Consider the following 81,579-nt stretch of genomic DNA (forward strand, 5'->3'; position numbering starts at 1 on the left):
TGCCGCGCCGTCTGCCTCTGAGGTGCCGTCCGGCCTTGCCGTGTCCCCCGTGCCTGCGGCACCGCCCGGTCGTGCCGCGCCGTCTGCCTCTGAGGTGCCGTCCGGCCTTGCCGTGTCCCCCGTGCCTGCGGCACCGCCCGGTCGTGCCGCGCCGTCTGCCTCTGAGGCACCGTCCGACCCCGCCGCATCCCACGCCCCTGCCGCGTCCTCCGAGCCTGCCGCTTCGTCCGCCCCCGCCGCATCCCCCGCCCCTGTCTCCGCCGACCCGAGGAACTCCCGGTGACCACGCAGCTGTCCCTGCCCACGGCGGGCGGACCCGCCCCGAAGCCGCCCGGACGATCACCGCGCGCCCTGTGGCACCTCGGTGTCAACGCCGTCGTGGTGGCCTGGCTCGCGCTGTTCGCCGTGGTCGGGAGTGCCCACCACTTCCTGCCGCACGCCGGCTGGCTGCTGGTCCACACCCTGCTCCTCGGCGCGGTCACCAACGCCGTCGTCATCTGGTCCGGCCACTTCGCCGCCTCCGTGCTCCGGCTGCCGGAGGCGAACCGGGGTGCCCCGGCGGCCCTGCGGCTGCTCTGCCTGAACGCCGGAGCCATCGGCGTGATCAGCGGCATGTTCTTCGACCGGTGGCCCGTCGTCCTCGTCGGCGGCAGCCTGGTCGCCGCCGCCGTCACCGCCCACGCCGTATGGCTGGTCCGGCTGATGCGCCGGGCGCTGCCCGGCCGGTTCACCATGACGGTGCGCTACTACACGGCCGCCGCCGCCCTGCTGCCGGTGGGCGCCGCGCTGGGCGTCGTCATGGCCCGCGGCAGTCTCGGCGGCGACCTCCCCGACCGGCTGCTGATCGCGCACGAGCTGATCAACCTGCTCGGCTGGGTCGGCCTCACCGTGGCCGGAACGCTGATCACCCTGTGGCCCACGATGCTGCGCACGCGGGTCGCGGACGGCGCCGAACGGGCCGGGCGCACCGCCCTGCCCGTCCTGCTCGCCGGGCTCGGCGCGGCCGTCGCCGCCGCGCTGCTCGGCCCCCCGCCGCTGGCCGCTCCCGGTGTGGCCGCCTACGCCGCCGGGCTCGTGATCGCGGGCATCCCGTGGGTGCGCGAGGCCCGGGCGAAGGCGCCCCGCTCCTTCGCCGCCTGGTCGGTCGCCGCGGGCAGCCTCTGGCTGGCCGGCTCCCTGCTGGTCCTGGCCGGCATCCTGCTCTCCACCACCTCCTGGATCACGGTGGCCGAGCGCACGTCCCTGCTGACCGCGCCGCTCGCGGCGGGCTGGATCGCCCAAGTGCTGCTCGGCGCCCTCAGCTTCCTCGTCCCCGTGGTCCTGGGCGGCGGCCCCACGGCCGTACGCGCCGCCACCGCCGGACTCGAACGGGCCTGGCCCGCCCGGCTGACCATCACCAACACCGCGCTGCTGCTCTGCGTCCTGCCGGTGCCGTCCATGGTCCGGGTGATCTGCTCCGTGCTGCTGCTGGTCATGCTGCTGCACTTCCTCGTTCTGCTGATCCTCACGGTCGTACGGGGCCTGCGCAGCCGCCGGGACGGGGCGGCGGCCGCACCGGCACCCGCCGAGGCGCCCGCGGCCCCCCACCGTGTGCTCGGCGGCGTGGCCGTCGGGCTCGCGGTCGTGCTGCTGGCCGTCGCGGGGGGCGGCGCGGCGGACGTACAGTCGCTGCCGATCCTGGAGCGGTCCGCCGCGACGAGCGCGGACGGCGGAGGCGAGGTGACGGCGACCGGCCGCACCACGACCGTCGACGTGACGATCCGTGACATGCGCTTCTCCCCGGCCTCCGTCGAGGTGCCCGCGGGCGACCGCCTGGTGGTCCGGCTCCACAACACCGGCACCGACACCCACGACCTGGTCCTGGAGACCGGTGCCCGCACCGACCGGCTCGCCCCCGGGAAGCGGGCGACCCTGGACGCGGGAGTCGTCGGCCGGAACCTGGACGGCTGGTGCTCGGTGGTCGGGCACCGCCAGATGGGCATGGTCTTCGCGGTGAAGGTCACCGGAGACGGCGCGACCGCCCAGGAGGACGAGGCCGGGAAGGACGGCGGGGCCGCGCACGACCACGGCACCGCGCACGACGAGGGCGGAACGGCGTCAGAGGACGACAGCGGATCCGACGCGGACGCCGCCGACGCGGACGCCGCCGACGCGGCCGACGCCTTCGACCCGATGGCCGAACCGTCCGAGGGCTTCACCGCCCGCGACGCCGCACTGCCGCCCACGACCGACGCCTCCGGCCCCCGGCTGCACAAGCGCACCCTCACCGTGCAGGAAGCGGAGGCCGAAGTGGCCCCCGGCGTACGCCAGACGCTGTGGACCTTCGGCGGGACGGCACCCGGACCCGTCCTGCGCGGACGTGTCGGTGACACCTTCGAGATCACCCTCGTCAACGACGGGACCCTCGGCCACTCCATCGACTTCCACGCCGGAGCCCTGGCCCCGGACCGGCCGATGCGCACCATCCAGCCCGGCGAGTCGCTGACGTACCGGTTCAAGGCCACCCGCAGCGGGGTGTGGATGTACCACTGCTCGACCATGCCGATGTCCCTGCACATCGCCAACGGCATGTTCGGCGCCGTGGTCATCGACCCGCCGAACCTGCCGCGGGTGGACCACGAGTACCTGCTGGTCCAGTCGGAGTTCTACCTCGGCAAGCAGAACGGGACGGCCGACGCCGGCAAGGTGAACGCCCAGGAGCACGACATGGTCGCCTTCAACGGGTACGCCAACCAGTACGACCACGACCCGCTGACCGCGAAGGTCGACGAGCGGGTACGGATCTGGGTGCTGACGGCGGGCCCGAACGTGCCCAGTGCCTTCCATGTCGTGGGCGGGCAGTTCGACACGGTGTTCCGTGAGGGCGCGTACGACTTGAAGCCGGGCGGTCCGGAGCAAGGCGGCGCACAGGTCCTCGATCTCGCCCCCGCGTCCGGCGGATTCGTCGAGCTGACCCTGCCCGAGGCCGGGAACTACCCGTTCGTCACCCACATCATGAGCGACGCGGAACGCGGTGCGCACGGCGTACTGCGCGTGCGCTGAACGGGGCCGAACGGCCCTGCCCGTGCCCCGACGGACCCATGGGCCCGTCGGGGCACCGGACCTAGGCTGGCGGAGAAGCGCACCGCGCGATCCCGCCGTTGTGAGTGAGGCCCCTGTGAACCGCCGCCGTGATCTGCCGCTCGTCTACTCCTGCTCGGGTTGTTCGAGCGCGGCCCAGATGACCAACTGGATCGCGATCCAGCTCGACCGGCGCGGCATCGCCGAGATGTCGTGCATCGCCGGTGTCGGCGGGGACGTACCGAGCCTGGTCCGCAAGGCGCGCAGCGACCGGCCGGTCGTCGCCATCGACGGATGCGTGCTGCAGTGCGCCCGCAACTGCCTCGCCCGGCACGGTGTGACGCCCGCCGTGCACCATCTCCTCAGCGACGACGGTGTGCGCAAGCGGCTGGGGGAGGACTTCGACCCGGAGCAGGCGGAGCAGGTCCTCGACGGACTGATCGCCCGGATCACCGAGGAGACGAAGGCGACGCCGAAAGGGGCCTAGGGAGCGGTATCCGTGCGTCGCAGGGTCGCCACGCACAGGTGGGGCGTGACGAAGGGCTCCAGGCTCGCCGCGGCGAGCGGGGCCCGAAGCGTTTCCACCGTGCCCCGCATCAGACCCAGGTGGATCGCGCAGACGATGTCCGGGCGACGCTGGGCCACCTCGCGGAACGGGCAGTGGTGCAGGCGCAGCACCCGGTCGGTGCCGCCCTCGGGGCCCGTCTCCGCCCCCAGGACCACTCCCGGGCCGGCCCCGGTGGCCGCTTCCGGGCCCGCCTCCGGACGGGCGTCGTCCGCCCCCGCTGCCGGCTTCGTGCTCTGCGCCGTCTCGGGCTCCGTCACGAAGCCCATGTCCTCCAGGGTCGCCACCAGCCGGCGTTCCCCCTCCTCCGCGCCGATGCGCTCGGTGGGGGCCGGGGCGTCGGTCAGATAGGCGCCCCACGAGTGACCGGCCCGCGTCGCGGCGGCCACCGGATCCTCCACCGAGGAGGAGACGACCCCGAGAAGGATGTCGGAGAGCAGCCGGAAGCTGCGGGAGCCGTCCGGCCCGTCGGAGGCGGCCGCCGAGTAGACCACCTTCGGCCGTCCCGGCTCGTCCCGCGGCGCGGTGCCGCGCACCGCCTGGCCGTCGGTGACGAGCGCGTCCAGGTGGAAGCGGGCGGTGTTGAGATGAATGCCGGCGTGGTCGGCGATGTCCGCCACGCTCACCGGGCCGTCCGCCTCGCGCAACATCTGCAGGACGGCGGCTCGCCGTCCCCGCTGTGCCGGAGCGCCGGTCCCGGGATCGGTGAGCTGTCGTCTTGGTGCCATGCGTGGATGATACAACCGTAGGGGTTAGAAACAGGAGAATCTGTTTCTAACCCCTACGGGCTGTCGGCCGCTCTCGGGTCACTCCGGCGGTGCGACCTCGGTGCGGTACAGCCGGCGCCCCAGCAGGGCGAGGAGCAGGCAGTGCGGCACGGACACCGCGAGCAGGAGCGCGAGGTCCGCCGGGGCGTGGTGGCGGACCGCCTCCGCGCACGCCAGCACGATCGCGACGACGGAGACGAACAGCGACACGGCCCGGTGGAAGCGGTGCACCTCCGAGTGCGGCCAGGCGTCCCGGCGCACCGGTTCCGGAGCCTCCCTGACCGCCCGGTGGTACCCGGCGAAGATACGGGACTCCCAGGCGCCCGTGCTCTGCCGGCCGTAGACGTCCAGGCCGATGCCGACCAACAGGAGCACCGTCATGTACCCGGCGACGAGCACGGCCTCGCCGCTCATGTCGTCACCCCCTCACCGGCCAGGTCCTCGTCCTCGTCCCTGTTCTCGTCCCGGCGCCGCCCCTCGGTCCCGGTCTCGACCCCGGTCCCGGTCTCGACCCCGGCGTCGTGCGCCGGGTTGTCGGACTTCACCATGCCCGGGCCCACCTCGGTGAACAGCAGGCTCAGTTCGGCGTCGCCCGGCTGCCGGGTCCGGCCGACGCGGTGGCGTACGCCCAGCCAGGTCATCCACAGCACCGGCAGCACACCGCCGACGATGAACACCACGTCCCCGGGCAGCCGCAGCCATTCCAGGAACACGTTGGTGTCACCCTGGAGGTAACCGAGGCTGCGGGCGTCCGCGTAGCCGCTCTCCACCACCTTGTACAACTGGAGGGCGCCGCTCGGCAGCAGGGTGGCGAACGACATCCACGCCAGACCGAGGTTGAGCGACCAGAACGCCATCCGGGGCCAGCGGTCCGACCACTTGTTCTCGGGGATGAGGTAGCGCAGCGCGAACACCGCGAACCCGACCGCGAGCATGCCGTAGACGCCCATCATCGCGGCGTGCGCGTGGTTGGCCGTCAGGCCCGTGCCCATCTCGTAGTAGGAGACGATGGGCAGGTTGACCAGGAAACCGAACACACCGGCCCCCAGGAAGTTCCAGAAACCGACCGCGGCCAGGAACATGACCGCCCACCGGTGCGGGAACGGTGTGTCCGACGGGCTGTGGCGGCGGGCGCCGATCTGCAGGAAGCTCCATGCCTCGACGGTGAGGAAGAGCAGGGGCACCACTTCCAGTGCGGAGAACGTCGCGCCGAGCGCCAGGTGCTCGGCGGGCTCACCCGAGAAGTACAGGTGGTGCATGGTGCCGATCACGCCGCCCGCGCCGTACAGCACGATGTCGAGGAAGATGACGGCCAGCGCCACCCGCTCCCGGACGACGCCCAGCAGGACGAAGAGATAGGCGACCGTCGCGGTGGTGAACAGCTCCATGAAGTCCTCGACCCACAGGTGCACCACGATGAAGCGCCAGAAGTCGGCGGCGGTGAACTGCGTGTCGGGGGTGGCCAGCAGGCCGACGGCGTAGAACGCGGGCAGGGCGAGCGCGGCCAGGAAGAACAGCCACGGCATGTTCGCGACGCTCTCGCCCCGGAGCCGGCGGCGCAGCCCGCGGAAGAGGATCACGACCCAGATCACCATGCCGATGGTCAGCAGGGTCTGCCACACCCGGCCCAGGTCCAGGTACTCCCAGCCCTGGTTGCCCAGCAGGGCCCACAGGTCGCCGAGCCAGCCGCGCTGACCGGCCAGTTCGCCCAGCAGGCTGCCGACGACCACGACGACCAGCGCGCCGAGCAGGATCCGGGTCAGCAGAGCCTGCCTGCGGGGCTCCCAGCCGCGGGAGATCAGCGGGGCGATGAAGATGCCGATGGCCAGGAACGAGGTGACCACCCAGAAGATCGACAGCTGGGTGTGCCAGGTGCGGACCAGGTTGTAGGGCAGCCAGCGGTCGAGCGGGATGCCGAAGAAGCTCTGCAGGTCGGCCCGGTAGTGCTGGGCGGCGGAACCGAGCAGCACCTGGGCCAGGAACAGGCCGGCCATGGTGAAGAAGAACCATGCCGTGGCGCGCTGCGCGGGGGTGAGTTGGACGCGGTCGGGTGAGTGGAAGCGCAGCTCCCGGTGGTCGCGGTGGTGCCAGCCGAGGAAGTTCCAGCGCCCGAACGCGGCGAACAGCGCGCCGGTCCCCACGAGGAGGAAGATCAGCGACAGCACGCTCCAGGTCACGGTGTGCCCGGTCGGCTCGTTGGCGACCAGCGGCTCGGAGGGCCAGTTGTTGGTGTACGAGTAGTCGTGGCCGGGGCGTTCGGCCGCGGCCGTCCACGCGGTCCAGGCGAAGTAGGCCGTGACGTCGTGGACCTCACCCGGGTCGGTGATCGCGTCCGGCTTGAGGCCCTGCTTGCCGTCGGGGCTGCCGAGCAGGCCGGCGTAGTGCTTCGTCAGCTCGGCGAAGGCGTCGGCCTGCGCGTCGCTCCACACCAGGGCCCCGGTGGCCTCGTCGTAGCGGTTGACGCGGTAGTCGTCGACCGTGCGGTCGTGGGCGTCCGCCGAGTCGGCGCCGCCGTAGGACTCGCGCACCATCGTGGCGCTGCGGTTGAGGTAGTCGGCCGTGAAGTCGGGGCCCAGATAGGCGCCGTGGCCGTAGATCGATCCGTACTGCATGAGGCCGGTGCGCAGGAACACCCGCTGTCCCTCGCGGACGTCCTCTCCGGTGAAGACGACCTCGCCGGAGGAGGTGACCGTGCGCTCGGGGATGGGGGGCTGGGCCTGGTAGGTCCGGATCGCCAGGAAACCGAGGACGAAGAACCCGCCGAGCGTGACGAGGATCGCCGCCTGGACCCAGCCGCGGGCGATCATCCGCGGCCGCTTGTTCCCGGGCGGCCCGCTCACGGCCGGCCCGCCGCCCCGCACGGCCCTGCCCTCCGGAACTCCGCTCTCCGGATCCCCGCCCCCGCCCCGCGATGGGGGCGCTGACGCTCCGCCTGTCGGTGCTGCTCCCATGTGGCATGCCCTTCTCGACGTGGGGCGCCCCAGGGGAGGACGCCCTGTCCTGCCGGAAGAGTAGTACCAATGGAATTCGTATTAACAGGCGGGTTCGTTTAAATCAGTCACCCCTCCGCGGCCCCGTGACACGGCAACGGCCCCCCGCCCGCGAGGGCGAGGGGCCGTGACGAGGAAGGGCCGGGAGGATCAGCCGCGCTGGATGCCCGACGTGTCCTGCAGAACGCCACGACGGCCGTCCTGCGTCTGCGCGACGAGCGCCTGGCCGCGCTGCTCGACCGCCAGGTACCAGGTACCCGGGGCCAGTTCGGCGATGGGAGTGGGCGAGCCGTCCTCCGGGAACAGCGGCCGGGGCACCGGCACGGCGAACCAGAACGGCGAGAAGTCCCCGGCGGGCGCCGGAGCGGCGGGCCCGGCCGGCTGCGGCTGGCCCGGGAAGGGCTGCTGACCGGGCTGGCCCTGCTGCGGCTGACCACCGAAGGAGGCCTGCTGCGCACCCGCACCCGGGTAGCCGTAACCACCGGGCGGCTGACCGCCGTAGGGCTGCGGGGCGCTGGGACCGGCGGCCGGGAGGAGGGAGCCCTTGAGGGCGGGGACCAGCGGGGTGGCGACGGCCGCCGCCGCCATGACCAGGGTGGCGATGAGGGCCAGGATCAGGCCGGTGCCGGGGTCGGCTCCCTCGCCCCCGCCGCCGAAGTTGTCGGCGCCGCCGGCCACGTCGAAGATGTTGCCCAGCGCGCTCCACGCGGCGAACACCGTGAAGGCGACGCCGAACTGGCCGAGGTCGAGACCCGCGACCTTCGGCGCCTGCGGCAGGCCACGGGTGACGACGACGAGCGCCGCGCCGATGAACCCCGCCAGTACGACACCGAGCAGCACCGGCCCGCTCGACCACAGGCTGGGAAGGTCGAGGCTGTCCCGCACGCCGTCGATGGAGTAGAGGTCGAGGAACGACGCGATGAACAGCAATACCGCTGCTCCGATCACCACGCCGTCGCCTCGAGTGAGGGAGCGGATATTCACTTCAGGTCCTTCGTAGGTCGTCTCGTCGTCGGAAGAGGCGTCGCTGTCACCATGTCGCCCGAAGGGTCCGGTGCGAAGCGCGGGGGTGGCCCCTCATCGTGCCGACGACACTATCGTCCGCACGATCCGGCTGTCCGCCCGGATCACTGCGCTGATCCCTACCCGCGCAGGAAACTCACGACTCCGTCGGAAATCCCTTGCGCCGCTTTCTGCCGCCAGGCACCGCTGGTCAGCAGTGCCGCGTCCTTGCTATCGCGCATATTGCCGCACTCGATGAACACCTTGGGAACCGTTGACAGATTGAGACCGCCCAGGTCCTTACGCGTGACGAGTCCGGTGCCGTCGCCGGTGTAGTTGGAGGGCGCGCTGCCGGTGACGCGGACGAAGTTGCCCGCGATGCGCTCGCCGAGGTCGCGTGAGGGCCCGACGATGGCGCGGGTGTCGGCGGCACCGGCGTTCACGGCGCCCGGGAGGATCACATGGAAGCCGCGGTTCCCGGTGCCGGAGCCGTCCGCGTGGAGCGAGACGACCGCGTCCGCCTTCGCCTTGTTGCCGATCCGGGCCCGCTCGTCCACGCACGGCCCGAACGGCCGGTCGGCGTCCTGCGTCAGCTTCACCGTGGCGCCCTGCGCTTGGAGGAGCGTGCGCATCCGGTGGGCGACATCGAGGGTGAACCTGGCCTCGGCGTAACCGTCGTTGGTGGTGGTGCCGGTGGTGTCGCACGCCTTGCTGTTCGTCCCGATGTCCACCTGGCGGTTGATCTCGTCGGCGTGCCGGAAGTTGCCCGGGTTGTGCCCCGGGTCGATGACGACGACCTTGCCCTTGAGCGGGCCGGACGCGGCGGGGGCGGAGGCCGAGGGGGAGTTCGTGGTGGCGGAGGCGCCGGGCTTCGTGTCCCCGGAACCGGAACCGGAACCGGCGGGCGGTGACGCGCTCCCGTCGGAGGGCGCCGGTGTGCGCGACGCGGCGGACGCGGACGCCGAGGTGTTTCCCGAGCCTTCGTCGTCCTTCGAGCCGCCCACGGCCGCGTACACCGCCCATCCCAGCAGTCCTCCGGAGACGAGCGCGGCGAGCGCCACGGTCAGCGGGCCGCGCCGCGACCGCCGGGGCTGGGGAGGTTCGAAACCGGGACCTGTGTACGACACGCAGCCACCCTAACGGTGCGGGGCCTCCGCGCCCGTACGCCGCAGGACACGCAGCGAACCGGTGGCCGAGACCTCCGTGAACGCGCCGGACGCGAGGGCGCGGAGATAGACGCGGTAGGGGGCCTGCCCGGTGAACTCGTCGGCCGGGTCGGGGAAGACGTCGTGAATGACGAGGAGACCGCCCTCGGCGAGGTGCGGCGCCCAGCCCTCGTAGTCGGCGGTGGCGTGTGCGTCGGTGTGGCCGCCGTCGATGAAGACGAAGGCGAGTGGGGAGCCCCACAGGGCGGCGATCTGCGGGGAGCGGCCGACCAGGGCGACCACGTGGTCCTCCAGGCCCGCCCGGTGCAGGGTGCGGCGGAAGGTGGGGAGGGTGTCCATCAGGCCCAGTTCGGGGTCGACGGTCTCCGGGTCGTGGTAGTCCCAGCCGGGCTGCTGCTCCTCGCTGCCCCGGTGGTGGTCCACGGTGAGCGCGGTGACACCGGCCGCGCGTGCCGCGCCGGCGAGCAGGATCGTGGAGCGCCCGCAGTAGGTGCCGACCTCCAGCAGCGGCAGTCCCAGCCGGCCGGCCTCGGCCGCCGCCGCGTACAGGGCCAGGCCCTCGTCCACGGGCATGAATCCCTTGGCCGCCTCGAACGCCGCCAGGATTCCGGGCTCGGGTGCCATCGACTCGGGTGCCATCGACAGGGGGCTCGCCTCTCCCGAGGCCGTACGTGTGTCCACGGGAGCCATGCTGCCGTACCCGGCGCGCGGCCGGGCGACAGGGGTCGGGTCGGCGGGTGGGCAGGGCGCCGGTCCGATGCCGCCGGCACCGCCGCCCGCATGCCCTGACCGCCGGGCGCGGCCGGGTTTGTCGGCCAGGCCTCGCTCGCCCGGTGTGGCGGGTCCGGCCGCCGTGGAGCGTCCGGTCGGCCAGGCGCGGCCGGCCCCGTGCCACCCGCGTCCGCTCCCGCACCACCCGGTTCGCCGGGGTCGTGCACCCGGGCGGGACACCGCGCGTCCGGATGCGGTGTGGGGCGGCGCGGTGGCGGCAGCGGTGAGCGCGGTCGACCGGGGAGCGGCTCCCGCACTCGCGGACACCCACTGTCCGCCACTCCTGCCCCGATTGGATGACGAACGGCCCTCGGGCCGGTGAGCGACGTGACGGTGAGTTGCCTTTCGGGCCCGGTGCGAGTTGACGGTGAGTGGCTCCTCGGGCCGGTGAGCGACGTGACGGTGAGTTGCCTTTCGGGCCCGGTGCGAGTTGACGGTGAGCGGCCCCTCGGGCCGATGGACGACGAGACGGCGAATGGCGGCCCCGGCCGGTGAACGACGAACGGCCCCGCCCGTCGGTGTGCGACGGGCGGGGCCGGGCCGGACCGTGACGGTCCCGCCTGACGGATCCTCAGGCGGCCGACTCCGCGTGTTCGTTCTCCGGTGCCGGCCTGCGGTGACGGCCGCGCGGGGACGCCTCGGGCTCCTGCATGGAGACCGGCCCCCGGTGCCTGCCGTGTCCGGCAGTGGCCTGTCCGTCCTCAGTGGATTGCGCCTGGTGCGTGATGACGTCGTTCATCAGAAGGAATTCACCCCGTAAACATGATCTTTCCTGCAGCCGGGCGAGTCTAACCGGCCCACCACACCCCGAATCCAGGCGGCCACGCCGACCGCCACTAGTTCGTTACAAGCCGCCCCAGAGGCGCCTGTTGCAGGGGGACGGGCCGGGCTGCGGAGAGGGCTTCGCAGAAGCCGTACGCCACCGGAGCCGCAGCAGACGGGAGTTGAATAGGACACGCCTCCGACTCGTCGTGCCCCGCGGGCGGTTCACCGGGCACCTCCGGGAGGTCACCCGCCGCCGGACGGACCTCCAGCCCCTCCGGCCGTCGTTCCTGCTCCGGCATCCGCAGGACCGCCACCCCGCACGGCACCGACCGGGTGGCATACGGCAACCGCAGTGCCCCGTCCGCCGTCCACAGCCCGGCCCCGACCAACCACCCCGCCGGGGCGGGGACATGGCGCACCGTGCGCTCCGCGGGCCGCCACACCCCGACCCAGCTGCCGGCCGCGCCGTCGATGCGCAGCGCCACCGCGCACCCCTCCGGTGTCAGCATCTGTCCCGGCTGGATCGCGAACGGCGTCACCGTGCGGTCCGGCAGCCGCAGGCACTCCGGGAAGCGCACCGGCAGTGTGCTGCCCAGCACCCCCCAGCCGATCCGGTTCCGCCCCGGGGAGGGCGCGTCCGAGCGGATCAGCAGCAGACCGCTGTCCGGGTCGGCGAGCAGGACCCGGTCGTCGCTCTCGTCGGTGATCTGCAGCAGCGGCGACATCTCGCCGCCGCGCCCCAGGTCCACCACGACCGCCTTGGTGCGCCCGCCGCTCTCCCGGTCCAGGGCCAGCATCCGCCCGTCCCGGTCCAGCCACACCCCGCCCGAGCAGCGGCCGGGGACCTCCGCGACCCGCTCCGGCCCGCGTGCTCCGCCCACGACCAGCCACACCGCCGTCGCCTCCGGGCCCGCGGCGAGGGCGTACGCCCGCTCCCCGTCCGGCGCGGGCGGCAGCAGCCGCAGCCGGGTGTCCTCCGGGCACCCGACCCCGCCCAGCGGCAGTTCGCCGGTGCCGGGACCTGCCGGGTACAGCAGGGAGAAGGCGTGCCGGCCCTCCACCAGCCGGTGGATGAGGACCCGGCCGTCGGCGAGCGGCTGCACCTCCGTGCCGGGTTCCTCGGGCTGGTTGCCGGGCAGCGGCACCGCGTAGGGCTCGGGGCCGTCCAGGGTCCAGCGCTCCGGGAAGAAGGAGTCGCCGGCGAGAGCCAGGCGCGCGGCATAGCCCCCGTCCGCGCTGATGGCGCAGCCCGCCCGGCCGGCTCCGTCCTCGTGTCCCGTCGCAGGTTCGATGGCACAGACCGTCATCGTCGGTCACCTCCGGTGACGAACGGTAGTTTTCCGCCCGCGCGGACGGTGGACGGCCGGGGTCCGCTTCACACATAAGGGTGCTCCAGGAACGATTCGCCTGAGGAGGCCGAGGGCTTGTGCTCCATGCGGCAGACGCGGCGGCGGCCGGCCCCTTCGCGGGAGCGGAGCCGGTACGGGGCCAGGGGCAGGCCAGGTAGCCTTGGCGGCGTGCCCCGTCTGTCAGAAGTCATCGCCGCGCTGGAGAACCTGTGGCCCGCCGAGCGGGCCGAGTCCTGGGACGCGGTCGGCACCGTCGTGGGCGAGCCCGACCAGCGGGTCGCCCGGGTCCTGTTCGCCGTCGATCCGGTCCAGGAGATCGTCGACGAGGCGGTGGGACTGGGCGCGGACCTGCTCGTCACCCACCACCCGCTCTATCTGCGCGGCACGACCACGGTGGCGGCTTCCACCTTCAAGGGCCGCGTGGTGCACACCCTCATCAAGAACGACATCGCGCTGCACGTCGCCCACACCAACGCCGACACCGCCGACCCGGGTGTCTCCGACGCCCTCGCCGGCGCCCTGGACCTCCGGGTCGTACGGCCCCTCGTGCCGGACCCGACCGACCCGGACGGCCGTCGTGGTCTGGGCCGGGTGTGCGAACCGCTCCATCCGATGACCGTCCGCGACCTCGCCGCCCGCGCCGCCGAACGGCTTCCCGTCACCGCGCAGGGCATCCGCGTCGCCGGCGACCCCGACGCGCCGGTCCGTACGGTCGCCGTCAGCGGCGGATCCGGCGACAGCCTCTTCGACCACGTCCGGGCCGTCGGCGTGGACGCCTTCCTCACCGCGGACCTCCGCCACCACCCGGCCTCGGAGTTCATGGCGACGGCGGCCCGCGACGCCGGCCCTCTCGCGCTGCTCGACGCGGCGCACTGGGCCACCGAGTGGCCCTGGTGCGAGCTGGCCGCGGCGCAGCTCGACGAGATCTCCGACCGCCATGGATGGGACCTCCGGGTCCATGTCTCGAAGACGGTCACCGACCCCTGGACCGCCCACGCGGCGTCGTCCGCCCGCCCGTCGCCCACCGGCGCCCTTCCCGGGAGCGCCGTGCGCGCCCCTTCCGATTCCGACACATCTGGAGCCCCCAACTGAACGCCGAGCCCGCCGACCAGATCCGACTCCTCGACGTCCAGGACCTCGACGTCCGGCTCCAGCAGCTCGCCCACCGGCGCAGGTCGCTTCCCGAGCACGGTGAGATCGAGTCGCTGAACCGGGACCTCACCCAGCTGCGCGACCTGCTCGTCGCCGCGCAGACCGAGGAGAGCGACTGCGCCCGCGAGCAGACCAAGGCCGAGCAGGACGTCGACCAGGTGCGCCAGCGCGCCGTCCGCGACCAGAAGCGCCTCGACTCCGGGGCCGTCTCCTCGCCCAAGGACCTGGAGAACCTCCAGCGCGAGATCGCCTCCCTCGCCAAGCGGCAGGGCGACCTCGAGGACGTCGTCCTGGAGGTCATGGAGCGCCGCGAGTCCGCGCAGGAGCGGGTCACCGAGCTGACCGAGCGGGTCGGCTCCGTGCAGGGGAAGATCGACGACGCGACCGTGCGCAGGGACACCGCCGTCGAGGAGATCGACGCGGAGGTGGCCTCCGCGACGAAGGAGCGCGAGGTCATCGCGGGTTCCGTACCCGCCCCGCTGCTGAGCCTGTACGACAAACTGCGCGCGCAGCAGGGCGGTGTCGGCGCGGCGAAGCTGTACGCCCGTACCTGCCAGGGCTGCCGCCAGGAGCTCGCCATCACCGAGCTGAACGAGATCCGCTCCGCGGCCCCCGACACGGTGGTGCGCTGCGAGAACTGCCGCCGCATCCTGGTGCGTACGTCCGAGTCGGGGCTGTAGGGGCTGTAGGGGCGGGAGCGGTGGTCGGGCGGTAACGGCAGTAGAGGCAGGGCATTCAGCGATGCGGGAGTTCATCGTCGAGGCGGACGGCGGGTCGCGGGGCAACCCGGGGCCCGCGGGCTACGGGGCCGTGGTGAGCGACGCGGCGACGGGGGAGACCCTGGCGGAGGCGGCCGAGTACCTCGGTGTCGCCACCAACAACGTCGCCGAGTACCGGGGCCTGCTGGCCGGCCTGAGCGCCGCCCGCGCGCTGGACCCTCAGGCGCGGGTCCGGGTCCGGATGGACTCCAAGCTCGTCGTGGAGCAGATGACGGGGCGCTGGAAGATCAAGCATCCGGCGATGAAGCCGCTGGCGGCGGAGGCGGCGCGGGTCTTCCCGGCGGAGCGGGTCACGTACGAGTGGATCCCCCGCGAGCGGAACAAGCACGCCGACCGCCTGGCCAATGAGGCGATGGACGCGGGCGAGCGGGGCGGGACCTGGTCCCCCGCGGCCTCCCGTGCCGACCTGGACACGCCGCCCGCCCACCCCGTCGTCCCGGCGGCCGACGCGGCAGCGGAAGCCGACCGGGTCCGCGTGGCACCGGCCCCGGCGTCCGGGGCCCCCGCCGCGGACCGTTCGAAGACCGAGACGGACGCGCGGCCCGCGCGGGCGGCTGGTGCCGGGCCCGGGGGTGCCGGCACCCCACGGTCCGGGTCCCGTGCCGGGGCCGGGGCGGATCTGCGGGCCGCGCAGACCGTTGCCACCTCCGCCCCCACCCCCACCACCACCCCCTCCTCCGGGTGGGCACCTGCCGACATGGGGGCGCCGGCCACCTTCGTGCTGCTGCGGCACGGGGAGACGCCGCTGACTCCGCAGAAGCGTTTCTCGGGCAGCGGCGGCAGCGATCCCTCCCTCTCCGGCATCGGGCGGGAGCAGGCCGAGAAGGTCGCCGACGCACTCGCCCGGCGCGGCACCGTCCAGGCGGTCGTCACCTCCCCGCTCGCCCGTGCCCGCGAGACCGCGGACATCGTCGCCGCCCGCCTCGGGCTCGAGGTGGGCGTCGAGGACGGGTTGCGCGAGACGGACTTCGGGGCCTGGGAGGGCCTCACCTTCGGTGAGGTCCGTGAGCGCCACCCCGACGACCTGAACGCCTGGCTGTCCTCCCCGGACGCCGAACCCACCGGCGGCGGCGAGAGCTTCGCGGCCACCGCGGCCCGGGTCGCCGCGGCCCGGGACAAGCTGATCCCCGCGTACGCCGGCCGCACGGTCCTGCTCGTCACCCACGTGACACCGATCAAGATGTTCGTACGGCTGGCCCTGGGCGCCCCGCCCGAGGCACTGTTCCGGATGGAACTGTCGGCCGCCTCACTCTCCGCCGTGGCGTACTACGCCGACGGCAACGCCAGCGTCCGCCTGTTCAACGACACCTCACACCTGCGCTGAGGCCCGTCCGGGGGAGCGAGGCCGGTGCCGGCGATCACGCCGGCCCCATGCCCCGGCGTGATCCGACGAACGAGCCCCGGTCGGACCCGCGGACCCTCCAGCCCATGAACCCCCGGGTCTCCCGGGTCTCCCGGGTCTCCTAGTCTCCTTGGTCTCCTGGGCCCCTCGGACCCCCTCAGCTCCGCAGCTCCGACGCCTGTCGTGCCAGCCCTTCGATCCGGGCCCAGTCCCGCGCGGCCACCGCGTCCGCCGGAAGCATCCAGCTCCCGCCCACACAGGCCACATTGGGCAGCGCGAGATAGTCCGGCGCGGAGTCGGGGCCGACGCCTCCGGTCGGGCAGAAGCGGGCCTGCGGCAGCGGCCCGGCGAGCGACTCCAGATACGCCGTCCCGCCCGCGGCCCGTGCCGGGAAGAACTTCATCTCCCGCACCCCCCGCTCAAGGAGTGCCACCACTTCAGAAGCAGTGGACACTCCCGGCAGGAACGGCACCCCGGACGCCCGCATGGCCTCCAGCAGTACGTCCGTCCACCCAGGGCTGACCAGGAACCGCGCCCCGGCCGCCACCGCCTCGTCCACCTGCTCCGGCCTGATCAGAGTCCCGGCCCCGACCACGGCCTCCGGCACCGCACCGGCGATCGCCCGGATCGCGTCGAGCGCGGCGGGCGTCCGCAGGGTCACCTCGATCACGGGCAGCCCTCCGGCCACCAGCGCACGCGCCAGCGGTACGGCGTCGGCGGCGTCCTCGATGACGACGACGGGCACGACGGACGCGAGATCCAGCACGGAAGAAGAGCCGGAGGAGGCAGCGGACGAGGAGGGCAGGGGACAGCTCATGCCGTCATCCTGCCGCCCTCTCCGCAGCATGCGCAAAGCTCATTGCGCATGCTGCAATGCCTATCCTCAGTGCTACCTGCCCCCAGTGCTGCCTGTCCTCAGTGCACCTCGTCCACCAGCACGTCCAGCGCCCAGGCCGCCCCCGCTCTGGCCGGCGCCGACGCCTCCACCTCGTACCCGAGGTCCCGCAGCGCCTCCACCAGCGCGGCGGGGTCCCCCGGGACCGCCCCGGCCGTCAGCAGGCTCCGGACGATCCGCCCCTTGGTCGCCTTGTTGAAGTGGCTGACCACCTTGCGCGTCGGCGCGTGCAGCACGCGTACCGTCGCCGTCCGCCCGGCCACCTCGCCCTTCGGCCGCCAGGCCGCCGCGTACGCCGCCGACCGCAGGTCGAGGACCAGCCCGCTGCCCGCGGCCTCGGGCAGTACCTCCGCCATCGGGGCACGCCAGTGCCCGCTCAGCGCCCCCAGTCCGGGCAGCTTCACCCCCATCGAACAGCGGTAGGAGGGGATCCGGTCGGTGACCCGGACCGCGCCCCACAGGCCGGAGAAGACCAGCAGCGACGTCGCCGCCCGCCGCTTCGCCGCCGCGTCGAGGGACGCCAGGTCCAGGGCGTCGTACAGCACCCCGGTGTAGATCTCCCCGGCGGGCCGGGCCCCGGCGGTCCGCAGTCCGGCGTTCTTCGCGACCTCGCCCCGCAGCCCTTCACTCAGTCCGAGCACCTCGCGCGCCTTGTCCTCGTCGCCGGTGCACAGGTCCACCAGCTCGGCGAGCACCGCCTCCCGCGCGGCGGTCAGTCCCGGCAGCGACAGCGACTCGGGCTTCAGCGGGGCACCGCGGCCGGAAGCGGCCTTGCCTTCGGACGGCGGCAGCAGGACAAGCACACGTACTCCTTCGATCGAACCCGTTCGTCAGGGTACGACGTGCGTCAGGCCGGCCGGCTCGGTGCCGTGGAGCGGGGCCGGGCCGAAGCCCATGCCCGTGAAGCGGCCCGCCGGCTCCGGGGAGAGGACACCGTGGAGACGGGTCCGGAAGGTCAGCGCGCGGCGCAGGGCAGCGGGGTCCGCGGGATGGCAGCCGACCCACTGACGGTGCTCGGCGAGATGGATCAGTTCGTCGCGGCCGGAGACGTACCGGTACAGCGCGGGCCCGCTCAGGCCCATCTGCGAGGGGTTACAGCGGGGCCGCCCCGACGGTCAGGGCGCGTACGAGCCCGTCGGCGTCGTCCGCGTGGAAGCGCACCACAAAGACCTCGCGGCGGCCGCCGAGCGGGCCGACATGGGTGACCGGTTCGGTGAGCTCGACCGTGACGTTCGTCTGCGAACCGACGGCGAGATCGAGCACGCCGTCCGCCGCCTCGTGCGTCATCCGCAGCTCACGCCGGACGGAGCCGATCCGCTCCCGCGGTATCCACAGATCGACGTGCACGGCCCGCCGGACCCGCACCCCACCCGGACCCACGACATGGGGCCGGACGACGGACGCGGCGTGCAGCGCGACGACGAAGACGACCGTGTAGACGTCCAGGACCAGCACCACCGTGTGCACGGTCGGCCAGTCGCTCAGCAGGACGGACATCGCCACCGTCTCGACCACGCACACGAACGCGAGCCCGAACATCAGGGCCGCCTGCCCGCCCGCGTACCCGAACGCCGTACCGCCGGCACCGGCACCGTGGGTGCGCCGTGCCACCCACAGCCCCAGACTCGCCATCAGCCGCGCCTCGTGCCGCGCCAGCGCCCACCCCACCCGCACCGCCACCCCCACCGCACCGGTCCCTCCCGCGGTCCGCCGGCTCATGCCCGCCCCTCCGCGACGATCCGCAGCGCCCGGCGGAAGGCCTCCGCCTGGGCGGGGGCGAAGTCCGCGTAGAGGGCGGCCAGGAAGCTGTTGCTCTCGTCGAGGACGGAGTCCTCCGGCAGCAACTCGGCGGGCACGCACTCCGCGAGCGCGCGGGCGGCCTCGTCGACCCCGGGATCGTCGGGGCCCGCACCGTCGAGCTCGTCGAGCAGCCGGTACACGGCCATGGCCCGCTCCATCCCGCCCGGCGCCCCGACCACCCCGCTCATCAGGCCCATCAGCCGCTTCCGCTCCTCCGGCGGGGCCGAGGTCTCGATCAGCGCGAGGATCTCGCGGTCCCTCGCGGCCATGGGGGAGTCGGTGAGATGGGCGGTGTCCCGGAACAGGGCGGCCAGCTCCGGCGAGACCGGACCCTCGGCGGTCGTCCCGCCCTCCGACTCCAGCAGCGTCCGCAACCGCGCCCGCCGCTCCCGGATCGCCTCCTCCTGCCGCGCCAGGTCCTCGTCCAGCTCCGCCAGCACCTCGGCGAGGTCCTTGCCCGCGTCGTCCGCGAGCACGTCCCGCACCTCGGCGAGCCCGAGCCCCAGTTCGGTCAGCCGCCGGATCCGCGCCAGTACGACGGCGTGCCGCAGGGTGTAGTCCCGGTACCCGTTCCCGAGCCGCTCCGGCTCCGGCAGCAGCCCCAGATGGTGGTAGTGCCGCACCGCCCGCGTGGTGACCCCGACGGCGGCGGCGAGTTCTCCGATCCGCATGCCCCCAGTAGAAACGTTGACGTCGCGGCAGGGTCAAGCGAACGCTGTGGCGTCCGACAGGGGCCGTGATCCTGTGCCACGATCGAGGGAACGGTTCCCGATTCCACGGTCAGGTGATCACCCGATGGTCCAGTCTGGCGAGCGACCGAAGGAGGGGCGCGACGTGACGGCAATGGCCCATGAGCCGATCTCGCAGGCGGACGTCCTGCTGGAGGGGTTCCTCGCCCTGGACACCCCGGACGGCTTCCGGGCGGAGTTGATCGAGGGGGAGATCGTCGTGACGCCGCCGCCGGACGGGGACCACGAGGACTACATCAATCTGATCATGAAGCAGGTGATCAGACGATCCCGTACCGACATGGACTTCTCCGGGAACAAAGGACTGAAGCTGAAGAGTGGCGGCGCCTGCCCGAAGAACCACGTCATCCCGGACGGCACCTTCGCGCGCACGGAGCTGCGCCTCTACCGCGGCGCCGACCCGTGGATGCCGTGCGACGGCGGCGTGGCGATGGTCGTGGAGGTGACCTCCACCAAGCCGCAGGCGGACCGCGAAGCCAAGCGCCGGTGCTACGCGCGGGGCGGCATTCCCCTGTACCTCCTCGTGGACCGCGAGACGTCCTCGATCACCCTGTTCGGCGACCCGGAGGGCGACGAGTACCGGGAGCACCGCACCCGGCCCCTGGGCAAGCCCCTCACCCTCCCCGAACCCTTCGCCTTCGACCTGGACACCGCCGACTTCCTCTGATCCCCTGAGGGGCGGGGGTGCGACATCGTGGGGAACGTGCGGGAACAGGCCAGGTGGACCAGGGCGCGGCTGGGGTGGGGCGGGCCCGCGCTGGATCTGCTCACCGCGCGGTTCGACCGGCACGAGTACGCGCCGCACGCGCACGACGAGTACACGGTCGGGGTCACCGTCGACGGCCTCGAGACGATCGCCTACCGCGGCGGGCGCCTCGTGTCCGGGCCCGGCTCGATCGTCGTCCTGGAGCCCGGCGAGATGCACACCGGCGGCCCCGCCGCCTCCGAGGGCTACGCGTACCGCGCCCTCTACGCCGCCCCCGCCCTGCTCGGCGACGGCACCCTCGGCACCGCCCTCCCGTACTTCCCGGAACCCGTCCTGCACGACCCGGAGCTGGCCGCCGCCCTGCGCCGTGCGCACACCGACCTCAGCGCCCGCCCCGACCCGCTGGAGGCCGAGTCGCGCCTGCCCTGGCTGCTCGCCGCGCTGGCCCGCCGCTACTCCACGTCCCGTGCCGACGACGGCGCCGTCCCCGGCGCCCGGTCCGTCGCGCTCACCGTCCGCGACCGCCTCGCCGACCAGCTCCTCGCCCCGCCCTCTCTGGGAGACCTCGCCGACGGCCTCGGCCTCTCCCGCTACCAGCTGCTCCGCGCGTTCCGTACGACGATGGGCGTGCCGCCGTACGCGTGGCTCGCCCAGTACCGGGTGACCCGGGCCCGCGCCCTGCTCGACGCGGGGGTGCGGCCCGCGGAGGCGGCCGCCCTCGTCGGCTTCGCCGACCAGGCGCACCTCACCCGGTGGTTCCGCCGCGTCCTCGGGGTGACCCCGGCGGCGTACCGCAACAGCGTTCAAGACGCCGGGCGCTGAGCCGGCGGACACTCCCCGCATGACTGCACGCGGCTGGTTCCTGTTCTCCCTGATGGGAGTGGTCTGGGGCATCCCCTATCTGATGATCAAAGTGGCGGTGGACGAGGTGTCCCCGTCGGGCGTGGTCTTCGCCCGCTGCGCCGTCGGGGCGCTCCTCCTGCTCCCCTTCGCCCTGCGCCAGGCGGGCCTCGTCCGGAACCTGCGGGCGCACTGGAAGCCGATGCTGGCGTTCGCGGTCATCGAGATCGTCGGCCCCTGGTACACCCTGACCGACGCCGAACGCCACCTCTCCAGCTCCACGGCCGGCCTGCTGATCGCGGGCGTCCCGATCGTCGGCGTCCTGCTGTCCCGCGCCTTCGGCCGGGCGGAGTCCCTGGGCCCTCGCCGGATCGCGGGCCTGGCCCTCGGGCTCGGCGGCGTAGGAGTCCTCACCGTCCCCCACCTGACCGGCGGCGACGCCCTCTCCCTCGCGGAGGTCCTGGTCACGGTCGTCGGCTACGCGACGGCGCCGCTGATCGCCGACCGCCACCTCAAGGACGTCCCCACGCTGCACCTGATCACGCCCTGCCTGGCCCTGGCCGCCCTGGTCTACGCCCCCGCCGCGATCGCGAGCCGCCCGGCGGCCCTCCCCACCCCGGAGACCCTGGCCGCTCTGGCCGCCCTCGGCGTCATCTGCACGGCGGTGGCGTTCGTCGCCTTCCTGGAGCTGATCAAGGAGGCGGGCCCGATCCGCGCCTCGGTGATCACGTACGTCAATCCGGCGATCGCGGTGGCGGCCGGCGCGCTCTTCCTGGACGAGGCCCTGACCGCGACGGTGGTGGCCGCCTTCGTCCTGATCCTCACCGGATCGGTGCTGGCCAACGCGCGGGAGCGGAAGCCGGCCGGCCGGGCGGCGGGTACCATGGTCGACACGGCAGACGAGCCGGGCGGGCGGCCGCGTGGAGTTCCTCACGGGACTTCCCGAGGAACGTCCGGGCTCCACAGGGCAGGGTGGTGGCTAACGGCCACCCGGGGTGACCCGCGGGACAGTGCCACAGAAAACAGACCGCCGGGGACCTCGGTCCCCGGTAAGGGTGAAACGGTGGTGTAAGAGACCACCAGCGCCTGAGGTGACTCAGGCGGCTAGGTAAACCCCACCCGGAGCAAGGTCAAGAGGAGCGCCGTGAAAAGCGCTCTGCGCGGACGATCGAGGGCTGCCCGCCCGAGTCCGCGGGTAGACCGCACGAGGCCGGCGGCAACGCCGGCCCTAGATGGATGGCCGTCGCCCGGGGCTCCGCGAGGAACCCCGGGAACAGAACCCGGCGTACAGCCCGACTCGTCTGCCGCTCTGTATTTTCGCAGGTCAGATGCCATGTTGACTGATGCCTCGGGCTTCTCCTGCCGGCCGCCCCGGCCGCCGTCCCACCCGGCGGGACGGTCGGTGGACGCACCCGCAAGCGTGGGTCCGCATCCGGCCATGGAGACCCCTGGCCAGGCACACACGGTGTCGGTGCGCCTCTGCCGGACGGCCAGGTCCTCAGCCCGTACCCCTCGCCCGAGCGTCCGGCCGTCCGTCCGAGGCGTTCGGGAAGGGCTGGTTCGAGACCGGGGTCGATTCCTTCTCCGACGTCCCTGCGAGTGACGTGAGGCGACTCTCCCGGTCTGTCGCAGCCGATGCCGCAAGCGCCCGGGAGAGGTCCTCCCGTGAGACGATGCCGAGCTTTCGGTACGCCTGGGTGAGGTGCCACTCCACCGTCTTGACCGTCACGAAGAGCGTCTGGGCGATGTCCCGGTTGCTCAGGCCCTCGGCGGCGAGGGCCGTCACCCGTTCCTCGGAGGGCGTCAGCGCGGACGGGGACCGTTTGCGGCGACCCGGGCCGCGGGCCGGGGCCCCGAGTGACAGCAGCTCCTCCCGGGCCCGGCCGTGCAGGGGGTACGCTCCGCACTCTCCGGCGAGTTCGACGGCGAGCCGGAGTTGCCCGCGTGCCGTCGAGGTCTTGCCGGCCCTGCCCAGCAGCCTGCCGTGGACGTAGAGGGTGCGGGCCCGTTCGAGGAGGGCCGGTGAGCCGTCCAGCAGGTCGACGGCCTCTTCCAGCAGCCGCAGGGCGCGGTCCGGGGCCGCGGTCGAGGCCAGGGTCCGCAGCACCACGGCCAGGGGGCGGGCCGCTCCGAAGGCGTGCGCACGGGCCAGTTCCTCCTCGCCCAACTCCTGTGCTTCCCGCACCCGTCCACTGCGGTGGAGGGCCGTGACGATCGGGGTCCACATACCCACCGATCCCGCCGCCGGGCCGAGTTCCGCGTCGAGTGCTCGTCCCCTCAGCAGGTCGGCCACCCCGGCGTCGGTCTGCCCGAGTGCGAGCCGGAGCCGACCACGGGCGCGCAACAGGGGCAGGTGGACGGAGGTGTCGCTCTCGGCATGGAGCAGCTCCCGCACCGACAGCTCGGTGGTGGCCCGCTCCAGTTCTCCCAGCTCGATCAGCGACTCGACCAGGGCGGCCGCCGCGATCGGCTGCGCGATCGTGGGGCGGCCCGCCGATTCGCTGGCCTCCAGCGCGGTCGCGGCGAGGTCGGCGGCGACGGACACCTGACCGAGCTGCAGTTCGATATTCGCCCGCAGGCAGTCGTCGAGGTGGAAGAGATGGACTCCCCGGCGCCGGGACTCGTCCGTCACCGTCCGCAGGGCGCGGCGCGCCTCCGGGAGCCGGTCGCAGATCGTCAGGGACCAGGACGCGGTGAGGGCCGCGCCCCAGCCGACGCCGTTCTCGGCGGGCAGGCCCGCCCGGCGCAGTACATGGTCGGCCGAGTCCGCCATCCGTCGGGCGTCCGTGCGGTTCCACAGTTGTTCGAGGAGGCCGTGGCCGTTCCCGGGGAAGGCCGTCCCGGCCGTCCGCTCCCGGAGCTGGGCCAGGCGCCGCCGTTGGAGATCACGGGCGCCGGGGGACAGTCTGCCGATGCAGGACAGCGCGTTGTACAGGTCGGCGACGGTGTCCGACGCCGGGAGTTCGGTGATCGTGTCGGCCAGCACGGTGACCGCCTCCTCGAACCGGGAGCCGGCGGCGAGCGCCGAGGCCAGGTCCCGTGCGACGACGGCTCGCGCCTGAGGGGCGGAGGTGTGCTCCAGGGCTTCCGCGAGGTGTGCTGCGGCGGCCTCGTGGTCGACGGACAGCTCCGCCGCGCCGAGGCGGCTCAGAACCGTCGGCAGATTGCGGTCGGCCGGGGGTTCGCGCAGGGCGCGGCGCAGATAGGACACGGTGTCCGACTCGCCGCGCGCGCCCGCCGCGGCGGCGGCGTCCAGCAGGCTCCTGACGGTCCGCTGGTCGGCCTGGGCGGGTGCCTCCAGCAGATGGCCTGCGATCTGCTCCGGTGAGGCCCCGGCGGTGGCCAGCGCCCGTGCCGCGCGGGCGTGCAGTTGGCCGCGGGTGGCCGGCGGAGTGCTGTCCTGGACCGCCGTACGCACCAGTGGGTGGGCGAACCGCAGTACCGGTTCGTCGATCAGGATCTCCGCGTCGATGAGGGCGGCGAGCGCCTTGTCGAACTCGGCGTCGGCGCGGCCGGTGGTCCGCTCCACCACCCGTGGTTCGGTCGAGCGGCCCAACACCGCTACCGCCTGGGCCAGTTCGAGGGACGGCTCCGGGAGGCTGCGCAACTTGCGGACGATCCAGCGTACGAGGCTGCGGGGGGCGCGTTCGGTCAGCCGGTCCGGGCCGGTACCGGCCGGCCGCCCGGCTCCGGTGGCCGCCTCGTCGAGCACCGCCCGCACCAGCATCGGGTTGCCGGCGGTCGCCTCGAAAAGGGACTCGGCGGTCGCCAGGGGGTCGGGTCCGCCGACGGTCTCCGCGACGACCTGCTCCAGGACCCCGAGGCTCAGCGGCGCCGGCCGGAGCACGGTGGAGTCGAAGGAGGCGACCACCGCCCCCAGCAGATCGGCGGCGGGACCGGGGCCCCGGGGTTCCATGGCGACGGTCAGCATGATGGGGCTGTGCCCGACCCGGGCGGCGAGGTAACTGAGGAACCGTAAGGAGGGCAGATCGGCCAGTTGCGCGTCGTCGACCACGAGAACGAGGCGCCGGTCGCCGGCGAGATCCAGAAAGACCCGGTGTAATTCATGGAGCAGCGCGTGCCATTCCGCCGGGTGTGCCTCGTCCGGCAGTTCGCCGTGCAGCAGGTGTGCGATGCGCGATGCGTGCAGTCGGGCGGACAGGTTCCCGCCCGGAGGGTCCTCGACCGCGGATTCAATCAGTTGCGCAACCGCTCCCAGGGCGAATGAGGCCTCGAATTCGTTCCCTCTCGCATGGAGTACCAGGAACTTGTTGTCCACGGCCTTGCTGTGCAGGTGGCGAAGGAGGCTCGACTTGCCCGTACCCGGGGCGCCCTCGACCGCTATGACTCCGCCGAATCCGCCGCGCAGATCGTCGAGTTTTCTTTCGATCTCGGATATTTCAGCTTGCCGTTCGAGAAGTTCGGTGCGCGTTCTGTCAAATACATTGGTTACCACGGTCAGCGTTTCCCCGTATCGCCTGGCCGAGAACATTTCACTGCTATTTCACTTTGAGCGCATGAACAAATCCGAGAATACACGACCCCTGTCCGAGCGTCCAGGATGATTTTGGTGGGGTGAGTCGCTCGCCGGAACGACCTTTGTCCCGAAATGAGAATCCCGTCAGTCGAAACCCCCAGAGTTTTTGGCGGCGCCCCTGGAACCGGGACGAGTGCCGCATGAAGAAACTCTGGGGTTCTGCCCGGAGAGGCTGTTGGCCACAATCGGCTCGTCCCCTCACCCCAGGAGCCCTCGGTATGCCACGTGGACGACCGGTCACCGCGCTGTCCTCGCTGGAGCTCTGCGACCCGGACCTCTACGCCCAGGGGCACCCCGAGGAGCTCTGGCAGCGGATGCGGCGCGTAGCCCCCGTGCACGAGGGCGAGTACGACGGCCGCCGGTTCCACGCCGTGCTGTCGCACACGGAGATCTCCCGGGTCGTCAAGGACACCCGGCACTTCACCTCCCAGCAGGGCATGCGGCTGGACCAGAACCCGGCGGCGACGGCGGCGGCCTCGGGCAAGATGCTGATCATCACCGATCCGCCGCGGCACGGCGGGATCCGGCGGATCGTCAGCGGCGCCTTCACCCCACGCATGGTGGCCCGGCTGGAGCAGACCATGCGCGAGACGGTCACCGCCGTACTGGACGAGGCCCTGGAGGCCGGCGAGTGCGACTTCACCCGGGTCGCGGCCCGGCTGCCGCTCTCGGTGATCTGCGACATGCTCGGCGTGCCGCCCGATGACCGGGACTTCATGCTGGAGCGCACCATGGTGGCCTTCGGTGCGGGAGAAGAAGCGGCGGCCGACCCGCTCGCGTCGGCCGAGGCGCACGCGGACATCCTGTCGTACTACGAGGAGTTGCTGGCCCGCCGACGGCGCGAGCCCCAGGAGGACATCGTCACCGCGCTGGCGCACGGCACGGTCGACGGCGTTCCCCTCACCGACGAGGAGATCTTCCTCAACTGCGACGGGCTCGTCTCCGGGGGCAACGAGACCACCCGGCACGCGAGCGTCGGCGGACTGCTGGCGTTGACTCGCCATCCGGCACAGTGGACGTCGCTGCGCGCGGATCCGGATCTGCTGCCGACCGCCGTGCAGGAGATCCTGCGGTTCACCAGCCCCGCGATGCATGTGCTGCGCACCGCCACCGCCCCGGTCGAGATCGCCGGCCACGCGCTGGCCCCCGGTGACCAGGTCGCGCTGTGGCTGGCGGCCGGCAACCGCGACGACACCGTGTTCGAGGCCCCCGACCGGTTCGACGTCACCCGGCGGCCCAACCCCCACCTCGCCTTCGCGGCCGGGCCCCACTACTGCCTCGGCGCGGCACTCGCCACCCGGGAACTCACCGTCCTGTTCGAGGAACTGCTGCGGCGGGTCCGCGACGCCGAGTTGACCGGTCCGCCCCGGCGGACGCGGTCGATCCTGATCTGGGGCTACGACGCCCTGCCCGTGCGACTCGTCGCCGCCTGACCCACCGCGCGAGCCGAAGGAAGCGACCATGAGCGAGGAACGGACCGCGCACGACGTACCCGGCGCGACCCGGCGGGAGGTGAGCCTCCCGGACGGCCGACGTGTCTCGTGCACCAGCCCCGCGGAGGCACTGCTCATCTGGCGGGAGGCCACGGGCGACGGCCTGTATGGGATCGCCGCACGCGCGTTGCGCCCCCACGACACCGTCCTCGACATCGGCGCCAACATCGGGCTGGTGTCGATCGCGTTCGCCGACGCGCGGCGCACACTGCGGATCGTCGCCGCGGAACCCGTACCGGACGTCTTCGCCTGTCTGCGGGACAACCTCACCCGCCATGTCCCGGGAGCGATCCCGGTGCGCACCGCTGTGGGAGCCGCACCCGGCGTCCAGGACTTCACCTACTACCCGGCTGCCCCCGGCAACTCCGGCCTGTACGCCGACCGGGCGGCCGACGACGCCCTCACCAGGACCTTCCTGCGCCACGGCGGTCTGGACGAGGAGGCCGTCGACATGATGATCGAGGGACTGCACGAGGGCCGGAGCATCCAGGTCCCGGTCACCACCGTCTCCGACCTCATGCGCGAGCACGACCTACGATCCGTCGCACTGCTCAAGGTCGATGTCGAACGCGCGGAACTCGACGTCCTGCGCGGGGTCGACGCCGCCGACTGGCCGCGCATCGGCGCCGTCGTCGCGGAGGTCCACGACGAGGGCGACCGGCTCGCGCGGCTGAGTGAGCTGCTGCGGGACGTGGGCTTCTCACTGCGGGTACGGCAGGACCCCGCACTGCGCGGCACCGAGATGTACGAGGTCCACGCCTACCGGGCGGAGCACACGGGGCAGCCGGCCGTGATGTACGACGCCCCCGAGGAGGCCGGCCGATGAGCGTCGAGCAGGCGGCACTCGTCACGATGGGCGGCGCGGAGCGGTGGCGGGCGGACCGGACACTGGTGTGCGTGCCGCACGCCGGGGGCAGCGCCGTGGCCTTCCACTCCTGGCACCGCGTGTTCGGCCCGCGCGGTTTCGCCGTCCGGGCCGTCCACTGGGACCGGCCCGACGGGTCGGAACGCCGCGCCCGTATCGAGTCCCGCGCCGCCGCCCTCGCCGGCGCGGTAAGCGAACTGCCGCAGCCATGGATCCTGTTGGGCCACAGCCTCGGCGCGCTGATCGCCGCCGAGACGCTGCGTCTGCTGGAGGAGTCGGCCGGGCCGCTCCCGGAGCGTACGGTGCTGTGCGCCGCCGCGCCCCCCGGCTCCCGGCGGACCTTTCCACCCGATGTGCTCGCGGCGTCCGACGAGCAGATGACCTCCTACGTCCGACGGCTCGGCGGCACGGACGAAAGCCTCCTGGCCGACCCCGACTTCGGCCCGCAACTCCTGGCCGGGCTCCGCACCGACCTGGATCTGATCGAACGGTACACACCGGACTTCACCCGCCCGTTGAAGTCGCCGGTCTCGGTGTACGGGGCGGCGGCCGACCACGACGTCCCGGTCGAGTCCCTGGAGGGATGGCGGGAACTGGCCCCGGAGGCCCGGATACGCGTCTTCGACGGCGGCCACTTCTTCCCGCACGAGGACCCGGCCGGGGTCTGCCGGGCGGTCACGGCGGACTGCGCGGCGGACGACCGCGACCGGGCCCGGGACTAGACTCGCCCGATGCCGCCCCACGCCGTATCCGGAGCCGTCCATGTCCGATAGGCCAGCGAACCCTTATACGACCGCCGCATTGGCCCGTCTGGTCCTCGCCGACCGGGCCCGCGACACCGTCGACGAGGCGATCCGTCTGGTTCCCACCCTGGACGACGACCGGCACACCCCGCAGGAATTGCTGCTCCAGGCGCTCCGGGTGCGCTCGTACGTCGACAGGCTGGTGGAGGCCGCCGTCCTGCACGCACGGGAGAACGGCACCGACTGGACCGGCATCGCGATCGCGATGGGCCTTCGCACCGAGTCCGTCACCGAGCGATGGCTCCCGCAGGAACAGCGCTGGCAGGCCGGCCTGACCCACCCCCTGCGCCAGGACCCCGGCGAGGACCTCCCGGAACTGACCATCCCCCAGGCCGCCTACGCCCCGGAGGCCTACGCCCACGACCTCGACGACTGGGCCACCCGCCACCTCGACCCCGTCGAGAGCGAACGCTGGCACGCCCGCGGCCTCGACACGACCCGCCCCGTGTCCGGAGGACTGTCCCGCAGCGAGGGCGAGACCGGCACCGAGCCCGACGACACCTGAGCCCGCACGACGTCAGCGACAGCTCCGGCTGCGCCCGGGCATCGTGCGGATGTGTGGCTGGTGGCGCGTCAGGCCGTCCGGCGCGCGGCGGTGCCCTTACCACCGGCAGGGGCGTCCGTCCCGCCGGTCGTGGCGTCCGGCCGCCGGTGGCGGAGCCCCGGCCCGCACTGCCCCGTCGTCAGTTCGACGTGCCGCCGGGCTGGTGGATGCGGCGGGCGGGAGACTGCCGCGTGGCTCCTGTTCAGTGCCGGTGGCGCCCGCCGTCGCCCCCGTCGTGAGGCGGGCGTGTCGTCGGGCCGAGGCCCGGGGGCCGGCTGTGGCAGGCGGGACACCGTCAGCCGTGTGGTGGCCGTCCGGCCGCGGCGGCGCCCGCGGCCGCCCCCGTTGTCAGGTGGACCTTTCGCCGGGTCCGGGGCCGGCGGTGGTGGGCGGGGCGTCGTCGGCGACCCGGTGCCCGTTCAGCCGCAGCGGCAGGCGTTGCAGTTTGCGCATGCCTGATACCGGCTGCCAGTTCAGGGTCTCGGGGCTTGCGGCCAGTGACAGGGAGGGCCAGCGGGCGAGCAGTCGGGCCAGGGCGATCTCGGCCTGGTGGCGGGCCAGGCCGGCGCCGAGGCAGTAGTGCGGGCCGGCGCCGAACGACACATGGGCCTCTCCGCGGGTGCGATTCCGGCGGGTGATGTCCAGGCGCTCCGGGTGCGGGAACTCCCGGGGGTCGTGGTTGGCGCCGCTGAGCGCGGCCATCACCGCGTCCCCGGCCTGGAACGACGCCCAGCCGAGGTCGGCGTCCTCGGTGACGTACCGCAGCCGTGACACCAGGACGGGCCCGCACCAGCGCAGCAACTCGTGCACCGCCTGCGGGATCAGCTCCGGGTCGGCGTGGACCAGCGCCAGCTGGTCGGGGTGGGTCAGCAGCGCCCAGACGCTGTTGGCGAGGAAGTTGGCCGTGGTGTCGTGCCCCGCGATGACCAGGCTGAGCACCATCGTGACCAGTTCCCGGTCGGTGAGACGGTCGCCGTCCTGAGCCCGGATCAGTTCGCTGATCAGATCGTCCGCCGGCCGGGCTCGGCGGTGTTCGACCAGCGACCGGGTGTAGTCCACGAGCGGTCCGAGCGTCTCGCCCAGTCTCTCCTGCTCGAACGACAGCGCGTGGGTCCAGCGCAGCCAGGCGGGCCGGTCGGCCATCGGTACGCCGACGAGTTCGCAGATCACCGTGATGGGCAGCGGATAGGCGAACCGGCTGAGGAAGTCGACAACATCGTCCTCGGCGTGTTCCGCCATCTCGTCCAGGAGATCGTCCGTGAGACGCTCGATACGCGGACGCAGGGCGAGGATCCGCCGCGCGGTGAACGCGGGCGCCACCAGCCGCCGCAACCGGCTGTGGGCCGCCCCGTCGCTGTCGAGGAGGGTGTCCGCGAGATATGGGATCAGATCCTCGGCGAGACCGAGGTTCCGCATCGCGTTGACCTGCATGAGCGGCGCACCCGCCGACGCCGGGTCGTTCGCGAACCGGGGATCGGCGAGCACCGACCGTACGCCCTCGTGGCGTCCGACCACCCACATCAACGACCCGTCGAGCGAGCGCATGGGACAGGCGGCCGCCTGCTCCCTCATCTGCGTGTACACGGCATGCGGGTCGGTGAGGACGTTGGGCGGCGGTGCGTGTACGCCGGGCGACTGCTGCTGATCGCTGACAGGCTGACCACTCACGGATGCCCTCCGTATGCACCGAATGCGCTCGCTGCCCCCACCCTCCGCGCCAGGGCCCGTAGGCCACAACCCTGGACTACGCAGCGTGGGCACCGGCTCATCCTGGGGTTCTTCTGGGGTGCTCCCCTGGTGCGGTGGGCGACCGTCGTCGCGAAGGATTGCCGAAGATCTTCCGAATGCGCGACGGGGGGCGGTGTGAACGTGGACGGATCTTCGGCACGTGTACGTGTACGTGTACGCGGTGCATCGGTGCCTGTGCATGTGCGTCTGTGCGGTGAATCGGCATCATGACGGCTCCGGCGTACTCGGTCGACGGAGGACGCTCCCTGCACCGCTGGCTGCGGGACATGCGGCAGCACCACCCGGTGCACCGCGATCCCCTCACCGGGGTGTGGACGCTCTACCGGCACGCCGACATCACACGGGCCGCCGCCGACCCGGCCACCTTCTCGTCGGAGCTGTGGCGGTATCTGCCCGGGGAGATGGGCACCGGCGATCTCACCGCGGGCAATCTGACGGCGATGGATCCGCCCCGGCACCGCCTGGTGCGTGATGTGGTCAGCCGCTCGTTCACGGCACGCGCGGTCGCGGGACTGCGGCCCAGGATCGCCGCCATCACGGAGCGCCTGCTCGACACCGTCGCCGACCGAGGCGAGATGGACGTCGTCGCCGACCTCTCCGATCCGCTGCCCGTCCTGGTGATCGCCGAGCTGCTCGGTCTGCCGGAGGAGGAGGGGGAGCTGTTCCGCGACTGGGCACAGCGCCTGCTCTCCTTCGACAAGGGCGACCTCACAAACGAGGCGGTCCGCAGTCGTGTCACCGGCACCCAGAAGGAACTGCTGGACCACCTGAGGGTCCACTGCCGGCGGCGCCGGGCCGACCCCCGGGACGATCTGATCAGCCATCTCACCCGGGCCGAGGTCGACGGGGCGCGGCTCACCGAGGAGGAGGTGGTGAACTTCGCCAACCTCCTGCTGCTCGCCGGCCATGTGACGACCACGCTGCTGCTGGCGAACATCGTCCTGACCCTCGACGAGCACCCCGACGCGACGGCCGGGATATGCGCCGACCGGGCGCTGATCCCGGGAGCCATCGAGGAGACCCTGCGCTACCGGCCGGTGATCGTCAGCACTATGCGGGTCACCACCCGCCCGGTCACGGTCGGCACCGAGCGGCTCTCGGCGGGCCAGTTCGTGTCGCTGTCGTTCATCTCCGGCAACCGCGACGAAGAGCATTTCACCGATGCCGACCGGTTCGACATCCACCGTGACGCCCGCAGACATCTGGGGTTCGGCCACGGCATCCACTACTGCCTGGGCGCCCCGCTGGCCCGCCTCGAACTGGGCATCGCGCTGGAGGCGATGCTCGACCGCTTCAGCCGGTTCGAGGTGACGGGCACGCCCGTGGACTACTACGACACGCCCGGGGTCGCCGGTCCGCGTTCCCTGCGCGTCGCCTTCCGCCATCACTGATCCGACACCACGGGACACCACGGGACACCACGGGGCGCCGCACCTGACGCGATCGTCGGTCACCACGTCACGTCCTGCCGACCAGGTCCACGCGGAGAAAGCCATGACACTGACCGAGGAACAACTCGCGAGCTACCACAACGACGGATTCGTGCTGTTGGAGAACACGTTCTCCGGCGATGAGATCGACAACCTGTGCGTCGCGCTGGCCGAGGACCAGCGCGACCCCGGCCCACGGCTGATCACCGAGAACGACGGCGTGACCCCCCGGTCGATCTACGCCTCGCACACCCGCCACCCGGTCTTCGAGCGGCTGGTGCGCACCGAGCGACTGCTCGGCCCGGCCCGGCAGATCGCCGGCGACGACCTCTACGTCCACCAGATGAAGGTCAACTCCAAGCAGGCCTTCGGCGGCGAGGAGTGGGCGTGGCACCAGGACTACATCGTCTGGCGCGACGTCGACAACATGCGGGCCGCCTCACAGGTCAACGTCGCGCTCTTCCTCGATGACGTCACCGAGTTCAACGGCCCGGTGATCTTCCTGCGCGGCTCGCACCGGCTGGGCACACTGGAACGCGGCGCGTCCGCGCGAGGCCACGGCACCGGCCACATCGACCCGGACGAGTACTCCCTGCGCCCCGCCGAGCTCGCCGATCTGGTCAAACAGCACGAGATGGTCGGCCCGAAGGGAGCGCGGGGCGGCGTCCTGCTGTTCAGCCCGCAGATCGTCCACGGCTCCGGGACCAATGTCTCCCCGTTCGCCCGGCGTCTGCTGATCCTCACCTACAACCCGGTGTCGGCCGCGCCGTCCCCGGTCGGCGCACCGCGCCCCGGCCACCTCGTCGGCCGCGACCACACCCCGCTTCGGATCCACCGCGGCCGGTTCGACGCTCCCTGAGCACATCGATCCCCGAGCACGACGGCCCCCGAGCACGTCCCTCCACGAGCACGACGCTCTTCGCGCATGATCCGCCGCCCCGACGATCCGATGGAAGTGAGCATGAGCTCTGCTGATGTAGCGGCCGCGACTCAACTGCCCGGCGCGCGGCACACAATCGTCCGGTTGTACGAGTCGATGGTCGAGGCGCACCCCGATGCGCCGGCGATCACCGACGGCAGCCGCTCGTGGTCGTACCGGGAGCTGAACACGGCCGCCAACCGCGTCGCGTGGTGGCTGATCGGGCAGGGCGTCGGGCCCGAGCGGACGGTGGGCGTCGCCCTCCCTCACGGTCTCGACCAGGTCGCCGCGCTGCTCGGCACCCTCAAGGCGGGCGCCGTCTATCTGCCGCTCGACCCGGTCCTGCCTGCGGAGCGCATCGGGTACCTGCTGGGCGACGCCGCGCCGAGCCTGGTCCTGACCGACGGCACGGGCATGGGCTTCCCCGGAGCCGTCGACATCGGCGCCCCGTCCGTCGCCGCCGCCTGGGCCGCGCACCCCGAGGACAACCCCGAGGACGCCGACCGGGCCCATGCGCTCACCGCGGACCATCTGGCGTACGTCATCTACACCTCCGGCTCCACCGGCACCCCGAAGGGCGTCGGCGTCAGCCACGGCAGCGCCGTCAACCTCGCCCGTACCGTCACCGGCCAGTACGCCCCCGGCGACACCCCGCGCGTTCTGCAACTGGCGTCGCCAGGCTTCGACGTGGCGATCTGGGAGTTGCTCACCGCCGTGGCCACCGGCGGCACCCTGGTCGTCCCCCGCGCCGGGCAACTCGTCGGCGACGACCTGCTCCGGGTGCTTCGCGAGGAGCGGATCACCTGCGTCACTCTCCCGGTGCCCGTGCTGGCCTCACTGCCGCCGGACGCCGAGAACCGGTTGCCCGGCCTGACCACCGTGCACATCGGCGGCGAGACCTGCCCGCCCGAGCTGGTCCGCCGCTGGTCGACGGGCCGACGGCTGATCAACGGCTACGGCGCCACCGAGACCACCGTCGCCGCCACCCTCACCGCACCGCTGACCGGCACCGACGCCCCGATCGGCACCCCCATCGAGCACACCCGCGTCCACGTCCTGGACGACACGCTCGCACCCGTCGGCCCGGGACAGCCGGGCGAACTGTATGTCGCGGGCGCCAACGTGGCACGCGGATATCTGCGCCGCCCCGGCCTGACCGCCTCCCGCTTCCTCGCCGACCCCTACGGGCCCCCCGGCGCGCGCATGTACCGCACCGGCGATGTCGGCGTGCGCCACCCGGACGGCCGGCTGGAGTTCCTGCGCCGCGCCGACGACCAGGTCAAGATCCGTGGCGCCCGGGTCGAGCCCGGCGAGCTCGAAGCGGTGCTGCGGCGGCGGGCCGACATCGTGGACGCGGCCGTCGCCGTACGCGCCGACACCCGCGGCGAACTGCGCCTCATCGCCTACGTGGTGCCGTCCCCCGCCACCTCGACGGACGCGGCGCAGCTGCGCGACGAACTGCGCGCCACACTGCCGCCGTCGCTCGTCCCGGCGAGCGTCGTGCCCCTCGACAGCCTGCCGCTGACCCCGAACGGCAAGGTCGACCGCGATGCCCTCCCCGACCCCCGGTACACCCCGGCCGGGCTGGAGCGGACCGCGCGCAGCCCGCTGGAGGACATGCTCAGGACGCTGTTCGCCGAGATCCTCGAACTGCCGCAGATCGGTTTCGACGACGACTTCTTCGACCTGGGCGGACACTCCCTGCTCGCCGGCCGGCTCATCGGCCGGATCCGGGGCGCCCTCGGCCTCCACGTCGACATGCGGGACTTCTTCGAGAGGCCGACCCCGGCGGGCCTCGCCGCGCACCTCCAGCGGCAGGAGGCCGGCCCGGCCCGCCCGGAACTGACCCCGCTGCCGCGGCCCGAGCGGATCCCGCTGTCCTTCGCACAGTCGCGCCTGTGGTTCCTGCACCGGCTCGAGGGCCCGTCGGCGACCTACAACATGCCGCTCGCGCTCCACCTGACCGGCACCGTCGACAGCACCGCACTCGCCGAGGCCCTGGCCGACGTCGTCCGCCGCCACGAACCGCTGCGTACCCTGTTCCCCGAGACCGACGGACAGCCGTACCAGCGGATCGTCGACCCTGACGAGGTACGCCCGGACCTGCCCGTCCGCCGGATCGACGCGGCGGACCTGGACGAGGAACTGCGCCGGTCCGCGCGGTACGGGTTCGACCTGGCGCGGCAGCTCCCCGTCCGGGCCGAACTGCTCGTCCTCGGCCCCGACGAGTCCGTGCTGATGCTCGTCATCCACCACATCGCCGGCGACGGCTGGTCCGGCGCGCCGCTGGCCCGCGACCTGGTCACCGCCTACTCCGCGCGACGCGACGACACGGCCCCGCAGTGGCTGCCGCTCCCGGTCCAGTACGCCGACTACACGCTCTGGCAGCGCGCGCTGCTCGGCGACGAGAACGACCCGGCCGGTCCCCTGAACGAGCAGTTGAGGTACTGGCGCGACCAACTCGCCGACCTGCCCGACGAGATCACCGTGCACGGCGACCGGCCCCGGCCCGCCGTGGCGACCTTCCGGGGCGGCGTCGTCCCGATCACCCTGGACGCCGAACTGCACGCCGCCGTCACCGAACTCGCCCGGAGCAACGGCGCCACCGTCTACATGGTTCTGCAGGCGGCCCTCGCGGCCCTGCTGACCCGGCTCGGCGCGGGCACCGACATCGCCATCGGCGCCGGTGTCGCCGGCCGGTCCGAGCCCGCCCTCGACGACCTCGTCGGACTCTTCGTCAACATGCTGGTGCTGCGCACCGACACGTCCGGCTCCCCGAGGTTCGCGGATCTGCTCGACCGGGTCCGCGACACCAGCCTCGCGGCGTACAGCCACCAGGACATCCCGTTCGAGCAGCTGGTCGAGAGCCTCAACCCGCACCGCAGCGCCGGGCGCCAGTCGCTGTTCCAGGTCGCGCTGGTCCTGCAGAACAACACCTCCGTCCCGTTCGACCTGCCCGGACTCCGGGTACGCGCCGAGACCGTACCGACCGGCACCGCCCGCTTCGACCTCTCGCTGAGCGTCACGGAGAGCACGACACCCGACGGGACCCCGGCCGGCATCAGCGGCACGGTGGAGTACGCCGCCGACCTCTACGACCGGCCGACGGTACAGGCCGTCGTCGCGCGCTGGACCCAGCTGATCCGCCAGGTCGTGGCGGACCCCGGCCGCCGGATCGACACCCTGGACGTCACCACCCCCGACGACCAGTCCCGGCTGGCCGGATGGCGCCGCTCCGAGCGGGACGTCGAGCCGCTGACCTTCAGCGAGCTGTTCGAACGGCAGACGGCGGCCACCCCCGACGCCGTCGCGGTGAGCGACGGCGCCGACATCTGGACCTACGGAGAGCTGAACCGGCACGCCAACCACATCGCCGGCCGGCTCATCGACCGGGGCATCGGCCCGGAGGACCTGGTCGGCATCGCGCTGCCGCGCTCCGCCCGCCTGGTCGCCGCGCTCCTCGGAGTGCTCAAGGCCGGTGCGGCGTACGTACCGGTGGACCTCGTCTTCCCCGCCGGCCGCAACCGGCATGTGATCACCGACTCGGCGCCCCGGCTGGTGCTGACCTCCCGCGCCGGGGTCGAGGACCTGCCCTCCGACCTGACCTGTGAACTGGTCAGGGTCGACGAGGACGGGTTCCTGAGCGGGCGGCCGGGCCGGGACGACAACCCCACCGACCACGATCGCGTCCGGCCGGTGGACGTCGACAACCCGGCGTACCTCATCTACACCTCCGGTTCGACGGGCCGCCCCAAGGGTGTCGTGGTGACCCACCGCGGCCTCGCCGCCTTCGCCGAAACCCTGCGGCAGCGCTGCGCGGCGGACCGGGACAGCCGCGTACTGCAGCTGTCGTCGCCCAGCGTGGACGCCTCCGTCCTGGAGATGGTGTGGGCGTTCAGCTCCGGCGCCCGGCTGGTGATCGCCAGTCAGCACCGTCTGGCCGGCGACGAACTCGCCCAGGCACTCGCCGAGCATCGCATCACCCACGCGCACATCCCGCCGTCCGCGCTGAGCACCCTGGCACCGGAGACGGCCGACCGCCTGCCCGAGTTCCGCATGCTCAGCGTCGGCGCGGAGGCCTGCCCGCCCGAACTCGTAGAACTGTGGCTGCCGGGGCGTGAGTTCGTGAACGCGTACGGCCCGACCGAGTGCACCATCGCCGCCTCGCACACCTTCCCGCTCACCGAGGCACGCGCACCGATCGGCAGGCCGGTGTTCGACGCCGAGCTGCACGTCCTGGACGAGACCCTTCGCCCCGCCGCCCCCGGCGTGCCGGGCGAGCTGTACATCGGCGGCGCGGGCCTGGCCAGGGGCTATCTCGGCCGCAGCGGCCTGACGGCGTCACGGTTCGTCGCGAACCCGTTCGGCGCCCCCGGTGCGCGGATGTACCGGACCGGCGACGTCGTCCGCTGGAACGCCGACGGCGAACTGGAGTACCTGGGACGCTCCGACGAGCAGGTGAAGGTCCGGGGCTTCCGCGTCGAACCCGGCGAGATCGAGCGCGTCCTCGCGAGCCAACCGTCGGTCGAGCGGGCGGTGGTGGTGCCGCGCCGGGATCGTTCGGGAGCCGTCTCCCTGGCCGCGTACACCGTGCTGGCCGCCGAGGCGACGACCGAGGGCTTCGACGACCAGCTCTCCGAGTGGAACGACCTCTACGACCAGGTCTACACCGGCTTCTCCGGTGACGCGGGCCATGACTTCGTGGGCTGGAACAGCTCGTTCACCGGCGGCCCCATCCCCGTCGAGGAGATGCGGGCCTGGCAGCGCGCCGCCGTGGACGCGGTGCTGCGGTTCCGCCCCGGCCGGGTCCTGGAGATCGGCTCGGGCTCCGGTCTGCTGATGACCCCGCTGGCGGACGAGGTCGACGAGTACTGGGGCACCGACCTCTCGCAGGTCTCCATCGACCGCCTGAGCGACTTCGCCCGCCAACGCGGCTGGGGCCACGTGCGGTTGTCCTGCCGGCCGGCACACGACCTCTCCGGACTGCCCCACCGCCGCTTCGACACCGTCGTCATCAACTCGGTGGTGCAGTACTTCCCGAGCGCCGACTATCTGCGCGATGTGCTGACACGGGTCATGGATCTGCTCGCCCCCGGCGGCCGGGTGATCGTCGGCGACGTCCGGCACTACGGCCTGCTCCGCGCGTTCCAGACGGCCGTGCACACCTTCCGCGGCACCCCGGGGGCGCGCGCGGCGGTCGAGCGCGCGATGGCGGTGGAGAAGGAACTGCTGCTGGCCCCGGAGTTCTTCACCTCCTTCGAACACCCGGCCCTCTCCGGTGTCGAGGTGTCGCTCAAGGCGGGTGGGGCGTCGACCGAACTGTCCGGCTACCGCTACGAGGTCGTCCTGCACACCGCCCCCGCGCGGCGGCTCGGGGAACTGCCCGTCCTCGTCTGGGGCCGGGACATCACCGACCTGGACCAGCTGACCGGCCCGGCGCGGGTGACGCACATCCCGAACCCCCGTCTGGCCGACGGCGTGGCCGCGATACGGGCGCTGGACGGCGCGGACGCGGTCCCGCCCCCGGCGGGGCCCGACCTGGAGCCCGAGACGGTGCGGCAATGGGCGGCGGCACACGGAATGCGGGCGGTGCCGACCTGGTCGTCGCAGCGCTGGAACACCTACGACGTCGTGCTGACGGACGCCGCCGAGGCGGAGCCGCTGGCCGATGTGTACCGCCCCGCCGAGGCCGTCGCGCAGGCCAACGTGCCCGCGGTGGCCCGTACGGTCGGCGAACTGGTCTCCGAACTCCGCTCGACCCTCAAGGGACTGCTGCCGGACCATATGGTTCCGGCGACGATCACCCCGATCGAGCGGATCCCGGTCACCCCGAACGGAAAGATCGACCGCCGAGCGCTCCCGGACCCCGAGGTCATGGTCTCGGACGGCCGACGGCCACGCACTCCGCAGGAGCAGATCCTGTGCGAGCTGTACGCCGACATCCTGGGGCTGGAACGGGTCGGCGTCGACGACAGCTTCTTCGACCTCGGCGGTCACTCCCTGCTCGCCACCCGGCTGACCAGCCGGGTCCGCGCGGTACTGGGCGTCGAGGTCCTCCTGCGCCAGATCTTCGCGGCGCCTTCGCCGGCGGAGTTGGCGGTGGTGCTGGGGGAGGGGCTGGGCCGGGTGCAGTTGGCGTTGGAGCGGGTGGCGCGTCCTGCGTTGTTGCCGTTGTCGTCGGCTCAGCGGCGGTTGTGGTTCCTGCATCGGCTGGAGGGGCCGTCGGCGACGTACAACTCGCCGTTGGCGGTGCGGTTGTCGGGTGCGTTGGACGTGGTGGCGTTGCGTGCGGCGCTGGGTGATGTGGTGGGTCGTCATGAGGCGTTGCGGACGGTGTTCGCGGAGTCGGACGGTGTGCCGTATCAGCGGGTCCTCGACGCCGGTGAGGTCGTACTGCCCGTGCGGGAGGTCTCCGAGGGCGAGTTGCCGGGGGTGTTGCGGGAGGCGGCCCGTCATGCGTTCGACCTCTCACGTGAGATCCCGCTGAAGGCGGAGCTGTTCACCACCGGCCAGGACGCCTGGGTGCTGTTGCTGGTCGTGCATCACATCGCCGCCGACGGCTGGTCGCTGGGCCCGCTGGCCCGTGACCTGACGACGGCGTACGAGGAGCGCGCGGCGGGGCGTGCTCCGTCGTGGGTGCCGTTGCAGGTGCAGTACGCGGACTACACGCTCTGGCAGCAGCGGCTGCTGGGTGACGAGACCGACCCGGACAGCATGTTTGGACGTCAACTCGCTTACTGGAAAATGCAGTTGGCGGGGTTGCCGGAGCAGGTGTCGTTGCCGGCCGACCGGGTGCGGCCGCAGACGGCGTCCTATGCGGGTGATGTGTGCATGTTCCGTGTCGAGCCCGACCTGCACGCCGATCTGGTGGGGCTGGCGCGGCGGAGCGGAGCGACGCTGTTCATGGTCCTCCAGGCGGCGCTCGCCGCGGTGCTGACGCGTTCGGGCGCGGGCACCGATATACCCATCGGCAGCCCCATCGCCGGTCGGACCGACGAGGCGCTCGATGATCTGGTGGGGTTCTTCGTCAACACCCTGGTCCTCAGGACGGACACGTCGGGGAACCCGGGCTTCGACGAGCTGCTGCGACAGGTGCGGGAGACCTCGCTGGCCGCGTACGCGCATCAGGACGTGCCCTTCGAGTTCCTGGTGGAGAAGCTCAATCCGCAGCGCAGCACCGCGCACAGTCCGCTGTTCCAGGTGCTGCTGGCCTTCCAGAACAACCCGGAGACCAGCTTCGACCTGCCCGGCCTGCGCGCCGAACCCGACGAGATCGTCACCGGTGTGTCCCGCGTCGACCTCACCCTCAACATCACCGAGACCTTCGGCGACGACGGCTCACCGCAGGGCATCCGGGGCGCCGTCGAGTACGCCACCGACCTGTACGACGCCGCGACCATCGAGGCGTTCACCTCGCGCCTCGTACGGATGCTGCGGGCGGCAGTCGAGGACCCGGGTCGCCGTATCAACGCCTTCGACCTGCTCTCCGACGAGGAGAACGCGACGGTCCTCGCCCTGTCCGGACGCGACGCCGAGGCCCCCGGGCAGCGGGTCTGGCCGGCGATCTTCGAAGCCACGGCCACCGCGACCCCGGACGCGCCGGCGGTCGTCGAAGGGGACCTCACCTGGTCGTACGCGCAGCTCAACGCACACGCCAACCGTGTCGCCCGGTATCTGATCGGACGGGGAGTGGGCGCCGAGGACGTCGTGGGTGTGCTGATGCCGCGCAGCGCGACGCAGATCGCCACCCTGCTCGGGATCGGCAAGGCAGGCGCCGCGTTCCTGCCGATCGACCCGGCCTATCCGGCGGAACGCGTCGGCTACCTCATGGCGGACGCGGGGCCCAAGGTCCTGCTCACCGACACCGCCCACGCGGACACGGTCGCCGGGATCGACGCGATCACGACGGCCGCCACCGGGATCGACACGATCACGATCGACGATCCGGCCGTCGCCTCCGCGCTGCGGGACCTGCCGACGACCGACCCGACCGACGCCGACCGGCGGACCGCCCTGCGGGTCGAGCACCCGGCCTACGTCATCTACACCTCCGGGTCCACGGGCCGGCCCAAGGGCACGGTCGTCACCCACAGCGGCCTGGCCGCGCTGGCAGTCAGCGGTGGTGAGCGGGCGGACATCGACCGGAACAGCCGTGTGCTCCAGCTCACCTCGCCGAGCTTCGACGTCTCCGTCTTCGAGTTCCTCACCGCGTTCCACGTGGGCGCCGTCCTGGTGATGCCCGAAACCGGTCGGCTGTCGGGTGAGGAGCTGGCGGAACTGTTGGCGGGTGCGGGGGTGTCGCACGCGTTCGTGCCGCCGTCGGTGCTGGCGACGTTGCCGGACGAGGCTGCGGACGGGCTGCCGGAGTTGCGGAGTCTGGTGGTGGGTGGTGAGGCGTGTTCGGCGGAGTTGGTGCGTCGCTGGTCGGTGGGTCGGCGGATGACGAATCTGTACGGTCCGACGGAGACGACGGTGGCGGCGTCGGTGAGCCGTCCGCTGTCGGGGGGCGCGCATCCGATCGGTGCTCCGCTGGCGGGGACGCGGGTCCATGTGCTGGATGCGGGTCTGGGGCTGGTCCCTCGGGGTGCGCGGGGTGAGCTGTACATCGCGGGTGCTGGTGTGGCCCGTGGTTATCTGGGCCGTTCCGGGCTGACGTCGTCCCGTTTCGTCGCCGATCCGTATGGTCCGCCGGGTTCGCGGATGTACCGGACCGGTGATGTGGTCCGGTGGAACGCCGACGGCGAACTCGAATACCTCGGCCGCTCCGACGACCAGGTCAAGATCCGGGGCATCCGCGTCGAGCCCGGCGAGATCGAGGCCACGCTGCTGCGACAGCCCGGCGTCTCACGGGCCGTCGTGGTCGCCCGGCCCGATCAGCACGGCTTCCAGACGCTGTACGCGTATGTCACGGGCGGCGAGGAACCGGCCGACGCCACCCGGCTGCGCGAGGAACTGCGCCGCGAACTGCCCGACCATCTGGTACCGGCCGCGGTCGTCGCGCTCGACGAGTTCCCGCTGACACCGAACGGCAAACTGGACCGCAACGCGCTTCCCACGCCGCACCTCGTCACCACGGGCGCGGACCACCGATCGCCGGGCACACCGCAGGAGGAGATCCTGCGGTCGGTGTTCGCCGACGTCCTCGGGACCACACGAATCGGCGCCGAGGACAACTTCTTCGACCTCGGCGGCCACTCCCTCCTCGCCGGTCGGCTGATCTCGCGGATACGCGGCGCGCTCGGCGTCGATGTGTCGATGCGGACCTTCTTCAACGCCCCGACCCCCCGGCGACTCGCCGACCGGCTGGTGGAGGGCGGCCCCGTCCCGGCCCGACTGCGGCCGTTGCCCCGCCCCGAGGTCCTGCCGCTGTCGTTCGCCCAGCAGCGCCTGTGGTTCCTGCACAAACTGGAAGGCCCCTCGGCGACCTACAACTCCCCGCTGGCCATACGGCTCTCCGGTGACCTGGACGTACCGGCGCTGCGGACGGCGCTGGCCGACGTCGTCGCCCGGCACGAGGCACTGCGCACCGTCTTCGCCGAGCGGGGTGCCACCCCCTGCCAGCGGATCCTGGACGTGGCCGAGGCCGTTCCCGAGCTGGAGATCCGGGAGAGCACCGAGGCCGAACTGCCGGAGGCGCTGCGCGAGGCGGCGCGGTACGAGTTCGACCTGGCCCGTGAGATCCCGCTGCGGGCATGGCTGTTCGCGACCGGGCCCGGCGAGTGGACGCTGATGCTGGTCCTGCACCACGTCGTCGCCGACGGCTGGTCGCTGCAGGTCCTCGTGTCCGACCTGACGGCCGCCTACACCGACCGCCGGGCCGGCATCGCGCCGTCGTGGCAGCCGCTCGCGGTGCAGTACGCCGACTACACGCTCTGGCAGCGCGAACACCTCGGCACCGACGACGACCCCGACAGCGTCTTCAGCCGCCAGGTCGCCTACTGGCTGGAAGAACTGGCGGAACTGCCCGACCAGATGACGTTGCCCACCGACCGGCCGCGCCCCGCCGTCGCCAGCTATCACGGCGAGACCGTCACCTTCGACCTCGACGCCCGACAGCACGCCGAACTCGTCCACCTGGCCCGGGAAACCGGCACCACCCTGTTCATGATCCTTCAGACGGGCCTGGCCGGCGTGCTGACCCGTCTCGGCGCCGGAACCGACATCGCGGTCGGCTCGCCCATTGCCGGGCGCACCGACGAGCGCCTGGAGGACATGGTCGGGCTCTTCGTCAACATGCTGGTGCTGCGCACCGACACCGCCGGCGATCCCACGCTGAACGACCTGCTCACCCGGGTGCGCGAGACCTCCCTGGCCGCCTACGCCCACCAGCACATGCCCTTCGAGTACCTGGTGGAACGGCTCAACCCGCACCGGTCCGCCGCCCATCACCCGCTCGTGCAGATCCTGTTCGGACTGCAGAACACCGCCGAGCAGAACATCGACCTGCCGGGCGTCACTGCCTCCGGCACCTCGATCGACACCGGCGTCTCCCGCGTCGACCTCTCCATCAACATCGTCGAGGCCGCTGCACCCGACGGCAGTCCGGCCGGTCTCACCGGGGTGGTGGAGTTCTCCACCGATCTGTACGACCGCGCCACGATCGAGGCGTTCACGGCGCGCTGGGCACGCCTGCTGAGGACCATGGTGACCACACCGCAGTCCCGGCTGAGCGAGGTGGATCTGCTCGGTGCCGATGAGCGGGTACGGCTGCTGGAGCAGTGGGGCACGGCGAGGGCCGATGTCGGCTCGGTGACCTTGGCGGAGTTGTTCGAGCGTCGTGTCGCGGCGACTCCGGACGCGATCGCGGTGGTCGAGGGGGAGGTCAGCTGGTCGTACGCGCGGCTCGACGCGTACGCCAATCGTGTCGCCTGGTATCTGATCGGGCGGGATGTGGGTGCCGAGGACGTCGTGGGTGTGCTGATGCCGCGCGGTGCGAGGCAGATCGCGACCGTGCTGGGGGTGGGGAAGGCGGGCGCGGCGTATCTGCCGATCGATCCGGCCTATCCACGGGCACGGGTGGAATACGTGCTGGAGGACGCCGAACCGGCGCTGGTGATCGACGGGTCGGAGTCGTTCGAGGGGCTGCCCGAGCACGACCCGGCGGACCGGGACCGCGTCCGCCCGGTCGAGGTCGACAACCCGGCGTACGTCATCTACACCTCCGGCTCCACCGGCCTGCCCAAGGGCGTCGTCGTCACCCACCGCGGACTCGCGAGCATGGCGGCGACCCAGCGGCGACTCGGGGCCGGCGAGGGCTCCCGGGTGCTGCAGTTCGCTGCGCTCGGCTTCGACGCCACGGTCTGGGAACTCGTGATGTCACTCGACTCGGGCGCCACCCTGGTGCTGCCCGAGACCGACCGCCTCGCCGGCGAGGACCTGGCCGCCGTCCTGCGCGAGCAGCGCGTCACCCACCTCACCCTGCCGCCCACCGTGCTGGCGACCCTGCCCGACGAGGCCGCCACCCAACTCCCGGACCTGCACACCCTGGTGGTGGCGGGCGAGGCATGCACACCCGAGCTGACCGCGCGATGGTCGCCCGGCCGCCGCATGGTCAACGCCTACGGTCCGACCGAGGCGACCGTCTGTGCGTCGATGAGCGGGGAACTGTCGCCCGGCTCCACGCCGATCGGCGGCCCGGTCGCCAACACCCGCCTGTACGTGCTGGACGAGTCCCTCGGGCTGGTGGCGCCGGGTGTGCCGGGTGAGTTGTACATCGCGGGCGAGGGGCTGGCGCGGGGCTACGGCCGGCGTCCGGGCCTGACGGCGTCGCGGTTCATCGCCGATCCGTACGGTCCGGCCGGGACCCGGATGTACCGCACAGGCGACCTGGTCCGCTGGAACGCCGACGGAGAGCTGGAGTACCTCGGCCGCTCCGACGAGCAGGTCAAGATCCGGGGCTTCCGCGTCGAGCCCGGTGAGGTGGCGTCCGCGCTGCTCCGGCATACCGCGGTCGCCCAGGCCGCCGTGATCGTCCGCCCCGGCCCCCAGGACGACCTCCAGCTCCTGGCATACGCCGTACCGGCCGCCGGCCGGACCCTCGACGGCGGCGAACTGCGCGCGTGGTCGCAGAGCGAACTGCCCGAGCACCTGGTGCCGTCGGCCGTCGTCGTACTGGACGAGATCCCCCGCACCGCGCACGGGAAGATCGACGAGCGGGCACTGCCCGACCCCGAGCAGACCGGCGGCCGTACCCGCGCGCCGCGGACCCCGCAGGAGGAACTGCTCTGCCTCCTTTTCGCTCAGGTCCTCGACGTGCCGCAGGTCGGACCCGACGACAGCTTCTTCGATCTGGGCGGCCACTCGCTGCTCGCCACCCGGCTCATCATCCGCATCCGCAAGGCGTTCCGCTGTGAGCTGGCGCCCCGCGCCCTGTTCGCGGCGCCTTCGCCGGCGGAGTTGGCGGTGGTGCTGGGGGAGGGGCAGGGGCGGGTGCAGTTGGCGTTGGAGCGGGTGGCGCGTCCTGCGTTGTTGCCGTTGTCGTCGGCTCAGCGGCGGTTGTGGTTCCTGCATCGGCTGGAGGGGCCGTCGGCGACGTACAACTCGCCGTTGGCGGTGCGGTTGTCGGGTGCGTTGGATGTGGTGGCGTTGCGTGCGGCGCTGGGTGATGTGGTGGGTCGTCATGAGGCGTTGCGGACGGTGTTCGCGGAGTCGGACGGTGTGCCGTATCAGCGGGTCCTCGACGCCGGTGAGGTCGTACTGCCCGTGCGGGAGGTCTCCGAGGGCGAGTTGCCGGGGGTGTTGCGTGAGGCGGCCCGTCACGCGTTCGACCTCTCGTGTGAGATCCCGCTGATGGCGCGGCTGTTCAGCACGGTCCGTGATGAGTGGGTGCTGCTGCTGGTTGTGCACCATGTCGCGGCCGATGGCTGGTCGTTGGGGCCGCTGGCGCGGGATCTGGCCGAGGCGTACTCGGCTCGTCGGGTGGGGCGTGCTCCGTCGTGGGTGCCGTTGCAGGTGCAGTACGCGGACTACACGCTCTGGCAGCAGCGGCTGCTGGGTGACGAGACCGACCCGGACAGCATGTTTGGACGTCAACTCGCTTACTGGAAAATGCAGTTGGCGGGGTTGCCTGAGCAGGTGACGCTGCCGGCCGACCGGGTGCGGCCGCAGACGGCGTCCTACGCGGGCGACGTGCGCATGTTCCGCATCGACCCCGACCTGCACGCCGATCTGGTGGGGCTGGCGCGGCGGAGCGGAGCGACGCTGTTCATGGTCCTCCACGCGGCGCTCGCCGCGGTGCTGACGCGTTCGGGCGCGGGCACCGACGTACCCATCGGCAGCCCCATCGCCGGTCGGACCGACGAGGCGCTCGACGATCTGGTGGGGTTCTTCGTCAACACCCTGGTCCTCAGGACGGACACGTCGGGGAACCCGGGCTTCGACGAGCTGCTGCGTCGGGTGCGCGACACATCCCTGGCCGCGTACGCGCACCAGGACGTGCCCTTCGAGCACTTGGTGGAGAAGCTCAATCCGCAGCGCAGCACCGCGCACAGTCCGCTGTTCCAGGTGCTGCTGGCCTTCCAGAACAACCCGGAGACCAGCTTCGGCCTGCCCGGCCTGCGTACCCGTATGGAGGGCGTCAGCACCGGGCTGTCCCGCGTCGACCTGTTCATCAGCCTCGCCGAGCAGCAGGGCGCCGAAGGCGCTGCCGCCGGTGTCATAGGCGCCGTCGAGTACGCCACCGACCTGTACGACACCGCGACCATCGAGGCGTTCATCGGGCGCTGGCTGAAGTTCCTCGCCGCCGTCGCACGCGACCAGGGGCAGCGGATCGGGTCCGTGGACCTGCTGCTCGACGGCGAGCGCGACCAGCTGACCCGCTGGGCGTACACCGAGCCGACGGTACGACCGGCCACCCTGACCGAGCTGTTCGAGCGTCGTGTCGCGGCGACTCCGGACGCGACCGCGGTGGTCGAGGGGGAGGTCAGTTGGTCGTACGCGCGGCTCAACGCGCACGCCAACCGTGTCGCCTGGCATCTGATCCGACGGGGTGCGGGCGCCGAGGACGTCGTGGGTGTGCTGATGCCGCGCGGCGCGACGCAGATCGCCACCCTGCTCGGGATCGGCAAGGCAGGGGCCGCGTATCTGCCGATCGACCCGGCCTATCCGCAGGCCCGGGTGGAACATCTCCTGCGGGACGCCGAACCGGCGCTGGTGATCGACGGGTCGGACCCGTTCGAGGACCAGCCCGAGCACGACCCGGCCGACCGGGACCGTGTCCGGCCGGTCGGTGTAGACAACCCGGCGTACGTCATCTACACCTCCGGCTCCACCGGTCTGCCCAAGGGCGTCGTGGTGACCCATCGAGGTCTGGCCGCGCTCGCCGCCGGCACCGGGGAGCGCACGGACGTCGACAGCGACAGTCGGGTACTGCTCCTGGCCTCGCCGAGCTTCGACGCCTCCGTCCTCGAACTGATGATGGCCATCGGCGCCGGCGCCGCCCTCGTCGTCGCCCGCGAGAAGCGGCTGGCCGGTGAGGAGCTGGCCGGGTTGCTGGCGGGTGCGGGGGTGTCGCACGCGTTCGTGCCGCCGTCGGTGCTGGCGACGTTGCCGGACGAGGCTGCGGACGGGCTGCCGGAGTTGCGGAGTCTGGTGGTGGGTGGTGAGGCGTGTTCGGCGGAGTTGGTGCGTCGTTGGTCGGTGGGTCGGCGGATGACGAATCTGTACGGTCCGACGGAGACGACGGTGGCGGCGTCGGTGAGCCGTCCGCTGTCGGGGGGTGCGCATCCGATCGGTGCTCCGCTGGCGGGGACGCGGGTCCATGTGCTGGATGCGGGTCTGGGGCTGGTCCCTCGGGGTGCGCGGGGTGAGCTGTACATCGCGGGTGCTGGTGTGGCCCGTGGCTATCTGGGCCGTTCCGGGCTGACGGCGTCCCGCTTCGTGGCCGATCCGTATGGTCCGCCGGGTTCGCGGATGTACCGGACCGGTGATGTGGTCCGGTGGAACGCCGACGGCGAACTCGAATACCTCGGCCGCTCCGACCATCAACTCCAGATCCGGGGCATCCGCGTCGAACCCGGCGAGGCCGAGGCCACGCTGGCGGCGCATCCGGAGGTCGCCCGTGCCGTCGTGGTGGTCCGCGGCGATCGGCGGGGCGAGCCCGCGCTGGTCGGCTACCTGGTCCCCGCGCGGCCCGGCGTCGACTCCGGGTCCGTACGCGAGGACCTCCGCCGGCTGCTGCCCGACCACCTGGTACCGGCCGCGCTCGTGACGCTGCCGGAGCTCCCGCTGACGCCGAACGGCAAGCTCGACCACGAGGCGCTGCCGGAACCCGGCTTCGAGACCTCCGGGGGACGGGACCCCCGTACACCGGAGGAAGAGATCCTGTGCGGGCTCTTCGCCGAAATCCTCGGACTGGACCGGGTCGGCGTCGAGGACAGCTTCTTCGACCTGGGCGGCCACTCGCTGCTGGGCACCCGGCTGATCAGCCGCGTCCGCGCCGAACTCGGCGTCGAGGTCAGGCTGCTCACCCTCTTCGAGGCCTCCACACCGGCCGCGCTGGCACGGGCGGTCCTCGAAGCGAACTCCCCGGCCCGGGGCGCCCTCGTGCCCTTGCCGCGCCCCAAGACGCTGCCGCTGTCGTTCGCCCAGCAGCGGCTGTGGTTCCTGCACAAGCTGGAAGGCCCGTCGCCGACCTACAACATGCCGCTCACACTGCGTCTGACGGGCCCCCTCCAGGTGCCCGCGCTGCGGATGGCGCTGGCCGACGTCATCGCCCGGCACGAGGCGCTGCGCACCGTCTTCGGCGAGCACGACGGGGAGCCGTACCAGCGGATCCTGGACATGGCCGAGGTCAGGATCCAGCTCCCGGTGCGTGAGACCGACGGCACCGACCTCGACGAGGAGGTCAGGGACGCGGCACGCCACCGGTTCGACCTGGCCGCCGAGATCCCGCTGCGGGCCTCGCTCTTCGCGGCCGGCCACGACGAGTGGGTACTGATGCTGGTCCTGCACCACATCGTCGCCGACGGCTGGTCGCTGCGGCCGCTGGCCCGCGACCTGGCGACGGCGTACGCCGCGCGCGAGGCCGGCCGGACCCCGGACTGGTCCCCGCTGCCGGTGCAGTACGCCGACTACAGCCTCTGGCACCGGGAACTGCTCGGGGACGACACCGACCCCGAAAGCGAGTTCGGCCGCCAGCTCACGTTCTGGCGGGACCGGCTCGCCGGCCTGCCGGAGCAGGTGACGCTGCCCACCGACCGCCCACGTCCGGCGGCGGCCAGTTACCGGGGCGACGTCAGCACCTTCCAGGTCGACGATGCACTGCACGCCGAGCTGATGGCGCTGGCCCGGCAGACCGGTTCGACCCTGTTCATGGTGCTGCAGACGGCGCTGTCCGCGCTGCTCACCCGGTCCGGCGCCGGAACGGATGTGGTGGTCGGCGTGGGCGTGGCCGGCCGCACCGACGAACAACTCGACGACCTGGTCGGCTTCTTCGTCAACATGGTGGTGCTGCGCACCGACACCTCCGACGACCCTGCCTTCACCGAACTGCTCCAGCGGGTACGCGACACCAGCCTCGCCGCCTACGCGCACCAGGACATCCCGTTCGAGTACCTCGTCGAGAAGATCAACCCGCTGCGGTCGGCGTCGCATCAGTCGCTGTTCCAGATCGCCATGGTCCTGCAGAACAACGCCGAGGCCGACTTCACCCTCTCCGATCTGCGGGTACGGCAGGAGGGCCAGGGCACCGGCACCTCCCGCTTCGACCTGTCGCTGAGCATCACCGAGGCCGCCGCACCCGACGGCAGTCCGGCCGGTCTCACCGGGGTGGTGGAGTTCTCCACCGATCTGTACGACCGCGCCACGATCGAGGCGTTCACGGCGCGCTGGGCGCGTGTCCTGCAAGCCATGGTGACGAGTCCGGGTTCCCGGTTGAGCGAGGTGGATCTGCTCGGTGCCGATGAGCGGGTACGGCTGCTGGAGCAGTGGGGCACGGCGAGGGCCGATGTCGGCTCGGTGACCTTGGCGGAGTTGTTCGAGCGTCGTGTCGCGGCGACTCCGGACGCGATCGCGGTGGTCGAGGGGGAGGTCAGCTGGTCGTACGCGCGGCTCGACGCGTACGCCAATCGTGTCGCCTGGTATCTGATCGGGCGGGATGTGGGTGCCGAGGACGTCGTGGGTGTGCTGATGCCGCGCGGTGCGAGGCAGATCGCGACCGTGCTGGGGGTGGGGAAGGCGGGCGCGGCGTATCTGCCGGTGGACCCGGCCTATCCGCAGGCCCGGGTGGAGTATCTGTTGCGGGATGCCGAACCGGCTCTGGTGATCGACGGGTCGGAACTGTTCGAGGACCAGCCCGAGCACGCCCCGGCCGACCGGGACCGTGTCCGGCCGGTCGAGGTCGACAACCCGGCGTACGTCATCTACACCTCCGGCTCCACCGGTCTGCCCAAGGGCGTCGTCGTCACCCACCGGGGAATCACCAGCCTCGCCGCCACGCTGCGGCAGCGCTGCGCCGCCGACGGCGACAGCCGGATCATGCAGTTCTCGTCGCCGAGCTTCGACGCCGCCGTCCTGGAACTCGTCTGGGCCCTGGACTCCGGCGCCACCCTGGTGATCGCCTCGGCGGACCGGCTCGCCGGACAGGAACTGGCGCGGGTGCTCGCCGACCACCGCATCACCCACGCCCTGATCCCGCCGTCCGTGCTGAGCACCCTGCCGCCGGAAGCACCGCAGGACCTGACCGGCTTCCGGACCCTCGTCGTCGGCGCCGAGGCATGCCCGCCCGAGCTGCTGCGGGCCTGGTCGCCGGGCCGCCGTATGGTCAACGCCTACGGCCCCACCGAGTCCACCGTCGTCGCCAGCCAGACCGGAGACCTGTACGAGCCCCCGATGCCCATCGGCCCCCCGGCCCTCAACACCCGCCTGTACGTGCTGGACGACTCCCTCGGGCTGGTGGCGCCGGGTGTGCCGGGTGAGTTGTACATCGCGGGTGAGGGGCTGGCGCGGGGCTACGGCCGGCGTCCGGGCCTGACGGCGTCGCGGTTCCTCGCCGATCCGTACGGTCCGGCCGGAACACGGATGTACCGCACAGGCGACCTGGTCCGCTGGAACGCCGACGGAGAACTGGAGTACCTCGGCCGCACCGACGAGCAGGTCAAGATCCGGGGCTTCCGCGTCGAGCCCGGAGAGGTGGAACGCGTCCTCGCCGCGCAGACCTCCGTCGCGCGCGCGGTCGTCGTACCGCGCGAGGACCGCTCCGGAGCCGTTTCGCTCGCCGCCTACGTCGTACCGGCCGACGGGGGAACCACGGCGGACTTCGACGACCAGCTCGACGAATGGCGCAGCATCTACCACGAGGTCTACCGAGGCCTGCCGCGCGAGCCGGGCGCCGACTTCGAGGGCTGGAACAGCTCCTTCACCGGGGCGCCCATCCCGATCGACCAGATGCGGGAGTGGCAGCGGTCCGCCGTGGACCAAGTGGCAAGGTTCGGCCCCCGCCGGGTGCTCGAGATCGGCGCCGGCTCCGGCCTGGTGATGATCCCGCTGGTCGAGCGGACCGAGGAGTACTGGGCCACCGACTTCTCGGCCGCCGCCGTGGACAGACTCCGGGAGTACGCGCGCGAACGGCACTGGGAGCACGTACACCTGCGGTGCCGGCCCGCGCACGACGTGTCGGAGCTGCCCCGGGGCCACTTCGACACCATCGTGCTCAACTCGGTCGTCCAGTACTTCCCGAGCGCCGACTACCTGCGCGACGTACTGGGCAAGGCCATCGATCTGCTCGCCGACGGCGGCCGGATCATCGTCGGCGACGTACGGCACCACGGACTGCTGCGGGCGCTGCACACGGCGGTCCAGCGGTTCCGGCACCCCGGATCGGGGGCGTCCGCCGTGGACCACGCGGTCGCCGTCGAGAAGGAACTCCTCCTCGCCCCCGAGTTCTTCACCGCCTTCCGCCACCCCCGGCTCACCGGCGTCGAAGTGCTGCTCAAGCGCGGCGACGCCGACAACGAACTGACCGCGTACCGCTACGAGGTGGTGCTGCACACCGCCGCCGCGCGGCCGGTGGGGGACCTGCCGGAGCTGCTCTGGGGCCGCGACGTCACCGCCCTGGACGAGCTGACGGCACCGGCACGGGTGACCGGGATACCCAACCCCCGGCTGGCCGACCCGGCCGATCCCCCACTGCATCCCGAACGGATACGCCGGTGGGCGGCCGACCGGGGCTGGCGGGCGGTGCCGACCTGGTCGCCGAGGAACCGGGACACCTACGACGCGGTACTGCTCGCCGACACCGGCGACGACGCGCCCCTCGCGGACGTCTACCGGCCGGGCAGCCCGGAGGCGGTCGCCAACGTGCCCTCCCTCGCCCGCGGCGCCGGCGAGTTCGTGTCCGGACTGCGCGCCACCCTCAAGGCCCTGCTGCCCGACCACATGGTCCCGGCCACGATCACACCGATCGAACGCATCCCGCTCACCCCGAACGGCAAGATCGACCGCAAGGCCCTGCCGGAACCCGAGTTCATGACCACCGGCGCCGAGGACCGGGGTCCGCGCAACCCGTACGAGGAGATCCTCTGCGAGCTGTTCGCCGACCTCCTCGGCCTGCCTCGGGCCGGCGTCGACGACGACTTCTTCGACCTCGGCGGCCACTCGCTGCTCGCCACCCGGCTCACCAGCCGCATCCGAGCCGTCCTCGGTGTCGAGGTGCCCCTGCGGCAGGTGTTCGCCGCTTCGTCACCCGCCCGGCTCGCCGCGGTGCTGGCCCAGGGAGCGGGCCCCGACAGCACGCTGCCCGCCCTCGTGCCGGAGCGCCGCCCGGAGGTGCTGCCCCTGTCGTTCGCGCAGCGGCGGCTGTGGTTCCTGCACAAGCTGGAGGGCCCGTCCGCGACGTACAACTCGCCTCTGGCGATACGGCTTTCCGGTGCCCTCGACGTGGCCGCGATGCGGTCCGCCCTGGGCGACGTGGTGGCCCGGCACGAGGCGCTGCGCACCGTCTTCGCCGAGCGGAGAGGAGTGCCGCACCAGCGCATCCTGGACGTCGACGGCATCGACCTGCCGGTGCGTGAGGTCTCCGAGGACGAGCTGACGGGGGTCCTCCGGGACGCCTCCCGGCACGTTTTCGACCTGGCGCGGGAGATCCCTTTGCGGGCCTGGCTGTTCACCACGGGCCCCGACGAATGGGTGCTTCTGCTGGTCGTCCACCACATCGCCGCCGATGGCTGGTCGACGCGGCCACTGGCCCGCGATCTGACGACGGCGTACGAGGACCGCGTGGCGGGACGCGCCCCGTCCTGGGCGCCGCTGCCGGTGCAGTACGCGGACTACGCGCTGTGGCAGCGCCGGATGCTCGGCGATGATACCGACCCCGACAGCCGGATCGGCCGGCAGCTCGCCCACTGGCGAGACCGACTCGCGGGCCTGCCGCGGCTGGTGACCCTGCCGACCGACCGGCCGCGCCCCGAGGAGGCAGGCAACCGGGGCGCGACGCTGACCCGGACCCTCGACGCGGACCTCCACGAGGCCCTGCGGGCGCTGGCACGCGACAACGGAGCGACCCTGTTCATGACCCTCCAGGCGGCGCTCGGCGCACAGCTGACCCGCAGCGGGGCCGGCACCGACATCCCGGTGGGCGTACCCGTCGCCGGGCGCGTCGACGACGCCCTCGACGACCTGATCGGCTTCTTCATCAACACGCTGGTGCTGCGCATCGACACCTCCGGCGGCCCGAGCTTCGTCCAGCTCCTGGAGCGGGTGCGTGACACCAGCCTGGCCGCCTACGCCCACCAGGACATTCCCTTCGACCATCTGGTGGAGAAGCTCAACCCCGACCGGTCGGCCGCGCACCACCCGCTCTTCCAGGTCCAACTCGCACTGCAGAACACACCGGCGGCCGAGTTCGAACTGGCCGGCCTGACCGCGCGGCCGCAGCTGGACGGTGTCGAGACCGGAGTGGCCCGGGTCGACCTCACCGTCAACGCGATCGAGACGTTCCACGAGAGGGGCACGCCCGCCGGGCTGATCCTCACCGCCGAGTACGCCACCGATCTCTACGACGGCGCGACCATCGGCGGCTTCCTCGACGCGTTCACCGAGTTGCTGCGCGAAGTCGCCGACTCTCCCCACCAACCCATCGGAGGACTTGACGTGACGAGCGGGGCGGAAGCCGATATCGCTGATCCCGTGCCGGGAACGCTGCCGTGGCTGTTCGAGACCTGGGCGGCCGCCGACCCGTCCGCGATCGCCGTGACCGACGGCGCCACGGACCTCACCTACGCCGAGCTGAACAGCCGGGTGAACCGGATGGCGCGGGCCCTGATCGACCGGGGCGTGGGCCCGGAGGACCTGGTCGCCGTGCTGCTGCCGCGCGGTGTGCCCCAGGTCGTCACCGTCCTCGCCATCGCCAAGAGCGGGGCGGCGTATCTGCCGATCGACCCGGCCTACCCGGCCGACCGGGTGGCGTACCTGTGCGCGGACGCCCGGCCGGGCCTGGTCGTGACGGATGCCTCCGGGGCCGCCCGACTCGGCACTCGGCAGCCGGTGTTCGACATCGACGACCCGGCCACCGTCACGCGATGGGAGGGCATGCCGGACACGAACCCCACCGACCGCGACCGCTCGGCCGCCCTCAACCCGCACCATCCCGCCTACGTCATCTACACCTCCGGATCGACCGGCCGGCCCAAGGGCGCGGTGATCACCCACGCGGGCCTGGCCGACGCGGCCGAGGCCTGGCGGGACCGCTGGGGCTTCGGCCCGGACTCCCGTGTCCTGCAGCTCTCCTCGCCCAGCTTCGACGCCTCGGTGATGGACCTCGTCGTGGCGTTCGCCGCGCACGGCACACTCGTCCTTCCCGAGCCGGGCCTGCTCGCGGGCGAGGCGCTGGCCCGGGTGCTGGCCGAGCAGCGGATCACCCACCTGGTGACGCTGCCGTCGGTGCTGGCCAGCGTGCCCGCCGACGCGCCGGCCCGCCTCACCGAACTGCGCGGCCTGCTCCTCGGCGGCGAGGTCCTCACCCCCGATCTCGCCGCCCGCTGGTCGCCGGGACGGCGTGTGATCAATGTCTACGGCCAGACCGAGACCACCGTCGCCTGCACGATGACGGACCCCCTGAACGTGGCGGACGGCGCACGCGTCACGGTCGGCCGCCCCAACCCGGGGATGCGCGTCTACGTCCTCGACGAGGCCCTGCGGACGGTGCCGCCCGGAACCGACGGCGAACTGTACGTCGCCGGTCCGGCCGTGGGCCGAGGCTATCTGCACCGGCCCGGACCGACCGCGAGCCGCTTCGTCGCCGACCCCTACGGCCCGGCCGGCTCACGGATGTACCGCACCGGGGACATCGGCCGCCTCAACCACACGTTCGAGCTGGAGTACGTGGGCCGCACCGACGACCAGGTGAAGATCCGCGGGATGCGGGTCGAGCCCGGCGAGGTCGAGGCCGCGCTGGCCAAGCACCCGGCCGTCGCACGGGCCGCCGTGGCCGTACGGGCCGACCGCCAGGGCGACGCCGCGCTGTTCGGCTACGTGGTCCCCGCCCGCCTCGACGCCGATGTCACCGGCATCCGGGAGGACCTGCGCCGGTCGCTGCCGGAGCATCTGGTGCCGACGGCGGTGACGGCAGTCGAGGACTTCCCGCTCACACCGAACGGCAAGGTCGACCGGGAGGCGCTGCCGGCACCGCAGATCGCGGCACCCGTGGGGCGCGGACCGCGCACTCCGCAGGAGGAGATCCTCTGCGGACTGTTCGCCGAGGTGCTGAACCTGGGGCAGATCGGCGTCGAGGACAACTTCTTCGACCTCGGCGGCCACTCCCTGCTGGCCAACCAGCTCATCGCCCGCATCGCCGAGGTGATGGGCACGGAGGTCCCGGTCCGGGCCTTCTTCGCCGGGCCCACCGTCGCCCAACTCGCGGAGCACCTCGGCTCCGACGGCACCGACAGGGCCTTCGACGTACTCCTCCCGCTGCGCACCGGGGGCACCCTGCCGCCGCTGTTCTGCGTCCACCCCGGGGCGGCGATCTGCTGGTCCTACTCGGACCTGCTGCTGCGTCTGAGCCCCGACTTCCCGGTGTACGGGCTGCAGTCCCACGCGCTGAGCCACCCCGGCGAACTGCCGGAGACCCTGATCGAGGTCGCCGACCACTGCATCGAGGAGATGCGGCAGGTGCAGAAGACCGGGCCCTACTACCTGCTCGGGCAGTCGTTCGGCGGAGTCGTGGCACACGCCATGGCCGCCCGTCTCGAGGCCGCCGGGGAACGGGTCGGGCTCATCGTCGCGCTCGACTCCGAACCGGCGAGGCCCCTGACCGAGGAGGAGCAGCAGCAGGTCGTCGAGGCCACCGCCAAGGTCTACACCGGCATCCTCGAAGTGCTGGGCATCGACCCGGCGGCCCTGCCGAGCGGCAAGCTCACCTTCGCCCAGTTCTCGGAGCTGGCCCGCACCACCAACACGGTCCTCGGCAATGTCGCCGAGGACGAGTTCCAGCTGCTGATGGAGATCCTGCACCGCAACATCACCATCGCCACCCGGCACCGGCCGGAACGGGTCGACACCGACATGCTGATCTTCGGCGCCACCGAGGAACGGGAACGGGTGCTCGACCCCGAGGTGTGGCGGGACTTCGTCGCCGGCGAGATCACGTACCACCCGGTCCCCACCGGCCACAGCACGATCATGACGCCGGAAGCGCTCAAGCTGATCGGCCCGGTCCTGGAGAAGCACCTCCGGGCCGTCATCGCCCGCAACGCGACAACCAAGGAGGAGAACTGATGGGCAACCCCTTCGACGACACCGAGGGAACGTTCCTGGTCCTGGTCAACGACGAGGCTCAGTACTCGATGTGGCCCGCGGCCGTCGACGTACCGGCCGGATGGACCGTCGCCCACCCCGAGGACACCCACCAGGCCTGCCTCGACTTCGTCGAGGAGCACTGGACCGACATGCGGCCCCGGAGCCTGGCCCGCGCCATGGGCGAGGAGTGAACCCGCCACCGGACAGGTGGTGTTGAGCCACCCCGCGCCCCGACGTGGAACGTGACAAGGAGAACCGGGTGACCGAGGAGTCGGCGACGGTCCGAGATGCCTGCGCCACGCTATTGGAGAAGACAGCACAAACCCTGGGACTGGGAATCGGCGGTACGGAATGCGTCGCGACGTTCCGCGCCATGACCGACCACTGGGGCGCCGCCCGTCCGAGCGATCTCCCCCTGTCGGACGTGTCGCCCGACGGGTCGCCGGTGGAGTACGCCGTCGACCTCAACGGGGACACGCCCGCCCTCCAGTTCGCCATGGAGCCCCTGACCGCGGGCGTACCTGCCCGCGACCCCGGCGCGGCGCGGGCGCTCATGCCGCTGCTCGCCGAACACCACGGCGCCGGTACGGCCCGCTGGTCGGCCGTCGCGGACCGGCTCCTGCCCGACGACGCCCATGGGCCGCATGTGTCCATGTACGGCGCCGAGGTGCGCCCCGGCGCCCCGATCCGGTTCAAGGTCTGGTTCTACCTGGACGTCACCGGCCCGGACGGCGTGTTCGACCTGCTGTACACCGCCCTGGACCGGTTGGGCGCGAGACATCTGTGGCCCGTGGTCCAGGCCCATGTCCACCGGCCCGGATACGACGTGCCCTTCCTGCTCTCGCTGGATCTGGCCGACGACCCCGAGGCCCGGGTGAAGGTCTACTTCCGGCACTTCGCCGCCGACGCCGAGGAGGTGGCGGCCGTCCTCAAGACCTACCCGGGATTCGAACCGGGCGAGGTGCGCACCCTGTGCACCACCATGACGGACGGCCGCCGCCACTTCACCGTCCAGCCACCCGTCACCTGTCTGTCGCTGTTCGACGCGCAGACCCTCGAACGGCCCCCGGCCACGCTCTACCTCCCGCTGTGGACCTACGCGGAGCACGACGGCCAGGTCCGCCGGCGCGTCCACCGGGTCCTCGCCGCACATCCTCGGGCGCTGCGCCGCTACGACAGCGTGCTCGCCGGCATCGCCCACCGCGAACTCGACGGAGGAACCGGCATCCACAACTACCTCTCCTGGCAGCCGGGCCGCTCCCGCCCCCGAGTGAAGGTCTATCTGTCACCGGAGATGCACGACGTGAACCCACCGCCGCTCGGTGTGAGCCAGCAGGATCACCTCGGCGGCCGCCCCGCTGCGAGAGGAAGGACCGAATGACGACGCCAGAGCATCCGGCTCCGCTGCGAACCGCCATCGTGGGGACCGGGAACATCGGAACCGATCTGCTGCTGAAGATCGAGACATCACCGCTGCTGACCTGTGTGCTGTTCGCCGGCCGGCGGGCCGAGTCACCCGGCCTCGAACTGGCCCGCGGCCGAGGGGTCGCCACGAGCACCGACGGCATCGACGCGGTCGTCGAGGCCCAGGACGCCATCGACTTGGTGTTCGACGCGACCTCCGCCGCCGACGCCACCCGCCACTGGGGTGTCGTCGAGCCGCTGGGACTGCCGTTCATCGACCTCACACCGGCCAACCGGGGCACCTTCTGTGTCCCGGCCCTCAACCTGGAGGACTGCGTCGAGGAGCAGTACCTCTCCATGGTGACCTGCGGCGGGCAGGCGGCCGTCCCGATGGCCCACTGCATCACGCGGATCGCGGGCCATGTCGACTACCTGGAGATCGTCTCGGCGAGCGCTTCGGCCAGCGTGGGCCCCGCCTCACGGGCCAACCTGGACGAGTACGTACACACCACGGAACAGGCGACCGGCGCGTTCTGCGACGCGGCCCGGACCAAGACCGTGCTGATCATCAATCCGGCCGACCCCGGCATCGTCATGCGCAACTCCATCGCCGTGTCGACCACCGAACGCATCGACCTCGACGCACTGCGGGACGCGGTCACCACGATGGAGAAACAGATCCGTTCCTACGTCCCGGGCTACCGGGTCGTGGTGCCGCCGGTCGCCACCGGAGACCGCTACATGCTGACGGTGGAGGTCGAGGGGCGGGGCGACTACTTCCCGCGCTATGCCGGAAATCTGGACATCATCACCTGCGCCGCCGTCGCCGCGGCGGAGGCACGCACCGGGCGGGGGCGGTCATGAGCGGCACACTCCAGATCTGTGACACGACGCTCAGGGACGGCAACCACGCCGTCGGCCACCAGCTGGGGGCCCAGGACATCAGCGCGTACGCGCGGGCCGCCGAGTCGGCGGGAGTGGACGTCGTCGAGGTCGGGCACGGCAACGGTCTCGGCGCCTCCTCCATCCAGGTCGGCATCGCGGCCATCAGCGACGCGCAGATGCTGCGTGCCGCCAAGGCCGAACTGCGCCACTCCCGGCTCGGCGTGCTCTCCATCCCCGGCTTCGCCAGCGTCGAACGCGACCTCAAGCCCGCCCTCGACTGCGGCGTGGACGAGGTCCGGGTGGGCGCCCACTGCACCGAGGCCGACGTCACCCGCCAGCAGATCACGATGCTGCGGGCCATGGGCGTCACCGTGAAGGGCATGCTGTTGATGAGCCATATGGCCTCCGCGGAGAAGCTGGTCGAACAGGCACGGCTGATGCAGGACTACGGAGCCGAGGCGGTCGTCCTGATGGACTCGGCCGGCGCCTACACCCCGCAGACGGTGCGGGAGAAGGTCGGTGAGCTCGTCGACAAGCTCGACATCGCCATCGGCTTCCACGCCCACAACAACCTCGGCCTGTCGGTGATCAACAGCATGACCGCGATGCGGGCGGGGGCGACCATCGTGGACGTCACGGCACGCGGGTTCGGGGCGGGCGCGGGCAACGCGCCGATCGAACTGGTCGCCGCCAACCTCCATGTCGAGCGGACGGAGACCCGGATCAGGCTGTTCGGCGCCCTCGACGCGGCGGACACGGCCGAGGAACGGTTTGTGAAGCACGTACCGACCAACGACAGCGTCACCATCGCCAGCGGTATCGCCGGGGTGTTCTCCGGCTTCGCGGCGCCGGTGCGGCGGGCGGCCCGGCGCTTCGACGTCGATCCCCGCGAGATCCTGCTCGAACTGGGCAAACGGCGGGTGGTGGCCGGCCAGGAGGACACCATCATCGAGGTCGCCATGCGACTGGCCGCCGAGCGGGCGACCGGGGAGCTGCCGCACACCTCCGCCGACCACATCTGACGGGCCACATCCGATGCGTCACATCTGACGGGCCACATCCGACGGGCAAGGAAGAAGGAACCATGCAACGGCACACCCCGGACTCCGTGGCCGACGCGGCCGCGGTCGCCGCACTGCTGCAGATCGGCGCCGAGATCGGGGCCGACCAGGTCCTGGACTCCGGCGCGACGTTCACCGCCTCGGACATGGCCAAGGCGGCCGGCGTCCCCCTTGCCGGCGTCACCGCCTATCTCACCGCGCTGCTCGCCGCGGGTCTGATCGTCGAGACCGACGTCCCGGGCGACTTCCAGGCGGCCGCCGACTACCCCGACCTGCGTCACCAGGCCGGGTACGTGTCCTGGGCGATGAACGCCAACGGCCCCTTCATCGACCACGCCCGCGCGTTCCTGACCGACCCGGCGGAGGCCGCCCGCACCCATCGGCGCAACGGACGCCGGGTCGCGGTCAGTTCACGATGGATCGGCGAACGCGCGTTCTATCCGCAGCTCGTCGAACAGGTCGTGGCATCCGGCGCGCTCCGGGTGACGGACCTCGGCGCCGGGTCCGGCGCCCTGCTCATCGACCTGCTGCGGGAGAATCCGGCACGCACCGGCACGGCCGTCGACATCAACGGCGCCGCCTGCGCCGCCGCGCGTGACGCTGCCCTCGCCTCCGGGGTGCACGAGCGCCTGACGGTGATCGAGCGGCCCATCGAATCGCTGGCCGACGACCCGGGGCCGGTCGCCGGCGCGGACGCCGTCCTGGCCTGCTACGTCATGCACGACATCGTCGCGGACGACCGCACGGCCCAGAACGTTCTCGGCGCCCTGCGCGACGCGCTCGCCCCCGGCGGATTCCTCGCCGTGGCCGACGCCGTCTCCTACGCGCCGCAGCCCGAGGAGCGCAGGTTCAGCGCGCTCTTCACCTATCTGCACTCCACCTTCATGAGCGTCCGTCTCCCCACTGAGCAGGAGTGGTTGGACACGTTCGCCACAGCGGGTTTCGCGCGGACCAGGACCGTGCCGATCGGTCTGCCCGGGGGCCGGCTCTTCGTGGCGAGCCGATGACGACCGCCGTACGGACCCTCCACCGCGAACTCGCCGCCGAGCTGTGGAACGCCGCCAGAACCCGCCGGCCGGTGCCGCCCGTGTCACTCCGGCACCCGCGACTCGGCCTGGCGGACGCGTACGCGATCCAGAGCCAGGTCCGCGCGCTCGATGTGGCGGACGGTGCCGTTCCGGCCGGGCTCAAGATCGGAGCCACCAGTGAGGCGATCCAGCGGATGTTCGGCATCGACCATCCCGACTTCGGCTACCTGACCGACCGGATGCTCCTGCCCGACGGCGCCCACCTCGATCTGCGGACGTTCATCTCACCGAAGGTCGAGGGAGAGATCGCCTTCCGGATGGCGCGGGACCTGAGCGGCCACGACGTCACCGCCCGGGACGTGCTCGACGCCACCACGGAGGTCTGCCCCGTCCTGGAGGTGCTCGACAGCCGGATCGAGGATTGGAGGATCGGCCTGGTGGACACCGTCGCCGACAACGCCTCCTCCGCCGCTGCCGTGGTCGGTCCCGGCGTCCCACCGGACACCACCGACCTGGCGGCGGCACGGATGGTCCTGCGCGGCGGCGGCACCGAGTACACCGGTGACGGCTCGGCGGTCATGGGTCATCCGGCGGAGTCGGTGGCCTGTCTGGTCCGCATCCTGGCGGACTTCGGCACCGGTATCGCGGCAGGTGACCTCGTACTGGCCGGCTCCTGGTCGGGTGCGGTGGACCTGCTGCCGGGCCAGGAGGTGCACGCCGTGTTCGGCGCCCTGGGCTCGGTGTCCCTCAGCACGTAGGGCTGCCGGTCCCGCTCCGGCTGCCGGGCCCCTCGTCGCGCGGACGGCGTGGCCGTGCCCGGTGTCACACCGCCCCGCTCCGGCCGGGATCGGGGGAGTGGTGGCGGGCCGCGGCGTACCCCGCGCCGCGACCGGTCGCGTGGGCCGTGATCAGTCCGTCGCGGACCCGGACGGCGATCTCGGTGAGGTCGAGGTCGTCGGCCGGGGGGTGGCCGAGGGCTGCCGGGACGGCGCCGGTGTCGTCGAACACGACGCGTGCCCGGGGCAGCCGGTCGGCCGTGAACACCCGGCGCAGACAGCCGACGAGATCCACGATCCGGAGCCGGGCCAGTCGGCCGGTCTCGGCAGGGTCGCTCGTGACGACGACGATCGTCACCTCGTCGTCCGGTTGCGCCGAGCGGAGGGCGTCCTCGGCCGCGGACAGGCGCCCCACACCCAGCACGACGACCACCCCGTCGTCGCCGAGGCCGGCCGGCCGGCCGGTGATCTCGTCGCGCAGACCGCCCGGCGGCACCCACGGGACCTCGGTCGAGCGCGCCGGGGCGACGTAGGGCAGATGCGGCGGCTCGGGGTCGTCGCCGAGGGCGATACCGGCGAGATGCTCGGCGGCGCGCGCCAGATCGAAGGGGTCGCCGACGCCGGGGGCGTTCTCCGCGAGGCCGGCCGCACCGTGGAGCAGGGTCAGGGCCAGCCCGGCGGGCCGCACGGTCCCGGCGCGACGCACGGCGGAACGCGGCTCAAGTGCCAGCGCGAGCAACAGCGCCTCGAACCGGACGAGTTCCGCGAGCGCGGCCCGCGCCGGCCCGGTGCCCAGCACTCCGGACAGTGAGCGCAGCTGCAGATGGCCGCTTCCCGGGGTGTCACCGAGGAAGGGCAGACGTTCCAGCCAGACCCGGGCGAACGAGCCGAGTGCCTGTCCGACGGAGTCGGGGGATTCCGCCGGGGGTTCGGCGGCATCCCTGGCCCGTTCGGCGGCGTCGACCAGTACCGCGAGGTAGAGCGCGCGCTTGCCGGTGAAGTTGGAGTAGACCGCTCCCCTGGTCAGTTCGGCCCGCTCGGCGATCCGGTCGATCTTGGCCTCGGCATAGCCGCACTCGGCGAACTCCTGCCGGGCCGCGACCAGCACCGCCGCACGGGTCCGCTCCTGCTGCTGTGCGCGGGTCAGTCTGGCCATCGTGCCTCCTCCGGCTCCTGGTGTGTCATGATACAAACAGCATCCAGATGATGCCGGTATCCGAAATCCGTGAACATCGGAGTGGGCCGTGGGTGACAACGGGTTCGAGGGCGACGGACTGATCAGGACATGCGGCAGGACGGTGGCCGTCGACGGAGCCGGCCTCTCCGCTCCTCGCGGGCGTGTGCGGGGACTGCCGGCCCCGACGGCGCCGGCAGGACGACCGTCGTCCGCGCGCCGGCGACGACCGACGCACTTCCCGCCCACCGCACCACACCCCCGGGAGGACCACCCATGACCTGGCCCGAAGCCCGCGCGACGGACACCGGCCTGCTGGTACTGCACGCCCTGCGCTGCGCCGGCACCATCAGCCTGCCCCGGCTCCACGCGATCACGGGGCTCGACGAATCCGATGCCGAGTCCGAGCTCATCGATCTCGGGGCCGACGGTCTGGTCACCCGCCTGTCCGGAGGCATGCCGGGGTGGAGCCTCACGGACGCCGGCCGCGCGGCGGATGCCGAGCGGATCACCCACGAACTGGAGTCGGCCCGGGCCCGCGAGCGTGTGACGGCGGCGTACGAGCGGTTCCTCGTCCTCAACCCCGAACTGCTCGACCTCTGCACGGCCTGGCAACTCCGCCCCGTCGACGGCGTCATGAGCGTCAACGACCACGGCGATCCCGGCTACGACTCCCGGGTGCTCGCCCGGTTCGCCGACCTGGACCGACGCGCCGCCGCGGTCTGCGCCGAACTGTCCGCGGCCCTGCCCCGGTTCGGCCGCTACCGCGTCCGCCTCACCGAAGCTCTCGAACGCGCCGCCTCCGGCGAGTTGGAGTACGTGGCCGACAACACCGCGTCGTACCACATCGTGTGGGCGGAGCTGCACGAAGACCTGCTGGCCACCCTCGGGTTGCGGCGATGAGGTGGATTCGCGCGATCTCGGCCCAGGCCGAGGAGACGGCGGAGACTCTGGGCGGCAAGGCCCTCGGCCTGGTCGTACTGCACCGTCTCGGCCTGCCGGTGCCGGCCGGGTTCGTCATCACCACGGAAGGCTGTCGCGCCTTTCTGCGGGACGGGCGCCTTCCCGAAGGACTCGACGACGAGCTCGCGACGGCGATGGCCGACCTCGAACGCTCCACCGGGCGTACCTTCGGGGGACCGCACAAGCCGCTGGCGGTGTCCGTCCGCTCCGGGGCCAGCGTGTCCATGCCCGGCATGATGAACACGATCCTCAACCTCGGCCTCACGACCGAAGCCACCGAGGGCCTCGCCGCCGAGACCGGCGACCGCCCGTTCGCACTGAACTCACGGCTGGGCTTCCTGACGAGCTTCGCCTCCGCGACCATGAACACGGACGTCGCCCCGGCTGCCCCCGCGGAACATCCCGGGCGGCACACCGAGGACGAGGAAGCACACCTGACCCGGTCGATCGAGGCGGTCGAGGACCTCGTCCGGCAACGAAGCGGCCGGCCCGTCCCGGACGACGCCACCCACCAGCTCACACAGGCGATCGAAGCCGTCTTCTCGTCCTGGGACGCACCACGCGCGCGCACCTACCGCGAGGTGAACGACATCCCGCACGACCTGGGCACAGCCGTGATCGTCCAAGGGATGGTCTTCGGCAACCGCGACGGCGACAGCGGCACCGGAGTGGCGTTCAGCCGTAACCCCAACACCGGTGAGAACATCCCGTTCGGCGAAGTCCTGTTCGGACACCAGGGAGAAGAGGTCGTCTCCGGGAAGTCGACGACCGGGCCCCTGCGCGAACTCGCCGAGCGGGAGCCGGACGTGTGGGCCGGGCTGCTCGACGCGCTGCGCCGCATCGAAGAGCACTACCGCGACGCCTGCTACGTCGAGTTCACCTTCCAGTCCGGCGAGCTGTGGCTCCTGCAGGTCCGGCCCGGCCGGTTCGTGGGGGGTGCCGCGGTCCGCGTGGCCACCGAACTCGTCGACCAGGGACTCATCGGGCGGGAGGAAGCTCTGCTCAGGGTCTCACCGCTGCATCTCCGGCACGTCCGCACCCCGCGCATCGCTTCCGCCGACGAGGCCGACGTCCTCGCCCGGGGAATCGGCGCCTGCCCCGGTGCCGCCACCGGCAGGATCGCGACCACGGCGGACGACGCGGTACGCATGGCCCGAACCGGTCCGGTCGTCCTGGTACGCCCGGAGACCTCCCCGAATGACATGCACGGCCTCGCCGCCGCCACCGGAATCGTCACCGCGCGCGGCGGGCCCGCCAGCCACGCCGCGGTCGTCGCGCGCGCCATGGGAAAGCCCGCCGTCGTGGGTGTCGCCGGCCTCACCATCGACCGCGACGACGCCTCCGTGACGGCCGGCGGCCGCACCGTCCCGGAGGGCACGATCGTCACCATCGACGGAACCAGCGGCGACGTGGCCCTCGGCAGCCCTCGCATCGTCACCGACGCCGCCGACGAGCACGTCCACCGGCTGCTCGCCTGGGCCGACGACGCCTCGGGCGACCACTCCGCCCGCGACGAGACCCAACGCCTCGACGCGGCCCACACCGCCCTGCGCGACCGCTGAACCGACCCCACCCCGACAGGAGATCCACCATGGCAACTCGGCATGTGTACCTGCTACGACACGGGGCGGCCGACGCCTTCGGCACACTGACCGACGTCGGGGAGAGGCAGGCGGAACTGGTCGGGAAGCGTCTGGCCGGCCTTCCGATCGACACGGTCTGGCACTCCCCCCTGCCCAGGGCGGTGTACTCCGCGCAGATCATCGGCACCTGTCTGCCGGACGCCGTCGTGCGCGAAGCACCGGAGCTGGTCGATCACATCCCGCATGTACCGGTCGACGTGCCGCCGTCGTGGGCGGCGTTCTTCGACGGCTACGGCGCCGAGGAAGCCGAGGACGCGCGCCGCCGTGCCGACGCCCTGACCGGCAGGTTCGCGTGCCCCGCCGAGACCGAGACACATGAAGTCCTGGTCACCCACGCCTACCAGGTGGCCTGGCTGCTCCGGGACGCCCTGGACGCCCCGCCGGTGCGATGGCTCGGCCTGAACTGCGGGAACGCGGCGCTCACCGCGATCGAGTACCGCGACGGCACGGCACCGACGGTCCTGCTGTACAACGACATGGGCCACCTCCCGGTCGAACTGCGCTGGACGGGCTTCGGAGCCGGCACCCGCCCCTGAACGCTTCTGCCGGTCGAGGCTCCTCCGGCCCGGGCACCCGGGGCAGCCGGACGGTGAACCGCCCGGTGCGCCGCCCCGGTCGACCTCGCCGACGTCCTCTCCGACCTCGGTGACCCCCGCCATGAGGAGGTCCTGCGCCGGGCACACGAGGTCGACGACCGCCCAGTAGTCTCGTGCCCACCCCGGGGGCAGGCGGTGGCGCTGGGTGAAAATGAAAACTAATCTCCTTCGTCGGCGCCCGCTGTGTCGAGTCGGGCATCCGACAGGCGGAGTGGGCGATGCGGAGTACGGAAGAACGGGCCGAGGCCACCAGGGACATTGAGGCCACCGGGGCCACCGGGGCCACCGGGGACACCGGGGCCGGCGGCGCGGACGGAGCGGCGAAGGGCGACGCGCCGTACGCCCCGCCCCTGCCCTGGCTGCTGCTGTTGCCGGCGGCGGCCGTCGTCCCCGGCGCGGTGCTCTACTTCGGGGGCCGGTGGATGGGGACACCGGCGATGGAGGCGTGGCGGACCGTCTGTCTCGCCGTGACCGTGCAGGCGCTGCCCTTCCTGCTGCTGGGCACGGCCCTGTCCGGTGCCATCAACGCGTTCGTGCCGGCGCGCGTGTTCCACAAGGTACTGCCGCGCCGGCCGGCGCTCGCCGTGCCGGTGGCGGGTGCGGCGGGAGTCGTGCTGCCGGGCTGTGAGTGCGCGTCCGTGCCGGTGGCGAACAGCCTGATCGGCCGCGGTGTGACTCCGGCGGCCGCGTTCGCGTTCCTGCTGTCGGCGCCCGCGATCAACCCGGTCGTGCTGACCGCCACCGCGGTCGCGTTCCCGGGGCAGCCGGCCATGGTCGCGGCCCGGCTGCTGGCCTCCCTGGCCGCGGCGTCGGTGATGGGCTGGCTGTGGCTCTGGCTGGGGCGGGCGGAGTGGCTGCGTCCCGCCGTACGACCCGGCGGGCATCAGGCGGGCGGCAGCCGGTGGCGGGAGTTCCGGGCCGGCTTCCAGCACGACTTCCTGCACGCGGGCGGTTTCCTGGTGCTGGGCGCGATGGCGGCGGCCACGTTCAATGTGGCGGTGCCCCGTTCCGTGCTGGACACGTTCGCCGATTCGCCCTGGCTGTCGGTGCTGTTCCTGGCCGGGCTGGCGATCGTGCTGTCGGTGTGTTCGGAGGCGGACGCGTTCGTGGCGGCCTCGCTCAGCGGGTTCTCCCCGGTCGCCCGGCTGACGTTCATGGTGGTCGGTCCCATGGTCGACCTGAAGCTGATGGCCCTTCAGGCGGGCACGTTCGGACGGGCCTTCGCCCTCCGGTTCTCCGCCGCCACGGCGGTCGTGGCGGTCCTGTCCAGCGTGCTGATCGGAGGGATCCTGCTGTGAGACGCCCGCTCCAGATCACCCTGCTCCTGCTCAGCGGCGTCGGCCTGCTGCGTATCGCCCTCCTCAGCGACCTGTATCTGCGCTACGTCAAGGAGGGGATGCGCCCGCTGCTCATCGCCTCCGGGGTCCTGCTGATCCTGGCCGGCGCGGTGGACGCGGTGTCCTACGGGCGACGGCGCGAGGGCGGCGAGCACCCGGACCACGGCGACAACGGCGAGCACCCGGACCACGGCGACAGCGGACACGGGCACCACCACTCCTCCGTGCCCCGTACGGCGTGGCTGTTGTTCCTCCCGGCGCTGAGCCTGCTCTTCTACGCCCCGCCCGCCCTCGGCGCGTACACCGCCTCCCGCGAACCGGCCAGGGTCGTCACCCACGACGACGACTTCGATCCGCTGCCCGCGACCTCGCCGCTCCCGATCACCCTGTCCGACTTCACCCGGCGTGTGCAGCAGGACCGCACGGGGGCCATCGAGGGGCGTACGGTCCGGATGACCGGCTTCGTCACCGCCGCAGAGGGGAGCGACAGCTGGTTCCTGACCCGCATCATGATCTCCTGCTGCGCGGCGGACGCCCAGTCCGTGAAGGTACGGGTCCATGGCGCCCCGGCCCCGTCCGTCAACACCTGGGTGACCGTCACGGGCACCTGGCACCCCGGCGGAACCCTCGGCACGGGCTCCGCTCCCGTCGCGCTCGACGCCCGGTTCGTGAACAAGACCGCCGAGCCGGCGAACGCGTACACCGACGCCCTTCCGCTGACCCCCAGCAGGTGAACGGGCGGCCCGTGTCGCTGTCACGGAACCTTCACGATCGGCGGTTCATCTGCACCACCGCGCCCCGGTCGTCGACACTTTCTGCACGTGAACAGCAGTGCACACGAGCATAGTTGGCCGAAATTCGGTCGCTCGAAGGAGTGGGTCGGTCAGAAGACGACGTGCAGCGCAGGAGGCCTGACGTCCCGTCCGTGGGGCCCTTCGGGCTCTTTCGCCTCTTCGGCCGGTCCCGCCCGGCGTGCCGTCGGATATCACAGTGGGACACACGAGCGATGGGTTCACGACGAAACCCGGATTGCCGACGGAGTATGCCGTCGGCGGCGTCTTCGCGCACAACGGCGTGACTAGCATGAGCCGTACGTGGTCGGAGGATCGCCCTGTCGTCGGCTGACCTCCCTTCCGGCCGGCGGCCGTTTCTGCGCCGCCGCCCCGTTTTCCCCGCACTCACGGACCGAGGGACCGCTCCATGCCAGTGCCTGCTTCGCCCAGCCAGCATCAACCGGTGGGGGCGCCGCGCCCCTCGTTCGCCGGGCCGGCGGTCGTGCTGGTGACGAGTGCCGCCCTCGGTGGCGCGGCACTCGCTCTGGCACCGTCCGGCGCCTTCACCTGGACTCTGACGGTGGTGGTGGCCGCCTGGGTGTGCGTGGCCGTCGCCGTCCTCGTCGGCCACCGGCTCGTCCACCGGGCCCGGAAAGCCGCTGCGGAGTCGGAGGCGGACAGGAGCCGGCTCGGGGCGGAGGTCGCCAGGCGTTCGGCCGAGGTCTCCCAACTGGCCGGTGTGACACTGCCCGTCGTGGCGGAACGGCTGCGGGAGGGCTCCGCGGCGGCCGACGTGCTGGCCGGTATGCCGCTGCCGTCGGACCCGCAGTTGCAGCGGCTCGTGCACGCCTTCGCCGCGGCCGTCGAGGAGGACGTGCGCAGGGTCGCAGCCCTGGACGCCGAGTACCGCAACGCCCGGCACCAACTGGAGCGAACCCTTGGGGAGTTGCGGCAGTTTGAGCGGGAGACGCTGCCCGCCGCGGTGGCCCGGCTGCGCGACGGCCGGTCCGCCGAGACCGTACTCGCCGAGGTCGAACTGCCCGGACTGCCGCAACTGCGGGCGCCGGCCGAGTTGTTCGTCCGCGAGCTCGCCCACAGCGAGCGGCGGGCCGCCGCGGCCCAGGCCGCGTCCGCCAAGGCGCTCAGCCGGGTCCAGGCCAAGGCCGTGCGGATGCTCGCCGACCTGCGGGACATGCAGGAGCGGCACGGCGAGGAGGTCTTCGGGGACCTGCTGAAGCTGGACCACAGCACCTCCCAGCTGGGTCTGATGACCGACCGGCTTGCCCTGCTCATGGGCGGCAGGTCCAGCCGCGCCTGGAACAAGCCGATCGTGATGGAGAGCATCCTGCGCGGCGCCGTCGGCCGCATCGCCGCCTACCAGCGCGTGCGCCTGCACTGCTCCACCCGCGCCGCGGTCTCCGGCTTCGCCGCGGAGGGCGTGATGCACCTGCTCGCCGAACTGATGGACAACGCCGCCAACTTCTCACCGCCCATCGACCAGGTGCACGTCTATGTCGAGGACCGCAGCGCGGGCATCGTGGTCACCATCGAGGACAGCGGACTGAAGATGGCCGACGCGGCCATGCGCCGCGCCGAGGAGTCCGTGGCCGGCCGCGTCACCGACCTCGCCGCGCTGCAGGGCACCCGGCTCGGCCTGGCCGTCGTGGGGCGGCTCGCGGTGAAGTACGGCATCAGCGTCAACTACCGTCCCTCCTCGCGCGGCGGCACCGGCGTCGTCGTCCTGCTGCCGCTGGACCTGCTCGCCCAGCAGCGCGACATGATGCCGCAGGAGACGGCCCTCCGGCCCGCCCCCGCACCCGCGCCGGCCCCCGCCGCACCGGCCCCCGCCGCGCCGGACGCGCTGCCCGACGCCCCCACCCACCCGGCGGCCGCGGAACTGCCCGCCGCGACGCGGTGGACCGCCGGGGCGAAGCCGCCGTCCGGAGTCACGGAGCGGTCCGGAGTCACGTACCGTGCCGGGGCCGTGGACGCTGCCGGCGCCATGGACCACCCCGCGGTCGGCGAACGCCCCGCCCCGGGACCCGGGTCGCCCGACCAGGGTCGGCACCGGCGGCCCGACGGCACCACGCCGAACGGTCTGCCGGTCCGGGCCCCCGGCCGCACCATGGCCGAGGCGGAGCGCGAACGCGAGCAGCGGGCCCAGGCGTCCGCGCGGACCGGTGAGGTACCGGCGGCCCGGCGCCCCGCACGCGACGCGGGCGCCCGGTTCGGCGCCTTCCACCGCGCACGGCAGTCCGGAAACGGCACCGCCGCCGGTCCGGGCGCGCGCCCCGGGGCCGCCGAGCCCGGCACGCCTCCCGCGGCCGGTCCGGGCACGCCTCCCGCGGCCGGTCCGGGCGCGCACGCCGAGGCCCGGCCGCCGACGGCTCCGTAGCCCAGTCCTGACCGTACGGAGTCCGGGGCGATGGCGCCCCGTCCCGCCCGAGTTCGTGAGATAGGAGGAACGGGCCGGTGACCGGTCAGCCGGACACCACCGACCCGACACCCACCATGCAGACCACCGACAACAGCCTCAGCTGGCTCCTGCACCATCTCCTGGAGCAGACCCCGGGCGCGCGGCACGCCCTGGTGCTGTCCCGGGACGGCCTGAAGCTCTGCTGGAGCGAACACCTGACGCTCGACCGGGCCGACCAGCTCGCGGCGATCTGCTCCGGCATCCAGGCCCTCGCCCAAGGGGCCTCCGTGGAGTTCGGCGACGGCACCGGCGGCGTCCGGCAGTCGATGACCGAGTTCCACGGCGGCCTGCTGTTCATCGTGGAGGCCGGCGCGGGCGCGCACCTCGCCGTCGTCGCCGGGGAGGACGCCGACCCCGGGGTGGTCGGCCACCAGATGACGGAGCTGGTCGAGCAGATCGGCGAGCACCTGCGGGCCGAGCCGCGGGACCCGGCAGCGGTGAGCGGCGCCTCGTGACGCGCAAACCCGTCGACACGGGGGATCCCGACCGGCTCTACACCGTCACCGGCGGACGCAGCCGCGCCGACGAGCCCTTCGACCTGGTCACCCTCATCGTCAGCGAGTCCGGACCGGTGCCCGGGATGCAGTCGGAGCACGCCCGGATCCTGGAGCTGTGCCGGCATCCCACCGCCCTCGTCGAGATCGCCGCGGAGCTCGGGCTGCCGGTCACGGTGGTGCGGATCCTGCTCGGCGACCTGCTGGACACGGGCCGGATCACCGCCCGCCACCCGCGTGCGGCGCCGTCCGTCGCCGCCATGCCCGATTCCGCTCTACTGCAAGAGGTGCTCCATGGGCTCCGCAACCTCTGAGCTGCCCTCCCACCGCACACCGCTGAACGACACCGCGGAGACCGGTCTGAAGATCGTCGTCGTCGGGGGGTTCGGGGTCGGCAAGACGACCCTGGTCCGCTCCGTGAGCGAGATACGGCCGCTCAACACCGAGGAGGTGATGACCCAGGCGGGTGTGGGCGTCGACGAGACCAGCGCCGTGGCGACGAAGACCACCACGACGGTCGCGTTCGACTTCGGGCGGATCAGCCTCAACGACCGCATGGTCCTGTACTTGTTCGGCGCACCCGGACAGGAGCGCTTCTGGTTCCTGTGGGACAGGCTGTTCTCCGGCACGCTGGGCGCCGTCGTCCTCGTGGACACGCGCCGGATGGACGACTCCTGGTACGCGATCGACCGGCTGGAGCATCACCGTACGCCCTTCGTGGTGGCCGTGAACCGGTTCGACGACGACACCGCCCGGTACTCCCTGGACGAGATCCGCCAGGCGCTCACCCTGCCCGCGCACGTGCCCATGGTCGACTGCGACGCGCGGGTGCGGCAGTCCGGCAAGGACGTGCTGATCACCCTCGTCAACCACCTCCACGACATGGCCATCGCCCGGGAGGCGACACTGTGACCGACCCCGGCTACCCCTCCGCGCACCCCGCGCCCCCGGGCTGCCCCGCACACGCCGGCGCGGTACGCCTGGGAGGGCTCGAGTACCAGCAGACGCCGTCGCAGCTCTACCGCGCGCTGCGCCGGGAGCACGGCCCGGTCGCACCGGTGCTGCTCGACGGCGACATCCCCGCCTGGCTGGTCCTCGGCTACTCCGAGCTGACGTACGTGACCAGCCACGACGAGCTGTTCGCGCGGGACTCGCGGCGCTGGAACCAGTGGGAGAACATCCCGCAGGACTGGCCGCTGCTGCCCTTCGTCGGGTACCAGCCCTCGGTGCTGTTCACCGAGGGGGAGGAGCACCGGCGGCGGGCCGGAGTGATCACCCAGGCGCTGGAGGGCGTCGACCAGTTCGAGCTGTCCCACGACTGCCGGCTGATCGCCGACGACCTCATCGCCCGGTTCTCCGGCAGTGGTCAGGCGGAGCTGATGGCGGACTTCGTGCACGCCCTGCCCATGCGGGCCGTGGTGCAGATGTGCGGGATGCCGACGTCGGGCGAGGACACCCGCCGGCTCGTCGACGACCTGCGGATCTCTCTGGACGCGGGGGAGGACGACGACCCGGTGGCGGCGTACGGCCGGGTGGGCGAGCGGCTGCGGCAGCTGGTGAAGGACAAGCGGGCCGCCCCCGGACCGGACGTCACCTCGCGCATGCTGAGGGATCCCGCCGGTCTGACGGACGAGGAGATCGTCCAGGACCTGATCTCCGTGATCGCGGCGGCCCAGCAGCCGACCGCGAACTGGATCTGCAACACGCTGCGTCTGCTGCTGACGGACGAGCGGTTCGCGGTGAACGTGTCGGGCGGCCGGCTGAGCGTCGGGGAGGCGCTCAACGAGGTGCTGTGGCTGGACACGCCGACGCAGAACTTCATCGGACGGTGGGCCGTACGGGACGTCCGGCTGGGCGGCCGGCAGATCCGGGCCGGCGACTGCCTGGTGCTGGGGCTGGCCGCGGCCAACACCGACCCGCAGATCTGGCCCGAGGGCCACGTGGGCGCGGAGAACGCCGCGCACCTGTCGTTCAGCAACGGCGAACACCGCTGCCCCTACCCGGCTCCGCTGCTGGCGGACGTGATGGCGCGGACCGCGGTCGAGACCCTGCTGGAACGCCTGCCCGACCTGGTCCTGGCCGCGGACCCGGAGGAGCTGACCTGGCGCCCGTCGATCTGGATGCGGGGCCTCGACGCACTGCCGGTGCGCTTCACACCGGTGATGCAGTAACGCGTGCGCGGCTGTCGGGCGTTCGGGTGAGGGGAGCGTCTCTCCGGCATGGCTCCGCTTACGCGGCGTGTCGCCCGGAGAAACGCTCCCCTCGAACTGCCCGGACGGGCGCTCGGCGGCGCTGCGGTCAGCCGCCCACGGGCGTGAACCGTACCGGCAGGCGCTGCGGGCCGCGGGTGAACACGCCCTGCTCGGACGGCTCGAAGCCGTCCGCGAGGCGCATGTCCGGCATGGCGTCCAGGAGTTGTCCGACGCCGATCTCCACCTCCGCCTTCGCCAGCAGCGCGCCCACGCAGAAGTGCCGGCCGAGCGCGAAGGCGAGGTGGTCGGCGGCGGCGGTGAAGGCGGTCGTGGTGGTGAGGTCGTCGCGGAAGATGTCGAACCGGTCGGGATCGGCGTAGCGGCTCTCGTCGCGGTTGGCGGCACCGATCAGACAGGTGACGGTGGCACCCGCGGGTATCGTGCCGCCGCTGAGCTTCACCTCCGTAGCGGACTGCCGCATGATCATGTGCACGGGCGGGGTGAACCGCAGGGTCTCGGCGAAGGCCCGCGGGATCAGCGAGCGGTCCGCGCGGACGGCGGCGAGCTGGTCGGGGTGGAGCAGCAGGTTCGCGAAGATGCCGGCGATGGCCTTGTCGGTGGTCTCCCCGCCGGCGGCGAGCAGCAGGCTGCAGAACGCCTTGACGTCCTCGTCGCTCATCCGCACCCCGTCGACCTCGGCGGAACACAGCGCGGACAGCAGGTCGTCGCCCAGGTTCTCGCGGCGTTCCCGGATGATCGGCAGCATGTACTCGGCGAACTCCACCCGGGTCCGCTCGCCCGCCGCCGTCACCTCGGGGTCGCCCGACAGGTTCCCCAGGAACGCGATGACGGCGGTGTACCAGCGGTGGAAACGGTCGTGATCGCCCTTGTCCAGGCCCAGCATGTCGGCGATGACGTTGACCGGGAAGCGGGTGGCGTAGTCGGCGACCAGGTCGGCGGAGCCCTTGTGCCGGAAGGCGTCGATCAGCTCGCGGGAGTTGCGCTCGATGACCGGCAGGAACTTCTGCTCCAGGTCGCTGCCACGGAAGGCGGGCGCGACCAGCGCCCGGCGCACGGCGTGCTCCCGCCCGCTGAGCTGGAGGATCGTCCTGCCGTGCACGGGCTCGATCTGCCAGGCGTAGTTGTCGGTGGTGAACTCGCCGGCCTTGTCCTTGAAGACGCGCTCCACGTCCTCGTACCGCGACACGATGTAGCTCTTCGTGGCCTCGTGCCGGATGAGGGGAGCGGTCTCCCGCATCACCCGGTAGGCGGGGTAGGGGTCGGCCGCGAACTCGGGCGAGAGGATGTCGGGCACCTGCTGGGCGGTGGACATGGGGCTCCCAGAAGTCGTCATTTCATGTACCGCACAAGATTATTGATCAACCATCAGGCGCGACAGAGTGCCCCGTGTGCCAACCGGCCGGAGATCGGGCATCGGCCGAAAATCGCCCGTCGGCGGCACGGTGGTCTCCGGCTCAGGGGACCTGGCCGGAGACCACCGTGGCAGCCCCTTGCCGGTGGGGTCACCGGCAGCGGGCCTGGCACGTGAGCGCGGTCGTCCTCACCACCGACCCGGAGGGCTTCCAGGTCATCCGACTCGCAGGTCGGCGTGGACCAGGTCGTGGTCCGAGAAGTTGGGGTGGACTCCCACACCCGAGGCTGAGTAGCGGCCGCCGATGCGGAGGAAGATGTAGTCGAACTTCTTCCGCTCCTTGCTCGAGTCCTTCCCCATGGTCGCCTTGCAGGGATAACCACTGCGCTGCTTGGTGCAGTTTGGGTCAGCGTCCCTGAACTTTTGCCACACAGGCACCAGTTGGGAATAGGTCGGGGCGGCGTTGAAGTCCCCCAGGACGATGGCGTTCGGATACTTGTCGACGGCGGTCATCAACTCCTTAACCTGCTCCCTCCGTTTGGCTCCCTGATCCTTCTCCGCGAGATGTGTCGCGAAGACGCGCACCTTCTTGCCGGCGATGGTGGTGCGGGCCGACACGTACCCGCGGTTCTCGGACCCGCCGTCCGTGTACCGCTTGTTCACCTTGCCGGTCAGCGGCGCGGCGGAGAGGATCGCGTTGCCGTAGGCGTTGCCGGAACCGTGGCAGCGCAAACTGGACGTGTGCACGCTTCCGTGTGCGACGTGGTACTTGTACCCCTTCTCCTTGAGCCGTTTGACGATGGCTTTCGTCTCCCGGACGCAGATCTCCTGCAACGCGATGACCTGCGGACGGTACAGGGCGATCTCGTTCGTGATCCGCTTGATGTGACGGCTCAGGGTCCATGGCTTCAAGGGCGAGCGGCAGGGATTGCAGACGTTGAACGTGGCGACCCTGTTGGTGAAGACAGCCGCGGCCGCGGCCTTGGCCGTGGGCTCGTCGTCGGGCGCGGCCTCCGCCGGAGCCGCCGAACCGGGTTCCGCCGGGGTTGCCGTGTTCGGCCGGTCCGAGGGCCTGGCCGCGTCCGGGCGGTCGGCCGTGCCCGACCCGCACGCCGTGGAGGTGAGCAATGCGGCGACGACCGCGGCTCCCATCGCGTAGGACCTCCCGGTCCCGCTGCGTCTGCGGCATGGGCGGGCAGAAGCGTTCATCATGTTTTCCCCCGTGGTTGACCGTGAGGTGTGGTTGTCAGGTACAGGCAAATGTTGCCACTAGGGCTGCCGTCGCTGCTTCCTCGCACGGTCTTGTTACCGACGAGGTACATGGAGGAGGTGATTCCGCCGGAAGGTCACGGACACCGCGGTTGTGCTGTTCCCGCAGTGGTCGCCGGCCGGGTGATCGACTCGGTGAACCGTGTCCGTTCACCGGTTCCCCGCGTGCCGGGTTCTGGCATCGCCGCCGATCGCCGGACCGACCGGGGACGGACGAACGCCGTCGGATGCGAGTGCGGCTCTCGTCCGAGCCTCTTGCGCGGCGCGGTCTGGGGGCCGACCACGTGGACACGCTCACCTCTCAGGAGGGTGCGGCGGTGACCTGCGCGGACCGGGACGAGACACTGCGCCTCCTGCGGGACGCCTACCGCGCCCGTCGGGCGGTCCAGGGACCGAGCCATCCGGAGGCGGCGTACACGCTGAGTGTGCTCCTGGAGAGCGGCCTGCCGGGGGAGAGCGTCGTGGCGGCACGAGCCCAGGTGGGACAGGGGGGACGCGGACGACGACGCGGTCGCCGCGGGTCTCCTCGCGGTCGAACTTCACGAAGGGCTGGTCGCGGAGCTGGGACCCGACCACGTCGACACCCTCATGGCAACGTGCTGCCTCGCACACGCCTTGGCCCTGCAGGGTCCGGAAATGAACGCGCAGCCCGAATGGTCTGCCGCCCCATGCAGCGTTGCCGGTGGAGCCCTCTGTCCGTGAGGGCTTCGGGGCGGAGATGCCGCGGAGCGCCGGGGGACAGCGGCAGCAGGCGGATGAGCTGTTCGGCTGCTGACGGTTGGTCATGTTCCGTAACATGGCCGGGTGACGCAACGGCAAGCGCTCCTTATCGGTGTGCCGCAGTGTGATGACGTGACGTTCTCCCCCATCCCGCAGGTAGTGCGGAACGACCTGGAGAAGATGCGGTCAGCACTAACACTGTCCTCCTACTCGGTCGATTCGATCGGTGAGGACACGCTGGACCCGAGTGGCAACCGCATTCGGGCTGCGATCAGGAAGGCCTGTGCCGGAGCCCCGAAGGGTGGCGTGCTGCTCCTCTACTTCTCCGGGCATGGCGTCAGCATCGACGGCGTCGACTACCTGGTTCCCAGCGACGCCTTCCGCGAGGGCGGGGAGCTCGTGCTGGAGAGCCTCGTGCCGGTGATCCCCGACCTGAGCCGCTGCCAGGCGAGACTTGTGGTGTTCTTCGTCGACGCCTGCCGGGACTCCCCGGCCGGCGTTCCCTCGGAGGGGGGAGGAGGAGGGGTGCTCCACTATCCGGCGGGGGGCTCACAGGTGATGGTGGCCGGGTGCGCACCCGGGCAGGTCTGCCACTACGGCGAGGACGGCAGCGCCTTCACGAGAACACTCGCCCGGGTGCTCGACCGCCGCCATCCCGCCCGTACGCTGTCCGCCGTACTGAACGAGGTCACCAAGGAAATGCGCCGGACCGCGGGACTGGGGAACGACCGTTCCCAGGTTCCGAACGCCTACCCGGTGACGATGTTCCGAGACGCTGCTGACGTGGTGATCTGCGAAGGGGACGAACTCGTCTCGGCATGGCACCGGGCCGCCGCCGACAACCGTCTCTGGGATGTGACCTCCGGCGTGACGGACGGGTTGTTGACGCATGTGACGCAGATCGCGGAGGACTGCGCGCGCACCCATCTGGAGGTCTCTGAGCTGCTCCGCCAGAGGACAGGGATGACCGACCACTGGTTCGATCCGAACTACCCTGCCCGAACCATCGACTTGACGGCGGAAATCCTCACCGAGGGCTCCCCTCTCCTGCCGGAAGAAGCGGCGGTGATGATCGCGGCACCCTTCATGCGTGAGGCGGTTCTTGCGGAAGGCGTGCGCAAGGCCACCGCCATCAGGCCGGCCGACTTCATGCGCTGCTATGAGCCGGGCCACCGCACAGACCTTGAGCTCACTCACGAGATGTATCCCCAGGTGACCCGTCGGGTCGAAGGACTGACCCGACGGCACGAGACGGAAGCCGCTGAAACCCTCGTCATGTGGCTGGTCCACCGCTGGCTCGACGGCTTCACGGGGCTCTGGAGACTTCAGCGGTCACAGGCCTGTGCCGATCGAGGGGCCGGCTTGATTTGTGGGACCGTGGCCGATCTGAGCCGGGGTGAGTGCCGTCATCTGGTGGAGACGCTGATCCGTGCGGTAGCCGCCGGGCCGACCGACGCGCGACTGGAGGAAAGGCTCGCCGCGCTGCCGGACGACTGGCGGGGGAAGGCCGGCGCCCTCTGGCTGGCGGGCACCCTGGCCGCTGATCCACGCCGCATGCCCGCGGTGATCGCCGATCACATCGGCACCGGCCTCGAGCTGTCCCTCGCATCGGTCAAGGACGCTGCTGATCTGCTGCGTGTGCAACGACGCAAAGGTGACCTCGATCTGGCCCTGATCTGTACGCATCCCGCCCAGCAGGATGCCTTTCAGGCCGTGGCCGGGGCCGGGCAGCACGTCTTGAGCAGTCTGCACAGACTCGGGCGACTGGGGCCGGTCGCCGACGCGCTGCCCTTCCGGATCACTCATGAGGGAGTGAGACCCGACCGCCCGGGCCCGGACGGAACCGCCGTGTACGAGGTTCCGCTCACCCGGTTCCGGCTCTCCGAGGACAAAATTCGCGAACTGCTGATGGGGCGACAACTCTATGACGACCCGGCCCTCGCGATCCGTGAGCTCTACCAGAACTCCCTGGACGCCTGCCGGTACCGGGACACCCGCCTCGAGGGGTTACGGAGGAGAGGGCGGCGTCCGGCACCGTGGACGGGAGAGATCGTCTTCCGCCAGGGCCTGGACGGCGACCGGGAGTACATCGAATGCGAGGACAACGGCGTCGGAATGACCCGGCGGGTGCTCGAGCATGTCTTCAGCCAAGCCGGAGAGAGGTTCGTGTACTCGCATGACTACCGTGCCGAACACGCCGTCTGGCAGGAGCTCGATCCGCCCCTCCGCATGGTTTCCAACAGCCAGTTCGGCGTGGGAGTTTTCAGCTATTTCATGATTGCGGACGAGATCCTTCTGTACACGCGCCCCGTGGATCAGCAGGGGATTCCCTCATCGGAGGGATTCGCCGTCCGCATCGCCAGTAGCGGCAGCCTGATGCAGGTGACTCCGTCGGAAGAAATGCTGCAAGGCGGAACCAGGATCAGGCTCTACCTGACCGGAGAGAATGAGCCCGACGAAAAGATCTCCGTTCTGCAGACCCTCCGCCGTCTGCTGTGGATCGCTGAGTATAGGGTCGTTGCAGCCGAGCACGGTGCGGCGCCGGAGGAGTGGCAGCCCCGGCAGCTTCGGTACCAGGACGAATCGGCTGAATCGCTCAAGTTCGATCGCGACCTCTGGTGGGTCTCGGGCGGGGGCGGCTTGGCGGCGGACGGCTTGCGCACCAACGAAGAGATCCATGGGCTGATCGTCAACCTGCGTGACGAGTACCGTCCCCAGTTCACCGTCGACCGCAAGAAACTTCGTACCTGGCATGAGGACTGGGTCTACAGCAAGATCGACGCCTCGTTGCCCGCCCTGAAAGTGTGGCCGGGATTGACGCTTTCCTGGTTGTGGGAGGTCACCGATTCCTCGGCAGAGGTCGCTGAGCGTGTTTTCAGGCATCTGGTAGATGCCCGAGCCGAGATCGCGATCGGCGGCGGCTGGGGCCAGAGCACGACTGTTCCGCTGGCGGAGGTCGGTTGCGTCCCCCAGGACAAGGATCTGTTCGACCCGAAGAGCAGAGGCTACTACCTCTACTCCCGATGGTTCACGATCTGGCGTTCCGGAGCCTGGAAGGGAAGGTCCAGCACGCAGCGGAACTTGCGCCGTCTTCCCCAGGCGCTCTCGGTCGAGGGATTCCCCGTCGCCGACCCCATCGACGGGTCTCTTCTGGCGCGGCTCAGCCGCCAGTACGGCGAGGACAGTCCGGTCCTGCTCGAGGAGATCCTCGGCGCGATCGCGCACGAGAAGCAGACGGCCGCGGAGCTGCTCCGTCGACTGCGGAAGTTCGCCATAACGGGTCTGGACGTCCGGCATGTGCGCCGCTGCGCCTCCGTCGACGTGACGTTCAAGAAGGAGGACGCCGCGCTGGCCGGGGCGCTGGCGGCATGGTCTCCACCGGAGCTGGCGCCTTCAGCCGTCACTGCCGGGAGTCTGGCCAAGGCATCCGCGCAACTCGACCGGCCGCTGCGCGAGGTCGTGGGCAGGGCGGCCGCGATAGCGCCCACAGGATGGGCCGGGCCCCGCACAGAACTCGGTCGGCTCGGAGACCACATATGCACGGCGGCTGAGACGAGGCTGCTGTCAGTTCGGCTCACCGGTCATCCTCCTTGGATCTCCGAGCCGCTGCAGCCCGCGCACATCGCCCATGCCACGGGCGAACTCGGAAGGGATGCCTCGCAGATCCTTGAGATGTGTGAACGACTGGCCCCTCTGGGACTGACCGTGGCCGGACGTGAACGCTACCCGGAATCGCTCAGCCAGGTGCAGGTGGAGGCACTGCGGCAGGTGGAAGAGGTCGGCGGTGCTCTCGCTCCCATCCAGTTGATTCACATCGCCGGGCTGGCCAGAGTGAGCTATCGGGAAGTCAGGTCGGAGCTGGAGACGTTGGAGGAGTGCGGACTTCTGCACCTGCCTGCGGACGACGGCCTGGCGGATCTGATTCCCGATGCCGACACCGTGGGATTCATAGGCTACGCGCTGCAGATCATGGACCCCTGGACGGGGCGGCGCAGATACCTTCGTCGTCCCGCTTCCTTGGCAGTGGCCGCGACACTGTCAGGCCGCTACATGCGGCGGGGTGTAATGAACCAGATGGAGGAACTACTGGCCTTCACGGTCCCTGATACGGCGATCACCGAACCAGACCTCATCTCCCTTGCGTCAATGATCACCGGAACGGTCGGAGAGGCGCGTGCGTGCTTCTCAAGGGCCTATCCGGAGGTCCAGCTCCCAGAGATCCCTCAGAGCGCTGAGGTGCTTCAACCCTGGCTGCTCCAGGAGTATCTGATCACGCCGCGCTGGGCCGTGGAACCGGTGGACTGGACTCTCGGTGTCGGACAGGTGATTGCCGGTGCCGTCGACTTCGGCTGCACTGTCGGTGAGTTCCTTGAGAACGTCGAACCCTACCGGGTCCTGGGCGCGCCTCTCCCGAAGCTCTCGAAGGAGGTCGTCGCGGATCTGACGAATTGGCGCCCCGACCTTTATGACCTCGAATTGCTCGTGTCCTCGCGGGACAGGCCCGCCTTCGGCGTGGACGACGTCTATGTGACGGAGGTGGACGCTCTGAGCCCGAATCCACCGGCTGACATCTGTGGATAACTTCTCCGGGAACGAGGAAGAGCCTTGCGACCTGCGATGATGGGAGTTCTTGAGGCTTCCAGCA

Annotated in this window: 50 protein-coding genes, 1 other RNA gene and 1 pseudogene; 34 read left to right on the plus strand and 18 right to left on the minus strand. The window is 71.8% G+C overall.

Features of this window, described 5'->3' with window-relative positions:
* Positions 1 to 279 precede the first annotated feature (279 nt).
* Positions 280 to 3,042 carry a multicopper oxidase domain-containing protein gene (locus ACIF9R_RS31345; RefSeq protein WP_399985785.1) on the plus strand — a complete coding sequence of 921 codons (2,763 nt, stop codon included), beginning with the start codon at positions 280 to 282 and terminating at the stop codon, positions 3,040 to 3,042.
* Between the two features lie 115 nt (positions 3,043 to 3,157).
* Entirely contained in the window at positions 3,158 to 3,547 is a 390-nt protein-coding gene (locus ACIF9R_RS31350) for a putative zinc-binding protein (protein ID WP_399985786.1), read from the plus strand.
* On the opposite strand, the gene ACIF9R_RS31355 is transcribed toward ACIF9R_RS31350, so the two are convergent.
* From ACIF9R_RS31355 to ACIF9R_RS31390, 8 genes are all read right to left on the minus strand, one after another.
* Positions 3,544 to 4,353 (minus strand): helix-turn-helix transcriptional regulator, encoded by an 810-nt coding sequence (locus tag ACIF9R_RS31355; protein ID WP_399985787.1) that lies wholly within the window; start codon positions 4,351 to 4,353, stop codon positions 3,544 to 3,546. The genes ACIF9R_RS31350 and ACIF9R_RS31355 overlap by 4 nt on opposite strands.
* Before the next feature lie 78 nt (positions 4,354 to 4,431).
* The gene (locus ACIF9R_RS31360) at positions 4,432 to 4,806 is read right to left on the minus strand and encodes a hypothetical protein (RefSeq protein ID WP_399985788.1); all 375 of its coding nucleotides are present in this window, start codon (positions 4,804 to 4,806) and stop codon (positions 4,432 to 4,434) included.
* Entirely contained in the window at positions 4,803 to 7,232 is a 2,430-nt protein-coding gene (locus tag ACIF9R_RS31365) for a nitric-oxide reductase large subunit (protein ID WP_399985789.1), read from the minus strand. Before ACIF9R_RS31365 ends, ACIF9R_RS31360 begins: the two co-directional genes overlap by 4 nt.
* A 300-nt stretch (positions 7,233 to 7,532) precedes the next feature.
* Positions 7,533 to 8,366 carry a hypothetical protein gene (locus ACIF9R_RS31370; protein ID WP_399985790.1) on the minus strand — a complete coding sequence of 278 codons (834 nt, stop codon included), beginning with the start codon at positions 8,364 to 8,366 and terminating at the stop codon, positions 7,533 to 7,535.
* A gap of 158 nt (positions 8,367 to 8,524) precedes the next feature.
* On the minus strand, positions 8,525 to 9,511 hold the full coding sequence (locus tag ACIF9R_RS31375) for an N-acetylmuramoyl-L-alanine amidase (protein WP_399985791.1): 987 nt from the start codon (positions 9,509 to 9,511) through the stop codon (positions 8,525 to 8,527).
* A 9-nt stretch (positions 9,512 to 9,520) separates the two neighbouring features.
* A complete protein-coding gene (locus tag ACIF9R_RS31380) occupies positions 9,521 to 10,189 on the minus strand; it encodes a class I SAM-dependent methyltransferase (RefSeq protein WP_399985828.1) in 669 nt (222 codons plus the stop codon).
* Between the two features lie 703 nt (positions 10,190 to 10,892).
* Positions 10,893 to 11,060 (minus strand): hypothetical protein, encoded by a 168-nt coding sequence (locus tag ACIF9R_RS31385; RefSeq protein WP_399985792.1) that lies wholly within the window; start codon positions 11,058 to 11,060, stop codon positions 10,893 to 10,895.
* A gap of 97 nt (positions 11,061 to 11,157) precedes the next feature.
* Positions 11,158 to 12,393, minus strand: a complete 1,236-nt coding sequence (locus ACIF9R_RS31390) for a hypothetical protein (RefSeq protein WP_399985793.1) — start codon at positions 12,391 to 12,393, stop codon at positions 11,158 to 11,160.
* Between the two features lie 210 nt (positions 12,394 to 12,603).
* On the opposite strand from ACIF9R_RS31390, the gene ACIF9R_RS31395 reads away from it, so the two are divergent.
* The 3 genes from ACIF9R_RS31395 (at position 12,604) to ACIF9R_RS31405 (ending at position 15,690) form a co-directional block, all read left to right on the plus strand.
* Positions 12,604 to 13,527, plus strand: a complete 924-nt coding sequence (locus ACIF9R_RS31395; RefSeq protein WP_399985794.1) for a Nif3-like dinuclear metal center hexameric protein — start codon at positions 12,604 to 12,606, stop codon at positions 13,525 to 13,527.
* Complete coding sequence (locus tag ACIF9R_RS31400) at positions 13,524 to 14,267, plus strand: zinc ribbon domain-containing protein (RefSeq protein ID WP_399985829.1); 744 nt, start codon at positions 13,524 to 13,526, stop codon at positions 14,265 to 14,267. Before ACIF9R_RS31395 ends, ACIF9R_RS31400 begins: the two co-directional genes overlap by 4 nt.
* Before the next feature lie 61 nt (positions 14,268 to 14,328).
* A complete protein-coding gene (locus ACIF9R_RS31405; RefSeq protein ID WP_399985795.1) occupies positions 14,329 to 15,690 on the plus strand; it encodes a bifunctional RNase H/acid phosphatase in 1,362 nt (453 codons plus the stop codon).
* 175 nt (positions 15,691 to 15,865) lie between these two features.
* Here the strand turns inward: ACIF9R_RS31405 and ACIF9R_RS31410 are convergent, their stop codons facing one another.
* The 5 genes from ACIF9R_RS31410 to ACIF9R_RS31430 all read right to left on the minus strand — a co-directional run bounded on the left by ACIF9R_RS31410 (position 15,866) and on the right by ACIF9R_RS31430 (position 19,074).
* Positions 15,866 to 16,525: a bifunctional 4-hydroxy-2-oxoglutarate aldolase/2-dehydro-3-deoxy-phosphogluconate aldolase gene (locus tag ACIF9R_RS31410; RefSeq protein ID WP_399985796.1), complete on the minus strand. Its 660-nt coding sequence runs from the start codon at positions 16,523 to 16,525 to the stop codon at positions 15,866 to 15,868.
* Between the two features lie 98 nt (positions 16,526 to 16,623).
* Positions 16,624 to 17,406 carry a peroxide stress protein YaaA gene (gene yaaA / locus ACIF9R_RS31415; protein WP_399985797.1) on the minus strand — a complete coding sequence of 261 codons (783 nt, stop codon included), beginning with the start codon at positions 17,404 to 17,406 and terminating at the stop codon, positions 16,624 to 16,626.
* A gap of 27 nt (positions 17,407 to 17,433) precedes the next feature.
* Positions 17,434 to 17,685 (minus strand): hypothetical protein, encoded by a 252-nt coding sequence (locus ACIF9R_RS31420; protein WP_399985798.1) that lies wholly within the window; start codon positions 17,683 to 17,685, stop codon positions 17,434 to 17,436.
* Between the two features lie 10 nt (positions 17,686 to 17,695).
* Positions 17,696 to 18,235: a hypothetical protein gene (locus ACIF9R_RS31425; RefSeq protein WP_399985830.1), complete on the minus strand. Its 540-nt coding sequence runs from the start codon at positions 18,233 to 18,235 to the stop codon at positions 17,696 to 17,698.
* A gap of 83 nt (positions 18,236 to 18,318) precedes the next feature.
* Positions 18,319 to 19,074: a MerR family transcriptional regulator gene (locus tag ACIF9R_RS31430; protein ID WP_399985799.1), complete on the minus strand. Its 756-nt coding sequence runs from the start codon at positions 19,072 to 19,074 to the stop codon at positions 18,319 to 18,321.
* A gap of 172 nt (positions 19,075 to 19,246) precedes the next feature.
* Between ACIF9R_RS31430 and ACIF9R_RS31435 the strand changes: the two genes are divergently transcribed.
* From ACIF9R_RS31435 to rnpB, 4 genes and pseudogenes are all read left to right on the plus strand, one after another.
* Complete coding sequence (locus ACIF9R_RS31435) at positions 19,247 to 19,819, plus strand: Uma2 family endonuclease (protein ID WP_399985831.1); 573 nt, start codon at positions 19,247 to 19,249, stop codon at positions 19,817 to 19,819.
* A gap of 27 nt (positions 19,820 to 19,846) precedes the next feature.
* Entirely contained in the window at positions 19,847 to 20,680 is an 834-nt protein-coding gene (locus ACIF9R_RS31440; protein ID WP_399985800.1) for an AraC family transcriptional regulator, read from the plus strand.
* 82 nt (positions 20,681 to 20,762) lie between these two features.
* Positions 20,763 to 21,479: pseudogene (locus ACIF9R_RS31445) on the plus strand (DMT family transporter); the annotation flags it as partial.
* 119 nt (positions 21,480 to 21,598) lie between these two features.
* Positions 21,599 to 22,002, plus strand: an RNA gene (rnpB, locus tag ACIF9R_RS31450) — RNase P RNA component class A.
* 194 nt (positions 22,003 to 22,196) lie between these two features.
* Here the strand turns inward: rnpB and ACIF9R_RS31455 are convergent.
* Positions 22,197 to 25,067: an AAA family ATPase gene (locus tag ACIF9R_RS31455; protein WP_399985832.1), complete on the minus strand. Its 2,871-nt coding sequence runs from the start codon at positions 25,065 to 25,067 to the stop codon at positions 22,197 to 22,199.
* Here ACIF9R_RS31455 and ACIF9R_RS31460 point away from each other — a divergent pair.
* From ACIF9R_RS31460 to ACIF9R_RS31480, 5 genes are all read left to right on the plus strand, one after another.
* The gene (locus tag ACIF9R_RS31460) at positions 24,951 to 25,211 is read left to right on the plus strand and encodes a hypothetical protein (RefSeq protein WP_399985834.1); all 261 of its coding nucleotides are present in this window, start codon (positions 24,951 to 24,953) and stop codon (positions 25,209 to 25,211) included. The two genes, ACIF9R_RS31455 and ACIF9R_RS31460, sit on opposite strands and share 117 nt — an antisense overlap.
* A gap of 242 nt (positions 25,212 to 25,453) precedes the next feature.
* The gene (locus tag ACIF9R_RS31465; protein WP_399985801.1) at positions 25,454 to 26,668 is read left to right on the plus strand and encodes a cytochrome P450; all 1,215 of its coding nucleotides are present in this window, start codon (positions 25,454 to 25,456) and stop codon (positions 26,666 to 26,668) included.
* Between the two features lie 28 nt (positions 26,669 to 26,696).
* A complete protein-coding gene (locus ACIF9R_RS31470; RefSeq protein ID WP_399985802.1) occupies positions 26,697 to 27,554 on the plus strand; it encodes an FkbM family methyltransferase in 858 nt (285 codons plus the stop codon).
* Positions 27,551 to 28,315: a thioesterase II family protein gene (locus ACIF9R_RS31475; protein ID WP_399985803.1), complete on the plus strand. Its 765-nt coding sequence runs from the start codon at positions 27,551 to 27,553 to the stop codon at positions 28,313 to 28,315. Before ACIF9R_RS31470 ends, ACIF9R_RS31475 begins: the two co-directional genes overlap by 4 nt.
* Before the next feature lie 40 nt (positions 28,316 to 28,355).
* Positions 28,356 to 28,901, plus strand: coding sequence for a hypothetical protein (locus ACIF9R_RS31480; protein WP_399985804.1), 546 nt, complete (start codon positions 28,356 to 28,358; stop codon positions 28,899 to 28,901).
* Positions 28,902 to 29,288: 387 nt separating this feature from the next.
* On the opposite strand, the gene ACIF9R_RS31485 is transcribed toward ACIF9R_RS31480, so the two are convergent.
* A complete protein-coding gene (locus ACIF9R_RS31485; protein WP_399985805.1) occupies positions 29,289 to 30,608 on the minus strand; it encodes a cytochrome P450 in 1,320 nt (439 codons plus the stop codon).
* 287 nt (positions 30,609 to 30,895) lie between these two features.
* Between ACIF9R_RS31485 and ACIF9R_RS31490 the strand changes: the two genes are divergently transcribed.
* The 9 genes from ACIF9R_RS31490 (at position 30,896) to ACIF9R_RS31530 (ending at position 61,907) form a co-directional block, all read left to right on the plus strand.
* Positions 30,896 to 32,080, plus strand: coding sequence for a cytochrome P450 (locus ACIF9R_RS31490; protein WP_399985806.1), 1,185 nt, complete (start codon positions 30,896 to 30,898; stop codon positions 32,078 to 32,080).
* Positions 32,081 to 32,183: 103 nt separating this feature from the next.
* A complete protein-coding gene (locus ACIF9R_RS31495) occupies positions 32,184 to 32,978 on the plus strand; it encodes a phytanoyl-CoA dioxygenase family protein (RefSeq protein ID WP_399985807.1) in 795 nt (264 codons plus the stop codon).
* 102 nt (positions 32,979 to 33,080) lie between these two features.
* Positions 33,081 to 56,750, plus strand: coding sequence for a non-ribosomal peptide synthase/polyketide synthase (locus ACIF9R_RS31500; RefSeq protein WP_399985808.1), 23,670 nt, complete (start codon positions 33,081 to 33,083; stop codon positions 56,748 to 56,750).
* Positions 56,750 to 56,962 carry an MbtH family protein gene (locus tag ACIF9R_RS31505; protein WP_399985809.1) on the plus strand — a complete coding sequence of 71 codons (213 nt, stop codon included), beginning with the start codon at positions 56,750 to 56,752 and terminating at the stop codon, positions 56,960 to 56,962. Before ACIF9R_RS31500 ends, ACIF9R_RS31505 begins: the two co-directional genes overlap by 1 nt.
* 68 nt (positions 56,963 to 57,030) lie before the next feature.
* On the plus strand, positions 57,031 to 58,152 hold the full coding sequence (locus ACIF9R_RS31510) for a tryptophan dimethylallyltransferase family protein (RefSeq protein WP_399985810.1): 1,122 nt from the start codon (positions 57,031 to 57,033) through the stop codon (positions 58,150 to 58,152).
* Entirely contained in the window at positions 58,149 to 59,039 is an 891-nt protein-coding gene (locus ACIF9R_RS31515; protein ID WP_399985811.1) for an acetaldehyde dehydrogenase (acetylating), read from the plus strand. Before ACIF9R_RS31510 ends, ACIF9R_RS31515 begins: the two co-directional genes overlap by 4 nt.
* Entirely contained in the window at positions 59,036 to 60,082 is a 1,047-nt protein-coding gene (gene dmpG, locus ACIF9R_RS31520; protein ID WP_399985812.1) for a 4-hydroxy-2-oxovalerate aldolase, read from the plus strand. Before ACIF9R_RS31515 ends, dmpG begins: the two co-directional genes overlap by 4 nt.
* A gap of 62 nt (positions 60,083 to 60,144) precedes the next feature.
* On the plus strand, positions 60,145 to 61,128 hold the full coding sequence (locus ACIF9R_RS31525) for a methyltransferase (protein WP_399985813.1): 984 nt from the start codon (positions 60,145 to 60,147) through the stop codon (positions 61,126 to 61,128).
* Positions 61,125 to 61,907: a 2-keto-4-pentenoate hydratase gene (locus tag ACIF9R_RS31530; RefSeq protein WP_399985814.1), complete on the plus strand. Its 783-nt coding sequence runs from the start codon at positions 61,125 to 61,127 to the stop codon at positions 61,905 to 61,907. The genes ACIF9R_RS31525 and ACIF9R_RS31530 overlap by 4 nt, the downstream gene beginning before the upstream one ends.
* A gap of 64 nt (positions 61,908 to 61,971) precedes the next feature.
* Here the strand turns inward: ACIF9R_RS31530 and ACIF9R_RS31535 are convergent, their stop codons facing one another.
* On the minus strand, positions 61,972 to 63,081 hold the full coding sequence (locus tag ACIF9R_RS31535; RefSeq protein WP_399985815.1) for a TetR family transcriptional regulator: 1,110 nt from the start codon (positions 63,079 to 63,081) through the stop codon (positions 61,972 to 61,974).
* 294 nt (positions 63,082 to 63,375) lie between these two features.
* Here ACIF9R_RS31535 and ACIF9R_RS31540 point away from each other — a divergent pair, with 294 nt between their 5' ends.
* The 10 genes from ACIF9R_RS31540 to ACIF9R_RS31585 all read left to right on the plus strand — a co-directional run bounded on the left by ACIF9R_RS31540 (position 63,376) and on the right by ACIF9R_RS31585 (position 73,552).
* Positions 63,376 to 64,002 (plus strand): transcriptional regulator, encoded by a 627-nt coding sequence (locus ACIF9R_RS31540; RefSeq protein WP_399985816.1) that lies wholly within the window; start codon positions 63,376 to 63,378, stop codon positions 64,000 to 64,002.
* Positions 63,999 to 65,624 carry a pyruvate, phosphate dikinase gene (locus ACIF9R_RS31545; protein WP_399985817.1) on the plus strand — a complete coding sequence of 542 codons (1,626 nt, stop codon included), beginning with the start codon at positions 63,999 to 64,001 and terminating at the stop codon, positions 65,622 to 65,624. Before ACIF9R_RS31540 ends, ACIF9R_RS31545 begins: the two co-directional genes overlap by 4 nt.
* Positions 65,625 to 65,653: 29 nt before the next feature.
* Entirely contained in the window at positions 65,654 to 66,241 is a 588-nt protein-coding gene (locus ACIF9R_RS31550; RefSeq protein WP_399985818.1) for a histidine phosphatase family protein, read from the plus strand.
* Positions 66,242 to 66,519: 278 nt separating this feature from the next.
* Positions 66,520 to 67,599 carry a permease gene (locus ACIF9R_RS31555; protein ID WP_399985819.1) on the plus strand — a complete coding sequence of 360 codons (1,080 nt, stop codon included), beginning with the start codon at positions 66,520 to 66,522 and terminating at the stop codon, positions 67,597 to 67,599.
* A complete protein-coding gene (locus ACIF9R_RS31560; RefSeq protein ID WP_399985820.1) occupies positions 67,596 to 68,372 on the plus strand; it encodes a TIGR03943 family putative permease subunit in 777 nt (258 codons plus the stop codon). The genes ACIF9R_RS31555 and ACIF9R_RS31560 overlap by 4 nt, the downstream gene beginning before the upstream one ends.
* A 466-nt stretch (positions 68,373 to 68,838) precedes the next feature.
* Entirely contained in the window at positions 68,839 to 70,806 is a 1,968-nt protein-coding gene (locus ACIF9R_RS31565) for an ATP-binding protein (RefSeq protein WP_399985821.1), read from the plus strand.
* A 116-nt stretch (positions 70,807 to 70,922) separates the two neighbouring features.
* Positions 70,923 to 71,342, plus strand: a complete 420-nt coding sequence (locus tag ACIF9R_RS31570) for a roadblock/LC7 domain-containing protein (protein WP_399985833.1) — start codon at positions 70,923 to 70,925, stop codon at positions 71,340 to 71,342.
* Entirely contained in the window at positions 71,339 to 71,695 is a 357-nt protein-coding gene (locus ACIF9R_RS31575; RefSeq protein WP_399985822.1) for a DUF742 domain-containing protein, read from the plus strand. Before ACIF9R_RS31570 ends, ACIF9R_RS31575 begins: the two co-directional genes overlap by 4 nt.
* Positions 71,676 to 72,293, plus strand: a complete 618-nt coding sequence (locus tag ACIF9R_RS31580; protein ID WP_399985823.1) for a GTP-binding protein — start codon at positions 71,676 to 71,678, stop codon at positions 72,291 to 72,293. Before ACIF9R_RS31575 ends, ACIF9R_RS31580 begins: the two co-directional genes overlap by 20 nt.
* Positions 72,290 to 73,552, plus strand: a complete 1,263-nt coding sequence (locus ACIF9R_RS31585) for a cytochrome P450 (protein WP_399985824.1) — start codon at positions 72,290 to 72,292, stop codon at positions 73,550 to 73,552. The genes ACIF9R_RS31580 and ACIF9R_RS31585 overlap by 4 nt, the downstream gene beginning before the upstream one ends.
* 127 nt (positions 73,553 to 73,679) lie before the next feature.
* Here ACIF9R_RS31585 and ACIF9R_RS31590 read toward each other — a convergent pair whose 3' ends face one another.
* Together ACIF9R_RS31590 and ACIF9R_RS31595 are read right to left on the minus strand one after the other, a co-directional pair.
* Positions 73,680 to 74,906 (minus strand): cytochrome P450, encoded by a 1,227-nt coding sequence (locus ACIF9R_RS31590; RefSeq protein ID WP_399985825.1) that lies wholly within the window; start codon positions 74,904 to 74,906, stop codon positions 73,680 to 73,682.
* 255 nt (positions 74,907 to 75,161) lie between these two features.
* Entirely contained in the window at positions 75,162 to 76,097 is a 936-nt protein-coding gene (locus tag ACIF9R_RS31595) for an endonuclease/exonuclease/phosphatase family protein (RefSeq protein WP_399985826.1), read from the minus strand.
* A 921-nt stretch (positions 76,098 to 77,018) separates the two neighbouring features.
* Here ACIF9R_RS31595 and ACIF9R_RS31600 point away from each other — a divergent pair.
* A complete protein-coding gene (locus tag ACIF9R_RS31600) occupies positions 77,019 to 81,515 on the plus strand; it encodes a caspase family protein (RefSeq protein ID WP_399985827.1) in 4,497 nt (1,498 codons plus the stop codon).
* Positions 81,516 to 81,579 lie beyond the last annotated feature (64 nt).

The organism is Streptomyces sp. NPDC086080 (assembly GCF_044540255.1).
Classification (GTDB): Bacteria; Actinomycetota; Actinomycetes; order Streptomycetales; family Streptomycetaceae; genus Streptomyces.

What these genes read in the sequence shown, in the direction of transcription:
- ACIF9R_RS31470 (WP_399985802.1), top strand. Translation starts at nt 26,697, where the DNA reads ATGAGCGAGGAACGGACCGCGCACGACGTACCCGGCGCGACCCGGCGG.
- ACIF9R_RS31540 (WP_399985816.1), top strand. Translation starts at nt 63,376, where the DNA reads ATGACCTGGCCCGAAGCCCGCGCGACGGACACCGGCCTGCTGGTACTG.
- ACIF9R_RS31405 (WP_399985795.1), top strand. Translation starts at nt 14,329, where the DNA reads ATGCGGGAGTTCATCGTCGAGGCGGACGGCGGGTCGCGGGGCAACCCG.
- ACIF9R_RS31545 (WP_399985817.1), top strand. Translation starts at nt 63,999, where the DNA reads ATGAGGTGGATTCGCGCGATCTCGGCCCAGGCCGAGGAGACGGCGGAG.
- ACIF9R_RS31580 (WP_399985823.1), top strand. Translation starts at nt 71,676, where the DNA reads ATGGGCTCCGCAACCTCTGAGCTGCCCTCCCACCGCACACCGCTGAAC.
- dmpG (WP_399985812.1), top strand. Translation starts at nt 59,036, where the DNA reads ATGAGCGGCACACTCCAGATCTGTGACACGACGCTCAGGGACGGCAAC.
- ACIF9R_RS31360 (WP_399985788.1), bottom strand. Translation starts at nt 4,806, where the DNA reads ATGAGCGGCGAGGCCGTGCTCGTCGCCGGGTACATGACGGTGCTCCTG.
- ACIF9R_RS31505 (WP_399985809.1), top strand. Translation starts at nt 56,750, where the DNA reads ATGGGCAACCCCTTCGACGACACCGAGGGAACGTTCCTGGTCCTGGTC.
- ACIF9R_RS31495 (WP_399985807.1), top strand. Translation starts at nt 32,184, where the DNA reads ATGACACTGACCGAGGAACAACTCGCGAGCTACCACAACGACGGATTC.
- ACIF9R_RS31390 (WP_399985793.1), bottom strand. Translation starts at nt 12,393, where the DNA reads ATGACGGTCTGTGCCATCGAACCTGCGACGGGACACGAGGACGGAGCC.
- ACIF9R_RS31460 (WP_399985834.1), top strand. Translation starts at nt 24,951, where the DNA reads ATGGAGTACCAGGAACTTGTTGTCCACGGCCTTGCTGTGCAGGTGGCG.
- ACIF9R_RS31410 (WP_399985796.1), bottom strand. Translation starts at nt 16,525, where the DNA reads ATGAGCTGTCCCCTGCCCTCCTCGTCCGCTGCCTCCTCCGGCTCTTCT.
- ACIF9R_RS31530 (WP_399985814.1), top strand. Translation starts at nt 61,125, where the DNA reads ATGACGACCGCCGTACGGACCCTCCACCGCGAACTCGCCGCCGAGCTG.
- ACIF9R_RS31475 (WP_399985803.1), top strand. Translation starts at nt 27,551, where the DNA reads ATGAGCGTCGAGCAGGCGGCACTCGTCACGATGGGCGGCGCGGAGCGG.
- ACIF9R_RS31380 (WP_399985828.1), bottom strand. Translation starts at nt 10,189, where the DNA reads ATGGCACCCGAGTCGATGGCACCCGAGCCCGGAATCCTGGCGGCGTTC.
- ACIF9R_RS31535 (WP_399985815.1), bottom strand. Translation starts at nt 63,081, where the DNA reads ATGGCCAGACTGACCCGCGCACAGCAGCAGGAGCGGACCCGTGCGGCG.
- ACIF9R_RS31570 (WP_399985833.1), top strand. Translation starts at nt 70,923, where the DNA reads ATGCAGACCACCGACAACAGCCTCAGCTGGCTCCTGCACCATCTCCTG.
- ACIF9R_RS31355 (WP_399985787.1), bottom strand. Translation starts at nt 4,353, where the DNA reads ATGGCACCAAGACGACAGCTCACCGATCCCGGGACCGGCGCTCCGGCA.
- ACIF9R_RS31550 (WP_399985818.1), top strand. Translation starts at nt 65,654, where the DNA reads ATGGCAACTCGGCATGTGTACCTGCTACGACACGGGGCGGCCGACGCC.
- ACIF9R_RS31420 (WP_399985798.1), bottom strand. Translation starts at nt 17,685, where the DNA reads ATGGGCCTGAGCGGGCCCGCGCTGTACCGGTACGTCTCCGGCCGCGAC.
- ACIF9R_RS31425 (WP_399985830.1), bottom strand. Translation starts at nt 18,235, where the DNA reads ATGGCGAGTCTGGGGCTGTGGGTGGCACGGCGCACCCACGGTGCCGGT.
- ACIF9R_RS31435 (WP_399985831.1), top strand. Translation starts at nt 19,247, where the DNA reads ATGGCCCATGAGCCGATCTCGCAGGCGGACGTCCTGCTGGAGGGGTTC.
- ACIF9R_RS31385 (WP_399985792.1), bottom strand. Translation starts at nt 11,060, where the DNA reads ATGAACGACGTCATCACGCACCAGGCGCAATCCACTGAGGACGGACAG.
- ACIF9R_RS31430 (WP_399985799.1), bottom strand. Translation starts at nt 19,074, where the DNA reads ATGCGGATCGGAGAACTCGCCGCCGCCGTCGGGGTCACCACGCGGGCG.
- ACIF9R_RS31555 (WP_399985819.1), top strand. Translation starts at nt 66,520, where the DNA reads ATGCGGAGTACGGAAGAACGGGCCGAGGCCACCAGGGACATTGAGGCC.
- ACIF9R_RS31480 (WP_399985804.1), top strand. Translation starts at nt 28,356, where the DNA reads ATGTCCGATAGGCCAGCGAACCCTTATACGACCGCCGCATTGGCCCGT.
- ACIF9R_RS31490 (WP_399985806.1), top strand. Translation starts at nt 30,896, where the DNA reads ATGACGGCTCCGGCGTACTCGGTCGACGGAGGACGCTCCCTGCACCGC.
- ACIF9R_RS31500 (WP_399985808.1), top strand. Translation starts at nt 33,081, where the DNA reads ATGAGCTCTGCTGATGTAGCGGCCGCGACTCAACTGCCCGGCGCGCGG.
- ACIF9R_RS31515 (WP_399985811.1), top strand. Translation starts at nt 58,149, where the DNA reads ATGACGACGCCAGAGCATCCGGCTCCGCTGCGAACCGCCATCGTGGGG.
- ACIF9R_RS31465 (WP_399985801.1), top strand. Translation starts at nt 25,454, where the DNA reads ATGCCACGTGGACGACCGGTCACCGCGCTGTCCTCGCTGGAGCTCTGC.
- ACIF9R_RS31525 (WP_399985813.1), top strand. Translation starts at nt 60,145, where the DNA reads ATGCAACGGCACACCCCGGACTCCGTGGCCGACGCGGCCGCGGTCGCC.
- ACIF9R_RS31595 (WP_399985826.1), bottom strand. Translation starts at nt 76,097, where the DNA reads ATGGGAGCCGCGGTCGTCGCCGCATTGCTCACCTCCACGGCGTGCGGG.
- ACIF9R_RS31565 (WP_399985821.1), top strand. Translation starts at nt 68,839, where the DNA reads ATGCCAGTGCCTGCTTCGCCCAGCCAGCATCAACCGGTGGGGGCGCCG.
- ACIF9R_RS31590 (WP_399985825.1), bottom strand. Translation starts at nt 74,906, where the DNA reads ATGTCCACCGCCCAGCAGGTGCCCGACATCCTCTCGCCCGAGTTCGCG.